Origin of the sequence: Pseudomonas sp. 10B238, from assembly GCF_000970615.1 — a bacterium.
Lineage (GTDB): Bacteria > Pseudomonadota > Gammaproteobacteria > Pseudomonadales > Pseudomonadaceae > Stutzerimonas.
In genome coordinates this window covers 342,335-457,677 of record NZ_KQ033928.1, presented here as the reverse complement: position 1 = coordinate 457,677, position 115,343 = coordinate 342,335, and the positions used below count along the sequence as shown (strand labels likewise).

Below are 115,343 nucleotides of genomic sequence, written 5' to 3'. Positions count from 1 at the left end.
GGTCCTCGCGCAACCCCGGCTGGCGCTGGAGGACTTGCCAGCAGCGGCCCTGTCGGCGCTGATGCAGCCACTTGCCGAACGCAACAAGATCATTGTCATCTCTGCCTGCTATTCCGGCGGGTTCATCGAGCCGCTGAAAAGCCCCAACACGCTCATCATTACCGCAGCTCGTGCTGACCGCGTGTCGTTTGGCTGCTCCGAAGAGAGCGACTTCACCTACTTCGGCCGCGCTCTATTTGCCGAGGCCTTGCAGGAAACTCCGGATATTGTGCAGGCATTCACGCTGGCACAGGCGAGGGTTGCCGAACGGGAACAAGCCGACCACTATCAAGCTTCGGAGCCGCAGATATGGGCGCCCGAGCAGGTTGTCGAACGCTGGCGAGTGCTAAGCAAACAGCGGCCAGCGCCATCTGACTGATCGTCACAGGAAGCCAAACCATGTATCTGACGCCACAGCGTATTTTGCTTGCCGGCGCCACCGGGCTAACCGGCGAGCACCTGCTCGACCGCCTGCTCAACGAACCCACAGTAGAGTGCGTGCTCGCCCCCAGCCGCAAGCAATTAGCCACCCACCCGCGGCTTGAGAACCCGATTGGCCCGCTGCAGACGCTGCTGCCGGAGCTGTCGGGTGACATCGACACCGCGTTTTGCTGCCTGGGTAGCACGCTGAAGGAAGCAGGCAGCCAGGACGCCTTTCGCGCCATCGACCATGATCTGGTTGTCGCCTTCGCCAAACGCGCTCGGGAGATGGGCGCGCGACACCTGCTGGTAATCAGCTCGCTGGGAGCCGACCCCGCCAGTTCTATTTTTTACTGCCGTGTCAAAGGCGAGATGGAGCAGGCGCTACGCGCCCAGAACTGGCCGCAACTGACCATCGTGCGACCTTCGCAGCTGCTCGGGCCACGCATGCAGGTCCGCCCAGTCGAACGGCTGACCGCCCCGCTCTCCTATCTGTTGCCCGGCAAATACCGGGGTATCTCTGCCTGCACTCTGGCGCGGGCGCTCTGGCGCCTGGCGCTGGAGGAAGGCGAAGGTACGCGGGTGGTTGAGTCAGACGAACTGCGAAGACTTGGCCGGTAACCGTTTCAAGCTGCGCTGATGCCGCACGCAGCTTGTGTAAACCACGCATTTTTCCGGTTTTGCCATGCTTCGGCGTGATCAGTGCTTGATGAAGTGCTCGCGGTAATGGCGCAGCTCGGCAATCGACTCGCGGATGTCGTCCAGCGCCAGGTGCGTACCACCTTTCTTGAAGCCAGCCAGTACCTCAGGCGCCCAGCGCGCGGCCAATTCTTTGAGCGTCGAAACGTCCAGGTTGCGGTAGTGAAAGTAGGCTTCGAGGCGCGGCATGCGGCGGTAAAGGAAACGCCGATCCTGGCAGATGCTGTTGCCGCAGATAGGCGACTTGCCCTTAGGCACCCACTGCTCAAGAAACGCCAGCGTCTGCGCCTCGGCCTCCTCGGTATTGATCTGACTGTCGCGCACCCGCTGAGTCAGGCCGGAACCGCCATGCTGCCGCGTATTCCACTCGTCCATACCGGCGAGGATTTCATCGCTCTGATGGATGGCGATAACCGGCCCTTCGGCCAGCACGTTGAGCTGACTGTCGGTAACGATGGTTGCCATTTCGATGATGACGTCGTTGTCAGGATCCAGACCGGTCATTTCCAGATCGATCCAGATGAGATTTTGCGGGTTCTGCATGGTGAACTCCTTGGCTGTGGCGCGCAGTTTAGCCGCTCGCGGAGCGGCCGTCAGGTTGCGGGACCGCCCCGGGCCGCCAGATCAGCAGGCGTGAACGCCGCCAGTCATCGATCGCCAGAGTTTCCTGCGCTTCAACGCCAGGCACCTCGAAGCTGTTACTGATCAACAGCGCATCCGGACTCATCTCGGCCCGAGCCTTCTGCCACAACGCAGGCATGGGAGCAGGCGAGAGAAAGCAATAGACCACATCGTAGCCGGCCAGCGGTTCGCGCCAGAAGCTGCGAAAACGCACCCGGCAGTTGCGCTGGAACAAACAGCGCAACCAGCACAATGCAAAGGTGAGCGGCGCCGTCTCGACACCGACGAAACGTGCGGATGGATAAAGCCGCGCCAACCGCAGGAGAGTGCTGCCGAGCCCACTGCCCAGATCAACGAAACTGAACCCATCGGGCAGCGCCTTTAGCCGTTGCGCCAGCTGCTGTTCGGCAACCGAACCCGTGAGATACAAGGGAACCCGCTCGGTCAGGGCGTTCCAGTTCAACATCAGCAAGATTAGAAAGCCCACCAGCAACAACCAGGGTGGCAGCGAATGGTCTTGAAGAAGCACCAGCCCCGGCACGAAGCCAAGATTGATTGGCAGCCACCAGCGCGACAATCCGAGGCGCTGGCCGATCAATGCAGCAACCGCACCTTGCAGACAGGCAGCCCCTAAAAGGCTGAGGTGCCAGCCCAGCAGTCGCGCCAATACGAGCAGCAACAGCCAACATAGCAGCAGCGACAGCAGTTGACTGAGCAGCGCCAGCAAGGCGGGATAACGAGTAAGTAAGGAGACAGGCATGGGCGCTGGCCGCCAACGGTAGAGACGGTCTAGTCTACCGGCCAAAAGCCCAGCAAAAACAGGCCCGCAGCCTGTACTCACGGGCATGTTAGACTCGCCCTCTTTTCATACCTGGGCACCCACGCAATGGCCAAACGCCAACTCAACCGCCGGCAAAGCTGGCGCATCGAGAAGATCCAGGAAGAACGCGCCACACGCGCGGCGCGGCGGGAATCGCGCACAGTGGAAGAGCTCGAGGGCGGCGATCTCGGCCCGGAACAGACCGGCCTGGTCATCGCTCACTTCGGCGTGCAGGTTGAAGTTGAGGCTCAGGAAGGCGAGCACTGCGGCCAGGTGTTCCGCTGCCACCTGCGTGCAAACCTGCCAGCGCTGGTGACCGGCGATCGAGTGGTCTGGCGTCCAGGCAACCAGGGCATCGGTGTAATCGTTGCGCAACTGCCGCGTCAGTCCGAGCTCTGCCGGCCAGACACTCGCGGTCAGCTCAAGCCAGTGGCCGCCAACGTCGACCTGATCGTCATCGTTTTCGCCCCGTTGCCGGAGCCGCACGCCAATCTCATCGACCGCTACCTGATCGCAGCCGAGCATGCCGGGATCACGCCGCTGTTGCTGCTGAACAAGGCAGACCTGATTGATGCCCAGAACGAAGGTGCACTCAACGCCCTGCTGGCGGTCTACCGCACCCTGGGCTATCCCCTGATGGAGGTGTCCGCGCATGACGGCGCAGGCATGGAGGCGCTGCAAGCGCGCCTCGACGGGCACGTCAGCGTGTTCGTCGGCCAGTCCGGGGTGGGCAAATCGTCGCTGGTGAACAGCCTTTTGCCTGGCGTCGACACCCGGGTGGGTGCGCTGTCAGAGATGACCGGCAAGGGGACGCATACCACCACGACCGCGCGGCTGTTTCATTTCCCCGGCGGTGGCGAGCTCATCGACTCCCCGGGCATCCGCGAATTCGGCCTGGGCCACGTAAGCCGCTCTGATGTCGAGGCCGGCTTCATCGAGTTCCAGGACCTGCTGGGTCACTGCCGCTTCCGCGACTGCAAGCATGACCGCGAGCCGGGCTGCGCTTTGCTCAAGGCACTGGAGCAGGGGCAAATCCAGCCACAACGCATGGCCAGTTACCGACATATCATCAGTAGCCTACCGGAAGCCGACTACTGACATTTGCTTGACCAGACGCGGTTGAGCCGCCCGGCTCAGTTACCGCCAGGCTGGTCGAATTGCAGCACACCGTCCTCGAAGATGTTCAGTCGCTCGCGCAACTGCGGTGCTTGCAGCGGCGCGGAAGGCGCTGCCGAGGGCGCCGATGTATCGCCTGCGGAGGTGGGCTCTGACGCTGCGTCTTTCCCCGTCGCGTCCGACTGCTCACCCTCGATATCGCGCTGCGCTTTCTTGGTCAAACCAGGATATCGATGCGGCGATTGACGGGATTCAACGGGTCCTCCCGATCAAACAAGGCCGAAGAGGCATAGCCCACCACCCGGGCAATCTGTTCCTCTGGATAGCTACCCGCAACCAAGGCGCGCCGAGCCGCATTGGCCCGCCCTGCCGACAACTCCCAGTTACCAAATTCGCCGCGCCCAGAATAGGGCTTGGCATCGGTGTGCCCGCTGACGCTGATCTTGTTCGGCACCGCACGGATGGTATCGGCCATGGCCAGCAGAATATCCTCGAAGTACGGCTGCAACTGGGCACTGCCTAGGGCAAACATAGGACGATTGGCCGCATCCATGATCTGGATGCGCAAGCCGTCCTGAGTGATCTCGAACAGGATCTGGTCCTTGAAGCGGGTCAGCTCCGGATTTTCGTCAACCTTGTTTTGCAACTCTTGAAGCAGAAGATCCAAACGTTCGCGCTCCAACTGCTCGGCGAAGGTTTCCGCCTGCTCCGCATCCATCGCCGCGTCGGTCTGCTGCACTGCCGGATCGACGACGTCGTTGAGCGTACGGTCCGGCGCAGGCGTTGGGGTACCGCCCAGATCGATCACATGCGGACTGGCGCTTTCAGTGAAGCCAATCGGGTCCTGGAAATAGCCCGAAATCGCACGTTTCTGTTCGGGCGTGGCCGAGGACATCAGCCACATCACCATAAAGAACGCCATCATGGCGGTCGCAAAGTCGGCGAAGGCAATCTTCCAAGCGCCACCGTGGTGGCCCGCGGCGACCTTCTTGATCCGCTTGACGATGATTGGTTGGGTATTGTCCATGATTGCGCTTAGCTACCACGCATCGCTTGTTCAAGCTCAGCGAAGCTCGGACGGTGCGCCGGCAGCAGGACCTTGCGGCCAAACTCAACGGCCAGCGTCGGCGGCATTCCCGACGCGGAGGCCACCAGGGTCGCCTTGATGCCCTCGTACAGATTCAGTTCTTCCTTGGCGTCGTGCTCGAGTGCCGCCGACAGCGGGCCGAAGAAACCGTAGGACGCCAGAATACCGAGGAAGGTACCTACCAGGGCCGTACCGACCTTCTCACCAATCTCCGCGTTGGTTGCCGAAGCGAGCACCGACATGGTGATCACGATGCCCAGCACCGCGGCCACGATTCCCATCGCGGGCAAGCCATCGGCGATTTTCGCCACAGCGTGAGACGGATGCTCGAGTTCTTCCTTGAGACCGTTGAGCTCCATATCGAACAGCCCTTCCAGCTCGTGCGGAGCCATGTTGCCGGACGACATGATGCGCAGATAATCGCAGACGAAGGCGGTCATCCGCTCGTCCTTCAGAATTGCCGGATACTTGCTGAATATAGGACTGGCTGCGGGATCTTCGATGTCGGCCTCGATGGCCATCATGCCCTCACGGCGACTCTTGTTGAGGACCTCGTAGAGCATCCCCAGCACTTCCAGGTAGTACTTGTGAGTAAAGCGGTTGCCAAACATCTGCAGCGACTTCTTGAACACGATTTTGGTCGTGCTGCCGGGGTTCGCCTGCAGGAAGCCGCCAAGTGCGGCACCACCGATGATCATCACCTCGAACGGGTGGATCAGCGCGGCAACCTTGCCGCCGGACAGGATGAAACCGCCAAGAACACTGGCGATTACCACAATAATGCCGATTATTTTTGCCATAGGTAGGTACGTCTAAAACCCGATCTTAGGGCACCTGAAACAAGCCGTGCGACATCGCACGATCTCGATTGGGGTCAGGCGGAAGGGCAGATGAAAAGAATTGTTCTGGTTATCGGAACTTTTGCGCCAGACTAAAGGCCATCCCGATGAAATGCTAGTTCGGCGGCGCCATGACTACGACACCATACCCCCGCACGCTTGCAGCCTGGCTCAAGACGTTGGACGCCGTTGTCCTGCCAGCGGCTGCCGGTCCCTATGCGCGTGTTCAACGGGCACTGGGCGACAGTAGCTTATCCATGCGCGAGATTTCGGACCTTATACAGGAAAGTCCGGTCCTTGCACTTACCGTGATCCGCGAAGCCAACCGCAGCGCCGGATCGACCAACAAACCGGCCGAGAGCCTTGAGGTTGCGCTCAGCCGCATCGGCCTGAAGCGCGCCGAAGCCCTGTTTGCCAAAGTGCCAGCCGCTCAGCCAAACGATATCCCGGCGCCGTTACGGCAGCTGATGTTGATCAGTAGCCACGCCAGCCAGCAGGCTAACGGATTGTTTGCTTCACGCTTGGCGCGACTCTGGCAGGAAATCCACTGGAGCAGCCTGTTGTTTCTTTCGCCGGCGTGGGCGCTGATCGCCGCGCACCCGGAACTGTTGGAGACCTGGGAGCAACGCGTACTGGTCAAATGCGAACCCGCCCGCCAGGTCGAGCAATCGTTGCTGGGCGTCTCGTTGCTGGAGCTCTGCATCGCCACCGCCGAACACTGGGGGCTGCCCGGCTGGATTGCCCAAGGCTACCGGCTCCTCAACGAGCACCGGCGCATGCTGATCAAGGCACTGCACATCGCCCGCGATAATGAACACCCCTTGCACCAGCAACAGATGCTCGACGCCGACCCTACGCTGCGTCGCTGGCTCACCTTACCAAGCAACACCATCCTGCTCGCAAACGGTCTGGCACTTTCGGCACATCACAGCTGGAGCGGCATCCATAGCCTGCGCTGGCAGCGGCTCGCTGGACTCTACCTGCAGGTGCCTCTCGCCGAACTGCAGCAGATGACGCATCAGCAAGCGGCGGCCAGCGCCCGTGCGATCGGGCCAACCGATCTCTGGCATCCGGCCCAGGGGCTACTCTGGCCATGGGAAAGCACCTTCCAGGTGGAAAAGGCCGCGAAGCTGCCCGACACCGAAACCTTGACCCGATGGCGCGAGCATTGCCGCGAGCTGCTCAGCGATCCCTGCCCCTTCGACAATGTGCTCCAACTTACGGCGACCGCCTGCAAAGCACTGACCTGCTCGGGCATGCAGCGCGTACTGTTGCTGATGGTAGATCGCAAGCAACAGCGCCTGGTCAGTCAGCAGGCCGACGGACTGCCAAACGAAGCAGCCCGGCTGACGCTCGATCCCGAGCAAAGCCAGGTGTTGCGCAGATTGCTGGAAAAACCGGCGTTATTACGGCTCAAGCCGGATAACCTCGCCCAATTCACAGCGCTGTTGCCCGGCGCACTGAAAGCACTGTTCCCCAGCGAACACGTCCTGTTGCGCTCCGTCGGCCTGGAAGATCGCGTGGTGATGCTGCTGGTGGTCGATCAGAACAACACCGCTTTCAGTGAGACGGGTTTGCAGGCCTTCACCAAGACGGTCCAGTGCATCGAGCGCGCCCTGGCGACGTTCAGCAAACGCGCCCGCTGATTTTTTCGCTAGACTGCTCCTTTCTGTCCGTTCGAGGCTTGCCGTGTCCGCCTTTTCCACCCTGCCGCTGGTAATCGAACCGGCCGATCTGGCCGAGCGCTTGAATGCTCCCGAGCTGATTCTGGTCGACCTGACCAGTGCGGCCCGCTACGCCGAGGGCCACGTGCCTGGCGCTCGCTTCGTTGATCCCAAGCAGACTCAGCTCGGCCAACCACCGGCGCCGGGGCAACTGCCCGGCAAGCCTCAGCTGGAAGCACTATTTGGCGCGCTGGGGCATCGTGCCGACGCTGTCTATGTGGTGTACGACGACGAAGGGGGCGGCTGGGCCGGCCGATTCATCTGGCTGCTTGATGTCATCGGCCATTCCAATTACCACTACCTGAACGGCGGGTTGCACGCCTGGCTGGCAGAACAGCGCCCCCTGTCGCAAGACAGCCCTGTCGCTGCAGGCGGCCCGGTCCCCCTACAGCTGGACGAAACCCCTAGCGCGACCCGCGAGTATCTCGAAAGCCGGCTCGGTGCCGCCGACCTGGTGATCTGGGATGCACGCTCGCCGGAAGAGTATCGCGGCGAGAAAGTGCTCGCAGCGCGCGCGGGGCATATCCCCGGCGCAATCAACTTCGAGTGGACCGCAGCCATGGACCCGGCACGCGCCATGCGCATCCGCGAAGACATCGCTGAACGGCTGGAAGCGCTCGGCATCACCGCCGACAAAGAAATTGTCACCCACTGCCAGACGCATCATCGCTCCGGCTTCACCTACCTGCTGGCCAAGGCATTGGGCTATCCGCGCGTCAAGGGATACCCTGGCTCCTGGGGCGAATGGGGCAATCTACCCGACACCCCGATCCAGCAATGAAAAGGTTATCCATGAAAGATCGCTTGTTTGTATTAAGCCAGTATCTGCTGCCACATCATCTGATTTCGCGCCTCGCCGGCTGCCTCGCCGAGTGCCGCCTGCCCTGGCTGAAAAACACGTTCATCAAGGCGTTCATTCGTCATTTTGGCGTGCCGATGCACGAAGCACAGATCGAAGAGCCGACTGCTTTCGAACATTTCAATGCCTTCTTTACCCGCGCATTGAAAGACGGCGCTCGCCCACTCGATCCGACACCCGCTGCGGTCCTCAACCCCTGCGATGGCGCCATCAGCCAGCTCGGCAAGATCGAGCAAGGGCGGATCTTTCAAGCCAAGGGTCACACCTACAGCGTGATGGAACTGCTCGGCGGCGATCACCAACGTGCCGCGCCCTTCATGGGTGGAGACTTCGCCACCGTATACCTATCGCCCAAGGACTATCATCGGGTGCATATGCCGCTGACCGGCACCCTGCGGGAGATGGTTTACATACCGGGCCGCATCTTCTCGGTGAACACCGTCACCGCTGAAGGCGTCCCGGAGTTGTTCGCTCGCAATGAGCGGGTGGTCTGCCTGTTCGATACCGAACACGGGCCAATGGCCATGGTATTAGTCGGCGCAATGATCGTCGCCAGCATCGAGACCGTGTGGGCCGGATTGGTTACGCCGCCCAAGCGCTCGCTCAAGACCTTTCACTATGACGAAGCAGCGCGGGCACCCATACGGCTGGAGAAAGGGGCGGAAATGGGCCGCTTTAAGCTCGGCTCCACTGTGATCCTGCTGTTTGGACCGGACCGGGTCAGCTGGGCTGAACACTTGGGGGCCTTGACGCCGGTCCGCATGGGGGAAGGGCTGGGCCAGGCGAAGTCGGAGGGTGACATCGTGGCGCCGCCACCGGTCTCACCTCAGGTCTGACACCGCCAATGGTCGGCGGACGCTGGCCAATTGCTCCGGGTTCGCTATGATTGCTTGCAACGATTGCATATTGATATCACGGCGTGGCGGGCCTCCCCAGTTCACCACCGCCGTTGGTGGTACGGCTGCAGGCATGCCACGGAGTTTATCGCTTGGATAACCAGAGCCAGCCATTACTGTTGCGTGTGTCGACGCCGAATTGCCAGGAGTTATCCTTCTGCGAACCCAACGTGCGCGGCGTCAGACGCTGGCTTTCCGGCCTGCCTAAGGCGAACCTCGGCGAGACCGCGCGACAGCTGTACCAGGCCATGCGCGAGCTCAATCAGCTTCGCACGACCGCGGCGAACCGATTGCAGCTGCTCGAGCTACTGCGACCAGAAATCCATTTCGTCTGCCGGGAGCTGGAACGCTACTTCATCAACCAGCCTATCGTGCTCGGCGAACGCCCGCGCAAAGTGGCTAGCCTGTGCCAAGCACTGCACAACCATCTCGCGATTGGCTACAAATTGATCTCCGCCGAGCTGGCCCCACAGACTGGACGTGACCGCCTGCAGTTGCTCACCATTGCCCTGCAGCGGGCCATCCGCAGCCTTTGCGCAATGCTCGTACGCTCCACCCAGCTCTACAGCCCGACGCCTGATGGCCTGTGGCTGGAGCTGCATCAGCTGTACGCAATAGCCGTCGCCCAAGGCATACACCGCACCCTCGTGCAGGACGAATTGTGCTATCAGGTTCCCGGCCTCAGTACGGAACAGAGCTACATCGTTGCGCTGATGCTGGGCAGCGCCCGCTGCAACCAGATGCGGCAGCAAGGTATCGGCCAACTCGCACAACTGCTCGAACCCTGGAGCGCCTTGGTCCAGCTGCAGGCTGGGTTGGGGCCGACCAGCCTGTTCGGCGTGTCCCCACGCATCGATGGTCCACCGCGCTATCGATCGATGTTTCCCGCCAACGAACGCTCCGATCTGCTCGGCATTGACCCGCATGCTCTGGTCAAAGCCATCCAGTCGCACCTGCAGTTGCCAGCCACCGAGAATAAAACGCTCGCCATCCCCGAAGGGTTGAATCCGGACCTATTGCAGCATTTGATTGCCGCCTGGGGTGACATCTCCGAGCGCAGCTTTCAACGCGCCCCGACAAAAGGGTCGATGACCCTGTGCATCGGCATGAGCGCATTGCATTACTACCTGGCAGGCCAGCGCCCGTTCGGCGAGCTGCTGAAACGCCCTGACGCGACTCGATCAGCTGTGTTCAAGCTGAACAATGCCGCACCTGACGTCTGGTCCGTGGCGTTCGACGCCCAGGTGGTCGTTGAAGAGGAGCGACTTCCAGAAGAGGACCACATTGAGTTCGTCCGCCCGGTTACCGCACCGTCCAAGGCGATCGAGGAAGACGAGGCCGCACAACCTAAAGCCGATAGCCCATTTTCAACATTCGAAGTGCAAAGGGTCGACCAGAGCCCAGGCGGTTACTGCCTGTCCTGGCCGGGCGAGGTCCCGGCCCAACTCCAGGCTGGCGAGCTGCTCGGCCTGCAGGACGCCACCAGCCAGACCTGGAGCGTCGCAGTGGTACGCTGGGTCCGTCAGGTCCGCGGCAGCGGGCCGCAGATGGGCGTTGAACTCATCGCGCCCCAAGCACAGCCCTGCGGACTTCGCCTGCTGCGCAAAACCGATCAGGGCAGCGAATACCTGCGCGCCCTGCTCCTGCCGGAAATCAGCGTGGTCTCGCGTCCGGCTACGCTGATCGTCCCCCGTTTGCCCTTCCAAGAAGGTCAGAAAGTGCAGATCAACCAGAACGGTGACGAGCACCGCGCGATGCTCTTTCGCCGGCAGGCCGGCACCAGCAGCTATAGCCAGTTCGAGTATCAGTTGGTGGGCCTCACCGTCTCCCCCCAGGAGACGCCGATCACAGCGCGGGGCACCCAGGCGACTTCAAGGGGTGAAGATTTTGACTCGCTCTGGAACACGCTGTAGATTGCCGAACACCGTTTTTTAGCCTTCACGCCCCTCTACGGCGCGTTCTAAAGCTGCAGCCATGGCCCCGCAAAAGAAAACCATCCGCCTGCTGATCCTCGAGGATTCGCAGAATGAAGCTGAGCGACTGGTCAGCCTGTTTCGTAACGCGGGCCAGGCGACGCGCGTTCATCGCTTGACCTCCAGCGAAGACTTAGCCGATGCACTGCAGCAGACCTGGGATCTTCTGATCAATGCGCCGTCCAGCGTCAACCTCGATCCTAGCGAAGCAATCAGCGCCATTCGCAAGCAAGCCAAGGATATTCCGGTCATCCAGCTTATCGAGGGCAACGACACCGATGCGATTACCGAAGCCCTCACCTTGGGCGCTCAGGGCGCGCTGCCGCAGGGCGAGGACGAGTGGCTGATCCTGGTCGCGAGCAGGGAATTGGCAAACCTTGAGGAGCGTCGTGCACGCCGCTCCTCCGAACTGGCACTACGCGAAGCCGAAAAGCGCTGTCAGCTGCTGCTGGAGAGTTCGGTGGATGCAATTGCCTATGTCCACGACGGCATGCATATCTACGCCAACCGGGCCTATCTGGAGCTGTTTGGCTACGAGGATGTTGAAGAACTCGAAGGCATGCCAATGATTGACCTGATCGCTTCCTGTGATCAGGGCGAGTTCAAAGGCTTTCTGAAGAACTATCAAAGCCTGCAGGGCAGCGCCGAGCTGGTCTGCGGCGGAATTCGCGCTGACGGCAGCAGCTTCAAGGCAAGCATGCACTTTTCGCCTGCCAGCTACGATGGCGAGCCGTGCATCCAGGCTGTCATTCGCGCAGAAAGCGACAATGCCGAGCTGAAAAAGCTGCGCGAGATCAGCAGCCAGGATCTGGTGACCGGTCTTTACAACCGCAACCATTTCCTTGAGTCGCTGGACGGCGCGGTCGAGCGCGCCGTAAACGCCGGAAAGAGTTCTAGCCTCGCCTACATCCGCATCGATCGTTTCGCCAGCCTGCAAGCCGAGATCGGCCTGGGCGATTCGGATCGCTTGCTGGCCGAATTGGCGCAGTTGCTTCGCGCGCAGTTTACGGAGCAGGCGGAACTGGCACGCTTCGGTGACGATGCGTTCGCGGTACTCATGGCAGAGGCCACGCCAAAGCAACTCGAACAACCCCTGACCGAGTTGCTACGCAAGGTCGAAGGGCATCTTTTCGATGTCGGCGGCCGCACCATTCAGACCAGCCTGAGTATCGGGGTCGCCGCCCTCGACGAACAGACTGCGAAAGCTCGGGACGTGATTGACCGCGCCCACCGCTGCGCCGAAGAGCTGACCGATGGCAACGCCCTGAGAACCTACGATCCGGCCCGCGAACTTGCAGCCGCCGCTAGCCGCGGCAACGTGCTCGCCATGCTGCAACAGGCGCTGGAAAAGAACAGCTTCCGCCTGCTGTTCCAACCGATCATCAGCCTCCGCGGCGATAGCCACGAACACTACGAAGTGCTATTGCGTCTGCTCGACCCAGAGGGCACCGAGGTTCCGCCGGGAGAGTTTCTCGATGCCGCTAAAGAGGCAGGGCTGGCCACCAAGATTGATCGCTGGGTACTGCTTAACTCGATCAAACTGCTCGCCGAACACCGCAACAAGGGCCACAGCACGAGGCTGATGGTTCACCTGTCAGGACCCAGCCTGCAGGACCCATCACTTCTTGGCTGGCTTGGCGTCGCACTCAAGGCTTCCAAGCTGCCGCCCGACTCGCTGGTTTTCCAACTTGACGAAAACGACGCCGTCGCTTACCTGAGGCAGGCCAAGGCGCTCACCCAGGGGCTTGCCGGGCTCGGCTGCCGCGTCGCCCTGAACCAGTTCGGCTGTGTGCTGAATCCGCTCAATACGCTCAAGCACCTCAACGCCGATTTCGTGAAGATCGATGGCTCCTATACCCAGGACCTGAGCCGCCAGGAGAATCAGGAAGCGCTCAAACAGCTCCTGGCACAGCTCCATGAACAGGCCAAGCAGACCATTGTGCCCTTCGTAGACAGCGCCACCGTCCTGGCCACGCTCTGGCAGGCGGGTGTCGGCTATATCCAGGGCCAGTACCTGCAGGGCCCGAGCCAGTCGATGGATTACAACTTTTCCTCCGACGAAGATTGATCCCCAGCCGCAGCGGCTCCATCGGTCGGTCGAATCGCCACGGCGAAAAGACCTCGTCGACGCCCGCGCGTCCCCGCGGGACTTGATCTCTGTCAGCTCCGACCGCCCTGCTTGGACTAGAGTGTTCTGACCTAGCCTGCGAGGGATGCGTCATGACCATGATGAGAGCCGCCGCGTTCGTCGAACCCGGCCGAATCGAGCTTGTTGACAAACCTATCCCCGACGTCGGCCCCAACGACGCCCTGGTGCGTATCACCACCACGACCATCTGCGGCACCGATGTGCATATTCTGAAGGGCGAGTATCCCGTTGCCCCCGGCCTGACCATCGGCCACGAACCCGTGGGCGTGATAGAGAAGCTAGGCAGCAACGTACAGGGCTACCGGGAAGGCCAGCGCGTCATCGCCGGTGCGATTTGTCCAAACTTCTCCTCCTATGCCAGCCAGGACGGCCTTTCCTCTCAGGACGGCGGCTGTGCCTGCCACGGCTACAAGGCGATGGGCGGTTGGCGATTCGGCAATACCATCGACGGCACCCAGGCCGAGTACGTACTGGTCCCGGACGCTCAGGGCAACCTGGCGCCGGTCCCCGACGGGCTAACCGACGAGCAGGTGCTGATGTGCCCCGACATCATGTCCACCGGATTCGCCGGCGCCGAAGCCGCCAAGATCAAAATCGGCGACATAGTGGCCATCTTCGCCCAGGGACCGATCGGTCTCTGCGCCACCGCCGGGGCACGCCTGCGGGGTGCCGGGATGATCATCGCCGTCGACGGTGTCGATGCGCGCCTGGACATTGCACGGCAAATGGGTGCTGACGTGACGTTGAATTTCAAACAAACGGATGTAGTCGAGGAAATTCTCCGGCTCACCGGTGGCAGGGGCGTTGACGCCTCCATCGAAGCACTTGGGCAACAGTCCACCTTCGAGAGCGCCTTACGCGTGCTCAAGCCTGGCGGCACGTTGTCTAGCCTGGGCGTGTATTCAGCCGACCTCACCATTCCGCTTGGTGCCTTCCATGCAGGTCTCGGCGACCACAAGATCGTCACCTCGCTGTGTCCAGGAGGGAAGGAACGGATGCGGCGGTTGCTGAACGTGGTGGCCTCGGGACGGGTAGACCTTGCCCCTTTGGTGACCCATCATTACGCCCTCGACGACATCACCAGCGCCTATGAGCTGTTCGCCAATCAGCGCGACGGGGTACTCAAAGTGGCGATAAAGCCATAAGGCAAGCCTTAGCTGGAAGCTAAAGCCTCAACCGCTCAGCTTCCAGCCTGTTTATTCCGTTCCTTCACGATCCCGGAAGCCAAGCAGGTAGAGAATCCCGTCCAGCCCCAGTGTCGAGATCGCCTGCTTGGCCGACTGTTTGACCAGTGGTTTGGCGCGAAAGGCGACACCCAACCCCGCCAATCCAAGCATCGGCAGGTCATTGGCGCCGTCGCCAACGGCGATGGTCTGCTCCAGCCTCAAGCCTTCCCGCTCAGCCAGCTCGCGGAGCAGATCGGCCTTGCGCTGTGCGTCGACAATGGGCTCCTGAGCGACACCGGTGAGCTTGCCATCGACAATCTCTAGCTCGTTGGCGTAGACGTAATCGATGCCCAGTCTGGCTTGCAGCTGTTTTGCAAAATAGGTGAAGCCACCTGACAGGATGGCTGTCTTGTAGCCGAGGCGTTTTAGCTCGGCGAAAAGCAGCTCAGCGCCTTCAGTGAGCCTGAGCCGGGCGCCCACCTCTGCCAATGCGCGCTCCTCTAGGCCTTCGAGCAATGCCAGGCGCTCCCGGAAGCTCGCGCGAAAGTCCAGCTCGCCGCGCATCGCACGTTCGGTGATCTCCGAAACCTGATCGCCAACGCCTGCCACCTTGGCCAACTCGTCGATGACTTCCGCCTCGATCAGCGTCGAGTCCATGTCGAACACCGCCAGCCGGCGATTGCGACGGAAAACCGAGTCACGCTGAAAAGCGATGTCGACGTTGAGCTCCTGCGCCACGCTGAGAAACTCAGCGCGCAGCGCTGCGGTATCGGCAGGCTCGCCGCGAACCGAAAACTCGATGCAACCCTTGCCCAGCTCTTCCGGCATGTCCAGTGGCTGGCGGCCCGAAAGACGGTCTATGTGGTCAATGTTCAGGCCGTACTTGGCGGTGATCGAGCTGACCCGCTGCAACTGCTCGGCAGTCACCTTACGGGTCAACAGGGTAACAATGTGCCGGGGCTTACCCTGCCCGGCCACCCACTGCTGGTAATCCGCCTCCGCGACGGGTGTGAAGCGCACCTGCTGGTCATGTTTGTAACCCATGAACAACACATCCTTGAGTACAGAAGAGGCACGTTCGGTATCAGGTATTTCCACCAGAATGCCGAACGACAGGGTGTCGTGGATCACGGCCTGACCGATATCCAGGATATTCACACCACCTTGAGCGAGTACGCCGGTGATTGCCGCGGTCAGCCCAGGGCGGTCTTCCCCGGTGATGTTAATCAGGACGATTTCGCGCAAGGCGTAGCTCCTATGCAAAGAAGACGGGCATTCTATATCAGCAGGACTGCAGCTGAACGCTGCAGCGACGCACCAGTCTCCAATCCACATTTGCTTTTGGCGCGTCTGCAATTCGTCTGCTTTGACCGAGCGACCTTTAGCCCCCACAGCGCTTTCCGTATACTGCGCGCCACTTTCCTAAAGAGTAGAGCCGCGCTCTGTGAACCGGCCCGCATCCGTCAAGCCCGACAATTTCTTCCTGCTGATCTATCGTGCATTGCGCCAGCGTCGTGTTCCGCTGGTTCTGCGGGTAGCCAGCCACACGCTACTGCTCGTCGCGCTGGCCTTGATCATCTACGCCTGGGTCATGGGCATGCAATTCAAGCATGCGATGGAGCAGCAGGCCGATGCCCTTGGCCAAAGCCTGATCACCCAGACGGCCGCCTCGGCGACGGATCTGCTGGTGGCCAACGATATCCTTAGCCTCAATGTCCTGCTGAGCAACCTGGTGAAGAACCCGCTGGTCGCGCACGCGGCGATCTATAGTGTCGACAACCGCGTGCTGGCGGAGTCGGGCACCCGCCCGCAGCGAAGTCTGCTGGGCGACGAGGAAGGCCTCTATTCCACTCCCATCAGTTTTCAGGAGGTGATAGCCGGACATCTGCGTATCAGCCTCGACATGCAGCAGTTCCAGCAGCCAATGACTATCAGCCTGCAAAGCATGGGGTTGCTCAGTCTTATCCTGCTAGCGCTAACCCTGACGCTCAGCATGCGCCTGGGCCGGCAGCTGTCCCTACCCCTGATGCAGTTGCGCCTGTGGTTGCGCGACCCCGATGACCCAGCGCCTGGCGCAGGCCGGCAAGATGAAATTGGTGAATTGGCGCGGCAGCTGCAGGCACGCCTGGTGCCAGAAAAGCCAGAGCCGGAAATCGAGCTGGACGACAGCATGCAGGATCTCTATTCGGCACATTTCGAGGTGCCTGCCCCGGCTGCGGTCAAAGAGTACGACCGTTCCGACGTGGATCTTCGGGACCATCTCGACGAATCGGCTGAGAGTCTGGCCACCGACGATCATGCTACCGATGAGTCATTCGACGACGACTTCGACGACGATCCTCCATTCGATGAGCCCAAACCGCAGCCTGCGCCTGCCCAAGCTCCGGCAACGATCATTCCCGCAGCCCCAGCCATTTCAGGCAAAAGTGGCGTGTTGGCGATTCAGCTCGGCGCCCAAGAGCAATTGCGCCGTCTGCCACGCGCGCGGCTTACCGAGCTCCTGCAGCGCTATAGTGACTGCCTGCAGCAGGCCGCGACCCTGTATCAGGCCGAACTGCATACGCTCAACGATGGCAGCAGCCTGATGCTGTTTCACAGCCAGGACGATGAACAGAACTACCTGACCCACGCGCTCTGCTGTGGCGAGCTGATGCGCGCGCTCGGGCACGCGTTGCAGATCGAAGTGGCCGATAGCGGTATCACGCTACAGCTGCAGCTTGGATTGACCCAGGGTGAAGGACTGTACGACCTTAGCCAGGGCGACCTTCTTCTGAGCGAGCCCGCGCAAGCAGCGCTGGCCATGTCACAGCACAGCCGCAACCTGCTATTGGTCGAAAAAGGGATTGGCGAAGACAGCCTGATTCGCCAGCGTGCACGTATCCGTCCCATTGCGAGCCCAGAAGGCGCCTGTTGCGTCGAGCGACTGCTCGAGCCTTACCCGTCACTATTGGAGCGTCAGCTCGCTCGCATGCATGAGCTGCGCAACCGCATCAGCTGACACCGGCAATCATATTTCGGGCCTGCCTCACTGCCCGTGAGTCCGTACCTCACAGCTGTAGTCGGCACCCGCGTTGCGTCGGCGGGACCGATTGCAGGCTAGCTCCAGCTGCCCAGTGACTCGAGGCAGCCGCGGTCAACGGACATGCAAGCTTCAGCGCAAATCGCTTAGAAGCGAAACACTTCCAGATCGGTCCTGATCGGTTCCACCGCCGGGATTGCCGGAGCGGCGGGCTTGCTCGGCGCTTTGTTGACGCTGTGTTTGGTGCGCGCCTTGGCCACCGTCATCGGCTCAACCGCGCCCGCCATCATCTCGCTAAGTCGTTGCAGGAGCAGGCTCTGCGCACGCACCTGATCGGTTGCGCTGCCTTGATGCGCCTCTTGCAAGCGAACCAGCCGGCTGCTCTTGCGCTTACCCTGCCCGTCCAACAGGCGCCACTGCGCCTCCAGCACAGCAGGATGCTGAGGGCCGGAGTCCAGGCGGGTGATCTCGAGTTCGATCTGTACCTCAGGGGTGAAGCCTTTGCTGCCAGGGCTCAGCTCCAGGCTCTGAGTCTTCAAGCGCGAGGCCAACTGGCGTAACAGCAGCTGACTGATGTCGCCTTGTAGACTTCCAGCCCAGCGCGCCTGCTGGCCGTCTGTGGCAAGGCTTCCGTCCGGAAGCCGCTGCAGCAAGGCATCGTGCTGCAGATAATCGGCCAGCTTGACAGGCCCTAGCAGAACTGCTGCGCCATCTGCCGCTTGCGCTGGCATTTCGACGTTGCCGTTGTCGAGTCGATACATTGGCACAGGCTGGGTGACACAGCCGGTCAGGCTGGCACAGGCAAGTAGCAAAACAGTTGTGAAGCGTTGCACGTTCATCTCTACCTTTGCACTGGACTTAGGCGACGCGTAAGGCGGCTGGCGCCTGTCCGCGCCGCTGCCATCGTTTACCGTCAGCCACCGTGCTGATTGTCTTTGGCTGGCGACGTGGTCGGCAATTACCGGCGCCGCCATGCAAAATCGAAGAAATCGGAAGGCCGCTATCTTCCGCGAAACGCCCAGCAGAAGCCAGCCTCTAGACTTCTCCGGCCAAGCAACTTACTCGACCAGCAGCGCGTCCACTCGCTGGAAGCCGCGCGGCAGCTTGTTGCCCCGCCGCCCGCGCTCGCCCTTATAGTGTTCCAGATCATCACTCTTCAGCGAAAGGGTACGCTTGCCAGCCTGCAAGACCAGCGTGCCCCCTTCCGGCAGCACAGCGAGATCTGTCAGATATTCCTCACGGCTGGCGACCCGATCACCCGGAATACCGATGATCTTGTTGCCTTTGCCCTTGCCCAGCTGTGGCAGGTCTCGAACCGGGAACACCAGCAGACGCCCTTCGGTCGTGACGGCGGCCAGCCAATCCTGATCGCGGCTTTTCAACGGCCGCGGCGCGACGACTCGCGCACCGGCCGGTAGCGACACCAGTGCCTTGCCTGCCTTGTTCTTAGCTTGCAGATCCTCACCCTTGACCACGAAACCATAGCCAGCATCCGACGCGATCACGTACAGCGACTCGTCATCCGGCAACAGGACGCATTCGAAACCGGCTCCGGGTGGCGGCGTCAGGCGGCCTGTCAACGGCTCGCCCTGGCCGCGCGCCGAGGGCAGCGAATGGGCCGGGAGCGAATAGCTGCGCCCGGTCGAGTCGATGAACACAGCGTACTGATTGGAACGGCCAGCTGCGGCGGCCTTGAAGCCATCACCCGCCTTGTACGACAGCCCGGTGGCGTCGATATCGTGGCCCTTGGCGCAGCGTGCCCAACCCTTCTCCGAGATCACCACGGTGACGGGCTCGGCGGGCAGCAGTTCATTTTCCGACAGCGCGCGGGCTTCGGCGCGCGCCACAATGGGCGAGCGACGGTCATCGCCGTAGGTCTCGGCGTCGGCGATCAGTTCCTTGCGCACCAGCTTTTTCAGCTTGGCTTCGCTGCCGAGCAGTGCCAGCAGCTTCTCGCGCTCCTTGGCCAACTCGTCCTGCTCGCCGCGGATCTTCATTTCCTCCAGCCTAGCCAACTGGCGCAGGCGGGTGTCGAGGATGTAGTCGGCCTGTAGCTCGGACAGTTCGAAGCGTGCCATCAAGACAGGCTTGGGCTGATCCTCGGTCCGGATGATGTGGATCACCTCGTCGAGGTTGAGAAAGGCGACCAGCAAACCTTCCAACAGATGCAAGCGCCGTTCGACCTTGTCCAGGCGGAACTGCAGGCGACGGCGCACGGTGCCGATGCGATAGGTCAGCCACTCACTGAGCAGCACCTTGAGATTTTTCACCTGCGGTCGGCCATCGAGCCCGATGACGTTGGTGTTGACCCGGTAGCTGGATTCAAGCTCGGTGGTGGCGAACAAATGCTGCATCAGCTCGTCGGCATCGACCCGATTGGAGCGTGGGATGATGACGATCCGGCACGGGTTCTCGTGATCCGATTCATCGCGCAGGTCGGCCACCATCGGCAGCTTCTTCGCCTGCATCTGTGCGGCAATCTGCTCTAGCACCTTGGAGCCGGACACCTGATGCGGCAGCGAGGTGACCACGATATCGCCGTCCTCGACGCGATAAACCGCTCGCATGCGCACCGAACCGCGGCCGGTTTCGTAAATTTTCAACAGGTCAGCACGCGGCGTGATGATCTCCGCCTCGGTCGGGTAGTCCGGCCCCTGCACATGTTCGCAGAGCTCTTCGATGGTGGTCTTCGGATCATCCAGCAAACGCACGCAAGCGGTGGCCACTTCGCGCAGGTTGTGCGGCGGTACGTCCGTCGCCATGCCGACTGCGATTCCGGTGGTGCCATTGAGCAGTAGGTTGGGCAGACGCGCAGGTAAGGTTGCCGGCTCGTTTAGGGTGCCGTCGAAGTTAGGCACCCACTCCACGGTCCCCTGCCCGAGCTCGGCCAGCAACACTTCGGCGTAGCGGGACAGCCGTGCTTCGGTGTAACGCATCGCGGCAAACGACTTGGGATCGTCCGGCGCGCCCCAGTTACCCTGACCGTCGACCAGCGTGTAGCGATAGCTGAACGGCTGGGCCATCAGCACCATGGCCTCATAGCAGGCCGAGTCACCGTGAGGGTGGAATTTGCCGAGCACGTCACCCACAGTACGCGCCGACTTCTTGTGCTTCGAATCGGCGTTCAGCCCCAGCTCGCTCATCGCATAGATGATGCGCCGCTGCACCGGCTTGAGCCCGTCACCGATATGAGGCAGTGCGCGATCCATGATCACGTACATCGAATAATTCAGGTAGGCCTGCTCGGTGAAGTCGGCAAGGGAGCGACGCTCCACGCCGTCCAGGCTCAGGTCGATAGTTTCACTCATGGTCGATCCGTGGCGTGTTGGCGCAGCACCAGGGTGCCGGCGCGCTGGGTGAATTCGAGTTGTTTCAGGGCGCTCATGCCGAGCAATATCTGCTCACCGCCAAAGCCGGGCGCCACAATGGCACGTACATCGTGCAGCTGGATGTCGCCAAGGGCCAGGCTGTCCAGCACGGTGCGGTAACCAGTGGTCTGCCCATTGGCGGTCTGCAGCATCACCGGAGCACCGCGAGGCAGGCCGAGGCGGTCGCCCACTTTGGCGGGAACTGCAACATCGGTGGCGCCGGTATCCAATAGAAAGGTCACTGTCTCGCCATTGATTCGGCCATCGGCCACAAAATGCCCCTGCAGGTTGCTATCCAGGTGTACCTCGATCCGTTCGCCTTGGATAACCGACACCGGCTCGCGATTGGGGTTGAAACGGCTCTGCTCCCAATCAGAGAAAAACTGCGTGGCCAGAAACAGCCCCGCCCCCCACGCCAGGACCAGCATGATGCGCCCGGCACGACGCCCGGCAGGCTGGCTCACTGCTTGGCACTCCATCCACCCTTGGGCGCGGCAAAGCGCCAGACGACGGGACGCTTTTCGCCATCTGCACGGGTAAGCTCATTGTTGTCGATCCCGACCCATACACCTTCCGCATCGACCCAGAGCGCTTCGGCATTGCCATACGGGGTATCGTAGCGGCGCGGTTCAGCCATCGCCGTGTCCGCGTAGGACCAGCATGCCTCACGCTCCCCGTTTTCCAACTTGCGGCGACAGATCTGATGCGCCACTGGCTCGAGCGTGAACAATTTATCGCTATGAAACGTGAGCCCGGAAAAACGCCGCGGCTGGGTGGCTTTATTCATCGCGGGCGGGGTTGAATCGCGTCCGCCGCCGACCATCAGTACGCAACCACCGGTACAGCGCCAGCTGTTCTGATTGCGATGGGTCACCATCAGACCTCGGCGACTGTGCTCTGCCGCCAGCCACAGCCGATCGGCGCCAGGATCGACCGTCACGCCTTCGAACATGGCGTTGAACTTGAGCAGCATTCCGCTGGCCCGCGCTTGGCGCACCACCGCAACAGGCAAGCTGAGCCACTCGGCAGTGCCTGCCGGGCTGACCCGCAGCACCGCCGCATGCGCTTCGCTGACCAGGTAACGATTGCCCAGGCTGTCGCAGCTCAGGCCTTCGAAATCCATCTCTCCACCGCGCAACATGCCAGTGAAGGCGGAGCGCACACGTACGCCCCACGACAGCCCGGTATTCGGCACGGGAGGCAACTCAAAACGCTCGGCCTCGGCCCGCCAGACGGTATCGCTAGCATCGAGGCGGTACAGCACATTGTCCTCTCGGTCCGATACCGCCCAGAGCGCATCACCGCACCAAGCCAGCCCGGAGAGATTACCCGCAGCGATCCCTTCGACGGGATGCTCGCTGACCATTGTCAGTTCGGGTGCGGCGGCGGCCGAAAACGGCACTGCCAGCGCGACCAGCAGCGCCATCCAGCGAGCACTCAAAGCAGCACCTCCGCAAGATTGCCCTTGGACTCCAGCCAGCTTTTGCGGTCACCTGCGCGCTTCTTGGCCAACAGCATGTCCATGATTTCGCGCGTGCCGTCGAAATCATCCAGCGTCAACTGCACCAGCCGGCGGGTGTTAGGGTCCATGGTGGTTTCTCGCAGCTGAGGCGGGTTCATCTCACCCAAACCCTTGAAGCGCGTTACCTGCGGCTTGCCGCGGCGCTTTTCCGCCAGCAGGCGATCCAGGATGCCGTCACGCTCGGCTTCGTCGAGCGCATAAAAAATATCCTTGCCGAGATCGATGCGGTACAGCGGCGGCATGGCCACATAGACATGACCAGCATCCACTAGCGGGCGGAAATGACGAACGAATAGCGCGCAGAGCAGCGTAGCGATATGCAGACCGTCCGAGTCAGCATCAGCGAGGATGCAAATCTTGCCGTAGCGCAGCTGGGAGATGTCCGCCGCGCCCGGATCGACCCCGATGGCCACGGCGATGTCGTGCACCTCCTGACTGGCCAGCACCTCACCGCCGTCGACCTCCCAGGTATTCAGGATCTTGCCGCGCAACGGCATGATTGCCTGAAACTCCTTGTCGCGCGCCTGCTTGGCGGAACCGCCGGCGGAATCACCCTCGACTAGGAACAACTCGGAGCGCGCCGGATCCTGCCCGGCACAGTCGGCCAGTTTGCCGGGCAGTGCCGGTCCCTGGGTGACACGCTTGCGCTCGACCTTCTTGCTTGCCTTGAGCCGTCGTCCGGCGTTACTGATAGCCAGCTCGGCCAGCTGCAAGCCCAGCTCGGGATGGGCGTTGAGCCAGAGACTGAAGGCATCCTTGACCACGCCAGAAACAAACGCAGCGGCCTCGCGCGACGACAGACGTTCTTTGGTCTGACCAGAAAACTGCGGCTCCTGCATCTTCGTCGAGAGCACGAATGCGATCCGCTCCCAGACGTCCTCTGGCGCGAGCTTGACGCCGCGCGGCAGAAGATTTCGAAACTCGCAGAATTCGCGCATGGCATCCAGCAGCCCCTGGCGCAGGCCGTTGACGTGGGTGCCGCCTTGCGCGGTGGGGATCAGGTTGACGTAGCTTTCCTGGACACTGTCACCGCCTTCCGGTAGCCACAGCAAGGCCCAGTCGACTGCCTCCTTGCTGCCAGCCAGACTGCCGCAGAAGGGCTCGTCAGGTAACCGAGCGAACTCGCTGACGGCGTCGACGAGATACGAGCGCAGGCCGTCTTCGTAGTGCCATTCGGTCTTCTCACCGGTGCTCTTATCCTCGAAGCTGACATTCAGTCCCGGACAAAGCACGGCCTTGGCCTTGAGCACATGCTTGAGCCGGCTGATGGAAAACTTCGGCGAGTCGAAATACTTGGGATCGGCCCAGAAATGCACGCTGGTGCCGGTGTTGCGCTTGCCAACGGTTCCGATGATGTCCAGCTCACTGGCCTTGAAGCCATCGGCGAACGCCATGCGGTACTCGCTGCCCTCACGCTTGACGGTCACCTCGACACGGGTCGACAACGCGTTAACCACAGAAATACCGACGCCGTGCAAACCGCCGGAAAACTGATAGTTCTTGTTCGAGAACTTGCCGCCGGCGTGCAGCTTGGTGAGGATCAGTTCGACACCCGAAACCCCCTCTTCCGGATGGATGTCCACCGGCATGCCACGACCATCGTCGATCACCTGTAGCGAATTATCCTGGTGCAGAATCACCTGGACCGAGCTGGCGTGGCCCGCCAAGGCTTCATCGACACTGTTGTCGATGACTTCCTGGGCGAGGTGGTTGGGCCTCGAGGTGTCGGTGTACATGCCTGGTCGCTTGCGCACCGGATCCAGGCCGGAGAGGACTTCAATGGCTTCGGCGGTATAAGACATGTGCGTCTCGTGATGTCCTTATAGATCGGAAAAATCGACGCCTGCAAACAGCACCGGATCGAAGCCGGCAAACGCCAGCAAGGCAGGAAGCCGCTCAGAGAATCCCTGGAAACCGTGATCACCGCCGGCCTGGATGCGCACGGCACAGCCCCTATAGAAATCGGCCGCATGGCGGTAATCCAGCGTCTCGTCGCCTGTCTGCAACCAGACCTGATAGCGTTCGGCATCTTGCGGCGACGGCACTTCCAGCTCAGCTAGCGCCGTGACATGGTCTTCAGTCAGCTCCCAGACCTCACCGCTATAGAGGTTGGTCTGAGGCCCGAGATAGCCATCGAAACGGCAATGAGGCGTCACGGCCGGATTGATCAGCAGGGCCTTCAGCCCGTAGCGTTCGGCGAGATGGGTTGCATAGTATCCGCCGAGGGAGCTGCCGACCAGCAGTGGCCGCCCCAACTCGGCGATGGCCTTCTCGAGCTGCGCAATCGCCTGACGGGGGTGATGATGCAGCGCCGGCACCTGCAGCGAGGCGGTCAGGCCCAGGCGACTCAGCGCCGCCGTCAACTGGCTGGCCTTCTGCGACAGCGGTGAACTGTTGAGGCCATGCATATAGAGAATGGTGGGCTGGTCGCGGGTCATGCTGATTCGCTGGGCTGACAAAGGATGGGAAGGCTACTAGGCGAGCCGCGCAAGCTGCAAGCTGCAAGCTGCAAGCTGCCAGGGAAGCGGGAGACCGCCCGGGAAACAAATGAGTATGGTGTTAAGTCACCGCCAAATGCCTTAGGGCTTTGAACTATCAATACCCTTTGACGCTGTAGTCGACTACGAAGTCGGTGCCGACCACTCGCGAGACACCTGTCTCGAGCTTGCCGTCGGCATACAGCCGCAGCCAGCGGTATCCTGGTGCGAGTGTATCTACCTGAAAGTCCTCGCTGCCGGGCGTGAACTGCACCCCTGTCGACGGGGTGGCTAGCAAGCGCACGCCACGACGCTCGCTATCGAATGCTTGGTGAATATGCCCCCAGAGCAACGCTTTGACGCAGCTGAAACGGTCCAGCACGTCGAACAGCGCCTCACGGTTGTGCAACCCGATGCTGTCCATCCAGCGACTGCCAATCGAAACGGGGTGATGATGCAGGCAGACCAGGTGAGGCCGTTCCGGTGACTGCTGCAGGGTTCGCTCCAGCAAGTCCAACTGATCCTCACGCAGCATGCCGAAGACCGCGCCCGGCACCAGCGTATCGAGCATCACGACCCGCCATGCACCGATATCAAGCACAGGCATCATCATTTCGCTGCCACGGACGGCCTCTTGCATCGAGGTCAATTCATCATGGTTGCCCGGGCACCAGCGCACCGGCGCATCGATACGCTCGGACAACTGGCGAAACCGCTTATAGGAAGCAAGTGAGCCGTCCTGAGAGAGATCACCTGTCGCCAACATCAGGTCGATACGAGGCTGCTCTTCGAGAACCAGATCGACGACACGCTGCAGACTCTCAGCCGTATCCATGCCCAACAGCTTGCCGCCTGATTCGGCGAACACGTGGCTATCGGTCAGTTGTACGAGCAATACCGAGTCGTTTTCAACAGTGAGCGGCGCAGCAGCCAAGACCCGTCTCCTTTGGCGAAATCGCGTAAGAATTATGGTGGCTGGGAGTTGCAGGGGTAAACCGCGCGATGCGGGCATGCATCACAGAACCGCTTGGGAGCATCATCGATGCATAGCACAACGCCAGCATCCATTCAGACGCGCACTGCTTCGCTTAAAGCACAGACTCCAGCTCATGGCCACAGGCCAGGCAGTGGCCGAGCCATTCCCCAAGGAACAGATTGAGCTGATTCTTCTCGTCAGGCTGATGCATCTGCGCGTTGGGATAGCTGTAAATGCCGCGGAAACGCCGAGCATTCTCGGCGCCGATCACCTCAGCCATACGCGCATCGTGATAGACCCGCACGTCCATCTGCGGCACTGGTAACCAAGGTAGACAGTCTTGCTGACTGATGTGGACGGTAGTGGTGTAGGGGCAGCTCTCGGTCACTGTCAACACCAGCACGCCAAGCAGCCGGTCGCCCTGACTCATGGCGATCCGACGTGTATCCGGGTGGTTGCGCATCGCAGGCAGCAAGCGCATCAGACGCATGTAGTTCGCCTCGCAGGCTGCCTGCAACTCCAACAGGTCGACGCGGTATCGCTCGCGGGTTCGCCTCATATCCACGCCTCCCTGATCTCGCCGCGGTTCAAGGCCAGCCACTGCAGGGCAATGATCGTAGCCGCGTTATCAATCCGGCCGTCGCGCAGCGCCTCCAATGCATTATCAAGAGACCACACAGCGGCACGGATATCTTCCCCCTCTTCTTCCAGCCCGAATACACCGCCCGCACCGACACTGCTGCAGCGGCCAACGTAGAGATGGATGCGCTCGGTGCTGCCCCCTGGGGACGGATAGTAAACAGACACCGGCCAAAGCTCGCCGAGTTCCAGGCCTGCTTCCTCGATCGACTCTCGGCGCGCCACCTCTTCAGGCTGCTCGTCTTTATCAATTAGGCCGGCAACCGTTTCCACCAGCCAGGGGTTGTCTCCATGGGCCATGGCGCCGACACGAAACTGCTCGACCAGTACCACCTCGTCGCGTTGCGGATCGTAAGGCAGTACGCAGACTGCATCGTGCCTCACGAACAGCTCGCGCTCGATCTCCGCGCCCATGCCGCCTCGGAACAGACGATGGCGAAGACGAAGCCGGTCAAGATTGTAGAACCCACTGAAGCAGCGCTCGCGCTGGATGATCTCGACATCGTCGGCGCCGGCTTTGAAAATATCGTTCATGAACAACTCACATATCGGTTTATTCAAGCACCTGCCGGTACCAGAAAAAGGCTGCAACCGTCACAGCGTGAGCGGTCTTTCTGCTGCCATCGTAGCGCGCCGTTTGCTCAAACGCAGCCCTTAGCAGACCATTCGCACGCCGGAAGATGCCCAGCTGGCGATTCTCGAACTTCGCTCCACTCATGCACTCGAACCCGCACTGAAACCGCCGCAGGAGCCAATCCATTGATGCCAATCCGTAATGCCATCGTGTTAATAGCATTCAGCCTGCTCATTGGAGGCTGCCAACACTTCGGTGGCGAGCCGCCTGTGGAGGTTCGACAGATTCTCAGCGAGCAACGTCCAGCCGGCTGTCCTGCACAAGACGATAGCTGCCCATTGGTGAACATAGATACTCAGCTGTTTGAAAACGAGCCCGCACTGAACGCGCTGATCGACCAGCGGTTGCGCGAGATGACGGTAGTCAGCCCGGATGCTCAGGTCCCGGCGTCACTCGAGGGCTATCAACAGACCTTCCTGCAAGATGCGGAACCCGGCTGGAGCAGCTACCTTCAAGCCAAACTGCGTGAACAACATGCGCCGCTACTGGTGGTAGAGCTGTCCAGCTATATCCACACCGGCGGCGCTCACGGAATGCCCGGACGCGGCTTCATTAATTACGACCGAGGGCAGGACCGTGAGCTGAAGCTCGCCGATGTTGTACTGCCCGGAAAGGAAGGTGCTTTCTGGCGCGTCGCAGCGAAGGCGCACCAGCAATGGCTGCGAGCCAACGAGCACGACGGCGCTTTCAGCAACCAATGGCCGTTTCAGCAGACATCAAACGTCGCGTTCCTGCGCGACAAGGTCTTGCTCAAATACGACGTTTACAGCATCGCACCGTATTCGAGCGGCCACCCTGAACTGGAGATCCCTTACGAGGAGCTCAGCGGGATACTGAAACCGGCGTTCCTACCGTAGTCCTTGCAAAGCGGCTCAATATCAGCAGCAGCCCGCCGGAGAGGAACAGCGCCGGCAGGCTGGCGCCAACCTCGGGCCAGGCATTTGCCAACAAATGGTAGACAGCCGCACCGCAGCCCCACGCCAACAACGTCTCCCAGCGCAACATCGTGCCCGCCATTTGCAGCCGGCCACGCCTCCTGAGCAGGTAGTGATCCACCAGCACGACACCAAACAGTGGGGCGAATACCGAGCCGATCAGCAGCAGGAAGTTCTGGTATTCCGCCAGTGGTGCGAACCAGGCGATCAAGGTGCACAGCGCACCGATGACCAAAGCCAGCCGCTCGACCTTGAACGGCAGCAGTATGCCAACCGAGACTGCTGCCGAATGGATATCGGCAAAAGCATTCTCGGACTCGTCCAGCAGGATCAGCAGCAGCGGGATGCCAAGTCCGGCACCCGCCAGCGCCAACAACAGCGCGTTCACTTCGCCGCTGTCGGCAAAGGCCAGGGTATAGGCGACACCGAGGCTCATCAGCCAGACGTTGCCTCCGAAGAAGCCCAGCACCGTACCGCCGAAAACACGCCGCGCCGCCTTGCCGAAGCGCGAGTAGTCTGCGATCAGCGGCAACCAGGACAACGGCATGGCGATGGCGATATCGAAGCCCAGCGCGAAGGGCAGCGATCCGTCGCCCTGACGTGCCCATAGAGCCCGGAGATCGGCCTTATCGAACAGGTTCCAGGTCAGCCAGACGCAGGCGCCGAGCAGCAGCCAGATGCCCCACTTGCGCAAGATCCGACGGACGAAAGTCAGCGGGCCCGTGATCGCCAGCAGCGTCGCCAGCGCACCGAAGAACAACGTCCAGAGCGCTGGGCTGACCCATCCACTTTGCTCGCCAAACGCACGCGTAGCCAGCAAGCTCGCCGCGTCGCGCATGATAATGATCTCGAAGGCGCCCCAGCCGACCAGCTGGACCAGATTCAACAGCGCCGGCAACACCGCGCCGCGGTCGCCCAGCGTGCGCTTCAGATTCGCCATTGACGACAATCCGGTGTCGCTGCCTATCACCGCGACCGCACCGAGCAGTATCACGCCAACTGCGGTGCCGCTGACGATGGCTAGCAAGGCACCGCTCATGCCCAGACCCGGCGCCAGCAAGGCGCCAAGCTGCAATACCATCAGGCCGACGCCGAGGGAAAACCACAGGGAGAACAGATCACGTCCACCGAAGACACGGTGCTCAGCGGCGATCATCTGATGCGGGGAATAACGTCCTGGAATGTTCACATTGTTATCTCAGAGAAACCGGTTGCCCGGCACAACCGTGAGCACGAGTGTTTCGCCTCACGGAAGGAACATCAGCAGCGACCTGAAGAAAGGATAACGCCGAAGGCTTATCCGCCTTAAACGAAATGTCCCGATTGGCCGCCGAATCATTTCGACAGAAGTGGCTGGTCGACGCGTGGAAAAGGCTCCGCCGTTTTCCACCCTACAGTCGGGCCACGCAGCTGCCCCTGGCTGTTTCGTAGGGTGGATCACGCTTCATCGATCCACCAAACGGCGGAACGGTGGATGTAAAAAAGCGACATCCACCCTACGACGTAGTGGCCGACCCGGCCGCTACACCTGCTTGTAGATCACCGACCCCTCATCTTTGAAGCGCGAGGATTGTTCTTTAAAGCCCGCCTCGATCGCTTTTTGTTCATCGGTCAGCCCGTTCTGCGCGGCGTACTCCCGGACTTCCTGAGTGATTTTCATCGAGCAGAACTTCGGCCCGCACATGGAGCAGAAATGCGCGACCTTGGCCGAATCCTTCGGCAAAGTCTCGTCGTGGTAACTGCGGGCGGTGTCCGGGTCCAGGCCGAGGTTGAACTGGTCTTCCCAGCGGAATTCGAAGCGTGCCTTGGACAGAGCGTTGTCGCGGATCTGTGCGCCCGGATGCCCCTTGGCGAGGTCCGCAGCATGCGCCGCGATCTTGTAGGTGATGATCCCGGTCTTGACGTCATCCTTGTTCGGCAGGCCCAGGTGCTCCTTCGGCGTGACGTAGCAGAGCATGGCGCAACCAAACCAGCCGATCATGGCCGCACCGATACCGCTGGTGATGTGGTCGTAACCAGGCGCGATGTCGGTGGTCAGCGGGCCGAGGGTATAGAACGGCGCCTCGTCGCAGCACTCAAGCTGCTTGTCCATGTTCTCCTTGATCAACTGCATCGGCACGTGGCCGGGGCCTTCGATCATGCATTGCACGTCATGCTTCCAGGCGATCTTGGTCAGCTCGCCGAGGGTTTCCAGCTCGCCGAACTGGGCTGCATCGTTGGCATCGGCGATGGAGCCCGGGCGCAGGCCATCGCCCAGCGAGAAGCTGACGTCGTAGGCCTTCATGATTTCGCAGATTTCCTCGAAGTGGGTGTAGAGGAAATTCTCCTGGTGATGCGCCAGGCACCACTTGGCCATGATCGAGCCGCCACGGCTGACGATGCCGGTGACGCGTTTGGCCGTCAGCGGCACATAGCGCAGCAGCACGCCAGCGTGGATGGTGAAGTAGTCCACGCCCTGCTCAGCCTGCTCGATCAGCGTGTCGCGGAACAGCTCCCAGGTCAGGTCTTCGGCAACGCCGTTGACCTTTTCCAGCGCCTGGTAGATCGGCACGGTACCGATCGGCACCGGCGAGTTGCGGATGATCCACTCGCGGGTTTCATGGATGTGCTTGCCGGTGGACAGGTCCATTACCGTGTCCGAGCCCCAGCGAATGCCCCAGGTCAGCTTGGCGACTTCTTCTTCGATCGAAGACCCCAGCGCCGAGTTGCCAATGTTGCCGTTGATCTTCACCAGGAAGTTGCGGCCGATGATCATCGGCTCGAGCTCGGTATGGTTAATGTTCGCCGGAATGATGGCGCGGCCGCGTGCCACTTCGTCACGCACGAATTCGGCAGTGATTTCCTTCGGGATCGACGCACCAAAACTCTGCCCGCCGTGCTGCTCGGTGAGCAGGCCGGCCGCGCGCGCTTCCTGCAGCTTCAGGTTTTCGCGAATGGCCACGTATTCCATTTCGGGCGTGATGATGCCCTGACGCGCGTAGTGCATCTGGCTGACGTTCTTGCCCGGCTTGGCGCGGCGCGGGTTACGTACGTGAGCGAAGCGCATCTTGGTCAGCTCGGCATCGGCCAGGCGCTGCTGGCCGAAGTGCGAGGTCAGGCCATCGAGCAGCTCAGTGTCGGCACGGTCGTCAATCCAGGCCGAGCGCACATCGGCCAGGCCTTTGCGCACGTCGATGGTCACGCTCGGATCGGTGTAGGGGCCGGAGGTGTCATAGACCAGAACCGGCGCGTTGATCTCGCCGCCGAAGTCGGTCGGCGTCACGTCGAGACTGATCTCACGCATCGGCACGCGGATGTCCGGGCGGGAGCCTTGGACGTAGATTTTCTGCGAACGCGGGAAAGGCTGGATCGATCCCTGATCGACTTGGGCGGATTCACTCAGGTTTTGTTGTTCTGCACGCATCAGGCTAGCTCCTCGAAAGTTGTCGGAGCGAACCTGAAAAACACGGCGGGAAAAGGGCATCGGGGCGCGCCGGGACTGGCGCCGAGAGAGCTGGCCGAAAGACTGGCGAGCACATCTTGTTCCCTACGCAGGCCTTAACCTGATCAGGTTCAACGGGATCCGGAACTTTCCGATCTCAGCCTTCGCTTCAAGGCACCCCGACAAGAACGGGCCGAGTCTAATCAAGAGTGGCTGGGAATACCATGCCGATGGCAGCCGCCACGACCGCCGGGTCATATCCATCCCCGCCCCCTGATGCTTGATCGCCTCCAACAAGGGCCCGACCACCCTGCTCAAGCGCCTTGACCGTCTGCATGCCCGCGCATAGCCTTGCCCATCACTTCGCTTCAGGGAAAGACGCACATGCTGCGCAGACTCACGTTGGCACTCGCCGTGACCGTCGCCTCGTCCGGGCTGACTTGGGCCGAGACAGCCCCTCCACTTTCCGCCCGGACCGACCTGGTTAGCGTCTACCGACAGGCGGTTGAAAACAACGCCGACCTCGCGGCGGCACGGGCCCAATTCAAGGCGATCCAGGAAGTCGTGCCGCAAGCCCGTGCTGGCCTGCTACCGAACCTCAGCGGCGGTGCGGAGCTCAGCAATACCCGCACCGATGTCGATACGTCCATGGGTTCGCGCTCACTGTCACGCAGCGGCACTGTCTATCAGGCGACCCTCAGCCAGCCGATTTTTCGACCTGAACGCTGGTTCCAATTACAGGCGGCCGAAGCCATCAGCGAACAGGCAGCGCTGGAGTACTCGATCGCCGAACAGGACTTGATTCGCCTCACGGCGCAAGCTTACTTCGCCGTGTTACGTGCCCAAGACAATCTGGCCGCAGCCAAGGCCGAAGAGTCGGCCTTTCAACGCCAGCTCGACCAGGCTGACGAGCGCTTCGAAGTTGGTTTGTCCGATCGTACCGATGTGCTCGAAGCTCAGGCGGGTTTCGATACAGCGCGCGCCAACCGACTGCTTACACAACGGCAAGTGGACGATGCGTTCCAGGCGCTGTTCACCCTGACCAACCGTGAGTATCTAGCACTGGAAGGCATCGAGCACAGTTTGCCGGTGCTGCCGCCCATCCCCAATGACGCCAGCGCTTGGGTCAACACCGCCACGCAGCAGAACCTCGACCTGTTGGCCAGTAATCAGGCCGTCAACGCTGCCGAGGAAACGCTGCGCCAACGCCGTTCTGGGCATGCGCCGACCCTCGACGCCGTGGCGCGCTACAGTAAGGGCGACAACGACAGCCTCGGTTTCACCAACACGGGTAGCGAAGCGGTGACTGGCATCCCCCGCTACACCGGCGACGTCGAGCAACGCAGCATCGGCTTGCAGCTAAACATCCCGCTATACAGCGGCGGGCTGATCAGCTCCCAGCGCCGCGAAGCCTTCCACCAGCTGACCCAGACCGAGCAACAGCGTGAAAGCTTGCGTCGTCAGGTGGTCGAAACCACACGCAACCTTTATCGGGCGGTCAATACCGATGTGGAACAGGTGCAGGCACGGCGGCAGTCGATCGTTTCCAACCAGAGCGCCCTGGAGGCGACCGATATCGGCTACCAGGTCGGCACCCGCAACATTGTCGATGTGCTCGACACGCAGCGCCGCCTGTTCGCTTCGGTGCGCGACTACAACAATGCCCGCTACGACTACATCATCGACAGTCTGCGCCTGAAACAGGCGGCCGGAACGCTCAACCCCGGCGACCTGGAAGATCTGCAGCGTTATCTGAAAACCGACTACGACCCGGACACTGACTTCCTGCCGCCAGATCTGTCCGAGAATTTCGCCCGCCCGGTGCGCATCGAGTAGTTAGCATCGTCGGTCGGGCTACCGCTACGTTCAGCCGGAAGAAATTCCAAGGATCGTCAGGCCCGCAACGGGCCTGGCGGAACACCACTTTTCCGCGGCAGGTTTCGGCCGCCGGGAGCGTTCGCAAACAGGCTGATACCCGGCTAACCGAGTAAAGCCCCAATCCCCTGCAGCAAACGGCCCAGCGCGCCCTGATTGTTCTTCAGCACTGTCAAGCCTGCGCTGCGCGCTTGCTCGGCGCGCGCGGGATCGACCCAGAATGCCTCTACTGTAGATGCCAGCTCAGGTGCACTGCCGACTTCGGCAAGCGCACCGGCATCGCGTAGCTGCGCGGCGATATCGAGGAAGTTGAACAGGTGCGGTCCCGTCAGCACAGGTTTGCCCAATGCGGCAGGCTCTAACAGGTTATGCCCGCCGGTCGGCACCAGGCTGCCGCCAACAAAAGCGACATCGGCGAGTGCAAACAGAAACAGCAGTTCACCCATGGTGTCGCCAAGCACCACTTGTGTACCGGACTGCGGCGGTTCCGCTAGCGATCGACGAACCGTAGCGAAGCCCTGTTTTCGGCACAGCTCATACACCGAGCCGAAGCGCTCCGGGTGGCGCGGCACCAGAATCAGCAACGCGTCAGGGTGCTCTGCTAATAGGATGCGATGGGCAGCCAGCAGAATTTCATCCTCCCCCGCGTGCGTACTGGCGCCAATCCAGATCGGCCGGGATACGGCGCCCCATTGCGTACGGAGCTGAGCGGCGCGCTCAAGCAGCGCCGGGTCGATGCTCAGGTCAAACTTGATCGAGCCAGTGACCTGCACGCTGGTCTCACGGGCACCGAGCTGTCGAAAGCGCACGGCCTCGGCTTCGGTCTGCGCCGCAATCAGGCTCAGCTCGGCCAGCATCGGCGCGGTCAGCCGGACGAAGCGTGCATAGCCGCGTGCCGAGCGCTCGGAGAGCCGAGCATTGGCCAGCGTCACCGGGATGCCGCGACGCGTGCACTGGTGAATGTGGTTGGGCCATAACTCGGTTTCCATCACGACCGCCAGCTTCGGCCGCAGACGCTCGAGAAAGCGCGATGCCGCCCATGGCAGATCGTAGGGCAGATAGCAGTGCTGCACGGTGTCGCCAAACAACGCCTTGATGCGCTCTGAGCCAGTCGGCGTCATGCAGGTCACGGTGATCGGCAGCAGTGGATAGCGCTCCTTGAGCGCCCGAATCATCGGCGCCGCAGCAATGCTTTCGCCGACCGACACCGCATGCACCCAGATGCCACCCGGCTGAAACTCCGGCAACCCGACAGCGAAGCGCTCGCCGATGCGCGTTCGATAAGCCGGCGCTCGACGGGCGCGCCAGAACAAACGAACCACGATCAGTGGCAACGCGAGATGAAACAGCAGGGTATAGAGGGCACGATTCATGGGCGCGGAGCTTAGCAAAGGGGCGAATGCAACGGCCACAGCGAAGCGCGAAGCGAAATCCGCTATCGTTGCGCAGAACTTGCCCGTTCCGCGGGAGCCGAATGAACGCAGCGCAGACCGGCACTGCCCGCAACCGGAGACCGTATGACTGGCTATTTCTATCTCGCCATCGCTATCACCGCCGAAGTGATTGCCACCACGTCCATGAAGTCGCTGGCGGGCTTCAGTCGCCCGCTGCCGCTGTTCCTGGTGATCGCGGGCTACAGCCTGTCGTTCTGGATGCTTGCCCTGGTGGTCAAGACCATCCCGGTGGGAATCGCCTACGCCATCTGGGCCGGCCTGGGCATCGTCCTGGTAAGCATCGCAGCGGCTGTCATCTACCAGCAGAAGCTCGACCTTCCGGCAGTGCTCGGCATGGCGCTGATCGTGGCTGGCGTCGTGGTGATTCAGCTGTTTTCCGGCAGCACGGGACATTAGCCAGATCGGCTGAAGCCGACAGGTGAGCGGTTATACTGCGCGCCTGATTTCTCTATGAGGCCCGCCCATGTCCGATTCACTCAGCACCGATGTTTTGATCGTTGGCGGCGGAGTCGCCGGCCTGTGGCTGAACGCACGCCTGCGCCGGCTGGGCTATTCGACACTGTTGGTGGACAAAGGCGTGCTCGGCGGCGGGCAGAGCGTCAAGTCACAAGGCATCATCCACGGCGGGACCAAGTACGCACTGAGCGGCGCGCTGACCGGTGCATCCGAAGCCATCGCCGATATGCCGCGACGCTGGCGCGAGGCACTTGCCGGCAACGGAGAACTGGACCTTTCCGGCGTACGCCTGCTCTCCGACGCGCATTATCTGTGGTCTCCAGGCACGCTGACCGGCAACCTCACCAGCTTCTTTGCCAGCAAAGCCGTCCGCTCACGCGTTGGTCAGGTCAAGGGGAGCGAACTGCCACCAGCGCTGCAGGATTCTCGCTTCAAAGGCAAGGTTTACCGCCTTAGCGAGCTGGTGCTGGATGTCCCAAGCCTGATCCAGCGACTCGCTGAATTATCTGGCCCGGGTCTGCTGAAAGCCGAACGAATCGAGCCACTACGGGAAAACGGCGAACTGACGGGGCTAGTCGTCGACGGCCGAACAATCCGCGCTCAACGCATCGTGCTGACGGCCGGCGCGGGCAATGCCGACTTGCTGAATGCCTTGGGTCTCGCCCAGCCGGCGATGCAAAAGCGTCCGTTGCACATGGTCATCGTCAAGGCGCCTACATTGAAGCCGCTTTACGCACACTGCCTTGGCGGCGGCTCCAAACCTCGCATCACTGTCACCAGCCACCCGGCTGAAGACGGTGAATGGGTGTGGTACCTGGGCGGCGATCTGGCCGAAGCGGGCGGGGTGGCGCGCGATGAGGCGGCACAGATTGCGGCTGCGAAGAAAGAACTGGCCGAGCTGGTGCCTTGGATCGATCTCTCTGCAGCGAAATGGGCAACGCTGCGCATCGATCGAGCTGAGCCGGCGCAATCCGCACTGGCGAGACCGGACAACGCCTTTCTCGCGGAACAGGGCCGTCTGCTGGTTGGCTGGCCGACCAAACTGGCATTGTCGCCGGATTTCGCTGATCGCGTCGAAGGCGCATTGGTCCGAGACGGCATTCAACCGCAACCGCTGGCGCCACTGCCTGAACTGCCCCGCCCTGCGATCACCCGGCCATTCTGGGAAGGTTTGGTCTGATGGAAACGACCCTCCATCACCTGCATCGCCCGCTCGGCAGTACCGGCCTGAATGTATCGCCACTGGGCCTGGGCACCGTCAAGCTGGGTCGTGACCAGGGCGTGAAGTACCCCAACGGCTTTCGTATTCCCGACGACTCGCAGGCGCGACAACTGCTCGCTCTAGCACGCGATCTCGGGATCAACCTGATCGACACCGCGCCCGCCTACGGGGTCAGTGAGCAACGCCTGGGCCCGCTGCTGCAAGGCCAGCGCGACCATTGGGTGGTGGTCAGCAAGGTCGGCGAGGAATTCGCCGACGGTCGTTCGCATTTCGATTTCTCACCAGCCCATACCCGCTTTTCCGTCGAGCGCAGCCTAAAGCGGCTGAAAACCGACCGTATCGACCTTGTACTGGTGCACTCGGACGGGCGCGACCTGGAAATTCTGCAGGACAGTGGCGTTTACGAAACGCTCGCGGAGCTCAAGCGCGAGGGCAAGATCCTCGGCTTCGGCCTGTCGGGCAAGACTGTGGAGGGCGGATTACTCGCCCTTGAGCATGGCGACTGTGCGATGGTCACCTACAACCTCAACGAGCAGGCCGAGCGGCCGCTGCTCGACTACGCTCAGGCACACGCCAAGGGCATCCTGGTCAAGAAGGCGCTCGCCAGCGGCCATGTTTGCGTGACGCCAGACGAGGACCCCGTACGGCTCAGCTTCGAGTTGCTGTTCAGCCACCCCGGCGTTGGCGCCGCCATCGTTGGCACCATCAACCCGCAACACTTGTCAGATAACGTGCGTACCGCCGCAGCCGTTATATCCCAACAACAATAAACACGGCCAAACGGCCGCCTAGTGCCAGGAGGAGCCGATGCCGCGTGTGCTGATCCGCAAGAATCCCACAGCCTTCAAGACGCTGCCGCTGCTCGTCGAAGCCAGCCCAGAAGGCTTGCGCTACCAGAGCCTCGGACGGCCGCTCAATTTTAGCGAGATGTTAGAACGCCGCCGGCCAGTGACTGTCGATGATCCAAGCCGCTTCAAGGTCGAACTGGCAAACCTGGGCGTCTCGGTACGCCTGACCCTCTGCTGGCAGGGTCAGGAATACTGGGTACTGGTGCGCCAGCAACGCCAGGACCGGGGCGACGTGGTGCTCAAGTTGATCTCTGGCTACGTCCCCGCTCATGAGCTCAGCCTGCCGCTGCTAACCGCGATCCAGGAAGTCGCCGAAGAGTGCTTGATGGAGACGCCTGAAGGTTGGCTCGGGGGGCGCTTCGGTGATACTTGGCTGCCAGCGCCTTATCAGGGCAGCTTGCGCTATCGCGAGGCGGTGCACTTCAACCTCGCCTCGCTTTCCGGCTCGGCCAGGTCGATTCAATGTGGCCAGATGACCTTGATGGAGCGGCCGCGCGCCTATGTTCATTTGCCTACTGCTTCGCTGCAGCTGGTCTACGACATGCGCCTTGAGTTGCCGAAGGAAACCCGCGAGCTCAGCCTGTTCCACGTTGACGAACGCCTGGACGACGGCAAGCTCGTCGCAGCGTTATCCCGCAGCAGACCCGACCTCTATCTGGTTCCGCTGCTACAGGGCCGCCCCACCGCCGCGCTGTTCACCTTACGCAAAGGACAGCCCGTTCCGGCCAGCACGCGCGGGTTGTGGCTGTCGGAAAGCTTTGCCAGCCAGGACGAATGGGTCGTGCGAGAAGAGCGAATCAGCTGGCGTGACTGGATCAAGGCCAACACCTTGGCGGCATCCGGTTGAACTGAAGAGATAGCCTGCCCAGCCAGGTTGGCTGGGCGGCAGGCGCTAGTTATCGCTTGCGGATTTTCTCGACAATGGCCGTGGTAGAGCTGTTCTCTACGAGCCCCAGTACCTTGACCTCGCCGCCATAGGCGGTGACCAGATCCGCGCCCACAACCTGATCGACACCGTAGTCACCCCCCTTGACCAACACATCCGGTTTGACCTCGGCGAGTAGATTCTCCGGTGTGTCTTCTGCGAAGCACACGACCCAATCGACTGCGCCGAGGCCAGCCAGCACCGCCATGCGTCGATCAACCGAGTTGATCGGTCGGCCCGGACCCTTCAGGCGACTCACCGAACCATCATCGTTCACGGCGACGATCAAGCGATCTCCCTGGGCACGCGCCTGCTCCAGATAGGACACATGGCCGGCATGCAGAATGTCGAAACAGCCATTGGTGAAGACGATCTTTTCGCCTTCGGCGCGAGCATCTTCGATCACCGTTAGCAGCTGCTCCAGTGTCATCACACCTCGCTCGGAACCCTCCTCGCGCTGCACCGCGCGGCGCAGTTCCGGGGCACTGATACAAGCGGTTCCAAGCTTGCCGACGACGATGCCGGCGGCGAGATTGGCGAGGGCCACGGCCTGCGGTAATTCCTCGCCTGCAGCTATAGCGGCGGCCAGGGTAGAGATGACAGTGTCGCCAGCGCCCGTGACGTCGAACACTTCGCGAGCGCGAGCAGGCAGGTGCAACGGCGAATGTTCCGGACGCAGCAACGTCATGCCATGCTCGCCGCGAGTCACCAGCAGAGCACCGAGCTCAAGGCTGTGCATCAGCTCGGCCCCCTTGGCCACCAGCTCGGCTTCGTCCGTGCAGTGTCCAACGATGGCCTCGAACTCGCCGAGATTCGGCGTAATCACCGATGCTCCCCGGTAAATCTCAAAATTCTTTCCCTTGGGATCGGCCAGCACCGGGATGCCGCGCTGGCGCGCCGCCTGAATCAATGCCTGGTGATTGCGCAGCGCGCCCTTACCGTAATCGGAAAGGATGAGCACCTTCACACCGTCCAGCAGCGCCTCGACCTGACTCAGCAACGCGGCGGGATCCGTATCGAAGGGCTCCTCGAAATCCATTCGCAACAGCTGCTGATGGCGACTCATCACCCGCAATTTGATGATCGTGGGCTGATGCTCGATGGATTGGAAGTAGGCCCCGATCCCCGCAGCAGTAAGGCTATCGGTCAGGCTCTGCTGCGCCTCGTCGACCCCGGTAACCCCGACCAGCGCCGCCGGCGCACCAAGCGCTGCAATATTCAGCGCAACGTTCGCCGCTCCACCCGGCCGATCCTCGACATGCTCGACCTTGACCACCGGAACCGGCGCCTCCGGGGAGATTCGCGACGTGCCGCCATGCCAGTAACGATCGAGCATGACGTCACCGACCACCAAAACGGCGGCTTGGTCGAATCGGGGCATGGACAGCTTCATGGGGGCTCCGGGGCGGAAGAAAAAACGCTGCAAAGCATAACAGCATGCGCCGCCGTGTTCTGCCGCTTTGCACGGGAGCGGCATAGCTCGATTTGCTTGTTCGACTGCTCCATGGGCGGCCGCGACTGAATACGACTCCTTAGGAGCGACGACTCGCCCGCCAACGACGCGCATTACCATACCCAAGCGCACAGTTCCGCTGCGACTGGTCCAGTCAGCGGACGCTGCGTTTGCGTATCGCCTAAAAATTCAGGTCGCCCTACTCGTCGCTCGCATCCTTGAACTGGGTCGCATGCAGCCTGGCATAGGCACCATTCTCGTTGAGCAGTTCAGCGTGTTTGCCGCGCTCAACGATGCGCCCTTGGTCCATTACCAGGATCAGATCCGCTTTCTCGATAGTACTTAGACGATGGGCGATTACCAGCGTTGTGCGGCCAGTAATAGCGTGATCCAGCGCTCCCTGGATATGCCGCTCGGATTCGGTATCCAGAGCGGAAGTCGCCTCGTCGAGGATCAATACCGGCGCATTCTTCAATAGTGCCCGGGCTATGGCCAGACGCTGCCGCTGACCGCCGGAGAGCAGCACGCCATTCTCGCCAACTGGCGTTTGGTAGCCCTGAGGCATCTGCTGTATGAACTCATCGGCGTAAGCGTCTCGGGCTGCGCGCTGGATATCCTCCATGGGCGCCCCGGCCAGGTCGCCATAAGCAATGTTGTTAGCGACCGTATCGTTGAACAGCGTGACCTGCTGTGTCACTAGGGCAATATGACGGCGCAGGTTGCGTAAGGCGTAGTCCTTTATCTCGACACCATCAAGCAGGATCCGCCCCTCGTCATGGTGGTAGAAACGGGGCACCAGGTTTGCCAGCGTCGACTTACCACTTCCCGAGCGCCCTACCAGTGCAACCATTTGCCCGGGCTCGACCGTGAAACTGATCTCATGCAGGACCTGTTTGTCGGTACCGGGATAGACGAAGTTGAGGCCGCTGACCTCCAGTCGCCCTGCTACACGCTCACGTTCGACGGAGCCGGTGTCGATTTCAGGAGCTTCGTCCAGCTGCTCGAAAATGCTCTCAGCGCCAGAAACACCTTTTTGGACGGTGGAACTCACCTCGGACAGCTGCCGAATCGGCTTTGGCAGCAAGCCAGCCAAGGTGATATAGGCGACCAGATCACCGGCAGAAGCGTCGCCGCGCATGTACAGCACCAGGAACATCAGCACCGCCATCGCGCTATAGATCACTAGTTGCAATGTGGGTGTGTATACGGCGTTGGTCTTGACCATCCGCAGCTGCTTCCCAGTGTTATCGGTACTGGCATCGAAAAAGCGTTGCTGCTCATAAGGCTCACCGCCGAAGCTGCGTACCACGCGGTAACCCTGAATTGTCTCGGACGCCACATGCGTGACGTCGCCCATCGCAACCTGGATCTTCTTGCTCTGTTTGCGGAATTTCTTGCTGGCACTGGATACCATCACGCCGATGACAGGCAGAATCACCACCATGACCAGCGTCAGCTTCCAGTTCATCCACAACAGTGTGGCGAACAGAAAGATCACGGTCATACCCTCTCGCACCACTACCTTTATCGCGTCCGTTGCTGCGCCGGTAACCATAGTCACGTTGTATGTGATGCGTGAGATCAGATGCCCCGAGTTATGGCTGTCGAAATATCGGTTGGGCAGAACCAGCAAGTTGTTGAACAACGCAACGCGAAGGTCGTGCACCAGCCCCAGCGATACTCTGGCGAGAAAGTAATTACCAAGAAAAGATCCGATGCCCTGCATCACCGCAATCAGCACGATCAGCAGCGGTACGGCCTGCAATAGCTTGAGCTCGGCCAGCCACTCCAGTTCGCTCAGGTGTGGCACCTGGGCAAAAAAGCTCGCATCCGGATTATTCAGCCCATCGACAAAAAACTTGAGGATATAGCCGAGCATCGGCTGGGTGGAGGCAAAAATTAAAAAGCCCAGCAGGCTGACAGCGAATAATTTCCAGTAGGGGAGCACGTAGCGCAGCAAGCGCAAGTAGATGCTAAAACTAGATGCCGTGTCAGCGTTCAGAGATGAGCCACTACTCATGGAAGACTGCGCTCGCACGTTAAAAGTCGTGGATGGTAACACTTCGAGGGCGCTCTCACGCCCATTAGCCCCATCGCTAATCCCACAGGGAGCCAAGTCAAGAACCACTCGGGCCGAGGCGAATCCCAAAGATTCGCGCCATCGAACAACAGTGCCATCGTGCAGAACACCCATAGCCCGATCAGCATGTTCCCTAGCGTCGTATCGCGCTCGCGCACTGCAATGGCAAGGCTGCGGCCCCAAATGGCCAGCCAGAGGACGAGGCCGGGGAGGCCTAGTTCCAACGCAACATGGGTGAACAGGTTATGGGTGTGATCGAACATGCGGCCGAGGGCCTTGACCTGATACTCACTTCCAAGCCCCAAGCCCAGCCAAGGCTTGTCAAGGATCATCCCAACGCTGGCCGCAAAAATTTCGGGACGGTAGGAAGTGCCTCTGGCGACCACATATTCGCCAAATAACCAGAAACCGACGATTGCTGCGACGACTAGCAGCAGGGCCATAATCAAGCCTGCACGTCCGGCGCGCCAAGTCGGCATCAACAGCACGCTGGCCAACAGAGCGATCCAGACTCCACGGCTTTGCGTCATGACCGTAAAGGTAAACAGCATCAGCAAACCAGCCGCCCAGGCGAGCCGCAACGAAGTTCGCCGGGGCGGCAAGCAGGACCACCAAATCAGTGCCATCCCAAAGACATAGCCGCCGATAATCGGGTGATCAAGCACACCGAGGCCTACAACCCTCCACGCCCAAGGCATGTCTGCAACACCATAGTGGTATATCAGGGCTGCCGACGCAGCGAGCGCCAGCCCCAAGCCAGCCCATTGCAGCACAGCGGTCATGCGCAAAGGAGCGCACCCCACCAATACCATACCTAGCAAGAAAAACACGACATACAGCAACCGCTTGGCTTCGCGTACGGGCTCCTCAGCAGCGGTCCATATCACACTGACCGCAGCCCATACGAGCAAAGCAAACAGGGCTACAACGAGGGGCTTTTCAATGCGCCAGACGTCAACGAAAAACCTCCTTTGTGTCCAGGACAGCCATACAGCCGGTAGCCAAAACAGAACTATCAGACCCTGCTGGTATAGCTTCGTAGATGGAACCCACGCGATGCCAATCAAAAACCACAACAGCCCCAACGTTAACCAGGCCAGTCCCAAGCGACGGCTATCCATATAACCCCTTCAGAAAACAAGCGAAATGCGGCAGTAACGGCGATGTTAGAATGCGTGCCCTTACAACGTACGTAATCCAGGCCTTTTCATTGATGCACGTAAGCCAATTATGCCAGCGAGACTTGCAACTGCTCACTAATAACGCTGTAGTTCTGGAAGCAGACGGCCTCGGCCCAAAGGTCTTGCAACTCGAAAATGGTCACTTCTTGAAGTTCTTTCGGCGCAAGCGGTGGCTATCCTCTGGACTTCTGCGCCCCTATTCGCGCCGTTTCGCCGACAACGCGGAGCGGCTTCAAGCACTTGGCATCGCCACGCTGACGGTTCACACGCTCTACGAACTACCGGACACATCACTCAGCGCAGTGCTCTACGCCCCCTTGCCAGGTACCTCCTTGACCCAGCTTGCCATGCTACCTGAGTTCAGCTGGGCGCAAATCCTCCCGGAGCTGATCCAGTTCGTTCGAGGGCTACACGTAAAGGGCGTCTACTTCCGCTCTCTTCATCTCGGTAACATCGTCTTGACGCCAGGGGGCTCGCTGGGGCTGATCGACATCGCAGATATGCGCTTCCTGGGCAAACCACTGCCCAACCACATGGTTCGGCGCAATTTGGCGCACTTCAGCCGCTATCTCCAGCGGGAGAAGCTGCAGAACGAATTTCCATTCTCTCGATTCTACGAAGGTTTGACCGGATCAGAGCCGCCGTCAGATAGCAAAAAATCAGCGTAGCCTTTACAGAATTGCTCCCAAGTGGCTTCTGGCGCGAGCTGACGATCCTGCTCGCCTGCAAGCAATTCGCGATCCGAGTCGAGTACACGCCCAACGGCACCAACCCAGCCAGAGACATCGTCCGGTGATACATAAACGCCGCTGGGGCCCAGCTGTTCTACGAATACAGGCAGATCACTGCACACAACAGGCACTTGGGCCAGCACAGCCTCCTGCAGTACCAGACCCAACCCCTCGTTGCGCGAGGGAATCAGCATGACGTCAAAGGCCTGGTACAGCTGCGCAGCGTCGTCACGGTACCCAGCCAAGGTTACCTTTGTTTCCAGCCCCAAGCTCCGTATACGCTTCTCCAGTTCAGGCCGTTGCGCACCTTCACCTATCAGTACGAGATGTAGATCGTCCCTAGTTCGTGACAGCACACTTAGAACGTCGAGTATCGCCAGATAGCCTTTGCTTTCAACCAGTCGCCCCACCGCCCCCAAAAGCTTGCAGGCCCTATCAACGCCTAGCCTTGCCCTGGCTTCATGACAGGGGATAAGAGACTGCATGAATGAGTGTGGGTTGATGGCGGTTCGCGCTGCGGTTACCGGCACCCCCAGTTTCAAGCGCAAGGATTCGGCAAGGGCCTCGGATACCGCGATCAATTTCAAACGATGCGCTGGCAAGGTGCTGAGCAGGCTTGCATCGCTTTCACGAATACGGCCCTCACCATGAAAGACGACAACGACTTGAAACTCAGCGGCATGCAGCCTGACGACCACCGGCAAAACCAGCCGCGCCACGCCAATACCATCGAGCAGTAGCGCCGTGGGGTTAACCCGGGCCATTTCACGGGCGAGGCGCCGCCGCAGCCTCCAATGCATGAGTCTCCAGACGCCCCGGCCTTTCAGCGCTCTCGCGCTTGATTGCCAATACATCAGCCGTCCGCTCGCCTGATACGTCGCATCTGCTTGGCCCTGCAACATCCAAGTTTGTATATCGCCCCGGTTAGCTGCGAGTGACAGAATCGTTTCGTGAACCTTATGGATCGACGCATAGGCCTTGCCCGAAGACCACAGTATACTGATAACGCTCAATCCGTCGTCTCCAGCTTGGTCGCCTTATTGCAGTCCATCGACATTGGCTTTCTCTTCGGTGGTCAGAATGCTTTCTGAAGGTCGAAAACCCTGTTCCGTAACGCACCATGCTGGCCATGAAGCCAGATCTAAAGGGTGCATCAGTGTTTCAGGCTGACAGCCTGACCACTTGGAGCTCTTCCAGGTTATGAAGTGGAAATAGGGGAATTCGCGTAGACCATCCCGGTTGTTCGTTAGCTGACCGACACTCCACATCCAGCAATCCGGAAAATCGAAGCCACCACCGAGCCACGGAACGCGAGCATGCGGGGTGCTGAATGCTTCATTGAATTCGCTAGATTGGCGCCAAGGATTAAAACGATCAGCTACGCGCCGAAGCCCTTCTGGCCAGTTTTTGTGTCGAATAAATAACCGACTGAATGCGCCTTCATCGAATGCGCAGTGCGCAGGGTCTTCGAAACAGTTCTGCCAACCGGGAACGTGCATAAAGGCTTCGCGCATGCGCTTACTGTTTCGCAACATGCATAAGTGCCCGGAAATACGGCGCGCGTGGGTAGAAATCAGATCGTACTTGGCGAGTCGCTCCTCGGAAAAATACTTTTTCAAATCGCCATAGACGAGATCGATATCGCTGAAGCCCCAGAAATCGAAACCCTCCAGGTGCTCGGCATGTAGGTACCCAAGCGCTGGCTTGATGTCACAGAGCTTGTAAGGGTTGGTTGGCTTAAACGAGATGCCGAGCCCCTCGCTCACCAACTGGCAGTACTCCCGGAAAGACATTGGTTTAATCTTCACGTTGTCTGGCAAACCACTTGGCACGCCGCAGTCCGTAAAAAAAAGCCACTCAATGTCTGTATTCCATCGACAAGTTTGCAGAAAGAAAGACATCCAAAACGGCCAACGACCGAAGTAAGGAACGAGCAAACGAATACGTGTGTTCACTTTGCCCCCCATCGCAGGCGCAGCCGACTCAACAGCCCCATCGGTGGACGCTCTCGAAGCGGTTCGTCCAATGCCTCGACAATACGCCGCCCGATCTGCAAGAAGCTGTATCGCCCCTCCGCCAATGCCCGACCCGCAGCAGCAATGCGGACAGCCAGCGCGGGATCGGAACGCAGTATCGCAAGCTTACTTCGCAGCTCATCGAGACTTCTGTAGAGCACCAGGTTTTCCATATCGACAAAACCCAACGCCTGATTTTCCGCTTCGCCCTGGTCCCAAGCGAATAATACGCAGCCGCAGGCCATCGCCTCGAAGTTCTTGATCATGTACTCGCCCATCCCGACATCGGCACTGACGAAGAAGCGAATGCGGTTGAGGGTATCGCAGTAGTCTTTACCGGAATTGGTGCGTGTCACCACCAGATCCTCAACCTTAGCGAACTCATCAAGCAACGCCTTGCGCTCGCTATAGGCGCCACTTTTAGTGCTCCCGACGAAGGCCAGCTCAATATCCCGCTCCTTCCTCAGGTCTCGCAACAACGTCTGGTCGTAACCTTTGGGGACGAAGACTGCATCAAAACCTTCCTGACGAAGCTGCTCGCTGACCATGAAACCGGAGCTGATCACACGCACCCACGGTAAGCGCCGGTAGTGTGCACTGAACTTCCCAGCGTACTTGCAGCTGATGTAGTTCTGATAAGCGTCGTGCTCCAGTATTACCAGATTTGGCACACTGCGAATGAAACCAACCTGCCGAATTTCCTGCTTGAACCGTACAAAGAATATAATACGGTCATACTTTTGCGGGCTTACATAATCGGAGAAGTAGCGTTTCAAATTGGCTTGTTCATTACGACTCAACCAGCGTGTATCACATTCGCAATTCTGCGCAATACCTTCATACAACCGGTCAAGCATGACGCGTTGTTCTTTTTGCACAAGAAGCAGAACTTTGAGCATTAGGTGTTCTTCCATCTAATCAGCCGAGCGTACCGTCCTGCCGATACCGAAATTTGTCAAACTGCGAGCGCATTCGTGCCACTGGCAGAATGAAACGATTCTCCCGGCGACCCATGGAATGCTTGGAGGAGAATGTTTCGTCTACCAACTCCCCATTCAATCGAACCCGGGATGCCCGCATGTCAAGTGTGCGCACCGAAGATCCAGTCTGACCCATGGAAAAACGCAACAACCGCTCGGCGTGCAGCCCACGCTGCGTCTTCAGGCAAAAAGGAATCATAAGCTCTGCACGACGACCATAAGCGCCATAGACGTCACGACCGCAAACAGCAAAACGATCGTTCAGACCGTTCCACCATTGCCAATGAGGGATGTAGACCGCGCGGCGGTTCGATGCACAGGCGCTGAGTGCGAACCCGGGCAGGGCATCGTGATAGAGCAGGTCAGGACGTACAAAAAGCACGACGTCGGGATCAAACCCATCGACCAGCTCTGTTACCGCATGTAGCGAATTCAGCTGATGTATTAGATTGGTCAATGACCTGCAATCGTCCCCCCATACATCACCGTGCCTCCTAATTTCGTCGAAGTCCCAACGTTCCAGACAGCCGCCAGCTTCTTCACGATTACCGGTCATATGAGCGAAAGGATGATAATTAGACTCACTGATGAAACCGTTCTCACCGGACCGCGGATTAATTATCAATTGGGGCTCATAAAGATGGTAAAAAGACCCAACGCGGGCACTGGATGGCAGGTGTCGGTAGATATTCTGCTCAATCGATGGAAAACAAATCGAACTGTTGCGGGGAATGCCGAAAAACGCTAACGCTATTTTCACTCATCACCCATGCCAAACTCTGCGCGATTGCGCAGAGTTCTAACTGTATCTGGCGACACGCTGCAGGCAGTCTCAAATTTCCGGCGGTATGCCGGTGAGAAAAGACAATCATAGCGCTGTCTTCGACTTACTTTCGACTTTTTAAAACTTTGATAAATAGCAAAAAACCGAGCATCAAGCTTTGAGCTGCCTCGCTTAGCCAAACTATGCAGAACTATCTGATCGTAAACTGTCTCGTCGATAAATTTACAGAACCAATAATGGAAGAAATAACCTAGCGACGACGCCAACACGAAGCTGTCGTCCGACACATCGAAAGAACAGCTTTCAAAATCAATGAAACGCATCCGCCCAGCATCATCAAGCAGAATATTTCCAGGATGCGGGTCCAAATGCACAAAGCCATCCATGAGCATTTGGTAAAAAAGATCCACGACTTTCTCGAGCACCCACTCTAAACGAGCTGGATACTGAACGATGAACTCATCAACCGTCTGCATTGAATGAAAATATTCAATCAGCAGAAACTCGTCGCGCAGTAGCCCATGCCGTTGCCGTCCGAAGCCATAGACCTGCGGAACGAGTTTGCTTTTAGAAAGACGACGTAAATTGGCGAGCTCGTTTGTCAGGCAATAATGTCGCCCTCCGCCAAATAACCCAAAATGTTTTATTAAGCGCTTTTTTAATCCACCTAGGCGGTTAGTTTTTAAAACAACCCTTTTCTCTTCCATAAGATATACTGCACGCCCCTGCACGGGTGCTTTCAGACAGCTTAACTGCTTAGCAGATAGAAACGCTGCTAACTGCCGGCGCTCATCGTCGACTGTCGAATCAAGATGAAAGATATGCTTAGGAAAAACAACGCGGTCCATGTCACGTATATAGCGATTCCAATAAAGCATTTATATGAAATCCCGATAATCAACCATGTCGAAACCTTTTGACAGGATCGACCTAAAGTCACGCCGTGCACGAACATCGGAAAAGCGCTCGGCGAGGTTATCGGCAATTTTCCCTATTGATTGAGAAGAATAGCCATCCGCTTGTGCTGCTACCACCAACTCTGCAGCTAGGGCAGCGTCGTCTCCAAACGGAAAAACCCTTCCCACCCCCTGTACTACCTCACGCCCACCTCCACAATCCGTACAGATAACCGGCATCCCCGCCGCCATGGCTTCCAGCAATACCATGCCGAACGGTTCGTGATCGGACGTCAGAGCAAACACGTCGAAGGCTTTGAAATAGCGGCGACCCCGGGGAACCAAGCCGAGAAAGCATACTTGCTCGGCGACACCTAATTCCTGCGCCAATTGGCGAAGCGGCGGTTCCAGCCGACCGCTGCCCATGATCGCCAGCCGGCTTCCTTTCGGCAGCTGAGGCAACGCCTGGGCAAAGCCACGGATCAAGGTCGCCTGGTCTTTGTCAGGGTGCAGTCGCCCCACATTCCCGACCACCCAGACGTCCTGCGGCAGGCCAAGCGCTTCACGTGCAGCCTCACGGGACACCAGCTCAGCCTGCACCGCGGCGACATCGATTCGGTTGTACAGCGTCTCGATGCGCTCGGGCTCCCAAGCCGGTAGATGGCCGCGAATCTCGTCGCGCACTGCATTGGAGACGCCCAGCAACAGCAGACGGGAGCGGAAGCGATTGACGAACCAACGGCGCATTGGCCGACTATAAACGCCGAAGGCATGATGCACCCCAATTACATGCAGCCGAGTCGCCACCAGGGCGATATAGATCGGTTTGAAGCGATGGGCGATACAAAAGCGGAAGTCTCGTCCCTCGATGATCGCGCGTAATTGGCGTATGGCGCCGAGCTTGAGGCCACGCACATCTTTGCTGTCGTAGCCGAGAAAAATCACCTCGTCAGACGCCGAGCCGTACTCCGCCTCTGCACTTGGCGCACCAGTCAGGTAGACAGTGCACACCTTGTAGTGTGTCCCGCTGAACAACACTGCGTACTGACGCGCGCAGTCCAGGAACGGGCCGTCATAGCCATGGCAAAACTGCAGTACCCACTGCTGACTACTCATGGCTAGCCGTTCCCGCCCTTCACGACCAGCACATCCTCCATGATCAGATATTGCAGATCCGATCCATAGAACATATTCAACGCATCGGTCGGCGAGCAGATCATCGGCTCCCCGCGACGGTTCAGCGAGGTGTTGAGCGACACGCCATTGCCGGTGAGTTTCTCCAACTCCAGCATCAGGTCGTACCAGCGCGGATTATGGCGACGCTCAAGGACCTGAGCGCGTGAGGTGCCGTCCTCGTGGACCACCTCGCCAACGCGCTCCTTCCACCCCTCGTTGACCTCGAAGGTGAAGGTCATGAACGGGCTCGGATGGTCGACCTTGAGCATCTGCGACGCCACGGTATCGAGCATCGATGGGCAGAAGGGTCTCCAGCGCTCGCGGAACTTGATCTGTTCATTGATGCGATTGGCCACGCCGGGAACGCTCGGGCAGCCGATGATGGAGCGCCCGCCCAGCGCCCGCGGGCCGAACTCCATGCGACCCTGGAACCAGGCCACCGGGTTGCCGTCGGCCATGATCCGGGCGATGCGCTGAGGCATGTTGTCGATCTGCTGCCAGGTCGGCTTGTTAGGATGGCGCGCGCATGCGGCAATAACGTCTTCGTTGGTGTACGCAGGCCCAAGATAGACATGCTCCATCTTTTCCACCGGCACGCCACGCTGGTGGGAGACGTAAGCCGCTGCGCCAACTGCCGTACCGGCATCGCCAGAGGCGGGCTGGACGAACAACTCCTTCACTTCCGGGCGCGCAATGATTTTCTGATTCAGTTTCACGTTGAGCGCACAGCCGCCGGCGAAGGCGATCTTGCCGGTTTCGCGGATGATGTCGCCCAGGTAGTAATCCATCATCTGCAGCGCCAGTTTTTCGAACAGGGCCTGCATACTGGCGGCATAGTGGATGTAGGGGTCGTCGGCGATATCGCCTTCGCGCTTCGGCCCCAGCCACTCGATCAGCTTGGGCGAAAAGTAATAACCCTTGCCCTTTTCCTTGTAGCGGCGGAAGCCGATCACGTTGGCGTAATCGGTATTGATGACCAGCTCGCCATCCTCGAATTTGGCCAGGCGAGAAAAATCATATTTGGCAGCATCGCCATACGGCGCCATGCCCATCACCTTGAACTCGCCATCGAGCATCTCGAAGCCGAGGAACTCGGTAATCGCGCCGTAGAGCCCGCCCAGTGAATCCGGATCGTAAAACTCTTTTATCTTGTGGATGCGGCCGTTCTCGCCATAGCCGAAAAATGTCGTGGCGTACTCACCCTTGCCATCAATACCCAGGATGGCAGTCTTTTCCGCGAAGCCCGAGCAGTGATAGGCGCTCGATGCATGGGCCAGGTGATGCTCAACCGGCTCGATTTTTATCTTCTTCAGATCGAAACCCAGTTGCTGAAGGCACCACTGGATGCGCCTGTGGTAGCGCTTGTAGCGGCGATTACCAAACAGAATGGCATCCAATGCGCGATCCGGCGCGTACCAGTACCGCTTGGCATAATGCCAGCGAGCCTTCTCGAGGATGCTGATTGGCGCAAAAGGGATGGCGACCACATCGACATCGGCGGGTTTAATGCCAGCGTGTTCCAGGCAAAACTTTGCTGATTCGTAAGGCATGCGATTCTTCGCATGCTTATCGCGTACGAAACGCTCTTCTTCGGCTGCGGCGATCAGCTTACCGTCGATATACAGAGCGGCGGAAGGGTCATGACTGAGGGCGCCGGAAAGGCCGAGAATTGTCAGTGCCACTGGAAAAAGCCTCTTAAAAAAACGGTCTGGAGCTTAAAGCCGGAAGCTCGAAGCAATAGCGCGTATATAGTTCTAGCCCGAGGGCTTCTCTCCCAGCTTCAAGCGTCCTGCTTCTAGCTGCCTTTCGGTAAACGTAGATCTAGCAAACGGTACAAAGTACTGCCTGCAGGCCAGTTACACAGCAAACGCTCACGGTCCTTGGCAAAGGCCTGATGGAATCGAGCAAGGCTACGGTGCTGCTGCAGTGAGTCCAGGTCGATAAGCGCCCAGCTGCCGTCCCGCCATAGCACATTGGTGCCCTTCAGATCGCCATGACTAATTCGCTCACGAATAAGCGCCGCAAATAACTGCTCCAGCGCCAGCAGCTCATGTTCCGGGGGGGCACCATCCACGTACGGGGCGAAACGGGCGATTATATCCTGGCCTTCAACGTAGTCGGTAATCAGATAGCTGCGTCCTCGAAGACCGAGACGGCGCACTTCGATCATGGCCAGCGGCTGCGGCGTAGCGATGCCCAGCACCTCCAGGCGATGCGCTTCAACCCAGCTGTGCCAGGCGCGAGATGGTCTCCAGAAGCGCTTGAGCCAGTGCACTACGCCCTTGATGTTGTAGCGTTTGATTACCAAGGGTCCTGCTTGGACATCCACCCTGGCAACCGTTGCACTGCCTCCCCGCTTGAGCGCCGCACCGGCTGCGATGTACCCGTCGGGATCTCTGAGTACGTCGCGCAAGCCGGCTTCTCGCTCGCGACGCACTGCGACCAGCCCGACCTGATCGTGGCGCACACTAAACGTCGTGCAGTCGCGCCCGATCTTTTTGAGGTACCTGACGAGTCGCTGATGGCGGGCCACACGAGTCTTGTCCAGGAGCGCCTCGAGCGGAAGGGCATGCGCACTGTTGACCAACAGGTAGCTAACCAGCAGTTCTTCCACGAAGGGCTCAAGGACCGTGGGCAGCTGGGCAAAGAAAACAGCCAGGTTTTCCAGCACGCGCTCCCTCGATAACGGCTGGCCGGGGGTCTCGGCACGAATGCCACCGCCATCGATAAGGTAGAGCCGCTGCTTGTGGCGCATCAGGTTGTCGAGATGCAGGTCGCTTTGCCAGAGCCCTTTGGCATGCAGGTTTGCGATTTCGGCCAGCGCACAGCCAAGAACCTCCTGCTGGTTTGCGCTTAAGGGCACCTCACACGCCACACCGAGCCAAGCATCGTGCAGGCTCTGCGCGCCTTCAAGATATTCGAATAGCAGCCAGCCTCCTGCCTCGCCGAAACCCTGATCCAGAAGGGCCGGCGTGTTCAGCTGCTGCGCAGCGAGCTGCTGTGCTCCTGCAAGTTCACGATCGAAATGACGGCGGGCGCGATCACCGACCATCAGTTTGGCAAGCACTTGGACTCCTCGCCACTGCGCACGAGCCACGTAGCGCTGTCCCGGCAACACACGCAACCACTGCATGACATGCAGCTCATCGGCACCCAGCGCGACGATCATCGGAAGAGAGGGAGTGCGCCCGGCCGAGCGCAGCTGCGCCAACTTCATGCCTGGGCCGCCTTGTATTGATGCCGCGCCTCGATACGACGCAGCCAGGTTTCAATCATGCGGCTGCTGGAGTCCTTTTCTAGGTAGAACGCAAACAGGCAACGCAACTCATCTTCGTTCCAAAACCCAACGCGGCGGATCAATGCCTCCAAATCGCGTATGCGGTCTTTGCGCCCCAGCAATATGCGTGTCTTTTCCAGATCGATCAAACATGCCTCGTAGCCGCTGAGGTGCTCGCGCAAGAAAATATGTTTGGGATAAAAACACCCATGGACTTCGCCAGCACTATGTAGCTGACGGGCCAGCCGTCCGCAGCAAGTGAGTACCGCCTGGCGGCTTGCCATTCCTAGATCTGACCACTGGCAAAGCAGACTGCTCAGGTCCTGCCAACCGTCCAGTGCCCGAGTCAGCAGAACGGCGTTGACCGCACATCGGGTACGGCGCTGCGCAAAGAATGCAGCTTCCAGTGTGGGAATATGCTTGTGCTGATAGCGGCGAATGTTACGAAGCTCAGCAGCAAAGGTCGGCTCACCGAACGAGTGACGCCAGCTACGCGACAGGTAGTTACTTTGCCGTTTAAGGTAATAACCGACACCACCGATATCGAGCCGGTATACGCTGCTCCAACCGCCGTCGACGGCGCTAGGCACATCGACGGCATCAAGCTCCAACCTCCATAACGTGTCGAAGCTATCCAGGCTTGCGCTACGCAATGAACCGGCATGCGCTGGCGAAAGGAAATCCCTCATTCGCGTCCCTCGAAATAGGTCAGTATTTTCCTGATAAGCGCCTTGTCTTCAGCGCCGAGCCGCGCCTGCTGTCGATAGAGCAGAAAGAAACGCAGCCGCTGAGTGCGGGACAAGGTGCACCTGGCTACCTTATCCAGGCAAGCTAGGTCCTTAATGATGCGATGCCTCAGAACCGGCCCCCACCAGAAGTCACCTGAGGGGCAGTCAATTAGGTACAGCTTGCCCGCTTCGTCGACCAGCAGGTTGCGCCATTTCAAGTCGTTATGAGCGAACCGGTGAGCGTGAAGAGTGCGCGTCGCGCTTGCCAATTGCTCACTGAGCTGGCGAACCCACAGCGGGTCCGCCAGGCGTGCATCTCCATCCTTAGCCATGGCAGCCATATCTAGAGTGCCGGGTACTTCCAGGGTGACCAAGGCACCCCGCTGAAAGAATCCTGCACGGCGCTGCTGCCCCCAGGCAACCAGTGGAGCGACCGCGACTCCCCATTCATGAAAGTGCTGCAAATTCTGCCACTCAGCTTCGACGCGTGGACGCCCGATGAAACGCCGCACGCCTTTACCCGCCGCCCAGTAGCGCTTCACATAGTAACGCTGCCCACCAATGCTGACACGAACCACCTCGGATAGCGGGTCACGCGTGATTGGCTCGCCATTCAGCGCGAACACAGCGTCGAGACTGGCGAACGCATTCGCTGCGTCGGAGTTGATTCCGTCAACGGTCCACCAACGCATCACTGGTGGGCACCCGACGCATACTTACGCAGGAAGCGGCTCTGCAGCCTTTCGGACTTTCGTTGCAGCCAAGTCAACAACGAAGCCTCGTCACGCAGGACATCCCGTAATGGCCGTTGGAAATAGACCTGGAGAAAACGCAGCTTGTCACGGCGCGTCAGGCCGATGCCCAACGCCGAGAAATACAACCCGGCCAGATCCTTGTTGCGCCAGCGGCGTGGCGTCTGGGTGCGGGTTTGGGCGCGGTGAAGGTCGATGAGCGACAGGCGAAAATCATGCGCCGTCACCGGCTTGTCGGTATGCAGCAGAAAATGGCAGATGTAGAAGTCGCGGTGATTGACTCCCGCACGGTGCATGTTCCCAGCCATGCGAGCGACTTCCGCAATCAGCGCGCGCTTGAGCGCAGGCTCCGGCGGTTGTTCACGCCAGTTTGCGGCGAAGTCCTCGAGGCTGACCGTCGGCGCCAGTTCTTCGGTGATGATGAACGAATGCTGGGTGGCGGGATTGCTGCCGCGCTCGCCATAGGCGACGGCAGTCATGGTCGGTACGCCGACCTCGTGTAACCGTTGAATGGCCCGCCACTCCTGCCCGGCGCCGAGGACTGGCAGCTTGGCGGTGCTGAGGTTCTTGACGATCTCGCCCCAGCCGATACCGCGATGGATCTTGACGAAGTATCCGCGCCCGTGGATTTCGGTACGCAAGGTACGCCGCCCTTCGAGCTCACGGTATACCTGGCCCTGCAACTGCTCGACGGCCTCGAACGGGTCACGTCCGGCCCAGAGCGTCTTGAACGGTTCGGCGACGATCAGTTGCATGCAGCCTCTCTGTAGGAGCCAGCTTGCTGGCGATGCTCTTGTGCAGCCAGGATCGCCAGCAAGCCGGCTCCTACGGTTTCAGTCCGCCGCGTGGGCGTACCGGCCATGGGCTTCATACCTGCTCTCCCAGAATCACATCGGCGGCCTTCTGCGGCATGGAATAGAGGTCAGCCGTGGCGGCGAAGGCCAGCGCGTTGCGGCGCCAGACGGCGCGCTGCTGATCGTCGGCGAGCATTTCGGCCAGCATGCGGTCGAGCTGGTTTTGATCGAACGGGCTAGGCACGACCCGACCGCAGTCGGCATCGGCAATATAGTGTGCATAGCCACATACATCGGTGACCAGCACCGGCAGCCCGGCGACCAACGCCTCCAGTAGCACGGTGCCGGTGTTCTCGTTGTAGGCCGGATGAATCAGCAGGTCGGCACCCAGCAGGAAACGCGGAATATCACTGCGCCCTTCAAGGAACATCACTTGATCGGAAACGCCCAGGTTCCGGGCCTGCACCTGAAAAGTCCTGGGATCGTCCTGACCAACGACGAACAAGCGAGCCCGCCTCTTCAACTCAGGAGGCAGCGAAGCGACGGCCCTGAGGCTGCGGTCGAGCCCCTTGGTCTTGAAACCGGAACCGATCTGCACCAGCAGAAGAGCATCGCCCTCAAGCCCAAACTCCCGTCGGAACTCGGCCCGGATGTCGAGGGCATTGGATGGCGCCTTTCGATCCTGGGCAATGCCCGGCGGCAGCAGGTGAAAACGATCAGCCGGCGTCGCGTAGTGCTTGATGAACAGCGGCTGCTGCACCTCGGAAATTATCAGGATTTGCGTCTTCGCCTCCGGGGCGAACACTGCCCGCTCGTACTCGGCAAAATGCTTGTAGCGGCCCCAGCGACGATAGATCGGGTTGCGCAGGGTCTGCGCCTTGTCTTCGAAACAGGGATCGGCGGCGTAATACACATCCAGCCCTGGCATCTTGTTGAAGCCAATCACTCGGTCAACCGGCCGCTTCGCCAGATCCGCCTCGACCCAGGCGGTGAAGCGCTCATTGCGGGTGTGGTTGAACAGCGCCTTGACCGGTGCGATCAGCACCTCGAACCCCTCGGGCACTTCGCCTTCCCAGATCATCGCGTACACGCGGATCTGGTGGCCGCGGCGCTGGCATTCGAGCGCAATGCGCATGAAATCACGCTGCAACCCGCCAAAAGGAAAGTACTTATAGAGGATGAAGGCCAGTTGCATCAGGGTGTCTCCGATGACCGCAACAGGGCCTTGAGTTCGCTTGCGACGTGCTCGGCTGATAGCCCGTCGAAGCAGGGTTTGTGGCGATCGCCTTTACCGGCGTTCGGCCCAGGCGCGCACAAGTGTACTTGGGAACGGCCATAGGCGCCGACTCGGCCAGGCAGCGTGGGGCCATAAAGCGAAATGCTCGGAACGTCCAACGCTGCGGCAAGGTGACCGAGCCCGGTGTCCACCGCCACACAAGCACGTGCCCCGGCAACCACTTTGGCAACACCGCCCAGATTGAGCCTGGGCAATACCGAAGCGCTCGGCAGGCCTTGGGCGATTCGTTCGGCTCGGGCCTTTTCTTCCGCATTGCCCCAAGGCAGACGGATCGCCCAGCCAAACTCGCTCATACGCTCGGCCAGTTGGCGCCAGTAAGCCTCCGGCCAATGCTTGCTCGGCCAGGTGGTGCCATGAAGGAAGAGTAAATAGGGCTGTTCGCCTGGTGTGGCCAGCTGACTGCGGTCCAGACCGTAGTCGGCAATCATCTCAGGAATCGAGTAGCCGAGCGCCTGGGCAAATAGTTGACGCACCCGCTCGAGCGCATGCCGCTCCCGGGGCACGGCATAGCGTCGATCATAGAAACGCGACGCCAGCGGTTCGCGTATCGAATCACGATCCAAACCTGCAACTGGCGCTTTGACATAGCGTGTCAACCACGCGCTTTTGAGCAGACCCTGCGCGTCAATCACCAGGTCGTAATGGGTCTCGCGCAGCCGCGCCTTGAAGCGCCGCCACTCGCCGGTACGAAGGGTTTGCAGCGGATGCTTGCGCCAGCGGCGGATGGCCACGGGAATTACCTGCGCAACCGCCGGATGCCAGGCAGGGATCTCAGCGAAACCCTCCTCTACCACCCAATCAAACTGAATACCGGGGATGGCGCGCTGCGCGTCGGTCAACGCCGGAAGCGTATGGATCACGTCACCCAGCGAAGAGGTCTTGACCAGCAACACCCTCACTCAACGCACCTCGACTGGCTGTGGAACCAGGCGCCCTAGCGCCTCGATGACAGGGCCCGGTGTCAGCTCACGCATGCAGTTGTTATGGCCGAAACGACAGGTGCGTTCGAAACAGGGACTGCAATCGAGCCCCAGACGCACGACCTCGACCTGATCGGACAACGGCGGGGTGAAGGCCGGTGACGTCGAACCATAGACCGACACCAGCGGCCGCCCGAGCGCGGCGGCGACGTGCATCAGTCCCGAATCGTTGGAGACCACCGCTTCGGCGCAGGAAAGCAGATCGATGGCCTCGGCCAGACTGGTTTCGCCAGCCAGGTTCAGCGCCTCTTCTCGCAGCCCGGGGATCAACTGTTGCAGGATCTGCTCGCCGACAGCGTGGTCGTTTTTCGAGCCGAACAGCCAGACCTGCCAGCCCTCGCGGATTTTCACCTCGGCAACCTTGGCGAAATGCTCGGCCGGCCAACGCTTGGACTCGCCGAACTCCGCTCCGGGGCAAAGTGCCAATACCGGGCGATCCAGTGAAAGCCCGAAACGCGTCAGCGCCGCATCGCGGCTGTGCTCAACGATGCGCAGCGCCGGCTTAGGATACGGGGCAGGCAACTCGGCACCCGGCTCGTAGGCCAACGCCATGAAGCGCTCGATCATCAGCGGATAGCGTTGCTTGTCCAGCTTGCGCATGTCGTTGAGCAGACCGAAACGCATCTCGCCCCGCCAGCCGGTACGCTTAGGAATGCCGGCGAAGAACGGGACCAAGGCGGACTTCAGCGAGTTAGGCAGCAGGATCGCCTGCTCATACTTTCCCCGCAGCCCCTGGGCGATGTTGCGTCGGGTCGCCATGTCGAGCACACCATGCCCGACCGGAAAGCTTAGTGCCTGACGCACCTCGGGCATACGCTCGAGAATCGGGCGACTCCACTCCGGCGCGAGCACGTCGATCTGGCAATCGGGATGACGCTGTTTCAGACAGACAAACAGCGTCTGCGCCATCACCATGTCGCCGACCCAGCTGGGACCCACAATCAGAATATTCATAAAGGCAGCTTCAGGCTTAGGGCTTCATGCCGCAAGCGCGAGCTGCCCGAGCGGCCCGTGTTCGCGGCAGCAACCCCTGCGCTTATTTGACCAGCGTACGCCACTCGGGGTGCGCCTCGGTCTTGCCGGACACCAAATCGAAGTAGGCTTTCTGCACTCGCTCGGTGACCGGACCACGACGACCGATACCAATGTTGCGACCGTCTACTTCGCGGATCGGCGTGACTTCGGCGGCGGTGCCGGTGAAGAAGGCTTCGTCGGCGATGTAAACCTCGTCACGGGTGATGCGCTTTTCCACAACCTTGATGCCCAACTCGGCAGCCAGGGTCAACACGGTACCGCGCGTGATGCCATTAAGGCAGGCGGTCACTTCAGGCGTGTAGATAACGCCGTCTTTGATAATGAAGATGTTCTCGCCCGAGCCTTCCGCTACATAGCCTTCCGGGTCCAGCATCAGCGCTTCGTCAGCGCCGCCAGAAATCGCTTCCTGCAGGGCCAGCATCGAGTTGATGTAGGCACCGTTGGATTTGGCGCGGGTCATGCTGATGTTGACGTGATGGCGGGTAAAGGAGCTGGTGCGCACCTTGATGCCCACCTCCAGCGCTTCGTCACCCATGTAGGCGCCCCAGTGCCAGGCGGCAACGATCACGTGAACCTTCAGGCCGCTGGCGCGCAGACCCATGCCTTCGGATCCGTAGAAAACCATCGGGCGAATATAGGCGCTTTCCAGATTGTTCTCGCGAACGGCGGCGCGGGTGGCCTCGTTAATTTCCTCTTTCGAAAACGGCATCTTCATATTCATGATGTGCGCCGAATCGAACAGGCGATCAGTGTGCGCCTGCAGGCGGAAGATAGCGGTGCCGGCCGGCGTGTTGTAGGCACGCACGCCTTCGAAAACGCCCATACCGTAATGCAGAGTGTGAGTCAGCACATGGGTGGTCGCATCGCGCCACTGCACCATCTCACCGTCATACCAGATCACGCCATCACGATCGGACATCGACATTATTGCCACCTCGAATTCGGTAAATGCTGTTTGACGAGTCAGCTAAGTCCCAGCTCGCGCCAGATGCGCATCACCGCGCGACGCTCGTCATGAAATTGGTCTCCGCTCACAACGCCAGGCAGTTTCTGCAGTGATTGCCGGTGGGCCGCAGCGCGGTATGCCTTGTAGGCATCCTGCAGCAACCGAACCTCATCGCCGGTCATCAACCCGGCCTGCTCCAACCCATCGAGAATGCGGATATTGTCGGTATAGCGCAGCAGTTGCGGATGCTGGTGCGACCACGCCAAAGCCGCGTATTGCACCATAAATTCGATATCCACGATACCACCGGCGTCCTGCTTGAGATTGAACTCACCCTCCGCCAAAAAGGCTTTGTCAGCCATGCCGGCCTGAGTGGAGCGGGTCCCGAGGTTGTCGCGCATCTTGGTGCGCATCTCGCTGACTTCGCCGCGCAGCTGTTCGAGATCACGCGAGCGCCCGAGCACCGAAGCACGGACGTTCTCGAAATCCTTTGCTAGCTGTGGACAGCCGACCAACACTCGGGCCCGCACCAACGCCTGATGCTCCCAGGTCCAGGCCTCCTCGCTCTGGTAGCGACTAAAGGCATTCAGCGAGCTGACAAGCAAGCCGGATACGCCTGACGGACGAAGGCGCATGTCGACCTCGTAGAGCTGGCCGGAGGTGGTCTGAGTGGTCAGCAGATGAATGATGCGCTGACCCAGACGAGTGAAGAACTGTGCGCCATCGATGGGCTTGGCACCGTCTGTTTCGGCATTCGGGTCGCCGTCGTGGATGAACACCAGATCCAGATCAGAACCATGGCCAAGCTCGATTCCACCAACCTTGCCATAGCCCAGGATGATAAAGGCCGGATCGCACAGCGAACCGTCAGCACGCCTCGGCTGGCCGTGCCGCGCGACGGTGTGGCGCCAAGCCAGGGCCAGCACCTCTTCGAGGATGGCCTCGGCGAGCCAGGTCAAGTAATCGCTAACCTTCATCAGCGGCAAGGTGCCGGCGATCTCGGAAGCCGCAACCCGCAGTCGGTGTGCCAGCTTGAAGTGGCGCAGTGCTTCCATCTGCTGCTCGAGGTCGTCCTCGGGAATGCGCGCCAGCCGCTCGCGCAGCTCCGCGGCGAGTTCCGGCGCCAGCGGCGGGCTGAACAGCCGCCCCGCGTTTAGCAGCTCGTCGAGCAGCAACGGAAAGCGCGCGATCTGCTCGGCGATCCACGGACTGCCAGCACAAAGCTCGAGCAGACGCTGCAGGGCGCCGGGGTTTTCGGTCAGCAGCACCAGATAGGCCGAGCGCCGCGCAACCGCCTCGACCAGCGGCAGCACACGCTCCAGCACCAGATCCGGATCATCTTGTTCAACCGCCTGAGCCAACAACCTAGGAATGAAGGCATCGAGACGCTCGCGGCCGAGGCGCTGCATGGTCCGCACCTGACTGCCGCTACGCAAAGCCGCGAGTCGCTGGCAGGCGGTCTGACCGTCGCGAAAACCCGCATCGCTCAATTGACGACAGGCAAATTCCTCGTCCCAATCCTGCTCCCACAACGGCAGCCACTCGCCACCCACCAACGACTCGCCTTCGGCGCTTTCGTCTTCGTCGGGATCGGCAATTACCTGACGGAAATGCCAATCTACTCGACCGCGCCAATGCAGAAGCTGCTGATGGAAGGCTTCCCAATCGCTGAACCCCATGATCAAGGCGACGCGATCGCAATCGATCTGGTTGTCCGGCAGCATCTGTGTTTGGCGATCATCGATGGCCTGCAGCGCATGCTCGGTGTAACGCAGGAATTCATAGGCTTCGCGCAATTCCTCGACCGCAGCAGGCGGCAGATAGCCCTGCCCGGCCAGGGTTGCCAGCACCTTGAGCAAGGGCCGCTGCTGCAAGCTCAGGTCGCGCCCCCCGTGGATGAGCTGGAAAGCCTGAGCGATGAATTCCACCTCGCGAATGCCACCCGAGCCCAGCTTGATGTTAGCGGCCATGCCCTTGCGCCGCACTTCCTGCTGGATCAGCTGTTTCATGGTGCGCAGCGCATCGATCGCGGAAAAATCGAGGTAGCGCCGATAGACGAAGGGCCTGAGCATTTCCAGCAACTCCTTGCCGGCCGCTTCGCTGCCGCCGACCACCCGAGCCTTGATCATGGCGTAGCGTTCCCAGTCGCGCCCCTGGTCCTGGTAGTACTGCTCCAGCGCATTGAAGCTCAGCACCAGCGAGCCGGACGAGCCATAAGGCCGCAAGCGCATGTCGACGCGAAAGACAAAGCCGTCCAGGGTCGGCGCATCCAGCGCCTTGATCAGCCGCTGACCGAGGCGAATGAAGAATTCCTGGTTATCCAGCGAACGCTTGGTGCCTACAGTTTCGCCGCCTTCCGGATAACCGAAGATCAGATCGATATCGGATGACAGATTGAGCTCGCGCGCGCCCAGCTTGCCCATGCCAAGGATGACCATCTGCTGCGCTTCGCCGCTGCGCCGACCGGTCGGCACACCGAACTGCTCGCAATGGCGCTCATACAGCCATTGATAGGCAAGATCGATACAGGCGTCAGCCATGTCGGACAAATCGCCGCAGGTCTCGGCGAGATCAGCCTGACGAGTAAGGTCACGCCAGATGATTCGTACCTGTTGGCGGTTGCGGAACCGGCGTAGCCGATTGGCCAGACTCTCTTCGTCCGGGCAGTCGCTGAGCAGCTCTGCGAGCACTGCACGCATTTCGCCCGCCTTCAACGATCGCTCCAGGAAGCCGCTCTCGGCCAACTGGAGCAGCAATTCAGGATCTCGGCTAACCTGTTCGCTGACGAAGTCGCTGGCGGCGCAAACCCGACCGAAAGCCTCACGACGCATCGTCGGCCATGCCAAGAACCGCTGTTCAGCCTGCTCCGATGAGTCGCGCAGGGTGCCGAGGAACGTCTCCTCGGCACGGGTGACCAAAGATTCAAGCGACGGCGGCAGTGCAACCAGCGATGGCAAACTCATGAATGTTTCCTTAGCGCAAGAATGGCTAGAGGGATAGCGAAAACGTCCGGACTAGAGCTCCTGACGCCGGAGCCAGCCAGCTAGACCGGCTCGCCGCAATGTAGTTTTACTACGAAAGAATGTGACAGGGGGCTGAATCAGCCGCGGTTTTGTAGTAAAACTACAGAGCCCGGCTCTACCCCCGGCAAACATCCAAGAACATATACGCGCCGGCCCACAAAGCCGGCCGCGAAGCAGGCAACCGATTCTGGAAGCCTTTCCGCCCTGGAGCAAGCCATGCAAGATCTCGATCCCGTCGAAACCCAGGAATGGCTGGACGCCCTCGAGTCAGTTCTCGACCGCGAAGGCGAAGACCGCGCCCATTATTTAATGACCCGGATGGGGGAGCTGGCCACCCGTAGCGGCACACCGCTGCCCTACGGCATCACCACGCCGTACCGCAACACCATTCCCGTTACCCGCGAAGCCAAGATGCCCGGCGACCTGTTCATGGAACGCCGCATCCGCTCTTTGGTCCGCTGGAACGCGCTGGCAATGGTGATGCGCGCAAACATGAAGGACCCGGACCTGGGTGGACATATTTCCACCTTCGCCTCCAGTGCGACGCTCTACGACATCGGCTTCAACTACTTCTTCCAGGCGCCTACTGAAGAGCATGGCGGCGACCTGATCTACTATCAGGGCCACGCCTCTCCTGGCATCTATTCGCGTGCCTTCCTCGAAGGCCGCCTGAGCGAAGACCAGATGCTCAACTTCCGACAGGAAGTGGATGGCCAAGGTCTGTCGAGCTACCCGCACCCGCACCTGATGCCGGACTTCTGGCAGTTCCCCACCGTGTCCATGGGCCTGGGCCCGATCACGGCGATCTACCAGGCGCGCTTCATGAAGTACCTGGAAAACCGCGGCTTCATTCCGAAGGGCAAGCAGCGCGTCTGGTGCTTCATTGGCGACGGCGAGTGCGACGAGCCGGAAACCCTCGGTGCCATTTCCCTGGCTGGCCGCGAAAACCTCGACAACTTGGTGTTCGTCATCAACTGCAACCTCCAGCGTCTGGACGGCCCGGTTCGCGGCAACAGCAAGATCATCCAAGAGCTGGAAGGCGTGTTCAAAGGCGCCAACTGGAACGTCAACAAGGTCGTCTGGGGCCGTCTGTGGGATCCGCTGTTCGCTGCCGATGAAGACGGCCGCATGCAGCGTCGCATGGACGAGGCAATCGACGGGGAATACCAGAACTACAAAGCCAAAGACGGCGCCTATGTGCGCAAACACTTCTTTGGTGCTGACCCTGAACTGCTCAAGCGCGTCGAGAGCATGTCGGATGAGGAAGTCTGGAAGCTCAACCGCGGCGGCCACGACCCGTACAAGGTGTATGCAGCCTACCACCAGGCGGTCAACCACAAGGGCCAGCCGACGGTCATCCTAGCCAAGACCATCAAGGGCTACGGTACCGGTGCCGGTGAGGCGAAGAACATCGCCCACAACACCAAGAAAGTCGATATCGACAGCCTGAAGATGTTCCGCGATCGCTTCGACATCCCGGTCAACGATTCGCAGCTCGAAGAATTGCCGTTCTACCGCCCGGCCGAAGACAGCGCCGAGATGCGCTACCTGCGCAAGTGCCGCGAGAAGCTCGGTGGTTCCCTGCCGCAACGCCGACCGAAGAGCTTCAGCATCCCGACACCGCCGCTGGACACGCTGAAGGCTGTGCTGGACGGCTCGGGTGAGCGTGAAATCTCCACCACGATGGCGTTCGGCCGCATCCTCTCGCAACTGGTAAAAGACAAGGATCTGGGCAAGCGTATCGTGCCGATTCTCGCCGACGAGGCGCGTACGTTCGGCATGGAAGGCATGTTCCGCCAGCTGGGCATCTACTCCCCGGTCGGCCAGCTGTACGAGCCGGTCGACCGCGATCAGGTGATGTACTACCGCGAAGAAAAAGACGGACAGATCCTGCAGGAAGGCCTGAACGAAGCGGGTGCTTTCTCCTCGTTCATCGCTGCCGGTACTGCCTACAGCAACTACAACCAGCCAATGCTGCCGGTCTACATCTTCTACTCGATGTTCGGTTTCCAGCGTATCGGCGATCTGGCGTGGGCAGCGGGCGATGCACAGACCCGTGGCTTCCTGCTCGGCGGTACCGCAGGCCGTACCACGCTGAACGGCGAAGGTTTGCAGCATGAGGACGGCCACAGCCATATCCTCGCCAGCACCATCCCCAACTGCCGCAGCTATGACCCCACCTACGGCTACGAGCTGGCGGTGATCATGCATCACGGCATGCACGAGATGATGGAGCTGCAGAAGAGCGTCTACTACTACATCACCGTGATGAACGAGAACTACCAGCAGCCGGCCATGCCGCAGGGTGTCGAGGAAGGCATTCTCAAAGGCATGTACCTGCTTGAAGAAGCCAAGGGCGACTTCAAGCACCGCGTGCAGCTGTTGGGCTCGGGCACCATCCTGCGCGAGGTACGCGCCGCGGTGGACATCCTCGCCAAGATGGGCGTGGGTGCCGACGTCTGGAGCGTGACCAGCTTCAACGAGCTGCGCCGCGATGGCCTGGCCGTGGACCACTGGAACCGCTTGCACCCAACCGACGAACCGCGCAAGAGCTATGTTGAGCAGTGTCTGGAAGGCCGCGAAGGTCCGGTCATCGCCTCCACCGACTACATGAAGCTGTTCGCCGATCAGATTCGCCAGTGGGTTCCGTCGCGTGAATACCAGGTGCTGGGCACCGACGGCTTCGGCCGCAGCGACTCGCGCGCCAAGCTGCGTGACTTCTTCGAAGTCGACCGTCGCTGGGTCGCTGTCGCCGCCCTGCAGGCACTCGCCGCTCGCGGCGCCATCGAACGCACCGTGGTGGCCAATGCCATCTCCGAGTTCGGTATCGACCCCGAGAAGCGCAATCCTCTGGATTGCTGATGCGTGCGCACAGGAGAACCTATTGTGAGTGAAACCATACGCGTACCCGACATCGGCAGCGGTGAGGGTGAAGTAATCGAGTTGTTCGTGAAGGTCGGCGACCGTATCGAAGCCGACCAGAGCATTCTGACGCTCGAATCCGACAAGGCCAGCATGGAAATCCCGGCGTCTAAGGCGGGCGTGGTGAAAGCCTTGAAGGTCAAGCTTGGCGACCGCCTGAAAGAAGGCGACGAACTGCTGGAGCTTGAGAGCGAGGAAGAAGGACAGGAAAGCGAGGCGCCGGCAGAAGCCGCGGCCGAGCCTGCCGCTGCTAGCAGTGGCGGCCCGGCTGACGAAGCCGAAGCACCCACACCTCCGAGCGATGACAACCCCTCGGCCACCGCCGAGGAAGGCGAATCGCAGGAGATCAAGGTCCCGGACATCGGATCGGACGGCAAGGCCAGCGTCATTGAAATCTCGGTCAAGGTCGGCGACACCATCGCCGCCGAGCAAGCGCTGATCACGCTGGAGTCCGACAAAGCCAGCATGGAGATACCCTCCCCGGCTGCCGGCGTGGTCGAGAGCATTTCGGTGAAGGTCGGCGACGAAGTTGGTACCGGTGACCTAATCCTGATCCTCAAGGGCGCCGCTTCGAGCAAGCCGGCAGCGGCCAGCGCCTCGGACAGCCAGGCACAAAGCCCGGCCAAGGAGAAACTGACCGAGCAGGCCGCAGAAGCACCCGCCGAAGCTGCAGGCGAGACCGTGGAGGAGGTTCGTATTCCGGACATCGGCTCCAGTGGCAGCGCCAAGGTCATCGAAGTCATGATCAAGGCCGGCGACAGCGTCGAGGCGGATCAATCACTGATCACGCTGGAGTCGGACAAAGCCAGCATGGAGATCCCAGCGCCCAAGGCTGGAGTGGTGGAGTCGCTGTCGATCAAGGTCGGTGACGATGCCAAAACCGGCGACCTGATCCTGACCTTGAAGGTGGCTGGCGCAGCTCCGGCGAAGAAGGCCGAGCCGAAGCCGCAGCAGGAAGCAGCGCCCCAGCAGCAGGCCGTTGCACCGAACAAGCAAGGCGTACCGGAGGCCAAGGCAGCCTCGACGCCAGCCCCGGCCGTGAGCGGGCCGAGCAAGGCCGGCACCAAGGTGCACGCTGGCCCAGCGGTGCGCATGACCGCACGGGAATTCGGCGTGGAATTGGCTGATGTCACCGGAACAGGACCAAAGGGAAGGATTCTCAAGGAAGACGTTCAGGCCTACGTCAAGAACATGCTGCACAAGACCAAGCACGCCTCGGCCGAAGGCGCTACGGGCGGTGCGGGCATCCCGCCGATCCCGACCATTGATTTCAGCCGCTTTGGTGAAATTGAAGAAGTGCCCATGAGCCGCCTGATGCAGGTCGGTGCTGCCAACTTGCATCGCAGCTGGCTGAACGTGCCGCACGTGACCCAGTTCGAGTCGGCTGACATCACCGAATTGGAAGCTTTCCGTGTCGCGCAGAAGGCGATCGCGGAAAAAGCCGGCGTCAAGCTGACCGTGCTGCCGTTGTTGCTCAAGGCGTGCGCGCATCTACTCAAGGAGTTGCCGGAGTTCAACGCTTCGCTGTCGCCAAGCGGCAAGTCAGTGATCCGCAAGAAGTACGTGCATGTCGGCTTCGCGGTCGACACTCCGGACGGCTTGATGGTCCCTGTGATACGCAACGTTGACCAGAAGAGCTTGTTGCAGTTGGCAGCCGAAGCGGCAGAGTTGGCCGAGAAGGCGCGCACCAAGAAGCTATCGCCCGATGCCATGCAAGGTGCCTGCTTCACCATCTCAAGTCTCGGCCACATTGGCGGCACCGGCTTCACGCCGATCGTCAACGCGCCGGAAGTGGCGATCCTCGGTGTATCCAAGGCGGCAATGCAGCCGGTTTGGGATGGCAAGGCCTTCCAGCCTCGCCTGATGTTGCCGCTATCGCTGTCCTATGACCACCGCGTCATCAACGGCGCCGCGGCCGCACGCTTCACCAAGCGTCTGTCCGAGCTGCTGGCTGACATCCGCACCATGCTGTTATGATCGGATGAGCAACAAAAAACCCGCCATCCGGCGGGTTTTTTTGTGTCACCTAACACCGTGAGACGCCATCAGCCTTTCTGCAAATTGCGGAACAGGAATGACAGAGCCTTCGCCAGCTCCTCGGCACCTTTGGGATCGCGCAGGATGGTTAGCCAAGGATCGCCACCCGCCTTACCAGCGAAGGCACACACGACACCCTGCGGCGGGCATTGGTACTGGATGTAGGGGTCCATGCCGAACACCGAGAAACCTCTATTACGCACGGCGACATTGCCGGACGCATCCCGACGCTCCTCACGAATACGCAACTCACCCGGAGCACCAACGCTGATCTGGTATTCGAGGTCCTCTGGGTTGGCCTGCCCCACTTGATAGGCCGCCCGCAATCCATAGGTTTTGAGCAGTGCATTGCTATGAGCAAGCAGCGCTTTTCGTTCGTCCGTGGTCAGGTAAAGCGTCTTGAGCTCGGCCAGATATCGCGACGGTTCATCCGAGCCCAAGGTATTTGATTCGGCAGCTTTGAGCTGTCCGCTGGCGATCAGGAAGATCGAGATCAACAGTAACTTTGATAGCCGACTTGTCAGTCCCTGCTGCATGATGCACCCTTGCGGTAATTAATATTATTTAGCCATCGCCGCGCCGTCAAAAGCGTCTAAGCTGCGGCTAACGAAGCGACTACCGCAGCATACTGGAAGCAAACCGCTCGATGAAAATACATACCGATGCCGCCAGCCGTTTGGCGACCGAGGTTGTGACGCAGTTGCCAGTGCCTTCGAGGCTGGGCATGCTGCGCTTCGAGCGTTTGAATGAATCCAGCTGGGCGCTGCTGTTTCTAGACCCTGCCTGCGAACGTTATCTAGGCCAGCCCGCGCAGGATCTGTGTTCCCTGATCGACTCGCCTTACGCCAGCCTCATGGAACCGCAGGTTCGCCTTAAGCTTCATGACGTTGTGCAAGCCCAGCTCGCAACGCTCGGCCACTATTCCATCCGGTATTGCCTGCACACCTGCGGTGGGCCATTGGACATGTTGGAAATCGGTGAACTCTGCCAGCAGTATGGTCGAGACCTGGTCCGCGGCTACCTGATTGTCGAACCCCATGCAGCGGAAGCCTCCCCTGCGCTGGAAGCCGAAAATGCGAAGCTGCGGTCGACCCTGGAGTTTTATCAGCAGGCCCAGGATGAGCACCTCGAACACCTGATCCGCTCCCGTGCGCAGCAGAGTCTGATTGTGCGCCTGGCCCGGCACCGGTACAGCGCAGCCGACCCGCAGCTCGAGGCCGCCCAGCTGATCACCCAAGCCGCCAGCGAAGCCTACGGGATAGCCCGCGCGTCGATATGGCATTTGAAGGGTAATCATCTTGAGGCCATCGCGGCCTACTGTCGCGATAGTGGCAGCCTCGAATACCCCTCATCGTTGGAAATGTCGGGCTGTCCGCGTTATATGGAGGCGCTGCACAGGGGGCGAGTGATCGATGTGCAAAACATCGCCGAAGACGCCCGGACCGTGGAACTTGCGCAAGCTTTTTTCAAACCACGGGGTATCACGTCGATCCTTGACGCAACGATACGGGTCGGTGGTGAGGTGTTTGGCGTGCTCTGTCTAGAACACTCCGGTTGCGTCAGAACCTGGCATGCCGACGAGGTGGCTTTCGCTGGTGAACTGGCCGATCAGTATGCGCAGGTGCTGGCCAATCAGCAGCGCGTCAGTGCGACTTACACATTGCACCTCTTCCAGCGCGCGGTCGAACAGAGTGCCAGCGCGTTCATCCTGGTCGATCGTGATGGCATCGTCGAGTACGTGAATCCGAGCTTCACCTCCATCACCCAGTTTTCAGCCGATGAGGTTCGGGGCCGCCGCCTAGCCGAGCTTACCGCTTTGGAAAACCTCAGCGAATTGCTGTTCGATACCTCGTCGGCCTTGTCGCAGAGCAACAGCTGGCAGGGTGAATTTCGCAGCCGCCGAAAGAATCTGGAGCCCTACTGGGGGCAGCTGTCGATTTCCAAGGTGTTCGGTGAGAGCGGTGAACTCACGCACTACATCGGCATTTACGAAGACATCACGCAGAGCAAGTTGGCGCAGCAGCACATCGAGCGCCTGGCCTATACGGATAACCTGACCAGCCTCGGAAATCGGCCGTTTTTCATTCGCAGCATCGAAGAGCGCTTCGCCACCAACAAACAACCGCAGCTGTGTCTGTTGCTGGTGGATATCGACAATTTCAAGCGCATCAATGACAGTCTCGGACACCAGACCGGCGACAAATTGCTGGCCAGCCTGGCTCGCCGTCTACGCAACAGCCTCAACCGCGACAGTGTGCTTGCACGCTTCGCCAGCAACGAGTTCGCTCTCCTGCTCGACAACATGGACCTAGAAGAAGGCCGGCTCCTGGCGCATCAAGTGCTGCGCATCCTCGACAAGCCCCTGTTCGTCGACAAACAGCTGATCAGCGTCAGCGCCTCCCTGGGCCTGGCCTGTTCGCCGCTGCATGGCCGCGATCCCGAGACGCTGATGAAACACGCTGGCCAAGCCCTGCATAAAGCCAAGGCCAACGGCAAGAATCAGGTCCAGGTGTTTACCGAAGCCTTGCACGCCGAGGCCAACTACAAGCTATTCGTCGAAAACAATCTGCGCCGTGCGCTGGTGCAGAATGAGCTAGAAGTCTTCTATCAACCCAAGCTCTGCCTGCGCAGCGGTCGGCTGCAGGGCCTGGAAGCGCTGCTGCGCTGGAACCATCCGGAAAAAGGCATGATCCGCCCTGATCAATTCATCGGCGTTGCCGAGGAAACCGGGCTGATCATCCCGATAGGCAAGTGGGTAGCACGTGAGGCCTGTCGAATGGGGCTACAGCTCGCAGCGCTGGGCATCGGCAATCCACAGGTCGCGATCAACCTGTCGCCCAAGCAATTTTCGGATCCCGACCTGGTCGGCTCAATCGCCGCCATTCTTGCCGAAGAACAGCTACCACCCGACCGTCTTGAGCTGGAGCTGACTGAGAGCCTACTGCTCGAAGCGACCGAAGAGACCCGCCAGCAACTGATAGGGCTTAAGGCACTCGGGGTCACCCTAGCAATGGATGACTTCGGTACCGGCTATTCGTCGTTGAGCTATTTGAAGAAATTCCCCATCGATGTAATCAAGATCGACCGCAGCTTTATCAAGGACATCCCGGACAACCAGGACGATATCGAGATCACCTCAGCCGTTATCGCCATGGCCCGCAACCTCAATCTCAAGGTGGTTGCGGAAGGTATCGAGACAGTTGAACAGCTGACCTTCCTGCGCCATCAGCGCTGCGATATCGGGCAGGGTTACCTGTTCGACAAGCCCATCCCCGGCGACCAGCTACTGACCTCGCTACGCCGATACCCGCACTGGCTCTAACGGTCTGCGCCTACCGTCCGGGCACATGCGCGTTGGATTTGTCAGCTTGGTAGCCTAGGCTAGCTGAAAACACGCCCCAGGCTCGAGGACCACAATGACCCTGCGCTCGCAAATTCTCGTTCATAAACAAGCGCTACCCGATGCAGGACAAGCCCTGCCCGGACGCGCCACGCCAGTCCCGGTACCCGCAGCTCACTTCGTCAGCGGTAACCCGCTGCAGCCCCCATTTCCGGCGCACCTGCAGCAGGCGATGTTTGCCATGGGCTGTTTCTGGGGAGCCGAACGCCGCTTTTGGGAGCAGCCCGGGGTATGGACTACCGCGGCGGTCTATGCCGGAGGGCATACGCCAAACCCCACCTACGAAGAGGTCTGTTCCGGTCTTACCGGGCACACCGAAGCCGTGCTGGTGGTGTTTGACCCACAACAGATTTCTTACGACGACCTGCTCAGGCTGTTCTGGGAGGCGCACAACCCGACCCAGGGCATGCGCCAAGGCAACGACATCGGCACCCAGTATCGCTCGGCAATCTACTGCTTTAGCGCCACGCAATTCGAAATGGCGCGCGATAGCGAAGCACGCTTCCAGACAGAACTGAACAAGCACGGGCTTGGCGGCATCACCACGGAAATCGCCGACCTGCCGGCCTTCTACTACGCAGAGGCCTACCACCAGCAATATTTGGCGAAGAACCCTGGCGGATACTGTGGCCTTGGAGGCACAGGCGTCTGCATGCCAGCCTGAAAACTGCACTGCGTCGATGCTGGGGCTAATCAGACGCTAGGGGAGGCAAGCACAGCCTACTCATGTCTTTTGCGGTGGCGTTGCGCCCGGACAGCTTCCCCAGCTTGTCCGCGCTCCGCCAACTTCATCTGGATCGAGCCGCCAAGCCGCCGCGGCACACAGACATCCATCTACCGGCCCGTAACGCCTGGCTTCTCTGCCCTTTAAAAAGAAAACCCCGCCGAAGCGGGGCCTTTGCAGACTGAAACTGACATCCGTGACTTACGCCTTCCTGGCGTCGTTCCGCTACGCGTCCGTTTTGTGTCTAAAGCTCTTCCCTACGCGGCGTCCATGGCGGCAAAGACTACCGATCGGCCTGGAAAACCTGTAGTAGCAGTTCGCACCACGGCTTGTAAGCATTGACTTACGCACGAAACCTGCCTTGGTCCCGCGTGTAAGCAATTGACTACAAGCGATGCAGATCTATGACTGAACTGGTGGCGCATTGTTCCCTAAAGATGGCTAATTAATTTCATTATGCCTCACGGATGGATCTCTCTTAGAACTGTGCAGCATCGAGCAGATACAGCGAATCGCTGCCGGCTCGGACCGAGGCGCTCAACGAGTGAATGCGAGGCAACAGACGTGCGAAATAAAACCGCGCTGTGCCGAGCTTGCTGGCGTAGAAATCGTCTTGCTTTTCCTTGCCCAGCGCGGCTTCTGCCATTCTCGCCCACATATAGGCGTAGGCCGTGTAACCGAACACATGCAGGTATTCGACCGAGGCCGCGCCGATCTCGTTGGGGTTGCGCTTTGCGCTATCGATGACGAACGCTGTGAGTCCATCGAGACTCTCCAATGCTGCCTTCAGTGGAACAGTGAACTCGCCAAGCTCACTGCCCGCAGCCGCACAGTAGCTTCGGATTTCCTCCGCAAACGCGTTGTACAGCTCGCCGCCACTGCCTACCACCTTGCGTCCGAGCAGGTCCAGCGCCTGGATGCCGTTGGTGCCTTCGTAGATCTGGGTGATCCGACAGTCGCGGACCAGTTGCTCCTGCCCCCACTCCCGGATGAAGCCGTGGCCACCGAAGATCTGCTGACCATGGACAGTGGTTTCCAAACCCATGTCGGTGAGGAAGGCTTTGGCCACGGGCGTCAGCAGAGCCACCTGCGCCTCGGCACGCTGACGTGCTTCGGCATCATCACCGAACTTGGCGATGTCCAGCTGCAGGGCGACATAGCTGGAGAAGGCGCGCCCGCCTTCGTTCAGCGCTTTCATGGTCAACAGCATGCGGCGCACGTCCGGGTGCACGATGATCGGATCGGCGGCCTTGTCTTGCGATACCGGCCCCGTCGGAGCGCGGCTCTGGATGCGCTCACGGGCGTACTCGATGGCACTCTGGTAAGAACGCTCGCCGGTGGAGAGCCCCTGGATGCCAACGCCCAGACGCTCGTAGTTCATCATGGTGAACATGGCGGCCAGTCCCTTGTTGGGCTCGCCGACCATCCAGCCCATGGCGCCGTCGAAGTTCATGACGCAGGTCGCAGAGGCCTGGATACCCATCTTGTGCTCGATGGAGCCGCAGCTCAGGCTGTTGCGCTCACCCAGGCTGCCGTCTTCATTGACCATCACCTTGGGCACCAGGAACAGCGAGATACCGCGCGAGCCGGCCGGTGCGTCGGGGAGCTTGGCCAATACCAGATGGATGATGTTGTCGGTGAGATCGTGCTCGCCGCCGGTGATGAATATCTTGGTGCCGCTGACCTTGTAGGAGCCGTCCGCCTGAGGCTCCGCCTTGGTTCGGATGATGCCCAAATCGGTCCCGGCGTGGGGCTCGGTCAGGCACATGGAACCGGACCAGACACCGGCATACATGTTTGGCAGGTACTTCTGCTTCAGCTCTTCGCTGGCATGGGCGTAAATGGACAGGCAGGCTCCGGAAGTCAGCATTGGGTAGAGACCGAACGCCAAACTGGCAGAGTTCATCATTTCCTCGACCTGCGCCGAGATCGCTTTCGGCATGCCCATGCCGCCGTAGGCTGGGTCGCCGCCTACACCGACCCAGCCGCCTTCGGCGTAAAGGCGATAGGCCTCTGGGTATCCAGCCGGAGTGGTTACCGCGCCGTCGACCCAGCGACAGCCTTCCTCGTCACCGCTGCGGTTGAGCGGTGCGATGGAATTCGCAGTAATCTTGCCGGCCTCCTCGAGGATGGCTTCGGCGGTTTCCGCATCGACGACTTCCGCCAACGCTGGCATCGTCTGCCAGAGCTTCGGGGCGGCGAAGACTTCATTTAGGACGAAACGCATATCGCGCAGGGGTGCTTTGTAGTCAGCCATGAAAAAGACCTCGCAGAAAACATCTCACCCGGCCGATTGGCCGCAGCAGTTTCGCGAGTCTAACTGAAGACCAATCAGCGCCCGAAGCGTCTTTAAATGACTTACCGGTTCTCACTTCGACGTTACAGGCAGCCACGCTTGCTCGCCCGGAATCCGCAAGCCGCGCCTGAGATCGCCCAAAAAAAGCCCGCACGAGGCGGGCTATAAATTTCCGGTGGGTCAGAAAGCGAATTGGTCAGCGGCCAGCTTCATCAGGCTTGCACTTCCGGCCTCGATGGCCGCTTTGTGGGCTGCGGTGCGCGGAAGCAGGCGAGCAAAGTAAAATTCGGCGGTGGTCAGCTTCGACTGGTAGAAAGCCGTGTCGCTGCCCGCCTCGTCCAGCTTGCTCTGAGCCACCACAGCCATGCGCAGCCAGAAATAGCCCAGGATCAGGTAACCGCAGTACATCAGGTAGTCCACCGAGGCTGCGCCGACTTCGTCGGGATTTTTCATCGCTGCCATGCTGATTCGTGTGGTGATCTCGCCCAATTCGCGATTGAGGCCAGCCAGTTGTGTCACGTATTGCTGCAGCTGAGGATGCTGCCCGTTGGCCTCGCAGAACTTGTGCACCTGCTTGGTGAACCCCAGCATCAGCTTGCCCTGGCTCCCCAGCACCTTGCGCCCCAGCAGGTCGAGCGCCTGGATGCCGTTGGTGCCCTCATAGATCGGGGCGATACGGCAATCACGCACGAGCTGCTCCATACCCCACTCTCGGATATAGCCGTGGCCGCCAAACACCTGCATGCCGAGGTTAGTGACCTCAAGCCCGGTGTCGGTCATGAAGGCCTTGCAGATCGGCGTGAGGAAGGCGAGCAGGTCCTCGGCGTCCTTGCGCTTGTCGGCGTCGGGGCTGTGTATCTGATCGAGCAATTGTGCGGTGAAGTACGCCAGGGCACGGTTACCCTCGTTGAAAGCCTTCATCGTCAATAGCATGCGCCGCACATCAGGGTGCACGATGATCGGGTCGGCCGGCTTCTCAGGAAACTTCGCGCCGGTCAGCGCGCGCATTTGCAAACGCTCGTTGGCGTACTGGATCGCGCCCTGAAAGCTCGCTTCGCCGCTGCATAGCCCCTGCATGCCAGTACCCAGCCGGGCATGGTTCATCATCGTGAACATGCAGTTGAGACCTTTGTTTGGCTCACCGATGAGGAAACCCGTGGCGCCGTCGAAGTTGATGACGCAGGTCGCCGAGGCCTTGATCCCCATCTTGTGCTCGATGGAGCCGCAGGCAACAGCATTGCGCTCGCCCGCTTCGCCGGCGGCATCAGGCAGGAACTTGGGCACGATGAACAGCGAAATCCCCTTGGTGCCAGCCGGGGCATCGGGGAGTTTGGCCAGAACCAGATGCACGATGTTCTCGCTCATGTCGTGCTCGCCGGCCGAGATGAAGATCTTCGTGCCGCTGATCGCGTAGCTGCCGTCAGCCTGCGGTACCGCGCGAGTCTTGATAATGCCCAGATCCGTGCCGCAGTGGGATTCGGTGAGGCACATGGTGCCGGTCCAGCGGCCCTCGGTCATCCGGGTCAGGTAGGCCTGTTTCTGCTCATCGGTGCCGTGAGCCCCGATTGCGGCCATGGCGCCATGGGTCAGTCCGGGATACATACCAAAGGAGGTGTTCGCCGAGCCGACCATCTCGCCAACGACCAGCCCCAGCGAGTGCGGCAGGCCCTGTCCGCCATAGGCAGGATCCGAGGCCAGGCCCATCCAGCCACCTTCGGCGTACTGCGCGAAGGCCTCCTTGAAGCCTTTCGGGGTGACGACCACGCCGTCATCGAAATGGCACCCTTCCTCGTCACCGCTGCGGTTGAGCGGCGCCAGAACCTGTTCGCAGAACTTGGCGCCCTCCTCGAGAATCGCGCTGACCGTGTCTGGCGTGGCGTCTTCGGCACCATTAGCCGCGTAGCTGCCATGAAAGTCGAACACTTCGTCGATCAGGAAGCGCATATCGCGCAGGGGAGCTTTGTAAGCGGGCATATCGATCTCCAGGACGGCACTGTGCATTGTTATGCTCGCCACGCTACTGGCAGATCGACCCGCTCGCCATCACATTGCAGGCGCTGAATGCGCCACCATAACCACCGGCTGCCCAACGGTTCGCACGGTCAACGCCGGCAGGTTTTCAGCCGCGCGCTAAGCGTCGGTGGTCACCTCATTCAACGTACGCATTGCACCGCGGCGGTTCTCCCCATGCGCGCGGATGCAGTTACGCCCCGCTCCCTTGGCGCTATAGAGCGCCTGATCGGCCTTCTTAATGACCTCCTCGGGGCTGCGCTGCGTTATCAGTCGCTCGGCGACGCCGATACTGATGGTCACCGAGACCGCGGCTGTCGAAGCAACACCGCGGCGCTGCCGCCCCTGCTCCGCATCCTTTGGCCGGCTGGACTTGTCACGCAACTGCAACGGATAACTCTCGACAGCCTGCCGTACGGCTTCCAGATGCGGCAGGCAATGCGTCAGATCACGCCCCGGAAATACCAACGCAAATTCTTCACCACCGTAACGATAGGCACGCCCACCGCCACCAACTTTGCGTAGCCGGCTTGCGACGAGGCGCAGTACCTCGTCACCCACGTCGTGCCCATGGGTATCGTTGAAGGCCTTGAACCGATCCACGTCGGCCATCGCAATCACGTATTGACGGCCCAGACGCTGCAACCGCTCGTTAAGAGCACGACGGCCAGGCAGGCCGGTCAGCTCGTCACGGAAAGCCATCTGATAGGCCTCCTGTGCAATCGAAACCACCAGCACCAGCATCATCAAGCTGCTCAAGACGTTGAGTGCGCCCGGACGACTGAATACCTGCGGCAGCATCAAGAACAGCCCTACCAGCGCAACCAACTGCGCCGCATGCACTGGTCGACGCCGCCGTAGGTATTGCGCCAGCACCCCGAGTATCGCGATTAGAAACACTGGATAGGCCAGCTGGATCAATTGCAGCCAGTCGGCCTGCAATGACTGCCAGCGAATCTCAGTCAGCCAGTCGAGCACACCCACGGGGAATCGCCGCGCCAGAGCCAGCGCCAAGACCGACACAACAAACACAACAGCAAGCCGTGCCAGACCGTCCTGCAACAGATGTGCACGCTCTTGCCAAAGGGCATAGAGCCCATAGAGCGCCGGCAAAATCAGGCTACACAGGTGGAAGGTCAGCGCGGCCTCAGGCAGCAGCGAGCCCGTGAGCCGGTAGTGATCGACCTGGGTATCGAGTAGGAAGTAGACGATATAAACCGTCAGCAGCAAAAAGGTCTCACGGACCCGGCCATAGGCGATGCAGAAAGCCCCCCCGAGCAACAGCAGCACGGTAGGCAGCACATTGAACAGCGAAGTGAAGAACTCGTTCAGGGTAGGTTGACGCGCAGCCACAAGCCCTCCGGTCAACAACGCCAGGGGAGCATAGAAATGACTGAAGCGAGCAGGACTCAGACGGGGCACGGCGGCTCCGGTAACGGCCGTGAGGAAAGTAGGCATTCTGCCTGCACTTGGTGACAGGTTCACCTATAGGGGTGCAAAACAATGACTGGCATGGCGGAAAACAGGCAAAAAAAACCGCTGCCGTAGCAGCGGTTTCTTTTCTTCCAGAGGCCTTAGTAGGCCAGCTCGAAGTGCGCCTCATCCATGTCCATCAGGTTGTCAGCACCGGACAGCATGGCTTCAACGTGGGTACGCGTACGCGGCAGGATGCGCTGGAAGTAGAAGCGTGCGGTCTGCACCTTGGCGGTGTAGAAGCCGTCCGCATCTTCGCCGGCAGCGATCTTCTCCGACGCCAGGCGTGCCATGTCCGCCCAGAAGTAGGCTAGGCAGGCGTAACCGCAGTACATCAGGTAATCCACCGAAGCGGCTCCGACTTCTTCACGGTTCTTCATCGCAGCCATACCAACCTTCATGGTCAGATCGCCCCATTCCTTGTTCAGCTTGGCCAGCGGCTCGACGAACTGCTTGACCGGCTCGTTGCCTTCGTTGGCCTGGCAGAACTTGTGCACCACCTTGGTGAAGCCTTTAAGCGCCTCGCCCTGAGTCATCAGGACTTTACGGCCCAGCAGGTCGAGAGCCTGGATGCCGGTGGTGCCTTCGTACAGGCAGGAAATACGGCTATCGCGAACGTTTTGCTCCATGCCCCACTCAGCGATGAAACCGTGGCCGCCGTAGATCTGCACGCCATGGTTGGCCGCCTCGAAACCGACTTCCGTCATGAACGCCTTGGCGATCGGGGTCAGGAACGCCAGCATCGCGTCGGCGGCTTTGCGCTCGGCTTCATCCTTGCTGCGCTGGACGATGTCGACCTGCTTGGCTGCGAAATACATCATCGCCCGGTTGCCTTCGGCAAAGGCCTTCATGGTCAGCAGCATGCGGCGCACGTCAGGATGCACGATGATCGGGTCAGCAGCCTTTTCGGGCGCCTTCGGACCGGTCAGCGAACGCATCTGCAGACGCTCCCGCGCATACTTGATACCGCCCTGGAAGCCGATTTCCGCGTGTGCCAGGCCCTGCAGCGCAGTACCCAGACGCGCCGTGTTCATGAAGGTGAACATGCAGTTCAGGCCCTTGTTCGGCGGGCCGATCAGGAAGCCAGTGGCGCCATCGAAGTTCATCACGCAGGTGGCGTTGCCGTGGATACCCATCTTGTGTTCCAGGGAGCCGCAAGACACGCCATTGCGCTCGCCCACTCCGCCTTCGGCGTTCGGCAGGAATTTCGGCACGATGAACAGGGAGATGCCCTTGGTGCCAGCCGGCGCATCGGGCAGACGAGCCAGAACGATATGGACGATGTTATCGGCCATGTCGTGCTCACCCGCGGAGATGAAGATCTTGGTGCCGGATACCTTGTAGCTGCCATCGGCCTGAGGCTCGGCCTTGGTGCGCAGCATGCCCAGGTCGGTGCCGCAATGCGGCTCGGTCAGGCACATGGTGCCGGTCCACTCACCGGAAACAAGCTTGGTCAGGTAGGCCTGCTGCTGCTCAGGCGTGCCGTGCTCATGCAGGGTGTTCATTGCGCCGTGAGAGAGGCCGGGATACATGCCCCAGGACCAGTTGGCTTCACCGATCATTTCGCTGATTGCCAGGCCCAGCGATTCTGGCAGGCCTTGGCCGCCATGCTCAACGTCATGGGCCAGGCTCGGCCAGCCACCTTCTACAAACTGCTGGTAAGCCTCTTTAAAGCCGGTCGGCGTCTTCACGCCGCTTTCGCTCCAGGTGCAACCCTCAATGTCGCCCACACGGTTCAGAGGCGCGATGACCTGCTCACAGAACTTCGCGCCTTCATCGAGGATGGCATTGACCATGTCCGGGGTGGCGTCTTCACAACCCGGAAGGCTCTGATAGTGCGCTTCGTAGCCGAGCAATTCGTCACGTACAAAGCGGATATCGCGCAAGGGGGCCTTGTAGTCAGGCATATCGTAAACCTCAGCAGTGGGTTCTTGATTCAGGTGACTGACGGGTCAGCCACGCTTGATTTTGAATGGACCATCCGGCATAGCCCCGGCAGGTCAAACAGGCGTTTGAAACATACGTTTAGGCCTGTTCGATGTCAAGCAGCGACCATGACGCCATTCGTCGGCATCTGAACAATCATGGGCAGGGATCAGGGTGCCCGGAATCGGGCGAGGCGGCCGGCCAGAAAGGCCGGCGCAGGTCAGGCTTTGGTGTTGACCAATGTACCGAGCACTTCGTCGGCGGTCTGCAGGAGGCGCACGCCAGCGTTGGCCTGATGCTCACCGACTTTCATCTGAACCAGTTGCTCGGTCAGCTCGACCGTGTCGGCCATTGCCTGAGAGGTTTCAGCAGCAGGCAGCGTGCGATCAGCCACGACAGCGCTGGCTTGGTCAACCCGCTGCTGGCCGGCTTGGTACGCTCCAAAGCCGGCAGATAGAAGACTGTTGATTTGCATGATTCAAACCCCCACTGAAGTCGCTTAGCTATCATTGATAGCAGAGCCGTTCCGCTGACGCCAGCGCCACGTCGCTATCAGCTGCATTCAAGCACATGACCGAATGATGGCTGCGCGCCGTCTTCAAGTCCCGAGCGGCAAAATCATGAGCGGCGCCAGGTCGAGGTAGTGTGCTACCGCTGCCGGGCTTGCGGTCGGCAAGCGCGGCACCCGACCAAGGCATGGGGCCTCAAGCCGCTCATTCAACGTCGCGAGATTTTCCTGCAATCGTGAGGTGGCAGGATCAACGATGTTGGCAACCCAGCCGGCTAGCCTCAATCCGTCGCGCTCGATGGCCTCGGCACTGAGCAGCGCATGGTTGATACAGCCAAGGCGCACGCCGACTACCAGAATCACCGGCAGCCCAAGCTCTATGGCGAGATCGGAAAGCGTTTCGTCTCCAGCCAGCGGCACGCGCCAGCCACCCGCACCCTCCACCAGGGAGAACTGAGCCTGCAGTGCCAGCACTTGCCGAACCGGCTCGGCCAGCGACGTTACAGTCAGCTCGACACCCGCCTCACGGGCGGCCAGGTGTGGGGCGATTGCCGGCTCGAAGGCCAACGGATTGACCTGCTCGTAGCGTAGCGGCAGCGTGCACTCGCCGAGCAGCGCCAGTGCATCGCTGTTGCGCAGGCCTTCGGCGGTAATTTCGCATCCAGATGCGACCGGCTTCGCTGCTGCCGTGCTGAGCCCGGCCAGCCGCGCGGCGTGCAGGAGTCCGGCAGCGATAGTGGTCTTGCCGACTTCGGTGTCTGTACCGGTGACGAAATAAGCCGCGGTCATGTCAATTCCTTGCACAACACGCCATACACCACCTGATAGGTCGCCGGGAGCCCGCTCGGCGTGCGGAACTGCTCGTAGGCATCAATCAGCGCTCGAATCCGAGCACGTCCGGTAAGCCCGCCCGGGCGGCCGGGGTTCAGGTTATGCGCGCCGAGCGCCTTGAGTTCGCTGGTCAGCTGACGCAGCTCGGCGAAATGCAGCACCTCGGGCTCGACCTCTAACCGCTCCAGCTGCAAACCACCGGCGGCGCAGTACTGCTGATAGGCGCTGAACGGACGAAAGCGATTCACATGGGCAAAACCGTCCACCGCCTGCCAGCTGTCGCGCAGCTCCTGCAGAGTCCCGCTGCAGAGGCTGCTGAAGGCGAACACACCACCAGGACGGAGCACCCGCTTCGCCTCGCTCAGCGCCGCGGGGAAATCCTCACACCACTGCAGCGCCAGACTGGAAAAAATCAGATCCGCCGACGCATCACGCAGCGGCAAGCACTCAGCATCGCCAGCGATGAAACTGCCCGCGCCGCCCTGGGACCGGGCATGGCGTAGCATGCCTTCGGCGATATCCAGCGCGACACCGTCGCCGGCCGGGAAACGGTTCGCCAGCACCCGTGAGAAATAGCCGGTGCCGCAACCCAGATCCAGCCAGCGCGCCGACGTCAACCCAAGGGGCAGACGCTCGATCAGCGCGTTGCCGACGGTGCGCTGCAGCTCGGCTACAGCGTCGTAACTGGATGCCGCACGGGAAAACGACGCAGCAACCTGACGCTTGTCAGGCAGGCCGCTTTTCATATCCGGTGCTAGTGCCGCGACCGCGTCCGTCATTCCGCCTTGCTCTTGATGAAAGCCGCGATGGTTGCGGCCACGTCGTCCGGCCGCTCCAAAGGGAGCGCGTGGCTTGTCGAGGCGATCAGCTCGGCTTCGACCCCAGGCATCCAGCGCCGAAGCGCATCACAGGCAGTCGAAGGCACCAGCGCGTCGCCACCAGCAAACAGGTGCAATTGCGGCCCGAAATAGCCATGCAGCGCGCCACGCCCGTCCAGCTCAGCGAGTAATCGCAAGCCGGCTTCAAGCACGGCCGGCGTCGAATCAGATTGGCTGACTTCCAGCTGGCGGGCCAGCGTTCGCGGATCGTAGCCACCGCGGCTACAGAGCAGACGGAAACGCTTGAGCGTTTCCTCGGGATCAAGCCTGAACGCCTCTTGAAAGGCATCGAAGATCTCCGCTGCCATCGCTTCGGGCCACTGAGCGCGGGCACGGAAGCAGGGGTTGCTGGCGATGGTGACCAGTCCACGGCAGGAATCCAGGCGCCGCGCGGCGAGCTGGGCCGCCAGCATACCGCCCAGCGACCAACCGGCCAGCCAGCTGTCATCGGGTAAACGGCGATCGAGTTCATCCAGCCAGGCTTCGGGATCGGCAAGCTCGGGCAAGGGCTCGATGACCACGTCAAGATCCGGATCGAGTTCTGTCAACGCCTCGCACAAAGGCTGCAAAGCAGCCGGGCCATACGCCCAACCGGGTAGCAAAATCAGCTGATCACGCATCCGCTTCAGGCTCCTCGGCCATTCGATTCCAGCATTCGGCCAGGATATCCAGCAGTCGTTCCACCTGCGCTTCGCTATGCGACGCGCTGAAGGTCACTCGCAGCCGCGCGCTGCCGGTTGGCACTGTCGGCGGGCGGATGGCACCGACCAGAATTCCACGCTCACGCAGCGCCGCAGAGAGTTTCAGGGCGCGCTCGCTGCTACCGACCAGAATTGGCTGGATCGGCGTCGGGCTATCCATCAAGGTCAGACCGATCCCGCTCGCACCCTGACGGAAACGTGCGATCAGACTGTTCAGGTGATCTCGGCGCCAGCTCTCACTGCGGAGTAGCTCCAGGCTTTTGAGGGTGGCGCAGGCGACAGCCGGTGGCTGGCTGGTCGTATAGATGTAAGGCCGAGCGAACTGGATCAGCGTCTCGATCAGTTCCTCGCTGCCAGCCACAAAGGCCCCAGCGGTGCCGAAGGCTTTGCCGAGCGTGCCGACCAGGACCGGCACGTCATCTATCCCCAAGCCGAAATGCTCGACGATGCCGCCGCCGGTTTTGCCCAACGGGCCGAAGCCGTGTGCGTCATCGACCATGACCCAGGCATTTTTGACTTTCGCAGTGGCGCAAAGCGCTGGCAGGTTGGCCAGATCGCCATCCATGCTGAATACGCCATCGGTAACCACCAGCGTATCGCCGGCGGCCTTGTCCAGGCGCTTGGCCAGGCTGTCGACGTCGTTGTGCAGGTAACGCGAGAAGCGCGCGCCACTGAGCAGGCCGGCATCGAGCAGCGAAGCGTGATTGATACGGTCTTCCAGCACTGTATCGCCCTGCCCCACCAGCGCGGTGACGGCTGCGAGGTTGGCCATGTAACCGGTGGAGAACAACAACGCTCGCGGCCGGCCGGTGAACTCAGCCAGAGCCTCCTCGAGCTGGTGATGCGGTGTGCTGTGCCCCATGACCAGATGCGATGCTCCGCCGCCGACGCCCCAGCGCGCAGCACCCTGCTGCATGGCGCGGACGACGTCGGGGTGGCTGGCCAGCCCCAGATAGTCGTTGGAGCAGAACGCCAACAACTGTTCGCCATCAACCGTCACCTCCGGCTGCTGCGGTGTTTCCAGCAACGGGCGATGGCGATAGAGGTGGGCGGCGCGGCGCTCAGCGAGACGAGACGCAAGATCGAAAGGCATAGTTCAATACCCTAAGGAGCGAGCTTGCTCGCGAACGGGAGGACGCGAAAGCTTCGCGAGCAAGGACTAGGCGTCCCCCTCGCTCCTACTGAGGTTGCTTAGGCAGTGGCGTCGTAAAACAGTTTGCTGTCACGCTGCTCGACCAGGGCCTGCTCGATGGCGGCCTGGTGCACTTCGTCGTCGTGCTCTTCGCGCGCTTCCGGCTGGATCCCCAGGCGCTTGAACAGCAGCATGTCCTTGTCGGCCTGCGGGTTGCCGGTGGTCAGCAATTTTTCGCCGTAGAAGATCGAGTTGGCGCCAGCGAGGAAGGCCAGCGCCTGCATCTGCTCGTTCATCTGCTCGCGACCGGCCGACAGGCGCACATGAGATTTCGGCATCATGATCCGCGCTACAGCGAGCATGCGGATGAAGTCGAAAGGATCGACGTCCTGCTCTTCGGCCAGCGGTGTGCCCTTGACCTTGACCAGCATGTTGATCGGCACCGATTCCGGATGCTCGGGCAGGTTGGCCAGTTGAATCAGAAGGCCGACGCGGTCATTCAGCGACTCACCCATGCCAAGAATGCCACCGGAGCAGATCTTCATGCCCGACTCGCGGACATAGCTCAGCGTCTCCAACCGGTCGGCGTAGGTGCGGGTGGTGATGATGCTGCCGTAGAACTCCGGCGAGGTGTCCAGGTTGTGGTTGTAGTAGTCCAGCCCCGCGGCTGCCAAGGCTTTGGTCTGCTCCTGATCGAGCTTGCCAAGGGTCATGCAGGTTTCCAGTCCCAGGGCTTTCACGCCTTCGACCATTTTCAGCACGTAAGGCATGTCTTTGGCGGACGGGTGCTTCCAGGCGGCGCCCATGCAGAAGCGCGTCGAACCAATGGCCTTGGCGTCGGCCGCAGCCTCCAGCACCTTCTGCACTTCCATCAACTTTTCTTTATCGAGGCCGGTGTTGTAGTGGCCTGATTGGGGGCAGTACTTGCAATCTTCCGGGCAGGCGCCCGTTTTGATCGACAGCAACGTCGAAACCTGGACGCGGTTGGCATCGAAGTGCTGGCGGTGCACGCCTTGAGCCTGGAAGATCAGGTCATTGAAGGGTTGTTCGAAGAGCGCCTTGACTTCGGCGAGGCTCCAGTCGTGACGGGTAACGGAAGCGGCGGTGGCGCTCATGGGCAATCCTTGTAATTAATAGCGGCTCGGCGGCCAGGCACGGATGCGAAATGGTTAGCCAAGGCCGAGGCGCTGTCAACCAGGAAAGGAATCATGGTTTACAACTGGCTAAATATTGAACACTACTGTTCGCTTTGTGATGAGCGCTGCGAAACACGGCAATCGGTTTGCGGCGCCTGCGAAGCAGAACTGCCCTGGCTGCGCGAGCACTGTTCTGTATGCGCCCTGCCGTTGCCGGCGTCCGGCCTGATCTGCGGTGAATGTCTCAAGCGGCCGCCCGCGTTCGATCAGGTTACCGTGCCGTGGCGCTTCGCGTTTCCGGTAGACACCCTGATCAGCCGTTTCAAACACCAATCTCAATGGCCGCTCGGCAGGCTGCTGGCGGAGCAGCTGTCGCGCCATTTGCAGCACGCGTTCGATGAAGGTTTGCCACGCCCCGACGCGCTGTTGCCGGTGCCCCTGGCCCGCAGGCGGTTGCGTCAGCGCGGCTTCAATCAGGCGCAGATGCTCGCTGATTGGCTGAGCACAGCACTGTCGATCCCGGTCGATACAAAACTCCTCCAGCGGGTTCAGGACACCCAGTCGCAGCAGGAGCTCGATGCGGCCAGTCGGCGACGAAATCTGCGCCAGGCGTTTGCGCTTATTGATGATCGGAGCCTGACCGGACGTCAACTGGCAATCGTCGACGATGTGCTGACAACGGGCGCAACCGCGGAGGCGTTGGCCCGCCTGCTAAAGCGAGCAGGCGCGGCGCGTGTGGATGTCTATTGCGTGGCGCGGACACCGAAACCCGGCGAGTCGCCAGGCGCGGTTGTGTAAACACGCCAGTGCAATACACTGGCTACCCGTCCACGGAGCCGACCATGAGCCACCCCTTCGACACGCTTACGCCTGACCTTGTGCTCGATGCGGTGGAAAGCACCGGCTTCATCAGCGACGCTCGCGTGCTGGCATTGAACAGCTACGAAAACCGCGTCTACCAGGTGGGCATCGAGGACGAAACGCCGATCGTTGCGAAGTTCTATCGCCCTGGCCGCTGGAGCAACGAGTCCATTCTCGAAGAGCATCAGTTCTCCAAGGAGCTGGCCGATCGCGAAATCCCGGTCGTGGCGCCATTCGAGCGCGACGGCAAAACCCTGTTCGAACACGCCGGTTTTCGCTTCGCGCTCTTCCCTCGCCGCGGCGGTCGCGCGCCGGAGCCGGGCAATTTGGATCAGCTCTACCGACTCGGTCAGTTGCTGGGCCGCATGCATGCGGTCAGCGCCAGCCGGCCCTTCGAGCATCGGGAAACACTCAATGCCCAGCATTTCGGCCATGAGTCGCTGGCGACGCTGCTCGAAGGTAATTTCGTCCCCAAGAGCCTGCTGCCTGCTTACGAGTCGGTGGCGCGCGACCTGCTGAAGCGTGTCGATGATGTCTTCGCCCGCACAGATTTCCAGCCGATCCGCCTGCATGGCGACTGCCATCCCGGCAATATCCTCGCCCGTGACGATGCGTTCCACCTGGTCGACCTGGACGACTGCCGGATGGGCCCCTCGGTGCAGGACATCTGGATGATGCTGGCTGGCGAACGTCACGAGCGCCTCGGGCAGCTGTCCGAACTGGTCGATGGCTACAACGAATTCCACGACTTCGCCCCGCGAGAACTCCCGCTGATCGAAGCGCTTCGCGCTCTACGCCTGATGCACTACAGCGCCTGGCTTGCCCGCCGCTGGGATGACCCGGCCTTCCCCATGAGCTTCCCCTGGTTCGGCACCGAACGCTACTGGGGCGATCAGGTGCTGATCTTGCGTGAGCAGATGTCCGCACTGCAGGAAGAGCCGCTGAAGCTTTTTTAGCTGGAAGTTCGGAAGGGAACGGGGGCCATCGGAGCCCCGACGGTCTAGCGCTGGCCTGCTCGGTGGGCTGAAGCCCACCCTACGAATCATGCAAAGCGTTGCCGGCCGTACCTACTCGCTGTCTACATGTTCCCCCGAGCACGCTCGCCCTACCTTACGACAGCAAGACTGACTAACCGTAGACATCATGGGTTGACCTGCCTCACCTTGAAAACGCGGGTTATGTTTTCAAGGTGAGAAAACCCTTCAACACAGAGCCGCATCGAGGGAGGCAGGTCATGAGCGAGTTTAATCGTGTTTATGTGGGTTTGGATGTGCACAAGGAAACGATTGCCGTAGCGACGGCACGGTCAGGGCGCGGTGATCCGGAGTATCACGGGAATATTGTGAACAGCACGGCGGCGGTGCAAAAGCTACTCAAGCAGTTGAGCCCGGATGGCGAGGCGTTGAGTTTTTGCTACGAGGCGGGTCCATGTGGCTACGGTCTTTACCATGATCTGACGGCACAGGGGCATGACTGCGTGGTAGTGGCCCCTTCGCTGATTCCGCGCAAGGTAGGCGAGCGGATGAAGACCGATCGACGGGACGCGCTGATGTTGGCGCGACTGCACCGGTCGGGAGAGCTAACTGCGGTGTGGGTGCCGGATGCGGAGCAGGAAGCGATCCGCGATCTGACCCGCGCCCGGGAGGACATGAAGGCCATTGAGCTGACGGCACGCCAGCGCCTTGGCGCCTTCCTGCTACGCCATGGCCGGATCTACCAGGATGGCAAGAGTCGCTGGACCCAGGCCCATTTCCGCTGGCTGGAGACGGTCAAGTTTGACTCGCCGGTGCAGCAGATCGTCCTGCAGGAATACGTCGACACGGTGAAGGCGGCGCAAAGACGGGTGGCCGGACTGGAGACACAGATGCGTGAGGCGCTGGCGGGCTGGTCGCTGCGCTCGGTGGTGGAAGCGCTGATGGCCTTGCGCGGGGTGAGCCTGATCACGGCGATGACGACGCTGGCGGAGCTTGGCGACATCACCCGCTTCGACTCGCCGCGGGAGCTGATGGCTTACCTCGGGCTGGTGCCCAGCGAGCACTCCAGCGGGAGCTCGCGCCGTCAAGGCTGCATTACCCGCACCGGCAACGGGCATGTGCGACGAGTGCTGGTGGAAGCGGCGTGGAACTACCGCTTCGCGGCGCGCAAGACGCGTTGCATCGAGAAACGAGCCGAGAAGTGCCCAGCGGCGATTCAGGCTATCGCCTGGCAAGCGCAAAAGCGCCTGTGTGGTCGTTACCGGACGCTAATGGAGGCAGGCAAGGCGAAGCAGCAGGTTACAACCGCCGTGGCCCGCGAGCTGGCGGGATTCATCTGGGCGATCGCCTGCGAGAGCATCGGCAAGGCGCACGGCAGTAAGGCGTTGGCATGATGAAAGAGGATCAGTGGCTTCGGTTCAGGGTATGGCAGGCCAGTGAGGAGAACCCCTGGCCATCCTATGTGGCGTCTTCTTGCGGGAGGACAGACCCACGACCGTAGAGAAGGGCAGCTCCGCGACGAAGTGAAGTCAGGTCGGTAACCAACCCACGTATATCAGAGTGATCCACCGTCGCAGAATGGCCTTCCATACCCTGAACCGAAGCCACTTGCAGAGAGCAAAAGCGAAATATCAGATACATCGTTGACAGGTCAATCCATATCAGGGTGGGCTTTAGCCCAACAGTCGCACACGCATCTACGTCTCGATCAGGCCTCCTCGATCAACCAGTCCAGTCGCCATCCGCCTTCGCTTTGACCCAGCAGCTTGGCCAGCCAAGGCAGCAGCTCACGCAGTTCCTCTTCCAGCCCCCATGGCGGATTGCTGATGACAAGGCCGGAGCCGTTCAGCCGCAGCGCCTCGTCGGTGGGGTGGACGTACAGCTCAGCGCGCAGCAATTTGGGTGCGCCGCTGCGTGACAGGTCCTGATAGAAGCGCTTGAGCTGCCGCTCATCCTTGATGGGATACCAGATCACACCGATGGTCTGGCGCATGCGTCCCAGCGCTTCCTTCAGCGCCGTCACGCAGCGGCTCAGCTCGTCGGCCTGCTCGAATGGCGGGTCGATGAGCAGAACAACGCGTTTTTCGGCGGTCGGCATCAAGGCACGCGGCACGTGCCAGCCCTCGCCCAGGTGCACCGCAACACGGTGGTCACCGGACATGTTGTCCTTGAGCAGGCGGCCGTCCTCAGGGTGCTTTTCGTTGAGCTGCAGGCGATCCTGCGGGCGCGTCAGCTGGCGCGCCAGCTCCGGCGAGCCGGGGTAGTAACGCAGCTGACCGCTTGGATTGAGCGCACGGATCACATCCAGATACCCCTGCGCCATTGCCGGGACATCCTCTGCCTGCCACAGCCGCGCGATGCCTTGCAGCCACTCGCCGGTGCGGCTGGCCTGGTCACCGGCCAAGTCATACAGGCCGACGCCGGCATGGCTGTCGAGATAGGCGGACGGCGCCTCCTTGCGCGCCAGCATGGCGAACAGACGGGACAAGACGAGGTGTTTGAAGACGTCGGCGTGATTGCCGGCGTGAAAAGCGTGGCGGTAATTCATTGGGCACTCCTGAAGAGCGCACAGTCTAACTGCGCCGAGCCGCGATTCGCAGAGCCTGGACGAAACACCCGTAGACCAGGGGTACGAAATCTCGACAAACGGCTGCTACAGTGACCCACCGCTATCCAACCAGGACGCCCCGATGGACATTCGCGACCTCTTGCAGATCACCCTACCCATCATCCAGGCGCCGATGGCCGGCTCGCAGAACCATCAACTCGCCGCCGCAGTTTCCGAGGCCGGCGGGCTGGGCTCGATCCCTGCTGGGATGCTTAACCCCGAGACCCTGGACGCCGAGCTGACCGCCATGGCCGCGCTGACGCACAAACCCTATAACGTCAATTTCTTCTGCCATCAGACACCCGCCGAGGACGCCGCGCGTAATGCGGCCTGGCTGGCCTTGCTGGCGCCTTTCCTGAACGAACTCGCGATCGACCCGGCGAGCATTCCCGGCGGCGCAACCCGTCAGCCTTTCGACGCCGCGATGGCCGAAGTGGTGGAGCGGCACCGTCCACCGGTGGTCAGCTTTCATTTCGGCCTGCCTGCGAGGGACCTGCTAGAGCGAGTCAAATGGAGCGGCGCGAAAATCCTCTCCAGCGCCACGACGCTGGAAGAAGGCCGCTGGTTGCAGGCGCAAGGTGTCGACGCGGTGATTGCCCAAGGCGTCGAAGCCGGGGGCCATCGCGGCATGTTTCTAAGCGATGACATCAATGGTCAGATCGGCACCTTTGCCTTGCTGCCGCAGCTGATTGCCGCACTGGACGTGCCCGTGATCGCCGCCGGCGGGATTGCCAATGCCCGCTGCGTATCCGCCACGCAGGCGCTGGGCGCAGCGGGAGTGCAGGTCGGCACCGCTTATCTGCTGTGCGACGAAAGCCGCGCCAGTCAGCTGCACCGCCAAGCCTTGCAGAGCCCCTCCGCCGAGCACACTGTGTTGACCACCTTGTTCTCCGGACGGCCAGCGCGCGGCATCGTCAATCGCCTCATCCGCGAACTGGGCGCTCGGCCAGAAGCCGTGCCGGCGTTTCCGCTGGCAGGCAATGCCATCGGCAGCCTGCGCGCCGCAGCCGAGCCTCAGGGCATCAATCATTTCTCACCCCTATGGGCGGGGCAGAACGTCAGCGGTTGCCAGCCGATTCCGGCGGCGCGATTGACCGAGGCGCTGGCGGCCGGCTGGAAGAATTAAGCGACAATCAGGGCTGCGCCAGGCGTCGGACTGGGTCCATTGTCGCGGCGTAGCGCGTAAACTGGCCCGACCTGCAGATGAGCGGATCGGATATGACCGTGCTGACAAACACACTGGTATTTCTCGCCACCCTGGCCGGTATGGAGCTGTTCGCCTGGTGGGCGCACAAGCATGTGATGCATGGCTGGGGTTGGGGCTGGCACAAGTCGCACCATGAGCCGCGCACCGGCTGGTTCGAGAAGAATGATCTGTATGCAGTGGTATTTGCCGGGGTCGCGATCCTGCTGATCGCGCTGGGTACGGCGGGCTACGGCCCGCTGGAATGGATCGGCGCCGGCATGACGGCCTATGGCTTTCTATATTTCGTCGCCCATGACGGCCTGGTCCACCACCGCTGGCCGCTACGCTACGTACCGCGCAAGGGCTACCTCAAGCGTCTCTATCAGGCCCACCGCCTGCACCATGCGGTAGAGGGCAAGGAGCGCTGCGTGTCCTTCGGCTTCCTCTACGCGCCGCCGCTTCCGGTGCTCAAGCAGCAGCTGCGCGAGCTGCATGATGGTCCGTTGCACAAGACAAACGCTAAGCCCGACGGGGACGTTTCCAGAGGGAATCAGGGCGCGGCGTGAGCTGCATCCGACGCGAAGCCAGCGTCAGCAGTCCTCCGCCCAGCAGAAACTGCAATTTCTGCGCACTCGTCGTCGACACCCGCGTGTCCCAGGCCGCTGCGCCGCGCGCTTTCACCTCCACACCGATCTGCCGATAGACCCCATGCGCCGTTGCAATGGACCAGGCCGAACGCAGTGGCAGGTCGCGCAAACCCTGCGAGGCCGACAGGTAGTAAGGCTCGGCTAGATCGACCAGACGGGCCGCCAGCAGCGCCAGCGCAGGCCGGTTATGCGGCAGGCCGATCTCATCGGCCGGAATGCCTGCTTCCGCGAGCCAATCAGCCGGCAGATAGACGCGACCGATCTCCGCGTCCTCGACGATATCGCGAGCGATATTGGTCAACTGAAACGCCAGCCCCAGGTCGCAGGCCCGATCCAGCGTCGCCTCCGCTTCGGCGCCCATCACTTTCGCCATCATCAGGCCCACCACTCCGGCAACGCGGTAGCAGTACAGCAGCGTGTCCTCGAGCGTCTGGTAGCGATACTCCTGCACATCCATGCGGAAGCCCGCCAGATGTTCCAATGGGTATTCTCGTGGTATCTGGTGGCGCTGAACCACTTGCTGGAATGCAGCAAAGGCCGGATCGCTCATCGGCTCCCCGGCATAGGCGCGCTCGGTCAGGTCCACCAGCTCGGCCAGCCGCGCTTCACCGGTGGAGCGATCACCCTCGACCTGGCCGTGCCCCAGCGTCTGGCCATCGATCACGTCATCGCAATGCCGGCACCAGGCATAGAGCATTACCGCGCTCTGGCGGGTGCGTTCGTCGAACAGCTTCGCCGCTGCCGCAAAGCTCTTGGAGCCGACATTGATCGCCTGCGTCGAGTGATCGATGACCTGGTCGTTCATCCGGCCCGCTCCTCCAACATGAAGTCCTCCAGCATCAGGCCGGCCGTGGCCTTGGCCGAACCCACCACACCCGGCACGCCTGCACCGGGATGAGTGCCGGCACCAACGATATAAAGGTTTGGAATCACATCATCGCGGTTATGCGGGCGGAACCAGGCGCTCTGGGTGAGGATCGGCTCCAGCGAAAATGCCGAGCCCAGATGGGCATTGAGCTCGTCACGAAAATCGTGCGGCGTGAAGATCCGGTGGGTAACCAGGTCGTCGCGCAAGCCCGGAATGTAATGACGCTCGAGGTATTCGAAGATGCGGTCGCGGTACTTCGGCCCTTCCACGGCCCAGTCGATATCTGCGGTGCCCAAATGCGGCACGGGGGCCAGCACGTAATGACTGGCGCAGCCTTCCGGCGCCAGCGAGGGGTCGGTTACGCAGGGCGCGTGCAGGTAGAGTGAGAAGTCGTCGGCCAGGGTTTCATGCTTGAAGATCTCATTGATCAGCTCCCGGTAACGTGGCCCGAAGCAGACCGTGTGGTGCTGCAGGTGCTCATGGCGTCGTTTGAGGCCGAAATGAATCACGAACAGCGACATGGAGAAACGCTTGCCGGAGAGCCGCTTGGCCTCTTCGCGACCACGCTGCTCATGCCCGAGCAGTTGCTTGTAGGTGTTGACCACATCGGCGTTGGAGGCCACAGCATCAGCGTTGAAACGGCGGCCGTCCCACGTGGTCACCGCACTCGCCCGACCACCGGCCAGCTCGATGCTCGCCACCTCGGCATTGAGCTCCAGCTTGCCGCCGAGGTCTTCGAACAGCTTGACCATTCCCTGCACCAGCGCCCCGGTGCCGCCGCGCGGAAACCAGACACCGCCCTGGCGCTCCAGCGCGTGGATCAGCGCATAGATGGACGAGGTTTCAAAAGGGTTGCCGCCCACCAGCAGCGAATGAAAGGACAACGCCTGGCGCAGCCGATCGTTCTCCACGAACTTGGAAACCATGCTGTACACGTTGCGCCAGGCTTGCAGTTTGGCCAGCTGCGGGGCGACGCCGATCATGCTGCGAAACGACAGGAAGGGCACGGTGCCGAGCTTGACGTAGCCCTCTTGGTAAACGGCGCGGGAATAGGTGAGAAATTGCTGATAGCCGGCCACATCCTTCGGGTTCAGGGCATGAATCTGCCGGTCCAGTTCGACCTGATCGTTGACGTAATAGAAGCTGTAGCCATCCTCCCAGCACAGCCGGTAGAACGGGCTGACCGGCAGCAACTCGACATAGTCGGCCATGCGCTTGCCCGCACCGGTAAACAGCTCGTCCAGCGCCGGAGGGTCGGTGATTACCGTCGGGCCGGCGTCGAAAGTGAAGCCCTGATCGTGATAGACGTAGGCGCGGCCGCCCGGCTTATCGCGCTTCTCCAACACGGTGGTCTGAATGCCGGCACGCTGCAGCCGAATCGCCAGCGCCAGCCCACCGAAACCGGCGCCAATCACCACGGCCCGCCTCACACCGCCTGTTTGTTCGTTCATCATTTGTCCTTGTGGTGCAGGTTGCCAGCGGCAAGCGCACGCAGCGCTTCACCCACCGGCACGGGAGGTTTGCCCGAGACGATGCGCAAGCGGTCCCAGGTGGTCAGGTTGGCCGCGTAGAAGCGCTGGATCAGCGGCTCACGCAAGCGATAGAAACGCTGCATGACCGCCCAGCGGCGATCCGCCGGTCCGGCCATGAACAGCATGCGATTGAGCAATCGGAAGAACCCACGTTGACGCCACTGCTGCATCGAATAGCCGCGAATCGCGGCGAACAGGCTGTCTGCATCCCAGCGATTCAGCGCGACCAGGTGATCGGCGAGGCGTACCGCATCAGGCAGTGAATAGCCTGTCGTCGGATGAAACAGAGCAGCAGACAGCCCCGTCTGCGGCACGCCACGCGCCTCGTCCCAGAACGCCGGCAAATCACCGGAGAGCACGATGGGCAGCACGCCCTGTTCTTCTCGCAGCAGTTCGGCGATGACCCAGCCACGCTCGCTGGCATAGCGGGCAATGTTGTCGCGCAACGCGCCAAGCGAAACGGCATCGCCATCGGCGTAGTAGGTGTCTTCGATCAACAGGGTGTCGGCGCTGAGCGGCAGCACATAGACGAACCGGTAGCCATCCTGCTGGGCGACGCTGGCGTCCATGATGATCGGCTCCAGCAAGCCGTGCGGCTGAAGCAGGCGTAGTTCCTGGCCAAGGAATTTCTGGAAGCCCAATGCCAGCTGACCGCTTCGACGGACCCCTCGCCCGTCGATTACCGCGCCAGCCCGCAACACTTTGCCGCACGCCAGCCGCACCTGCCGGGGCTCTACGTGCGTGACAGTGGCTTTCAGACTTACGCCGTCAGCCAGCTCCGACATCAGCAACTGATGGAAGCGATGGGAAAAGATGCTGGCATAGCCGCTGCCCAAACGGCGTTGAAGATCCGGGAAAATCACCTCGTAGCCAGGCCAGCGATTGCCCACCAGCGGCTCCAGCCAGGTCTGTTGGACTGGCGTCAGATCGTGTTCGTGAAAGGACCAGGTATGGTTGCCGCCGAGGGTTTCGCCCTGCTCGATGACCAGCAACCGCAAATCCGGACGCGCCTGCCGCAGGCGCAGGGCCAGCAGCCCGTTGGCCAGGCCGCCGCCGACGAGGATCAGGTCCGCATCAGCCATGTTCGGCCCTCTGCAACGCCGGCGATGCGACGCCGAGGGCTGCCTCGATCAGTTGCGCTGCCCGCGGCGCCCCACCAGCAGCACGAACCTCATTGCCCAGAAGTCGGGCACGCTGAGCGAAATCGGGCTCGCGCAACAACCGACGCAGGCCCTGCACGATCCGTCGGCGACTGGCCAGACGCGGATCGAGCTTCAAGCCAACGCCTGCATGCACCACCCGAGCGGCTACGCCGGGCTGATCGAAGGCAATCGGCAACGCCAGGCTCGGCACCCCTGCTTCCAGCGCGTCGAGTACGGTGTTGAGCCCGGCATGGGTGACTACGGCATCGGCTCGCGCCAGCACCGCACGCTGGGGTGCGAAGTCGGTGACCCAGCTGGCGCCAGCCTTGAGCAGTCGTTGCTCCTGGCGCCGATCAAGCCGCCCGCAATGCGCGATCAGCAGTTGTACATCGAGATCGCGGCACGCCTCCGCTATCCGCTGGAACAGGCCGAAGCGATCGCCTTGCAGGGTGCCCAGCGAGGCGAACACGAATGGCCTGCCGGTAGCGACCGGAATCGTCATCGCTGGCTCGTCAGTCAACGCCGAGCGCAGCGGGCCGATGCCGTGGAAGTAGTCAGGCAGGGCGGAACGTGGAAAATCGAAACCAGGTGTGGTCTGGCTCAACTGCAACAAAGGCGACAGGCATTCATCGAGGCGCTGGCGAGGCGGCAGACCGAACGCTGCTGCATGGCGCGAGATAACGTTGGCGTGCGCCTGCATCGCGCGGTCATAGACGCCACTGCTGTGCAGATTCAACTGCTCGCCCCAGGGCGTCGCACGATAGCGCCAAGGCATGACCGGCAGCGGCACCAGCGCCTCACGGTTGACTGGCAAGGCACAGGCCACCGACACGAACGGCAGCCCCAGGTACTCGGCGACAAGCCCGCCACCCGGCTCCATCTGATCTGCAATGACGCACTCTGCGCCGATGGAGCGAAGCACGGCAGGTGCCTCTCGGCAGAACATATCGGTTGCCGAAGCCATATCGGCGATCACCCGGCGTATGCCCCAGGGCCCTCCGGGGCGTGCCGCACGGTCGATCACAGCCCTGAGCGAGCCTGGCGGATGCGAGCCCGCGCCGACCTGGGCAAAACCCAATCGAGGGTGGCGCAATACTGCGGCCACATCGGCCTGCTGCACGACTGTCACACGGTGCCCGCGCGCCAACAACTCAGAGACGAGCGCTTCCATCGCCCGCACGTGGCTGTGGAAAGGCGGTGCGATCACGGCGAAATGAGTCATTGGAACGAACCTCGTCGGCTGGCAGAGCAGCAAACCTGACGACACATCACAGCTTGGACGGGTCGAACGGGGTCAGGAGCGGCGCTTTGGCCAGCTCCGCCAGATTGGCCGAGCCCGTACAGAAGCAGGCAATGCGCAGCTGCTCGATCAGCACCTGGAAATGCTTGACCACGGCTTCCGGTCCGATCAGCGCTGCGTCCAGCACGCCGGCAGCCTGCCCCACCAGGTTGGCGCCCAGACGAATCGCCTTGGCCGCATCGATGCCGTCACGAATGCCGCCGGATGCGATGAGCTGAGCAGCGGGGCACGCGCGGCGAACAGCCGCAATCGCCTGCGCGCTGGGTATGCCCCAGCCGGTGAACGCTTTGGCAATGGCGCGCTGCTGCGGATCCAGGGTTCGTTCCGCCTCTACCGCCGCCCAGCTGGTACCGCCGGCACCGGCGACGTCGATTACCGATACGCCGGCATCGAGCAATCGCTGCGCCACGCTTGGAGAAATGCCCGCACCCACCTCTTTTGCTACCAACGGCACCGGCAAGCGCAAGGCCAGTGCCTCGAGCGCCGCGTACACGCCTATCCAGTTGCGATCACCGCCAACCTGCACTGCTTCCTGCAACGGGTTCAGATGGATGATCAGTGCATCGGCCTGAATCATGTCGACGGCGCGCTGCGCCTCATCCAACCCGTAGCCGGCAACCAACTGCGCCGCTCCGAAATTGGCCAGCAAATGGATCGACGGCGCGAGTTCGCGCAACTGCCGGGTCAGCCCCTGATCTGCGTCGGTTTCCAGTGCGATTCGTTGCGAGCCCACCGCCAGGGCAATCCCCAACACCTCGGCGGCCTCGGCCAGGTTTCGATTGATCTGAGTCGCCCGCGCCGCGCCGCCCGTCATCGAGCTGATCAGCAGGGGGGCTGAGAGGGGTCGGCCGAACAGCACGGCGCGAATATCGATGTCGTCGAGACGCAACTCCGGAACCGCGCAGTGCTCGAAAGTCAGGGCAGCGTAGCCTGGATCGACAGCGGAACAGGCGCGGCGCGGGTCGAGAACGATGTCCAGGTGGTCGTTCTTACGTTCCGCAATAGTTTCTTTAGTCATGCAGCGCCTCGTTCGATGACCTTATGTGGACGGTAGTGGTCATTAAAAGTGCCAAGACTTATACACTCTGTACAGGTATTGTCACGATATCTAACGAAAAACGATACAGGAGGTCGTCATGGCCATCGCTTTGCCGGACACGCACCACGACTTCGGGCGGACAGTCAGTACGCTGCGTGCACAGGTTGACGAGCGGCTTGGCCAGTGGCTACCGCTAGCGCCTCCGCAAGATGCCATCGCCACCGCCATGCGTGAAGGCACAATCGCGCCGGGAAAGCGTGTCCGACCATTGCTGCTGCTATTGACCCTCAAGGATCTGCAGCAGGACGCGACGGCCTTCGATGCCGGCCTCGACCTGGCTTGCGCCCTGGAGATGGTGCACGCCGCCTCACTGTTTCTTGATGACATGCCGTGCATGGACAACGCCGAGCTGCGCCGTGGCCGGCCGACCATTCACCGTGAGTTCGGCGAAGACGTCGCGGTCCTCGGCTCGGTCGCCCTGCTCAGCCAAGCATTCAGCATAGCCGCCTCGACAGCCAGCATCGACGCGTCGACGCGCAATCAACTGGTGCGTCTGCTGTCGCAAGCCACCGGCGCGCAGGGCCTGGTTCGCGGCCAGTTTCACGATCTGCGTGAGGGGCAACGCGCGCGCCCGCTCGAAGCCATTGCCCATACCAACCGCCTGAAGACCTGCCCGCTTTTCACGGCTGCGGTGGAGTCCGCTGCGCTGCTGGCCGATGCCAGCGCGAGCTGCACGCGCCATCTCAACGGTTTTGCCACCGAACTCGGGCTTGCCTTCCAGCTCCTCGACGATCTGGCCGACGGGCTCAGCCCTCAGCAGATCGGCAAGGATTCCGGCAAAGACGCCGGAAAAAGCACCGTAGTCGCCCTGCTCGGCCCCGAGGCGGCGCGCCAGCACATCGAAGAACATCTGGCTCGTGCCGAACAGCATTTGATCGACGCAGGCATCGGCGACGGTCACCTTGCACAGCTGCTCGAATATTTCTGCGCGAAGCCACACTAAGGCCGCCCAGGCAACCCCCAAAAGACGCTGCTGTGTCGACCCATCACTCGAATGTATGGTGCTAGGCAGCCGTCTCGCCGGCTCCTTAGACTCGAGTGCATGTAAACGGAGGATTTTTCCATGCCCGAGACTCTGCTCTGCCCGCGTAACCTGGCATTCGAACTCTACGAAGTACTCGACGCCGAAGGCTTGACCCAGCGCGAACGCTTTGCCGACCACAGCCGCGAAACCTTCGACGCGGCCATCGACACCGCCCGCAGCATTGCCGAGAACCTCTTCGCCCCGCACAACCGCAAGGCAGACGAGAACGAGCCGATCTACAAGGACGGCGAAGCGGTGCTGATTCCGGAAGTGAAACCTGCCGTCGATGCGTTCATCGAGGCCGGCTTTCACAACGCGTCGCGCAGCTTCGACGATGGCGGCATGCAGCTGCCCAATCTGCTTTCACGGGCCTGTTTCGCTCACTTCCAGTCGGCCAACATTGGCACCTCGTCATACCCGATGCTGACCATGGGCGCGTCGCACCTGATCGAGGTGTTCGGCAGTGATGAACAGAAACAGCTTTTTCTCCAGCCCATGCTTGAAGGCCGCTTCTTCGGCACCATGGCGCTGACCGAGCCGCACGCCGGTTCATCCCTGTCCGATCTGCGTACCCGCGCCGAGCCGGCCGGCGACGGTAGCTATCGCCTGAAGGGCAACAAGATCTTCATCTCCGGTGGTGATCATCCGCTGTCGGAAAACATCGTGCATATGGTCCTGGCCAAGCTGCCCGACGCCCCGCCCGGTGTGAAAGGCATCAGCCTGTTCATCGTCCCCAAGTTCCTGGTCAACGATGACGGTAGCCTCGGCAAGCGCAACGACGTGATCCTGGCTGGGCTGTTCCACAAGATGGGCTGGCGCGGCACCACCTCCACGGCGCTGAACTTCGGCGACAACGGCAACTGTGTCGGCTACCTGGTGGGCGAGCCGCACAAGGGCCTGTCGTACATGTTCCAGATGATGAACGACGCGCGCATCGGCGTTGGCATGGGCGCGATCATGCTCGGTTACGCCGGCTACCTGTACTCGCTCAACTACGCGCGGGAACGACCACAAGGCCGCCTGCCAGATGGCAAGAACCCGGCATCGTCACAGGTTCCGATCATCCAGCACACCGACGTCAAACGCATGCTGCTGATGCAGAAAGCCTACGTCGAAGGCGCCTTCGATCTCGGCCTCTATGCCGCGCGTATCGTTGACGAAGAGCAGACCGCAGGGACCGAGGAAGAGCGCAAGAGCGCCCACGAGCTGCTGGACCTGCTCACCCCGATCGTCAAATCCTGGCCTTCGGAGTACTGCCTTAAAGCCAACGAGATGGCCATTCAGATCCTGGGCGGCCATGGCTACACTCGTGAGTACCCGGTTGAGCAGTACTACCGCGACAACCGACTGAACCCGATTCATGAAGGTACGCACGGCATCCAGTCACTCGACCTGCTGGCACGCAAGCTGACGCAGAACGGCGGCGCCGGGCTGCGCCAGTTACTCGGTCTGATCCAGGGTACCTGCAAGCGCGCGGGCGAATTCAGCTCGCTGGATGCGCTGCGGCAGCCGCTGGAGCAGCTCCTGGCGCGCCTGACCGAGGTCACCCAAGCGCTGCTCGGCGACCTGATGGCTGGCAAGATCAACCAGGCACTGGCTAACTCGGCCCTGTACCTCAAGGTATTCGGTCACGCCGTGATCGGCTGGCGTTGGCTGGAGCAGGCGATTCACGCCGAGCAGGGGCTGGCGAAGGGCAACGAGGCGGACGTCGCTTTCTATCGCGGCAAGTTGCAAGCTGCACGCTATTTCCTGACGTGGGAAGTGCCGAGCTGCCATCACGAACTGGATCTGCTGGCCGGTCGTGACGACACCTGCCTGACCATGCAGGAAGACTGGTTCTGACCTGGCGCCCGACACGTTGTACGTGTCGGGCGGCCACAACCATTCAAGGCGCCGTTTATCGGCGCCACCTTCCTCATCCGAAACGCCCGTCGCTCCGCCGGGCTTTTTTGACAGCACGTCAAAACCGCGGGTTAGAATCGCTGGCATGCAGCCTGCATGCTTGCCAGCAGCACTAACCTTCGGAGAGCGCGTTTGGATATCGGCAACATCAACCAACTGTTCTTTGTCGGTGCTCTGTTGGTTGCGGCGAGCATCCTGATGAGCTCTCTGTCGACACGTCTCGGCGTGCCGATCCTCGTCATCTTTCTCGCGGTCGGCATGCTCGCGGGCGTCGACGGCATCGGCGGCATCGTCTTCGACGACTACTCGCTGGCCTTTCTGATCAGCAACCTGGCCCTCGCAATCATCCTGCTCGATGGCGGTATGCGCACCCGCGCCGCCACCTTCCGCGTCGCACTCTGGCCAGCGTTTTCGCTGGCTACAGCAGGGGTGGTTGTCACGTCCGGCCTGACCGGTCTAGCTGCAGCCTGGCTATTTGATCTACCCATGATGCAGGGCTTGCTGATCGGCGCCATCGTCGGCTCGACAGATGCCGCCGTGGTGTTCAACCTGCTGAACGGCCGGGGGCTCAACGAACGGGTCGGTTCAACATTGGAAATCGAGTCGGGCAGCAACGACCCGATGGCGATGTTTCTCACCGTCGCGCTGATCGACATGCTCGCCTCCGGCCAGACCGGGTTCGGCTGGGGCTTCTTCATCAGCCTGCTGCAGCAGTTCGGTATCGGTACCCTGCTCGGCCTTTCTGGCGGCTGGCTGCTGCTGCACCTGATCAACCGCCTTTCTGTCGCGGACGGGCTCTACCCGCTGCTGGCCGTCGCTGGTGGCATCATGATTTACGCGCTGTCCGGCGCCATCGGCGGCAGTGGCATTTTGGCGGTCTACGTCTGTGGCCTGCTGCTGGGCAACCGCCCCATCCGCAACCGTCATGGCATCCTGCACATGTTCGACGGCCTCGCCTGGCTCAGCCAGATCGGCATGTTCCTCGTGCTCGGCCTGCTGCTCACGCCCAGCCAGCTGTTGCCCATCGCCCTGCCGGCACTGGCCCTTTCACTGTGGATGATCCTCTTCGCCCGCCCACTGGCAGTGTTTATCGGGCTGTCGCCGTTTCGCAGCTTCCACCTGCGTGAGCGCCTGTTCATTTCCTGGATCGGGCTGCGCGGCGCGGTGCCGGTGATTCTCGCGGTATTTCCGCTGATGGCCGGGCTGGAAAACGCCCAGCTGTTTTTCAACGTAGCGTTCTTCATCGTGCTGGTTTCGCTGCTCCTGCAAGGCACCACCCTGACCTGGGCCGCGAAGAAGGCCAAGGTCGAGGTGCCGCCCTCGCCGCTGCCGATCTCCCGCGCAGGGTTGCAGATCCACACAACCAGTCAGTGGGAACTGTTCATCTATCGCCTGACCGCCAAGAAGTGGTGCATCGGCGCAGCGCTGCGTGAATTGAAGATGCCCACTGGCACACGCATCGCAGCCCTGTTCCGCGGCAAGGCACTGCTGCACCCATCGGGCAGCACGCGCCTGCAAGTCGACGACATCCTTTGCGTCATCGGCCACGAGGAAGACCTCCCGGCGCTTGGCAAGCTGTTCAGCGAGGCCCCGCAGCGCGGCCGAGACATGCGTTTCTTCGGCGACTTCATCCTTGAAGCCGAGGCCGAGATGAGCGCCCTTGCGGCCCTGTATGGCCTGAAACTGGGCGAAGTCGACGGCAGTCAGCAGATCGGCGACTTCATGGCCGAGCGCGTCGGCGGCAAGCCGGTTACGGGCGATCAGATCGAATGGAACGGCCTGACCTGGACCATCGCCGCCATGGAGCATGGCCAGGTGCGCAAGGTTGGCCTGAAGTTTCCCGAGGGCAACAAACCGGGTCCATCGCTGCATTTCTGAAGCGCGGTACAGCCGCGACGCACCGAGCCAGAGCGTTCCGATCTATGGGCTCGCCTCGGCGTTCTGCAGCCCTTAGACTCCGCACTCTTTTCTTCACTCGATAATGTTCATGGCACCCTTGCGTATCTTCTTGCTGGCGACCCTGCTCGCCTTCGTTCCCGCCTCAGCATTCGCTCAATCCATTCCAGGCCTGACCGGCACCAAACCGGCCGCCGAAGAGGCGAAACCTGCACAGCCGAGCGCTGACGAACGTGCTCAACGCCTTGCTGAGCAGGCCGCGACCGCGCAGCAGCGACTGACCGAACTGAAGGCCGAACTCGCCAGCGCGCCGAAGGAAATCGCCGAGTCCCAGCGAGATCTGAGCAAACTCAAGAGCAGCGACACCAGCGATCTGGTCGAAAAGCTGGCCAAACTGAAGATGCCGGCCCTCGAGCAACGCCTGGCAGAGCGTGTCGAGGAGTTGTCGACCTGGCAGACAGCGCTGACCGCGGCTAACAGCATGATCATCAGCGCGCAGACGCGTCCCGAGCGCGCTCAGGCCGATATCAGCAAGTCGCAGATGCGGATCGACGAGATCAACAACCTGCTCAAGGCCGGCCGCGAAAACGGCAAGCCACTGAGTGATGAACGCCGCGCCCTGCTTGCGGCGGAAAAGTCCGCCCTCAACGCGCAGATCGAACTACGTCGCAACGAACTGGCCGGCAACAGCTTGCTGCAGGACCTGGGTATTGCTCGCCGCGATCTGCTGTCCGAGCGCATCGCCCGTGCCGAGCGCGAAACCATGGCGCTGCAGACGGCCATCAACAACAAGCGCCGGGAAGAATCCGAACAGACCGTCGCCGAATTCTCGCTAAAGGCCGAGAAGACCGGCTCCGACAAGTTGCTGCCGGCCGAAAGCGCCGAGAACAAGCGTTTGTCTGGCTACCTCTTGCGAGCCACCGAGCGGCTCAACGACCTCACCCAGCAGAACTTGCAGACCCGCCAGCAGCTCGACACGCTCAACCAGGCCGACCAAGCACTGGAAGAACAGATCGCCGTTCTTGAGGGCAGTCTGCTGCTGTCGAAGATCCTCTCGCAGCAGAAGCAGGCCCTGCCGCAGCTCTCGCTGGATAGCAACCTGGCGGATGAGATCGCTGATATTCGGCTCTATCAGTTCGAGCTGAACCAGCGCCGCGAAGCCGCCGGCAACGTCGAAGACTATGTAGAGCAACAGCTGGCCAGTCAGCCTCCCAGCGAGGTGACTCCCGAATTACGCAGTGCGTTGCTGGAGCTGGTTCGCACACGCAGCGAGCTGCTCGATCGACTCAACCATTCGTTGAACGCTCTGCTGAGCGAGTCGATTACGCTGCAGCTGAACCAGCGCCAACTGCAGAGCAAGGCCGAAGCTCTGCGCAATACGCTGGACGAGCAGATGTTCTGGATCCCCAGCAATCGGCCACTCGATCTGGACTGGTTCAAGAGCGTGCCCACGTTGCTCGACCGCCAGCTGCGGGCGATGCCCTGGGGCTCGGTGTTCGAAGCCTTAGGCGCGGGCCTGCTGGAGCGGCCACTGTTCTTCGTTCCGCTGTTGCTGATGATCGGCGTGCTGCTCTGGCGCCGTCAGGCGATCAATACCAAGCTGGACTCGCTGAGCAGCGACATCGGGCATTTCCGTGACGACAGCCAGCTGCACACGCCAATGGCGCTGCTGCTGAATCTGTTGCTGGCGCTGCCGGGCGCATTGTTTCTCGCGCTGTGCGGTTACCTGCTGCAGATGGACGGGCGCGGGCAGAACGACGCCCTCGGCGCCGCGTTCTATCAGATGGCGCAGGCCTGGTTGGTGTTCTATAGCGCGTATCGGATGCTCTCGCCCAATCGGGTCGCTGAAACGCACTTCGGCTGGTTCCGTCCGCAGGTCACCTTCCTGCGCAACGAAATCCGACGGCTGGGGCTGGTGGTCATGGCCCTGGTGGCCGTGGTGGCGATTGCCGAACATCAACCGGGCAATCTAGTCGACGATGTGATCGGCATCGTCGTGGTCCTGGTCTGCTTCGCCTTGATGAGCTGGCGCCTCACGCGCCTGTTGCTGAAAGGTCCGGCCAGCCAGAACGCGTCACCGCTTCAGCGCTTCATCGGTCTGCTGTTCAGCCTCCTGCCGCTGGTACTGATCCTGGTGGTGGGTTTTGGCTATTACTACACGGCGCTGAAACTGACCGGGCGCTTGATCGATACGTTGTATCTCCTGCTGGCCTGGATCGTCATCGAAGCGACGCTGATTCGCGGGCTGACCGTCGCTGCTCGCCGACTTGCTTACCAGCGTGCCCTGGCCAAGCGTGAAACTCAGCCCGACGAACCCATAGACAGCAGCGAGGCAAGCGGTGAGGACGGCCTCGATATCGAGCAGGTCAACCAGCAGTCCCTGCGCCTGACCCGCCTGGCGATGTTCGGCCTGTTCTTCGCGGTGCTCTATTGGGTCTGGGCGGATCTGATCAGCGTGGTCTCCTACCTCGATAACGTCGTGCTCTACGAATTCGTCAGTGGTGCTGGCGACACCGCCACGACCAATGCCATCACCCTTAACAACCTGCTTGGGGCTCTGCTGATCGTCGCCATCACGGTGGCCCTGGCGCGCAACCTGCCGGGTCTGCTGGAAGTGCTGGTGTTATCAAAACTGCACCTGGCGCAGGGCAGCGCCTATGCCACCACGACGCTGCTGTCGTATCTGCTGGCCGGCATCGGCTTCGTCTCCTTCCTGTCGACGCTTGGCGTCAGCTGGGACAAGCTGCAGTGGCTGGTGGCCGCGCTCTCGGTTGGCCTGGGCTTTGGCATGCAGGAAATATTCGCCAACTTCATTTCCGGTCTGATCATCCTCTTCGAACGTCCGGTGCGGATCGGCGATGTGGTGACCATCGGCAATCTCTCAGGCACGGTCAGCCGGATTCGCATCCGTGCCACCACCATTACCGACTTCGACCGAAAAGACATCATCGTCCCAAACAAGACCTTCATCACCAGCCAGCTGGTGAACTGGTCCCTGAGCGACACCATCACCCGCGTGACGATCAAGGTTGGCGTCGCCTATGGATCCGATCTGGATCTGGTGAAAAAACTGCTCTACAAGACCGCGAATGAAAACCCGCGGGTGTTGAAGGAGCCGGAGCCGCTCGTATTCTTCCTGACCTTTGGCGAGAGCACGCTCGACCACGAGCTGCGCGTCCACGTACGCGACCTCGGCGACCGCAACCCCGCCACCGATGAGATCAACCGGGCCATCGACCGCGAATTCGCCAAGGCCGGTATCTCGATCGCCTTCCGCCAGGTCGATGTATTCCTGAAAAACTTCGACGGTAAACAGCTACACCTGGGAACCGCGCCACGGCTCGCTCAGCCCGATAACCAGGGCGCTACGCCGCCCACCGACAGTCAGGCCTGAGGAACGTCACCTCCTTTCCCGGCCTCCAAACATAAAGCGCGCCCGCACAGGGCGCCGAACCGCAAGGTGCCGGAGCCCCCGTGAAGACGCTTACCGAGCTGAATTTCGACAACCGCTTCGCCCAGTTGGGCGAGGTTTTTTCTTCTGAAGTCACGCCCCAGCCGCTCGAGAATCCGCGCCTGGTAGTGGCCAGCGAAGCCGCCATGGCCTTGCTCGATCTCGACCCGGCAACCAAGGACGATCCGCTGTTCACCGACCTGTTCGCCGGCCACAAGCTCTGGAGCACGGCGGAACCACGTGCGATGGTCTATTCCGGCCACCAGTTCGGCAGCTACAACCCGCAATTGGGCGATGGCCGTGGTCTGTTGCTCGGTGAGGTGGTCAACGAGGCGGGCGAGCATTGGGATCTGCACCTCAAAGGCGCCGGCATGACGCCCTATTCCCGCATGGGTGACGGCCGTGCCGTGCTGCGTTCATCAATCCGCGAGTTTCTTGCCAGCGAGCACCTGCACGCGCTGGGTATTCCCAGCTCCCGCGCGCTCTGCGTGACCGGTTCGGAGACGCCGGTCTACCGTGAACGCCAGGAGCGCGGCGCAATGTTGATGCGCCTCGCGCCCAGCCACGTCCGCTTCGGCCACTTTGAATTCTTCTACTACACCAAGCAGCATGACGAATTGAAGAAGCTGCTTGATCATGTTGTCGAAAGCCACTTTTCCGAATGCCTGGAGCATCCAGAGCCATACCATGGCTTCTTCCGTGAAGTGCTGGAGCGCACCGCGGAAATGGTCGCAAGATGGCAGGCCTATGGCTTCTGCCATGGCGTGATGAACACCGACAACATGTCGATCCTGGGCATCACATTCGACTTCGGCCCTTACGCCTTCCTCGACGACTTCGATGCGCGCTTTGTCTGCAACCACTCCGACCATGCCGGCCGGTATTCCTACGAGAATCAGGTCCCAATTGCGCACTGGAACCTCGCCGCGCTGGCGCAGGCGCTGACGCCCTTCATCGCCATCGAGCAGCTGCGGGCGACCATGGACCTGTTCCTGCCGATCTACGAAACGGTGTGGCTCGATCTGATGCGCAAACGGCTCGGCTTGCAGACCGCCGAGGAGAGCGACAAAGAGCTGATCCAGCGCTTGCTACAGCTGATGCAGAGCAGCGCCATCGACTACACGCGCTTCTTCCGCGAACTCGGTGACAGCCCGGCAGAGAAGGCTGTGGCTCGGCTGCGTGACGATTTCGTCGACATCAAAGCCTTCGATGACTGGGCCGCGACCTACCGCCAGCGTTCCGAGCGCGAAAGCGTCGATCACGAGGCGCGCCGGACCCGCATGCAGGCTGCCAACCCAAAGTACATTTTGCGCAACTACCTGGCGCAAAAGGCAATCGAGGCCGCCGAGGCAGGCGACTACGGCCCGGTGCGCGAGCTGCATGGGGTGCTTAGCCGCCCCTTCGACGAGCAGCCGGGCAAGGAGCACTACGCCGAGCGCCCGCCGGAATGGGGCAAACACCTGGAAATCAGCTGCTCGTCCTGAGCCATGGCGCTGCGCAGAATGCTGCGCAGGCTTTGGCTTAGGGCGATCGCCCTGTAGTTGTGAAGCGAACAATGGCGGGTGCTAGAGAGACATGCGCCAAATGTTGCGCAACTGCGGGCAGGATGTTGCCCAACTAAATGTGAGCGATGGCGCAGAGCAGACGGTCTCGACCTCAGTTGATATGTCTAACTAATTGAAACGTAAGGATTAAATATAGCTGGCACGCGCCTTGTACTTATTCTGCTGCCATTCTGGCATTCAACAAGGCAAGGAGAGCGTTCATGCCAACACCCGCGTATCTGTCCCTCGAAGGCACCAAGCAAGGCCTGATCACCGCAGGCACCTTCACCGAGGACTCGGTCGGCAATATTTTCCAGGAAGGACACGAAGACCAGATTCTGGTGCAGGCTTTCCAGCACCAGGTCATCATCCCGCGCGACCCTCAGTCCGGCCAACCCACCGGCCAGCGCGTGCACAAGCCGCTGATGATCACCAAGGTGTTCGACAAGTCGTCGCCACTGATCTTCAATGCTCTGACCTCGGGTGAACGCCTGAACAAGTGCCGCCTGGAGTGGTACCGCACCTCCTCCACCGGTACTCAGGAGCACTACTTCACAATCGAACTGGAAGATGCGGTGATCGTCGACGTGCAGTCGCGCATGCCCAACTGCCAAGACCCGAACATGTCCCACTTCACCCATCTGGAAGACGTGTACTTCACCTACCGCAAGATCGTCTGGACCCACGAAGTCTCCGGTACTTCTGGCTCCGACGACTGGCGTACCCCGATCTCGGCCTAAGCCTCGATCAGGCCTCGCGGCCACGGTTAATCCACATCGGCCAGGTTTACCTGGCCGATGCGTTCCTAGCTGGCGCATTCGGCAAACAATGTAGTGCTTCACACGGATATTTCGCCAAAAGGGCGAGAATAGCTGCCAGATTTCTGCGGAACTGGATGCCTCTCCAATCCGCGCTACGGCACGCCAGAAATACAGGCGATGCCGCCTTGCGAACCGTTACCGGCTCGCCGCCATGGACTGGTTACAAAGGAACAGGGAATGTTCAATCCGGCTAACGACACGCACTTCAGCCTTGTGATTGAAGGCGCTCAATATGACTTGCAGGTACTCGAATTCAAGGGTCGGGAGGCTATCTCGCAGCCCTTCGCGTTCGACCTCGAACTGGTCAGCGAGCGCTCCGATATCGATCTGGAAAGCCTGCTACGTCAGCGCGCCTTTCTAGCCTTGTCGCCTGCCGGCAAGGGTATCCATGGCTTGATCTACAGCGCAGCGCAAGGCAATTCAGGCAAACGCCTGACGCGCTATCGCGTCACCTTGCGTCCGCAGCTAGCATATCTATCTCACCGCACCAACCAGCGCATCTTCCAGCACCTCTCGGTGCCGCAGATCATCGCCAAGGTTCTAGAAGAGCACGGCATTCTCGCCGGAGACGGCCACCGTTTCGATCTTGGCCCGGTGGTCTATCCCAAGCGGGACTACTGCGTTCAATACGATGAAACGGATCTTCAGTTCCTCCAGCGCCTCTGCGAGGAAGAAGGCATTCACTACCACTTCAAGCACAGCGATGCCGGCCACATGCTGGTGTTCGGTGATGACCAGACGGTATTTCCGACACTTGCCTCGGTTGCCTATCAGCAGGACAGCGGTCTGGTTGCCGATGAGCCGGTCATCAAGCGCTTTGGCGTGCGCGTCGAGACCCGCACCGGCCGCGTCTCCCGCCGCGATTACGATTTCGAGAAGCCCCGTCTGACCATGGAGGCGGCGGTTAGAAGCAACACCCAGCCCGACCTCGAGGATTACGACTATCCCGGCCGCTTCGTCGACCGCGAGCGAGGCAAGCATCTATCCCGGCGCGCGCTGGAACGCCATCGCCACGACTTCGAACTGGCTGAGGGAGAAAGCGACCAGTCGCTGCTGGTCAGCGGCCATTTTCTACCACTCAGCGATCATCCGCGCGGCGACTGGAATCAGCTATGGCTGCTGACTGAAGTTTTCCACGAAGGCAAGCAACCGCAGGTGTTGGAAGAGTCCATCACTGACTCAGGCATCGCCGCGCTGACTCCCTTTCCCCTAAGTGGAGGGGAAAGGGAAGCCCGGCTAAGGGATGAGAGGTCCCTTGCCAACAACGACTTCACCCAAGGCTACCGAAACCAGTTCACTGCGACCCCTTGGGCTGTCCCCTTCCGCCCCGCACTTCGCCACCCCAAACCACGCATCCTCGGCAGCCAGAGCGCGGTCGTAACCGGCCCGGCCAGCGAAGAGGTCCACTGCGACGAATACGGCCGAGTGAAGGTGCAGTTTTTCTGGGATCGCGAAGGCAAAGCCGATGAGCACACGAGCTGCTGGCTGCGTGTCAGCTCAAGCTGGGCCGGCGACCGATATGGCGGAATCGCCATCCCGCGCGTGGGGATGGAAGTGCTGGTCACCTTCCTCGAAGGCGACCCCGACCAGCCCCTGATCACCGGCTGCCTGTACCACAAGGAAAACGCCGTCCCTTACGACCTGCCTACGAACAAGACCCGCAGCGTCTTCAAGACCCTGAGTTCACCCGGTGGTGGCGGCTACAACGAACTACGCATCGAAGACCGCAAAGGCGCCGAGCAGATCTACCTCCACGCCCAGCACGACTGGGACGAGAACATTGAAAACGACCAGAAGATCCGCGTCGGCCACGAACGGCACGACACCGTCGAGGCCAATAGCTACAGCGAATTCCGCGCCGAAGAACACCGCACCACGCACGCCGACCGCCGCAGCGAAATCAAAGCAGACGACCATCTGACCGTCGGCAATAACCAGCACGTCAAGATCGGCACCGGCCAGTTCGTCGAAGCCGGTCAGGAAATCCACCTCTCCAGCGGCCTGAAAGTGGTCCTCGAAGCCGGCAGCGAGCTGACTTTTAAAGCAGCGGGTAGTGTTATCAAGCTCGACGGTAGCGGCATCACGATGGTCGGGCCGCTGATCAGGATGAATTCGGGTGGTTGTCCCGGGAGGGGGGCGGGAGCGGCGCCGATTTTGCCTGGGCGAGTTAGGCCGGCAGATGTGGATATGGAGGGTAGGCTGCTGGTACCTGCCCAGCGCCAGGCGTTATTGCGAACGACACCAAGGTGTGAGATATGCGAGCGAGCCAACCAGGAAGCCGAAGCATGAGCCGCAATTTCCTGCTCGTGGACGGTGTGCTTCGTCAGGACGCCCTGCAATGGCTTTATGGGGTAGGGGAGCCTATCGAGGTCATTCCTCTCTACAGCGGCACCCGCTGGGACGGCGTCAAAGAGCTCGGCCCAATTCTGGTTGGTCTGGACAGCCATTCGTCCTTACTGGGTGAATGGCGAAGCAGCCCCTCTCTTCAGCGCCAGGCCAGCAGAATACAAAGCTCGTCATCACTGAACGATGTCGCCAATCACCTGAGCCAGTTCATCACCATCACGGACAATTTAGGTAGCTACAGCCTCTTCCGTTTCGCGGATCCGCTGGTGACCTCTTACTGGCTGAACAGCTATCCCCAATCTGCTTATCAAACTCTTCTGGGCCCCATAATCGAATGGCTCGTACCCCTACCCCCGCCTAACTGGGCTCCCTCGCATGCAGTCGAATGGCAGTCCTATCGCTCACAGCCCAACAGCTCCAGATTGGAAGGCAAGCTCAACCATCTCATTGATGATCAGGTTCAGGCGCTCGAACAGGCCTATCGGCGCAGCTTCAAGGAGCGGCTATACGGTTGGTTGATCGAAGATTACCCCCAAACCTTATCAGGGCTTGGTGAACAGGAGCGAGGCCAATGGCTGGAACAACGCTTGCTCGATGCCGAAGCCTGGGGACTGGTCAACGAGCGGAGCATTGCGATCTGGCTCGAGTGCTGCGCCTGTTGGGGCGCTGACTTCGCTACGCGCCCCAACAGCCCATTTCAGGCTTGGTTAGCCAGAACACCAGATGCTCAGACACTACCGCCAGATCGGCGTATTCAAGCCCTGGATGAAGACTGCCTTGCCGGCTAAAGGAACGGATTCCCATGAGAGCGACAGCTTCCGACAAGACCTTGCAACAAGCCAAACGCAATCAGGCCTTTGAAAACAAGCCGGCAAATGCGAGTGGTCAGTGCCCATTAAAAGCGGGCGAAATCGCAATCCACCCCGTTCGCTATGCGATTGATGAGTCACCGGACCGCGGCAGCGCCCAGGGCCCGAATCCGCTACCCAACGGCTGGAGCGCCAGTCATCTACCGAAGCTCAAGACGCGCAGCTATACCCTGCGTCAACTCCGCGATGGCTGGCTGTACGTGTGGGATGAAACAGATCGCACGCTTCACGAGTATCAGGTGAAAGGCCACCAATTCGTCCGCCACAAGTGGAGCAGTGCTCAACTTGGTAAGGATGAACGAAACAACCCCGGTGACAGCAAACCCTACCTGCTTTACTCAAAGCGCAGCCGACTGCTCATCGCCTACACCCCTGTGCAGTGGACCTGGCGTCTGTGCGAAAAAATGCGCAGCAACTCCCAGGAGCAAAAGCGTTGGATGCGTACCCTAAACCTGCCGCAATACTGCACGCAGATGCAGGGAGCACATGCCGCACCTATCCGCGAAATAGGCAGTGCTGTCTCAGATATCCTGGAAGGAGAAGAAGCCCCGACCTTCAAAAGCTGCCTGGTTGCGTCGAACCAAGACGATACGTCCCGCCCCTGCAAGCAGCCGGTAAACCAAGCCCTTATTCTGGGCAGCGTACCTGATCAGGACAGCGCTCTTTTTGTCGCGTTGGACGATCCAATGGCCATCGTCGACGACCTAGCCATGAATCTGCAGGGGCGATGGTTGGAACTGGCAGCAGCAGAGACGCAGCATGCCAACAAGACCAATAGCGCCACCCTTATTCACGAGCTTTGCGGCGTCAAACTAGACCCCTTCATTCCCAAATCGGTATCAGCCAACCCAAGCCGCAAGCAGGCATTCATCAAGGATGCTCACGCCCTGCTCGATAGCGAGGCACAGCTGCTCAATCACAGCGGCAGTGACGCGACCTTGACGCTCAAGTCGCTGCAAGTGCAGCAGTCTCAAAAACAGTTCCGCACAAACTGGGGCGCCCCACCCTCTGGGAAAGAGTGGCGCGCACTGGTAAACGAATGGCAGCAGAAGAAGACCTGGCGTGAGGACGTTCGCTTCGACGAGGCCTGGACTTACCTACAAGATTGCTCCGATGAAATGGAGCGCCTAGATGCCCACATCCAGCGCAGCGAAAGCGATCTGCTCGCCTGGCTGAAATGCCTCAGTCCGAAAGCGGAGGAGGTTTTCTATGACCCCTGCCACCCGCAGCAATCGACCGAGCTCCTGGAAACCATGGCCAATCTGTATGAGCAGTTGGGCGCGAGCGACACGGGTAAGAAATGGCTCTGCGAGCAGTACGGCAAACCCACTACCCTGGCAGGCCTGGCGCTGTTCAATTTCAGCGCCGAGCTTTCCGCACTGATCGACAAGATTTCCGCCAACTTCACCGCCTACGGCACCATCGACAACCAGGGGCGGCAGGGCGACGGTAGCGGCCATGCCCACGGCGGGCTCTCCGACACCACCAGTGAAGTCAGTCGGGCCAACGAGGTGCAATCGGTACTAGATCTGCCGAGCGTACACGCTAGTAACCTGTACAAGAGTCTTTCCGAGCCAGGCAAGCGTGCCTTCGAGACCTTGCGCGCCGTGGTGGGGCAAAAAGCCAAGGACAGCTGGAACCTGATGGCCTTTGTTCTGCTACCTGCTTTGAGCACGGAGTTCGCGCCCAAGGTTCGAATCTTTGCCTTCAGCGTCACCCAGGTCTTGGTTTCAACGGAAATCTCCACACAGACGCGTTTGATTCTGGATGCCGAGTTCGCGAAGAAGAATCGTAGATGGCAGATGCAGGTTGGCCAGCTAGAAAAGGACATCAAGGGCCTGCAACGCACCCTCACTCTATCAGGTAAAGGCCCCGACAAACGCTCGGCTCGCATACAGTTGATCGGACTGCAGCAAAAGCAGGAGACGCTGAACCTGCAAAGGCCTAATGAGGTAATCGGCACCGTCGTCACCGAGACAAAAATCACTAATGTACAAACCCGCCAAGTGAACTTGTGGCTCGCGACACTGGGCCAGTCAGAGCTTCTAGATCAATTGCAGCTCAAAGCAAAAAGTTCGGCGGGCTACGCAGCCCGCAGCCGTCAGTGGATGAACAGGGAGCTCGGCGGCAGCTTGCCCGTACTGGTCGCTGGTCTGAATGTGTGGAACTTCATCAATAGCCTGGATAAAGCACGGAATGAAGGCATTTTCAGTGAGGATGAGCTGCGTACAGTAGGGGCCAACGCCGCCTATACCGCCAACGCATTGATGGCACTCTGGACGGTGCCGGCGTGGAACAAATGGGCGAATATGCAAGGAGCCCTTAGAACAAGAACATCACTACTGGCCAAAGCAGGGGTCAGCACTTGGCTGAAAGCCGGAAGCACAGAATTTTCGGCCCTGGCTCGCAAACTGGTGTTACGCACCATGGGCATGGCCGCTTTCGGCGCTATAGCTGCGGGAGTTGAGGCTTGGCAGGTTTCCAAAGACATTAGTAATGCGACCAGTTCTGAAGAGAAATATGCTCAAAGCACGAAACTGGTTGCGCTGCTATTCATGTCATCAGTAGGTGGCGTCCAACTCGTCGGCAGTGCCCTGGGCTTCTGGTTCGGTTTTGCCTGGGTCATGTCCAATCCGGTAACTATCATCATCGCGCTGCTAGGCGTGATCTACCTTATCTCCAGCATGGCCGCGAACCAGTACAAGCGTGAGGGTCTGCGGCTTTGGCTGTATCGCAGCAGTTGGGGCAGATCCCCCTCCTGGACGTACAGCGACGAGGATCACAAAGACGAGCTGCGCACCCTGAAAGAAATCTGCCTGCGCCCAAGCCTGGCGGCTCGCGCCTCCACCTTGCCATACTACGATCGTGGCCCGCGCATCTATACCGGCTTCTGGCTACAGCTCCTACTGCCGTCCGATCTGGCGGGAACAGCCGTGAAGCTGCAGCCAGCCATGGTCGACAGCGGCTGGTTTTCCGACAGCCTGATGCAAGGCATGGCAGACAGGTTCTACGACCAATTCCTCGAAGGCCATTGGGCGCCCATCGAACAATTTGGCCAACCGCCCGCACGGCGTCCCAATGGGCCGCTGCCCGGTGACACCCTTTACCCCAAGGACACACAGCATCGCCTATGGCAAACCTGGATCGCCTACCAGCGACCACCCGTGCTGGAACTGGAAGTTCGCTACCCGGAGCAGATTCTGGAAAGCGCCAACGGCCGGGGCTACATGTTCCGCGTGGATGTAGGCGCCTCATCCTCGGAGGCGGATATGAAGAGCGATGCTTTCAGCAAGGAACCCGATACCGATATGGTGCTTTCTTCACAAAGCACCCGATTACTCCCCTTGCAGGTGCCAACACGAGTGATTGATTAAGCTTATGAGCAGCACATTGAACAGATTTCTACAAACTCTTCCCTGGAATCAGCCTATCAAACTTCCCGACAACCATCAGTGGAAGTACGCTAATCAACCTGCATTGCTAGACTGGAAGATCAAGGCGCGCCCTTACAACACAACCGTTGCCAATAGCATGTTTGTCTTCATACTATGCGCGACTTTAATTTTTAGCTATTTTTTGCTATACGAAAATGCGAAATTCTCATTAATTGAGACCATCTTTATTGCTGCGCCAGGTTTTCTTCTTTTTTTCTTAGCTTTATATGGCACAACTCATCAAAAAACAAAATTCGCTTATCGTCTGACCGAAACAGGCATAGAGGTCTGCGAATGGAAAGCCCCTGGCAAAGGCTGGATAATTGCCTTGAAATGGCTGACGGTTATAGCTGCGATCGCCGTCTTATTCATCATCGCACTTGATCCATCGACATTTTGGATAGCACTCGCCGGGCCTGGCGGTATCGGGTTGATTTATCTGACAATGGCAAATTCAAATAAATTTCAAGAATTCCACACAAGCCATCATACGTATGAATATCAATGGAGTGAGTTCAAAAATATTACCCTGGACCGGCCTAAGAAAATAATTTGTCTTGAGACATCTTGGCTCAGCCCGCACTCAAATGAATATGTAGATTGGCCATTTTATATATTCTCAGACAAACGCAACTTCGAGAAACACGCTAGTCTTGTCCGCAAACTACTAAAAGAACTGCCCCTCAAACAAGAGAGCATTTCAGTACTGCAGTTCTAGCTTCGGAATCCAATACCATTATGTTGCTCACTTCACAAATCGCCCGATTGGTCCCTGTGCAGGTGCCACATGCGAGTGAATGACTGTATGTGAGCAGTACCTTGAACAAATCCCTACAGGCTCCCCCTGGAGCCAGCCTATCGAACTTCCGGAAAATTCGCTTATCGTCTGACCGAAACAGGCATAGAGGTCTGCGAATGGAAAGCCCCTGGCAATGCTGATGATCGCCTGGGAATGGCTGGCAGTTGTAGCTCTAACTCAATCACCCTACTCCGGCACCTCCACACACACATGAATCGCATCATGCCGCCAATACTCCACGTCGCAGTCAATGATCCGCTCATGCTGATCGCGGTTCAGACGGGTGATGCGCAGGGCTGGGCTACCGGGGGCGGTGCGCAGGGTTGATGCGGCTTCCGGGTGCAGGGCGGTGGGGACCATGTCGAAGCGGACGCGACCGTAATGGATGCCATATTCGCTGGCGTACAGCTCGGTGAGCGAGCAGGTCAGGTCGTACTTCAGGATGCCGGGAAAGTGGACTGGGTTCAGGTAGTGCTCGACGTAGAGTACAAGGCGGCCGTCGATGCGGCGTGCGCGGCGGATCTGGATGACGCTCGATAACGCCGCAAGCTCCAGGCGCGAACAAATCTCCGCAGTAGCAGGCTGCAGCCTTGCCGACAGCACCTCGGTAGCAGGCAAACGGCCCTGTTCGCCCACCATCGCGTGAAAATGGCTCCGCACCAATGGGTTGTAGAGCACCCGAGGTGGCGACACGAACCAGCCACGACGGTCTTCGCGATAGATCATGCCGAGTGATTCCAGCTGCCCCAAGGCTTCGCG

At 60.6% G+C, this 115,343-nt stretch carries 89 protein-coding genes, 1 pseudogene and 1 riboswitch (2 of these 91 running past the window's edge); of the genes and pseudogenes, 36 read left to right on the top strand and 54 right to left on the bottom strand.

Annotation, left to right across the window (positions count from 1 at the left end; all coding sequences use genetic code 11):
• Both RT21_RS04305 and RT21_RS04300 read left to right on the top strand, forming a co-directional pair.
• Positions 1-418, top strand: partial view of a C13 family peptidase gene (locus RT21_RS04305; RefSeq protein WP_046161764.1) — the 3' end only. The gene continues 1,262 nt to the left of window position 1, outside the view; the window shows 418 of its 1,680 coding nt (coding positions 1,263-1,680); the start codon falls outside the window, past its left edge; the stop codon is at positions 416-418.
• Positions 419-438: 20 nt separating this feature from the next.
• Entirely contained in the window at positions 439-1,080 is a 642-nt protein-coding gene (locus RT21_RS04300; protein ID WP_046161763.1) for an oxidoreductase, read from the top strand.
• A gap of 78 nt (positions 1,081-1,158) precedes the next feature.
• Here the strand turns inward: RT21_RS04300 and orn are convergent, their stop codons facing one another.
• Both orn and RT21_RS04290 read right to left on the bottom strand, forming a co-directional pair.
• Positions 1,159-1,701: an oligoribonuclease gene (gene orn, locus RT21_RS04295; RefSeq protein ID WP_046161762.1), complete on the bottom strand. Its 543-nt coding sequence runs from the start codon at positions 1,699-1,701 to the stop codon at positions 1,159-1,161.
• Between the two features lie 28 nt (positions 1,702-1,729).
• Entirely contained in the window at positions 1,730-2,539 is an 810-nt protein-coding gene (locus tag RT21_RS04290) for a class I SAM-dependent methyltransferase (protein WP_046161761.1), read from the bottom strand.
• 126 nt (positions 2,540-2,665) lie between these two features.
• Between RT21_RS04290 and rsgA the strand changes: the two genes are divergently transcribed.
• Positions 2,666-3,697: a small ribosomal subunit biogenesis GTPase RsgA gene (rsgA, locus tag RT21_RS04285; protein ID WP_046161760.1), complete on the top strand. Its 1,032-nt coding sequence runs from the start codon at positions 2,666-2,668 to the stop codon at positions 3,695-3,697.
• Positions 3,698-3,732: 35 nt separating this feature from the next.
• Here the strand turns inward: rsgA and motB are convergent.
• Positions 3,733-4,742: pseudogene (gene motB / locus RT21_RS04280) on the bottom strand (flagellar motor protein MotB).
• An 8-nt stretch (positions 4,743-4,750) separates the two neighbouring features.
• Positions 4,751-5,602 (bottom strand): flagellar motor stator protein MotA, encoded by an 852-nt coding sequence (gene motA, locus RT21_RS04275; protein WP_045424017.1) that lies wholly within the window; start codon positions 5,600-5,602, stop codon positions 4,751-4,753.
• 170 nt (positions 5,603-5,772) lie between these two features.
• Here motA and RT21_RS04270 point away from each other — a divergent pair, with 170 nt between their 5' ends.
• The 6 genes from RT21_RS04270 to RT21_RS04245 all read left to right on the top strand — a co-directional run bounded on the left by RT21_RS04270 (position 5,773) and on the right by RT21_RS04245 (position 14,387).
• Positions 5,773-7,287, top strand: coding sequence for an HDOD domain-containing protein (locus RT21_RS04270; RefSeq protein WP_046161759.1), 1,515 nt, complete (start codon positions 5,773-5,775; stop codon positions 7,285-7,287).
• Between the two features lie 43 nt (positions 7,288-7,330).
• Positions 7,331-8,146: a rhodanese-like domain-containing protein gene (locus RT21_RS04265; protein ID WP_046161758.1), complete on the top strand. Its 816-nt coding sequence runs from the start codon at positions 7,331-7,333 to the stop codon at positions 8,144-8,146.
• 11 nt (positions 8,147-8,157) lie between these two features.
• Entirely contained in the window at positions 8,158-9,060 is a 903-nt protein-coding gene (asd, locus tag RT21_RS04260; protein WP_046161757.1) for an archaetidylserine decarboxylase, read from the top strand.
• Between the two features lie 152 nt (positions 9,061-9,212).
• On the top strand, positions 9,213-11,033 hold the full coding sequence (locus RT21_RS04255) for a hypothetical protein (RefSeq protein WP_046161756.1): 1,821 nt from the start codon (positions 9,213-9,215) through the stop codon (positions 11,031-11,033).
• A 61-nt stretch (positions 11,034-11,094) separates the two neighbouring features.
• On the top strand, positions 11,095-13,161 hold the full coding sequence (locus tag RT21_RS04250) for a GGDEF/EAL domain-containing response regulator (RefSeq protein ID WP_046161755.1): 2,067 nt from the start codon (positions 11,095-11,097) through the stop codon (positions 13,159-13,161).
• Between the two features lie 152 nt (positions 13,162-13,313).
• Positions 13,314-14,387, top strand: a complete 1,074-nt coding sequence (locus tag RT21_RS04245; RefSeq protein ID WP_046161754.1) for an NAD(P)-dependent alcohol dehydrogenase — start codon at positions 13,314-13,316, stop codon at positions 14,385-14,387.
• Positions 14,388-14,438: 51 nt separating this feature from the next.
• Here RT21_RS04245 and serB read toward each other — a convergent pair whose 3' ends face one another.
• Entirely contained in the window at positions 14,439-15,653 is a 1,215-nt protein-coding gene (gene serB / locus RT21_RS04240) for a phosphoserine phosphatase SerB (protein WP_019340011.1), read from the bottom strand.
• A 199-nt stretch (positions 15,654-15,852) separates the two neighbouring features.
• Between serB and RT21_RS04235 the strand changes: the two genes are divergently transcribed.
• The gene (locus tag RT21_RS04235; RefSeq protein WP_046161753.1) at positions 15,853-17,406 is read left to right on the top strand and encodes an AhpA/YtjB family protein; all 1,554 of its coding nucleotides are present in this window, start codon (positions 15,853-15,855) and stop codon (positions 17,404-17,406) included.
• Between the two features lie 167 nt (positions 17,407-17,573).
• Here RT21_RS04235 and RT21_RS04230 read toward each other — a convergent pair whose 3' ends face one another.
• From RT21_RS04230 to RT21_RS04190, 9 genes are all read right to left on the bottom strand, one after another.
• Positions 17,574-18,266, bottom strand: a complete 693-nt coding sequence (locus RT21_RS04230; RefSeq protein ID WP_046161752.1) for a PqiC family protein — start codon at positions 18,264-18,266, stop codon at positions 17,574-17,576.
• Between the two features lie 219 nt (positions 18,267-18,485).
• Positions 18,486-20,735 carry a DNA topoisomerase IV subunit A gene (gene parC / locus RT21_RS04225; protein ID WP_046161751.1) on the bottom strand — a complete coding sequence of 750 codons (2,250 nt, stop codon included), beginning with the start codon at positions 20,733-20,735 and terminating at the stop codon, positions 18,486-18,488.
• Entirely contained in the window at positions 20,732-21,259 is a 528-nt protein-coding gene (locus tag RT21_RS04220) for a retropepsin-like aspartic protease family protein (RefSeq protein WP_046161750.1), read from the bottom strand. Before RT21_RS04220 ends, parC begins: the two co-directional genes overlap by 4 nt.
• Complete coding sequence (locus tag RT21_RS04215; RefSeq protein WP_101152948.1) at positions 21,256-22,236, bottom strand: esterase-like activity of phytase family protein; 981 nt, start codon at positions 22,234-22,236, stop codon at positions 21,256-21,258. The genes RT21_RS04220 and RT21_RS04215 overlap by 4 nt, the downstream gene beginning before the upstream one ends.
• Positions 22,233-24,119 carry a DNA topoisomerase IV subunit B gene (parE, locus tag RT21_RS04210; RefSeq protein WP_046161748.1) on the bottom strand — a complete coding sequence of 629 codons (1,887 nt, stop codon included), beginning with the start codon at positions 24,117-24,119 and terminating at the stop codon, positions 22,233-22,235. Before parE ends, RT21_RS04215 begins: the two co-directional genes overlap by 4 nt.
• Positions 24,120-24,137: 18 nt before the next feature.
• Positions 24,138-24,755, bottom strand: coding sequence for a YqiA/YcfP family alpha/beta fold hydrolase (locus tag RT21_RS04205; RefSeq protein ID WP_046161747.1), 618 nt, complete (start codon positions 24,753-24,755; stop codon positions 24,138-24,140).
• 157 nt (positions 24,756-24,912) lie between these two features.
• Positions 24,913-25,728 (bottom strand): 3',5'-cyclic-AMP phosphodiesterase, encoded by an 816-nt coding sequence (gene cpdA, locus RT21_RS04200; protein WP_046161746.1) that lies wholly within the window; start codon positions 25,726-25,728, stop codon positions 24,913-24,915.
• 154 nt (positions 25,729-25,882) lie between these two features.
• Positions 25,883-26,329 carry a DUF1249 domain-containing protein gene (locus RT21_RS04195; RefSeq protein WP_046161745.1) on the bottom strand — a complete coding sequence of 149 codons (447 nt, stop codon included), beginning with the start codon at positions 26,327-26,329 and terminating at the stop codon, positions 25,883-25,885.
• On the bottom strand, positions 26,326-26,943 hold the full coding sequence (locus RT21_RS04190; protein ID WP_045423985.1) for an NUDIX domain-containing protein: 618 nt from the start codon (positions 26,941-26,943) through the stop codon (positions 26,326-26,328). Before RT21_RS04190 ends, RT21_RS04195 begins: the two co-directional genes overlap by 4 nt.
• A 228-nt stretch (positions 26,944-27,171) precedes the next feature.
• On the opposite strand from RT21_RS04190, the gene RT21_RS04180 reads away from it, so the two are divergent.
• The gene (locus RT21_RS04180; RefSeq protein WP_046161743.1) at positions 27,172-27,900 is read left to right on the top strand and encodes an RsiV family protein; all 729 of its coding nucleotides are present in this window, start codon (positions 27,172-27,174) and stop codon (positions 27,898-27,900) included.
• Here RT21_RS04180 and cytX read toward each other — a convergent pair.
• Positions 27,866-29,134, bottom strand: a complete 1,269-nt coding sequence (gene cytX, locus RT21_RS04175; RefSeq protein ID WP_371263599.1) for a putative hydroxymethylpyrimidine transporter CytX — start codon at positions 29,132-29,134, stop codon at positions 27,866-27,868. The two genes, RT21_RS04180 and cytX, sit on opposite strands and share 35 nt — an antisense overlap.
• Positions 29,135-29,500: 366 nt before the next feature.
• Positions 29,501-31,381 (bottom strand): phosphomethylpyrimidine synthase ThiC, encoded by a 1,881-nt coding sequence (thiC, locus tag RT21_RS04170; protein WP_046161741.1) that lies wholly within the window; start codon positions 31,379-31,381, stop codon positions 29,501-29,503.
• A 103-nt stretch (positions 31,382-31,484) separates the two neighbouring features.
• Positions 31,485-31,591, bottom strand: a riboswitch (TPP riboswitch).
• 192 nt (positions 31,592-31,783) lie between these two features.
• On the opposite strand from thiC, the gene RT21_RS04160 reads away from it, so the two are divergent.
• On the top strand, positions 31,784-33,235 hold the full coding sequence (locus RT21_RS04160; RefSeq protein WP_046161739.1) for a TolC family outer membrane protein: 1,452 nt from the start codon (positions 31,784-31,786) through the stop codon (positions 33,233-33,235).
• Positions 33,236-33,378: 143 nt separating this feature from the next.
• Here RT21_RS04160 and waaA read toward each other — a convergent pair whose 3' ends face one another.
• Positions 33,379-34,647 (bottom strand): lipid IV(A) 3-deoxy-D-manno-octulosonic acid transferase, encoded by a 1,269-nt coding sequence (gene waaA, locus RT21_RS04155; protein WP_046161738.1) that lies wholly within the window; start codon positions 34,645-34,647, stop codon positions 33,379-33,381.
• Positions 34,648-34,791: 144 nt separating this feature from the next.
• Between waaA and RT21_RS04150 the strand changes: the two genes are divergently transcribed.
• The 4 genes from RT21_RS04150 to RT21_RS04135 all read left to right on the top strand — a co-directional run bounded on the left by RT21_RS04150 (position 34,792) and on the right by RT21_RS04135 (position 38,101).
• Entirely contained in the window at positions 34,792-35,124 is a 333-nt protein-coding gene (locus tag RT21_RS04150; protein ID WP_045423971.1) for a DMT family transporter, read from the top strand.
• 67 nt (positions 35,125-35,191) lie between these two features.
• Complete coding sequence (locus tag RT21_RS04145) at positions 35,192-36,364, top strand: NAD(P)/FAD-dependent oxidoreductase (RefSeq protein ID WP_046161737.1); 1,173 nt, start codon at positions 35,192-35,194, stop codon at positions 36,362-36,364.
• Positions 36,361-37,176, top strand: a complete 816-nt coding sequence (locus RT21_RS04140; protein ID WP_177327053.1) for an aldo/keto reductase — start codon at positions 36,361-36,363, stop codon at positions 37,174-37,176. The genes RT21_RS04145 and RT21_RS04140 overlap by 4 nt, the downstream gene beginning before the upstream one ends.
• A gap of 37 nt (positions 37,177-37,213) precedes the next feature.
• Positions 37,214-38,101 (top strand): hypothetical protein, encoded by an 888-nt coding sequence (locus tag RT21_RS04135; RefSeq protein ID WP_046161735.1) that lies wholly within the window; start codon positions 37,214-37,216, stop codon positions 38,099-38,101.
• Between the two features lie 49 nt (positions 38,102-38,150).
• Here RT21_RS04135 and hldE read toward each other — a convergent pair whose 3' ends face one another.
• The 3 genes from hldE to RT21_RS04120 all read right to left on the bottom strand — a co-directional run bounded on the left by hldE (position 38,151) and on the right by RT21_RS04120 (position 42,833).
• Positions 38,151-39,572, bottom strand: coding sequence for a bifunctional D-glycero-beta-D-manno-heptose-7-phosphate kinase/D-glycero-beta-D-manno-heptose 1-phosphate adenylyltransferase HldE (hldE, locus tag RT21_RS04130; protein ID WP_046161734.1), 1,422 nt, complete (start codon positions 39,570-39,572; stop codon positions 38,151-38,153).
• Between the two features lie 259 nt (positions 39,573-39,831).
• Positions 39,832-41,652, bottom strand: coding sequence for a lipid A export permease/ATP-binding protein MsbA (msbA, locus tag RT21_RS04125; RefSeq protein WP_046161733.1), 1,821 nt, complete (start codon positions 41,650-41,652; stop codon positions 39,832-39,834).
• On the bottom strand, positions 41,649-42,833 hold the full coding sequence (locus tag RT21_RS04120) for an O-antigen ligase family protein (protein WP_046161732.1): 1,185 nt from the start codon (positions 42,831-42,833) through the stop codon (positions 41,649-41,651). Before RT21_RS04120 ends, msbA begins: the two co-directional genes overlap by 4 nt.
• Before the next feature lie 92 nt (positions 42,834-42,925).
• Between RT21_RS04120 and RT21_RS04115 the strand changes: the two genes are divergently transcribed.
• Positions 42,926-43,561, top strand: coding sequence for a hypothetical protein (locus RT21_RS04115; protein WP_046161841.1), 636 nt, complete (start codon positions 42,926-42,928; stop codon positions 43,559-43,561).
• Here RT21_RS04115 and RT21_RS04110 read toward each other — a convergent pair.
• From RT21_RS04110 to glnE, 16 genes are all read right to left on the bottom strand, one after another.
• A complete protein-coding gene (locus RT21_RS04110; protein ID WP_046161731.1) occupies positions 43,507-44,424 on the bottom strand; it encodes a glycosyltransferase in 918 nt (305 codons plus the stop codon). The two genes, RT21_RS04115 and RT21_RS04110, sit on opposite strands and share 55 nt — an antisense overlap.
• A 237-nt stretch (positions 44,425-44,661) precedes the next feature.
• Positions 44,662-45,591, bottom strand: a complete 930-nt coding sequence (locus tag RT21_RS04105; RefSeq protein WP_046161730.1) for a DUF6625 family protein — start codon at positions 45,589-45,591, stop codon at positions 44,662-44,664.
• Positions 45,576-46,538 (bottom strand): glycosyltransferase family protein, encoded by a 963-nt coding sequence (locus RT21_RS04100; RefSeq protein ID WP_046161729.1) that lies wholly within the window; start codon positions 46,536-46,538, stop codon positions 45,576-45,578. The genes RT21_RS04105 and RT21_RS04100 overlap by 16 nt, the downstream gene beginning before the upstream one ends.
• Positions 46,539-46,557: 19 nt before the next feature.
• Positions 46,558-47,379, bottom strand: coding sequence for a hypothetical protein (locus RT21_RS04095; RefSeq protein ID WP_046161728.1), 822 nt, complete (start codon positions 47,377-47,379; stop codon positions 46,558-46,560).
• The gene (locus RT21_RS22980; RefSeq protein ID WP_052724720.1) at positions 47,376-48,281 is read right to left on the bottom strand and encodes an AarF/UbiB family protein; all 906 of its coding nucleotides are present in this window, start codon (positions 48,279-48,281) and stop codon (positions 47,376-47,378) included. Before RT21_RS22980 ends, RT21_RS04095 begins: the two co-directional genes overlap by 4 nt.
• Positions 48,282-49,415, bottom strand: a complete 1,134-nt coding sequence (locus RT21_RS04085) for a glycosyltransferase (protein ID WP_046161727.1) — start codon at positions 49,413-49,415, stop codon at positions 48,282-48,284.
• A 2-nt stretch (positions 49,416-49,417) separates the two neighbouring features.
• Positions 49,418-51,157 (bottom strand): carbamoyltransferase family protein, encoded by a 1,740-nt coding sequence (locus RT21_RS04080; protein ID WP_046161726.1) that lies wholly within the window; start codon positions 51,155-51,157, stop codon positions 49,418-49,420.
• Between the two features lie 113 nt (positions 51,158-51,270).
• Entirely contained in the window at positions 51,271-52,692 is a 1,422-nt protein-coding gene (locus RT21_RS04075; protein WP_046161725.1) for a lipopolysaccharide kinase InaA family protein, read from the bottom strand.
• Positions 52,689-53,441, bottom strand: coding sequence for a lipopolysaccharide kinase InaA family protein (locus tag RT21_RS04070; protein WP_046161724.1), 753 nt, complete (start codon positions 53,439-53,441; stop codon positions 52,689-52,691). Before RT21_RS04070 ends, RT21_RS04075 begins: the two co-directional genes overlap by 4 nt.
• On the bottom strand, positions 53,438-54,172 hold the full coding sequence (locus RT21_RS04065; RefSeq protein WP_046161723.1) for a lipopolysaccharide kinase InaA family protein: 735 nt from the start codon (positions 54,170-54,172) through the stop codon (positions 53,438-53,440). Before RT21_RS04065 ends, RT21_RS04070 begins: the two co-directional genes overlap by 4 nt.
• Positions 54,172-54,987: a lipopolysaccharide core heptose(I) kinase RfaP gene (gene rfaP, locus RT21_RS04060; protein ID WP_046161722.1), complete on the bottom strand. Its 816-nt coding sequence runs from the start codon at positions 54,985-54,987 to the stop codon at positions 54,172-54,174. The genes RT21_RS04065 and rfaP overlap by 1 nt, the downstream gene beginning before the upstream one ends.
• A 112-nt stretch (positions 54,988-55,099) precedes the next feature.
• A complete protein-coding gene (locus RT21_RS04055) occupies positions 55,100-56,221 on the bottom strand; it encodes a glycosyltransferase family 4 protein (RefSeq protein WP_046161721.1) in 1,122 nt (373 codons plus the stop codon).
• Positions 56,221-57,222, bottom strand: coding sequence for a lipopolysaccharide heptosyltransferase I (gene waaC, locus RT21_RS04050; RefSeq protein ID WP_046161720.1), 1,002 nt, complete (start codon positions 57,220-57,222; stop codon positions 56,221-56,223). The genes RT21_RS04055 and waaC overlap by 1 nt, the downstream gene beginning before the upstream one ends.
• Positions 57,223-58,257 (bottom strand): lipopolysaccharide heptosyltransferase II, encoded by a 1,035-nt coding sequence (gene waaF / locus RT21_RS04045; RefSeq protein ID WP_046161719.1) that lies wholly within the window; start codon positions 58,255-58,257, stop codon positions 57,223-57,225. It lies immediately after the preceding gene.
• 82 nt (positions 58,258-58,339) lie between these two features.
• Positions 58,340-59,263 (bottom strand): branched-chain-amino-acid transaminase, encoded by a 924-nt coding sequence (ilvE, locus tag RT21_RS04040; protein WP_046161718.1) that lies wholly within the window; start codon positions 59,261-59,263, stop codon positions 58,340-58,342.
• 38 nt (positions 59,264-59,301) lie between these two features.
• Positions 59,302-62,247, bottom strand: a complete 2,946-nt coding sequence (gene glnE, locus RT21_RS04035; protein WP_046161717.1) for a bifunctional [glutamate--ammonia ligase]-adenylyl-L-tyrosine phosphorylase/[glutamate--ammonia-ligase] adenylyltransferase — start codon at positions 62,245-62,247, stop codon at positions 59,302-59,304.
• A gap of 276 nt (positions 62,248-62,523) precedes the next feature.
• On the opposite strand from glnE, the gene aceE reads away from it, so the two are divergent.
• Together aceE and aceF are read left to right on the top strand one after the other, a co-directional pair.
• The gene (gene aceE, locus RT21_RS04030; protein ID WP_046161716.1) at positions 62,524-65,169 is read left to right on the top strand and encodes a pyruvate dehydrogenase (acetyl-transferring), homodimeric type; all 2,646 of its coding nucleotides are present in this window, start codon (positions 62,524-62,526) and stop codon (positions 65,167-65,169) included.
• 24 nt (positions 65,170-65,193) lie between these two features.
• A complete protein-coding gene (gene aceF, locus RT21_RS04025) occupies positions 65,194-67,206 on the top strand; it encodes a dihydrolipoyllysine-residue acetyltransferase (protein ID WP_046161715.1) in 2,013 nt (670 codons plus the stop codon).
• A gap of 68 nt (positions 67,207-67,274) precedes the next feature.
• Here aceF and RT21_RS04020 read toward each other — a convergent pair whose 3' ends face one another.
• A complete protein-coding gene (locus RT21_RS04020; RefSeq protein WP_177327046.1) occupies positions 67,275-67,802 on the bottom strand; it encodes a hypothetical protein in 528 nt (175 codons plus the stop codon).
• A gap of 110 nt (positions 67,803-67,912) precedes the next feature.
• Here RT21_RS04020 and RT21_RS04015 point away from each other — a divergent pair, with 110 nt between their 5' ends.
• Both RT21_RS04015 and msrA read left to right on the top strand, forming a co-directional pair.
• Entirely contained in the window at positions 67,913-70,588 is a 2,676-nt protein-coding gene (locus RT21_RS04015; protein WP_046161714.1) for a sensor domain-containing protein, read from the top strand.
• Between the two features lie 94 nt (positions 70,589-70,682).
• Positions 70,683-71,330, top strand: a complete 648-nt coding sequence (gene msrA / locus RT21_RS04010; protein WP_046161713.1) for a peptide-methionine (S)-S-oxide reductase MsrA — start codon at positions 70,683-70,685, stop codon at positions 71,328-71,330.
• Positions 71,331-71,868: 538 nt separating this feature from the next.
• On the opposite strand, the gene RT21_RS04005 is transcribed toward msrA, so the two are convergent.
• From RT21_RS04005 to bioB, 10 genes are all read right to left on the bottom strand, one after another.
• The gene (locus tag RT21_RS04005; protein ID WP_046161712.1) at positions 71,869-73,647 is read right to left on the bottom strand and encodes an acyl-CoA dehydrogenase C-terminal domain-containing protein; all 1,779 of its coding nucleotides are present in this window, start codon (positions 73,645-73,647) and stop codon (positions 71,869-71,871) included.
• 219 nt (positions 73,648-73,866) lie between these two features.
• A complete protein-coding gene (locus tag RT21_RS04000; RefSeq protein WP_046161711.1) occupies positions 73,867-75,660 on the bottom strand; it encodes an acyl-CoA dehydrogenase C-terminal domain-containing protein in 1,794 nt (597 codons plus the stop codon).
• Positions 75,661-75,816: 156 nt separating this feature from the next.
• Positions 75,817-77,154, bottom strand: coding sequence for a GGDEF domain-containing protein (locus tag RT21_RS03995; RefSeq protein ID WP_046161710.1), 1,338 nt, complete (start codon positions 77,152-77,154; stop codon positions 75,817-75,819).
• Positions 77,155-77,270: 116 nt separating this feature from the next.
• Positions 77,271-79,076: a phenylacyl-CoA dehydrogenase gene (locus RT21_RS03990; RefSeq protein ID WP_046161709.1), complete on the bottom strand. Its 1,806-nt coding sequence runs from the start codon at positions 79,074-79,076 to the stop codon at positions 77,271-77,273.
• Positions 79,077-79,315: 239 nt separating this feature from the next.
• Entirely contained in the window at positions 79,316-79,570 is a 255-nt protein-coding gene (locus RT21_RS03985) for a hypothetical protein (RefSeq protein ID WP_046161708.1), read from the bottom strand.
• A gap of 123 nt (positions 79,571-79,693) precedes the next feature.
• Entirely contained in the window at positions 79,694-80,392 is a 699-nt protein-coding gene (gene bioD, locus RT21_RS03980; protein WP_046161707.1) for a dethiobiotin synthase, read from the bottom strand.
• A complete protein-coding gene (gene bioC, locus RT21_RS03975) occupies positions 80,389-81,213 on the bottom strand; it encodes a malonyl-ACP O-methyltransferase BioC (RefSeq protein WP_046161706.1) in 825 nt (274 codons plus the stop codon). Before bioC ends, bioD begins: the two co-directional genes overlap by 4 nt.
• Entirely contained in the window at positions 81,210-81,932 is a 723-nt protein-coding gene (locus tag RT21_RS03970; protein ID WP_046161705.1) for an alpha/beta fold hydrolase, read from the bottom strand. Before RT21_RS03970 ends, bioC begins: the two co-directional genes overlap by 4 nt.
• Positions 81,925-83,106, bottom strand: coding sequence for an 8-amino-7-oxononanoate synthase (bioF, locus tag RT21_RS03965; protein WP_046161704.1), 1,182 nt, complete (start codon positions 83,104-83,106; stop codon positions 81,925-81,927). The genes RT21_RS03970 and bioF overlap by 8 nt, the downstream gene beginning before the upstream one ends.
• A gap of 98 nt (positions 83,107-83,204) precedes the next feature.
• Positions 83,205-84,260: a biotin synthase BioB gene (gene bioB, locus RT21_RS03960; RefSeq protein ID WP_046161703.1), complete on the bottom strand. Its 1,056-nt coding sequence runs from the start codon at positions 84,258-84,260 to the stop codon at positions 83,205-83,207.
• Positions 84,261-84,353: 93 nt separating this feature from the next.
• Between bioB and RT21_RS03955 the strand changes: the two genes are divergently transcribed.
• The 3 genes from RT21_RS03955 (at position 84,354) to RT21_RS03945 (ending at position 87,510) form a co-directional block, all read left to right on the top strand.
• The gene (locus RT21_RS03955; RefSeq protein WP_046161702.1) at positions 84,354-85,079 is read left to right on the top strand and encodes a ComF family protein; all 726 of its coding nucleotides are present in this window, start codon (positions 84,354-84,356) and stop codon (positions 85,077-85,079) included.
• A 44-nt stretch (positions 85,080-85,123) separates the two neighbouring features.
• Positions 85,124-86,098, top strand: coding sequence for a serine/threonine protein kinase (locus tag RT21_RS03950; RefSeq protein ID WP_045423903.1), 975 nt, complete (start codon positions 85,124-85,126; stop codon positions 86,096-86,098).
• Positions 86,099-86,376: 278 nt separating this feature from the next.
• Positions 86,377-87,510, top strand: coding sequence for an IS110 family RNA-guided transposase (locus tag RT21_RS03945; protein ID WP_046161701.1), 1,134 nt, complete (start codon positions 86,377-86,379; stop codon positions 87,508-87,510).
• Between the two features lie 314 nt (positions 87,511-87,824).
• On the opposite strand, the gene RT21_RS03940 is transcribed toward RT21_RS03945, so the two are convergent.
• The gene (locus RT21_RS03940; protein WP_046161700.1) at positions 87,825-88,664 is read right to left on the bottom strand and encodes a 23S rRNA (adenine(2030)-N(6))-methyltransferase RlmJ; all 840 of its coding nucleotides are present in this window, start codon (positions 88,662-88,664) and stop codon (positions 87,825-87,827) included.
• A 142-nt stretch (positions 88,665-88,806) separates the two neighbouring features.
• Between RT21_RS03940 and RT21_RS03935 the strand changes: the two genes are divergently transcribed.
• Both RT21_RS03935 and RT21_RS03930 read left to right on the top strand, forming a co-directional pair.
• Entirely contained in the window at positions 88,807-89,850 is a 1,044-nt protein-coding gene (locus RT21_RS03935; RefSeq protein WP_046161699.1) for an NAD(P)H-dependent flavin oxidoreductase, read from the top strand.
• Positions 89,851-89,942: 92 nt separating this feature from the next.
• Positions 89,943-90,476, top strand: coding sequence for a sterol desaturase family protein (locus tag RT21_RS03930; protein ID WP_046161698.1), 534 nt, complete (start codon positions 89,943-89,945; stop codon positions 90,474-90,476).
• Here RT21_RS03930 and RT21_RS03925 read toward each other — a convergent pair.
• The 5 genes from RT21_RS03925 to fni are packed head-to-tail and all read right to left on the bottom strand — an operon-like array spanning position 90,430 to position 96,417.
• Positions 90,430-91,362, bottom strand: a complete 933-nt coding sequence (locus tag RT21_RS03925) for a phytoene/squalene synthase family protein (protein WP_046161697.1) — start codon at positions 91,360-91,362, stop codon at positions 90,430-90,432. The genes RT21_RS03930 and RT21_RS03925 overlap by 47 nt on opposite strands.
• Positions 91,359-92,876: a phytoene desaturase gene (locus RT21_RS03920; protein WP_046161696.1), complete on the bottom strand. Its 1,518-nt coding sequence runs from the start codon at positions 92,874-92,876 to the stop codon at positions 91,359-91,361. The genes RT21_RS03925 and RT21_RS03920 overlap by 4 nt, the downstream gene beginning before the upstream one ends.
• A complete protein-coding gene (crtY, locus tag RT21_RS03915) occupies positions 92,876-94,039 on the bottom strand; it encodes a lycopene beta-cyclase CrtY (RefSeq protein ID WP_046161695.1) in 1,164 nt (387 codons plus the stop codon). The genes RT21_RS03920 and crtY overlap by 1 nt, the downstream gene beginning before the upstream one ends.
• Positions 94,032-95,321 carry a glycosyltransferase gene (locus tag RT21_RS03910; protein WP_046161694.1) on the bottom strand — a complete coding sequence of 430 codons (1,290 nt, stop codon included), beginning with the start codon at positions 95,319-95,321 and terminating at the stop codon, positions 94,032-94,034. Before RT21_RS03910 ends, crtY begins: the two co-directional genes overlap by 8 nt.
• Before the next feature lie 46 nt (positions 95,322-95,367).
• A complete protein-coding gene (gene fni, locus RT21_RS03905) occupies positions 95,368-96,417 on the bottom strand; it encodes a type 2 isopentenyl-diphosphate Delta-isomerase (RefSeq protein WP_046161693.1) in 1,050 nt (349 codons plus the stop codon).
• Positions 96,418-96,535: 118 nt separating this feature from the next.
• Here fni and RT21_RS03900 point away from each other — a divergent pair, with 118 nt between their 5' ends.
• The 10 genes from RT21_RS03900 to RT21_RS03855 all read left to right on the top strand — a co-directional run bounded on the left by RT21_RS03900 (position 96,536) and on the right by RT21_RS03855 (position 114,503).
• A complete protein-coding gene (locus RT21_RS03900; RefSeq protein ID WP_046161692.1) occupies positions 96,536-97,441 on the top strand; it encodes a polyprenyl synthetase family protein in 906 nt (301 codons plus the stop codon).
• Between the two features lie 120 nt (positions 97,442-97,561).
• Positions 97,562-99,364 carry an acyl-CoA dehydrogenase gene (locus RT21_RS03895; protein WP_046161691.1) on the top strand — a complete coding sequence of 601 codons (1,803 nt, stop codon included), beginning with the start codon at positions 97,562-97,564 and terminating at the stop codon, positions 99,362-99,364.
• Between the two features lie 192 nt (positions 99,365-99,556).
• Positions 99,557-101,302, top strand: a complete 1,746-nt coding sequence (locus tag RT21_RS03890; protein ID WP_046161690.1) for a potassium/proton antiporter — start codon at positions 99,557-99,559, stop codon at positions 101,300-101,302.
• A 109-nt stretch (positions 101,303-101,411) separates the two neighbouring features.
• A complete protein-coding gene (gene mscK, locus RT21_RS03885; RefSeq protein ID WP_046161689.1) occupies positions 101,412-104,714 on the top strand; it encodes a mechanosensitive channel MscK in 3,303 nt (1,100 codons plus the stop codon).
• 80 nt (positions 104,715-104,794) lie between these two features.
• Complete coding sequence (gene selO / locus RT21_RS03880; RefSeq protein ID WP_046161688.1) at positions 104,795-106,255, top strand: protein adenylyltransferase SelO; 1,461 nt, start codon at positions 104,795-104,797, stop codon at positions 106,253-106,255.
• A gap of 281 nt (positions 106,256-106,536) precedes the next feature.
• The gene (locus tag RT21_RS03875) at positions 106,537-107,055 is read left to right on the top strand and encodes an Hcp family type VI secretion system effector (RefSeq protein WP_019339876.1); all 519 of its coding nucleotides are present in this window, start codon (positions 106,537-106,539) and stop codon (positions 107,053-107,055) included.
• Positions 107,056-107,313: 258 nt separating this feature from the next.
• Complete coding sequence (tssI, locus tag RT21_RS03870) at positions 107,314-109,425, top strand: type VI secretion system Vgr family protein (protein WP_046161687.1); 2,112 nt, start codon at positions 107,314-107,316, stop codon at positions 109,423-109,425.
• Positions 109,422-110,270, top strand: coding sequence for a DUF4123 domain-containing protein (locus RT21_RS03865; RefSeq protein WP_046161686.1), 849 nt, complete (start codon positions 109,422-109,424; stop codon positions 110,268-110,270). Before tssI ends, RT21_RS03865 begins: the two co-directional genes overlap by 4 nt.
• A 14-nt stretch (positions 110,271-110,284) precedes the next feature.
• The gene (locus RT21_RS03860) at positions 110,285-113,725 is read left to right on the top strand and encodes a T6SS effector BTH_I2691 family protein (RefSeq protein WP_046161685.1); all 3,441 of its coding nucleotides are present in this window, start codon (positions 110,285-110,287) and stop codon (positions 113,723-113,725) included.
• Positions 113,726-113,729: 4 nt separating this feature from the next.
• On the top strand, positions 113,730-114,503 hold the full coding sequence (locus tag RT21_RS03855; RefSeq protein ID WP_046161684.1) for a hypothetical protein: 774 nt from the start codon (positions 113,730-113,732) through the stop codon (positions 114,501-114,503).
• Between the two features lie 267 nt (positions 114,504-114,770).
• On the opposite strand, the gene RT21_RS03850 is transcribed toward RT21_RS03855, so the two are convergent.
• Positions 114,771-115,343, bottom strand: partial view of a UTRA domain-containing protein gene (locus RT21_RS03850; protein WP_046161683.1) — the 3' portion only. 144 nt of this gene lie beyond the right edge of the window; only the last 573 of its 717 coding nucleotides appear in the window; its start codon lies off the right edge, out of view — the gene reads right to left on this strand; it ends in the stop codon at positions 114,771-114,773.

Coding starts and splice junctions, on each gene's coding strand:
- RT21_RS04300 (WP_046161763.1), top strand. CDS start 439: ATGTATCTGACGCCACAGCGTATTTTGCTTGCCGGCGCCACCGGGCTA.
- orn (WP_046161762.1), bottom strand. CDS start 1,701: ATGCAGAACCCGCAAAATCTCATCTGGATCGATCTGGAAATGACCGGT.
- RT21_RS04290 (WP_046161761.1), bottom strand. CDS start 2,539: ATGCCTGTCTCCTTACTTACTCGTTATCCCGCCTTGCTGGCGCTGCTC.
- rsgA (WP_046161760.1), top strand. CDS start 2,666: ATGGCCAAACGCCAACTCAACCGCCGGCAAAGCTGGCGCATCGAGAAG.
- motA (WP_045424017.1), bottom strand. CDS start 5,602: ATGGCAAAAATAATCGGCATTATTGTGGTAATCGCCAGTGTTCTTGGC.
- RT21_RS04270 (WP_046161759.1), top strand. CDS start 5,773: ATGACTACGACACCATACCCCCGCACGCTTGCAGCCTGGCTCAAGACG.
- asd (WP_046161757.1), top strand. CDS start 8,158: ATGAAAGATCGCTTGTTTGTATTAAGCCAGTATCTGCTGCCACATCAT.
- RT21_RS04250 (WP_046161755.1), top strand. CDS start 11,095: ATGGCCCCGCAAAAGAAAACCATCCGCCTGCTGATCCTCGAGGATTCG.
- RT21_RS04245 (WP_046161754.1), top strand. CDS start 13,314: ATGACCATGATGAGAGCCGCCGCGTTCGTCGAACCCGGCCGAATCGAG.
- RT21_RS04230 (WP_046161752.1), bottom strand. CDS start 18,266: ATGAACGTGCAACGCTTCACAACTGTTTTGCTACTTGCCTGTGCCAGC.
- parC (WP_046161751.1), bottom strand. CDS start 20,735: ATGAGTGAAACTATCGACCTGAGCCTGGACGGCGTGGAGCGTCGCTCC.
- parE (WP_046161748.1), bottom strand. CDS start 24,119: ATGTCTTATACCGCCGAAGCCATTGAAGTCCTCTCCGGCCTGGATCCG.
- RT21_RS04205 (WP_046161747.1), bottom strand. CDS start 24,755: ATGACCCGCGACCAGCCCACCATTCTCTATATGCATGGCCTCAACAGT.
- RT21_RS04195 (WP_046161745.1), bottom strand. CDS start 26,329: ATGAGGCGAACCCGCGAGCGATACCGCGTCGACCTGTTGGAGTTGCAG.
- RT21_RS04190 (WP_045423985.1), bottom strand. CDS start 26,943: ATGAACGATATTTTCAAAGCCGGCGCCGACGATGTCGAGATCATCCAG.
- RT21_RS04180 (WP_046161743.1), top strand. CDS start 27,172: ATGCCAATCCGTAATGCCATCGTGTTAATAGCATTCAGCCTGCTCATT.
- cytX (WP_371263599.1), bottom strand. CDS start 29,134: ATGATCGCCGCTGAGCACCGTGTCTTCGGTGGACGTGATCTGTTCTCC.
- thiC (WP_046161741.1), bottom strand. CDS start 31,381: ATGCGTGCAGAACAACAAAACCTGAGTGAATCCGCCCAAGTCGATCAG.
- RT21_RS04160 (WP_046161739.1), top strand. CDS start 31,784: ATGCTGCGCAGACTCACGTTGGCACTCGCCGTGACCGTCGCCTCGTCC.
- waaA (WP_046161738.1), bottom strand. CDS start 34,647: ATGAATCGTGCCCTCTATACCCTGCTGTTTCATCTCGCGTTGCCACTG.
- RT21_RS04150 (WP_045423971.1), top strand. CDS start 34,792: ATGACTGGCTATTTCTATCTCGCCATCGCTATCACCGCCGAAGTGATT.
- RT21_RS04145 (WP_046161737.1), top strand. CDS start 35,192: ATGTCCGATTCACTCAGCACCGATGTTTTGATCGTTGGCGGCGGAGTC.
- RT21_RS04135 (WP_046161735.1), top strand. CDS start 37,214: ATGCCGCGTGTGCTGATCCGCAAGAATCCCACAGCCTTCAAGACGCTG.
- hldE (WP_046161734.1), bottom strand. CDS start 39,572: ATGAAGCTGTCCATGCCCCGATTCGACCAAGCCGCCGTTTTGGTGGTC.
- msbA (WP_046161733.1), bottom strand. CDS start 41,652: ATGAGTAGTGGCTCATCTCTGAACGCTGACACGGCATCTAGTTTTAGC.
- RT21_RS04120 (WP_046161732.1), bottom strand. CDS start 42,833: ATGGATAGCCGTCGCTTGGGACTGGCCTGGTTAACGTTGGGGCTGTTG.
- RT21_RS04115 (WP_046161841.1), top strand. CDS start 42,926: ATGCACGTAAGCCAATTATGCCAGCGAGACTTGCAACTGCTCACTAAT.
- RT21_RS04110 (WP_046161731.1), bottom strand. CDS start 44,424: ATGCATTGGAGGCTGCGGCGGCGCCTCGCCCGTGAAATGGCCCGGGTT.
- RT21_RS04105 (WP_046161730.1), bottom strand. CDS start 45,591: ATGGGGGGCAAAGTGAACACACGTATTCGTTTGCTCGTTCCTTACTTC.
- RT21_RS04100 (WP_046161729.1), bottom strand. CDS start 46,538: ATGCTCAAAGTTCTGCTTCTTGTGCAAAAAGAACAACGCGTCATGCTT.
- RT21_RS22980 (WP_052724720.1), bottom strand. CDS start 48,281: ATGCTTTATTGGAATCGCTATATACGTGACATGGACCGCGTTGTTTTT.
- RT21_RS04085 (WP_046161727.1), bottom strand. CDS start 49,415: ATGAGTAGTCAGCAGTGGGTACTGCAGTTTTGCCATGGCTATGACGGC.
- RT21_RS04075 (WP_046161725.1), bottom strand. CDS start 52,692: ATGAAGTTGGCGCAGCTGCGCTCGGCCGGGCGCACTCCCTCTCTTCCG.
- RT21_RS04070 (WP_046161724.1), bottom strand. CDS start 53,441: ATGAGGGATTTCCTTTCGCCAGCGCATGCCGGTTCATTGCGTAGCGCA.
- RT21_RS04065 (WP_046161723.1), bottom strand. CDS start 54,172: ATGCGTTGGTGGACCGTTGACGGAATCAACTCCGACGCAGCGAATGCG.
- rfaP (WP_046161722.1), bottom strand. CDS start 54,987: ATGCAACTGATCGTCGCCGAACCGTTCAAGACGCTCTGGGCCGGACGT.
- RT21_RS04055 (WP_046161721.1), bottom strand. CDS start 56,221: ATGCAACTGGCCTTCATCCTCTATAAGTACTTTCCTTTTGGCGGGTTG.
- waaF (WP_046161719.1), bottom strand. CDS start 58,257: ATGAATATTCTGATTGTGGGTCCCAGCTGGGTCGGCGACATGGTGATG.
- ilvE (WP_046161718.1), bottom strand. CDS start 59,263: ATGTCGATGTCCGATCGTGATGGCGTGATCTGGTATGACGGTGAGATG.
- glnE (WP_046161717.1), bottom strand. CDS start 62,247: ATGAGTTTGCCATCGCTGGTTGCACTGCCGCCGTCGCTTGAATCTTTG.
- aceE (WP_046161716.1), top strand. CDS start 62,524: ATGCAAGATCTCGATCCCGTCGAAACCCAGGAATGGCTGGACGCCCTC.
- RT21_RS04020 (WP_177327046.1), bottom strand. CDS start 67,802: ATGCAGCAGGGACTGACAAGTCGGCTATCAAAGTTACTGTTGATCTCG.
- RT21_RS04015 (WP_046161714.1), top strand. CDS start 67,913: ATGAAAATACATACCGATGCCGCCAGCCGTTTGGCGACCGAGGTTGTG.
- msrA (WP_046161713.1), top strand. CDS start 70,683: ATGACCCTGCGCTCGCAAATTCTCGTTCATAAACAAGCGCTACCCGAT.
- RT21_RS04005 (WP_046161712.1), bottom strand. CDS start 73,647: ATGGCTGACTACAAAGCACCCCTGCGCGATATGCGTTTCGTCCTAAAT.
- RT21_RS04000 (WP_046161711.1), bottom strand. CDS start 75,660: ATGCCCGCTTACAAAGCTCCCCTGCGCGATATGCGCTTCCTGATCGAC.
- RT21_RS03995 (WP_046161710.1), bottom strand. CDS start 77,154: ATGCCTACTTTCCTCACGGCCGTTACCGGAGCCGCCGTGCCCCGTCTG.
- RT21_RS03990 (WP_046161709.1), bottom strand. CDS start 79,076: ATGCCTGACTACAAGGCCCCCTTGCGCGATATCCGCTTTGTACGTGAC.
- RT21_RS03985 (WP_046161708.1), bottom strand. CDS start 79,570: ATGCAAATCAACAGTCTTCTATCTGCCGGCTTTGGAGCGTACCAAGCC.
- bioD (WP_046161707.1), bottom strand. CDS start 80,392: ATGACCGCGGCTTATTTCGTCACCGGTACAGACACCGAAGTCGGCAAG.
- bioC (WP_046161706.1), bottom strand. CDS start 81,213: ATGACGGACGCGGTCGCGGCACTAGCACCGGATATGAAAAGCGGCCTG.
- RT21_RS03970 (WP_046161705.1), bottom strand. CDS start 81,932: ATGCGTGATCAGCTGATTTTGCTACCCGGTTGGGCGTATGGCCCGGCT.
- bioF (WP_046161704.1), bottom strand. CDS start 83,106: ATGCCTTTCGATCTTGCGTCTCGTCTCGCTGAGCGCCGCGCCGCCCAC.
- bioB (WP_046161703.1), bottom strand. CDS start 84,260: ATGAGCGCCACCGCCGCTTCCGTTACCCGTCACGACTGGAGCCTCGCC.
- RT21_RS03955 (WP_046161702.1), top strand. CDS start 84,354: ATGGTTTACAACTGGCTAAATATTGAACACTACTGTTCGCTTTGTGAT.
- RT21_RS03950 (WP_045423903.1), top strand. CDS start 85,124: ATGAGCCACCCCTTCGACACGCTTACGCCTGACCTTGTGCTCGATGCG.
- RT21_RS03945 (WP_046161701.1), top strand. CDS start 86,377: ATGAGCGAGTTTAATCGTGTTTATGTGGGTTTGGATGTGCACAAGGAA.
- RT21_RS03940 (WP_046161700.1), bottom strand. CDS start 88,664: ATGAATTACCGCCACGCTTTTCACGCCGGCAATCACGCCGACGTCTTC.
- RT21_RS03935 (WP_046161699.1), top strand. CDS start 88,807: ATGGACATTCGCGACCTCTTGCAGATCACCCTACCCATCATCCAGGCG.
- RT21_RS03930 (WP_046161698.1), top strand. CDS start 89,943: ATGACCGTGCTGACAAACACACTGGTATTTCTCGCCACCCTGGCCGGT.
- RT21_RS03925 (WP_046161697.1), bottom strand. CDS start 91,362: ATGAACGACCAGGTCATCGATCACTCGACGCAGGCGATCAATGTCGGC.
- RT21_RS03920 (WP_046161696.1), bottom strand. CDS start 92,876: ATGAACGAACAAACAGGCGGTGTGAGGCGGGCCGTGGTGATTGGCGCC.
- crtY (WP_046161695.1), bottom strand. CDS start 94,039: ATGGCTGATGCGGACCTGATCCTCGTCGGCGGCGGCCTGGCCAACGGG.
- RT21_RS03910 (WP_046161694.1), bottom strand. CDS start 95,321: ATGACTCATTTCGCCGTGATCGCACCGCCTTTCCACAGCCACGTGCGG.
- fni (WP_046161693.1), bottom strand. CDS start 96,417: ATGACTAAAGAAACTATTGCGGAACGTAAGAACGACCACCTGGACATC.
- RT21_RS03900 (WP_046161692.1), top strand. CDS start 96,536: ATGGCCATCGCTTTGCCGGACACGCACCACGACTTCGGGCGGACAGTC.
- RT21_RS03895 (WP_046161691.1), top strand. CDS start 97,562: ATGCCCGAGACTCTGCTCTGCCCGCGTAACCTGGCATTCGAACTCTAC.
- mscK (WP_046161689.1), top strand. CDS start 101,412: ATGGCACCCTTGCGTATCTTCTTGCTGGCGACCCTGCTCGCCTTCGTT.
- RT21_RS03875 (WP_019339876.1), top strand. CDS start 106,537: ATGCCAACACCCGCGTATCTGTCCCTCGAAGGCACCAAGCAAGGCCTG.
- tssI (WP_046161687.1), top strand. CDS start 107,314: ATGTTCAATCCGGCTAACGACACGCACTTCAGCCTTGTGATTGAAGGC.
- RT21_RS03865 (WP_046161686.1), top strand. CDS start 109,422: ATGAGCCGCAATTTCCTGCTCGTGGACGGTGTGCTTCGTCAGGACGCC.
- RT21_RS03860 (WP_046161685.1), top strand. CDS start 110,285: ATGAGAGCGACAGCTTCCGACAAGACCTTGCAACAAGCCAAACGCAAT.
- RT21_RS03855 (WP_046161684.1), top strand. CDS start 113,730: ATGAGCAGCACATTGAACAGATTTCTACAAACTCTTCCCTGGAATCAG.